The following is a 113,792-nucleotide window of genomic DNA, read 5'->3' on the forward strand; positions in this document are numbered from 1 at the left end:
GTTATGTCGTAATTCTCGCGTTTCATTAAATCAATTTGTGATTTATATTTTAAGGTTTCCATAGATGCATTTCTTAGTAGAGAAATAATCGGCAAGAAAAATTGTGGTCTTATGACATACATCTTTGGAAATCTATGTGAAACATCTACTATGCCTGAATTATATAATTCACTATCTGTTTCTAGAAGTGAAACGAGTACTGCGTACTCACAAGATTTTTGTCTTCTATCTTTATCTAATTCTTTTAAAAAATCTTCGTTTTTTCTTTTATTACTTCCATTTAAACTTTCGTTCTTCATTTCAAACATTATGGATACGATTTCAATTTTATTCTCATCAAATTCTCTAAAAATATAGTCACCTTTACTTCCAGAAGTTGCATCATTATCCTTTTCGAAGTATGAGTTTTTAAATGCGGTAGCACGATTAAGGTTAAATTGGGTTTCACAATGGATTTCTAAAGTTTCGCCTACCATCTTTGTCGATAATCTAGATTTCATTTCTCTTAGCTCCTGAATAGTCAGGTCCCTTTCACTAATTTTGCTTTTAAACTTTTCTTCAATTAATTTTTCATTAATTGATTGTTCAAGTTTCATCTTTTCAATAGAAGTTGTTAACAATGAGTTTTCTTTTTCTAGATTAGTAACAGCTTCATTGACTTTGTTTTTTAAAGATAATTCTGAAATTAAAGACTGGTTTTTGATTTCAGACTTTAACTTGTTTAACTCATTATTGAGTGAATTGATTTTATTTGTTGCTTGAGATTTTAAATCATTAAGGGAATTTATTTTCTTCTCTTCAGCTATATTTAATTTAGATTCAAGAGTTTGTATCTCAGTCTCTTTAATACGGTTTTGCTCTATTAGCTGTATTTTTAATTCTCGCTTTAAAATTTCCAAAGCTTTTTTATTATCTTCTTCAGCTAAGAGAAGTCTTTCTTTTATTTGTTTGTTAAATTCCTCGTCTTTTATTTGATGAAGTATTTCTTCAAAGCTGCTTGGATCAATTCGGAAGGTTTTGCCGCATGAGGGACATTTAATGTCTTTCATTTTTTAATTACAAAATTAATATTAGAAAGGATTTAATATTCAAATTATGTAAAAAAGAATATTATTCTTGACTAAGAATAAACAATGATCCAATGTTATGCATTAAAAATAAAATAAATACTCAATGGAAGTTATATTAATCCAGATTCCTTAAGAATATTAATTTTATTTGCTAATTCAATATCTGCAGAAGATATTGCGCGATCTAATGTTTTCTGAGAAGAAACTGTGTAACCACTATCATCAACAAATTCATCTTCAGCCTCATTTAAGTGAATTTTATCATTTTGGAGATCGTTATAATTATCAGATTTGTATCTATTTGACTTTCCGACATTGCTATATCCAAAATTTGCAATTCCTCTGGCATCTAATGCTTCCTCAACTAATATACCAACAACTTTAGATCTACTTATTGATTCGCTTTTGGATATTTCATCAATAATTTCAAGTACTCTTTTTCTGGGTAGATATCCTATTCTTTTAACTTTGTTTTCCATAAATCTTTCGATATGCCGTTATTGTAACACTTCTGTCAAATTGAATTAGATTTGATTAATAGTATTAAGTGTAAAGTTAAGTAATGAAAGAAAGTATAATTTTAATGAACTTTCAAAGAAAGTTATTTCTAAAATAGTGATTAGGTTAGTTATATTCTTTTTCTAATTACTCTTTTAGAATAGGTCAAAATTTTAAAATTTTCTTACTTTAAATTCTAAATCTTATGAAAGATAAACTATATGACAATGCTGACAGCTTTGCAATGTCATTTGATGAGGAATGGAAAACTATTGATTGCGATGATTTACGATTAAAGATAGATAAAGTATTGGAACTTTTATCCAAACACCCTTTTTTAGTATCTAATCCTGAAAATGCAAGAAAAATGGCAGAATTTAGAATATTTTCATTAAAAAAATTTCAATAATTATTTTAGGTTTTTATTTAAATATTTTAGTTTAATCTTGAATACTTAAGATTTACATATTTGGTGAATTAAAAAACCCCTGACTGTATAAAAATATTATTATGCCTATTATCGGACCTATTCCAAATACAAAAAGTACTAATTTTGCAGAATTCTTTGTTTGACCTAATGTTTGATTTTTTATGTTTGATTTAGTTTGAACAGTTGTTGTTTTTTTCTTTTTCATTAATTTTATGATATTACAATGCAACTTTAAAAGATATTGATACGTTATGGAGTTTCAAAAAAAAAAATAATTTAGCTAACTTTATTTATGAATCAAAAAAAGACAATACTGTATAATGTAATGAATAAAAAGGAAATATGAGTGCAACTAAGAGAGAAGAAGTATGTTCTCACCTTAGATACATAAGGTTAGAACTTAGAGAAATGCATCAAATGCTTATCAAAGAAGATTTATTGCCAGATCTTAATGAAGCAAAGGAAGTGCATGCACAGCTCGATGCTCTGTTGGATTTATTATCAGAAAAAAGAGTAAATAAGATAAAAAGCCAATTTTGAAAATTTATTTTAATTGAAAAATTATAAATAATTAGTAGCGGATTCTATTTTTTTGCGATTATCATGCATCTGTTCTAATTTATTGTAAATTTCTTTAATTTGTATTTGTATTAGATCGGTTGAATTTATATTGCTCAAAGCATCCATTGCTGATAAAAGACTTTCCTTAGCCTCTATCAAATGTCTACATTCTTTACTACCTGCTTCGTATGACATAAGAGTTTAAAAAATCAATTATGACAAATATATAAAAAATTGTTCCGTATTGCTTGATACTCTTATCAAATGAAAGCTTTTTATTGTTATTTTCAATACAGATTTGGTAATTATTTTTATTAAAATTAAAAAAAAAATGATAATGCAAGAAAATTCCAAAGACTATGAATTTTGTATTAAAGTCGCTTTAGAAAATGCACAAAAAAGAATTAATCTACTAGACAACTCTGATAAAAAGTGCGTTTTAGAAGAATATAAGGAATGGATTAATGATGGTTTAAATAGGCATACAGTTTTACTACTTAGAGAAGACCCTATTATCTAAAATGATGTAAGACTTATTTTTTAATTATTTGTATTCGAGGTAACCTTAAATAAAAAATAAAGGCTTACTATAAAAGTGATTATTAGTATAATAGTTAATGAAGAAAAATCATACATAACTATATCTAAAAAAATTATTTTAACTATAGCAGTTTTCATTAATTTTTCCTTGAATTCAGATCTCTTTAAAAAGCGAAGAAATGTATTTATTCAAATTTTCTTTTTCTAAAAAAATCTTTTTAGCCTTATAGTTTTTTAATTTCTTAAAAATTAAATTAACAAAGTATTCTGATTTTGGAGACATATAAAGTTATTTTTCTAATAAATATATTTTCTCTTTACCAATTTTATCAGGCTTTGTTATTTTGCACCCCTTATCTTTTTCCATATCACAATCTTTTGTTGCAGGAACAGATTTCCAGGTACAAATTTTTTCTTGGGAATCCTCTTTTAAGATAAGCCAACCATCATCTAAGTATTCTGAGATACCATCCTTGCCGCAGGAAAACTTTATTTCCATTCTTTTCTTTTCTGAATTACTGTTCTCATTAATATTGTCTTCAAAATTATTTATAGGAGATTCTTTATTGATAGCTGAACTACAAGAACTTAAGAAAATTGTAATTAAAAATATTTGTGAAAATTGTTTTATTGTTTTCATTTTTTTATCTTTTGATAATTCTTAGTTATTCAAATTATAGTTTATTTAGATTCTATTAATTTTAATAGTTGATCCATTTTATTCATCAAATTTTTTACTTCATCTGGCTGCGGTAATGTTAATTCTTCGGTCACTTCTAAATGCATTTTCTTTAAGTTTTGCCTTAAATCTTTTAAATGCATTTTTACGTTTTCTTTTTTTTGTTTTATATCAGTCATGGTTTAGAAAATTTAAAATTAATTAAACTTAAAGTTATTATTATAATATTTGGGGGGTTATTAATAGAGAACAATAAAAATTTAGTTTTTTAGATTTTCTATTTCATAGATTTCTTCACCACCATAACAAAAATTTATAGATAACATTTTTATTTCCCTCGTATTAATACCTATTATATTTTTATTTTTAATAATATAATTTTTGGCAATAGCTTCACAATCTAATTTGTTTTTTGCATGTTTAACAACTGGATAAAAATATGACAAAGTAGCAAATACAAACAAAACTGTTATTAATGCTTTTTTATCACTTTTTATCAATTCTTTAATTTTTTTATTGGTTTTTAAAATTTTTATTAGTAACTTATCTGGCAAGCCTATTTGAATAAATAACAACTCTACCCACCATGGAAGATCTTTATCTTTCTTTTTCTTTGAGTTTTCGGAAGTATTCATTTTCATATCTTCATGATTTTGGTTTCTAGCCTCTTTGGGATTACTTCTTTCTTTACTATTCATATCATCGAATAATTTATTTGGAATGTAGAGGTTTTATTTTGATTTGGAAACTATATTTTTATTTTATAAGTTTTAATTTAATTTATCTATGAATTTTAGTATTGTTAATTTGTATTTAAAAAGATTTTAGATGGCAAAAAAAAGAAGGAAATTAAATAAAGATTTCGAGAGGATAATATATTCATCAAAAAAAATGTCGAATTAGTTTTAGCCAAAATCTATGATATCGATGATGAAGATATTCAAAAAGAATATATGGGTGCGTTTAACGGAGTTGTTTACTTATATGATGAATTAAAAGAAGATTATGAACAACAAGGATTTAATGATAATTCAGAAGTACTTCTCACAAACTATAAAAATGCTTTTAATCTTTTCGAATCAGAGTTTGAAATTTAAATTCTAATTACCTTTTATAAGGTATTACAGGTATTTCAATTTGATTTCCTTTTTGTAGATTATATTTTTTCTCTAGCAAATTATTTTTACAAGTTGATGGTCTTTTCTCCTTTTTGCAAATTTTTGTTATTTGGTAATTAGTAAGTGAGTATGATTTATCATCAAATGTGAATAAAGCAAATAAAGCAAATAAAGATAATGCTAATTTCATCGTTTTTCTGCTTGTTTAATTCTAAACCCTTTTATAAAATTACCCAATATTATAAGTATCTATTACTTTTTTTAATTCATCTTTACTTAAGTTTGTAGAAATAAAAACTTCTTGGGCTGTTTTACCCTTTCTTGCTATTGCTTTATACCCATTTATAGTTTTGACGGACAATCTTATTGTCAATTTAGAAGATCTTCCTCTTACTCTCGATATCACAGCAGGAGTAATTGTTTTGATATTTATATTAAGGGCTAACTTTTGCAGTATCGGAATTAGACCTTCGATATTTGTACTATGATTTAATACTAACCTTGCCAATTTAAATTTTTCTTTATTCTATTTAAGATATTTTGTTTCTGAGAAATTAACTTTATCTTAGAAATGATTAAAAAATTTGAAGTTCTGTTATATTTATAATAGTAATTTAAATTAAATGATCTTTCAAATAGGGTGGGCTGCCTTAGCTGCAATTTTTACTTTTTCCATCGCAATGGTCGTTTGGGGTAGAAATGGTGATGGATCCATTGACATATGATTTCATTTTTAACTTATGAAGTCTATTTAAATAAATTCATTATCTTAACATCGTTTGTTTTACTTATATTCATAACATTAGCTGTAATTTACATATCTTATGTATCTTGGAAAGATAAAAAAAGATTGAAAAAATAGTAAACTATTTTTTCTGGTCTTTTTTCTTATCCTTTATTCTTAATTCTTCAATTAATTCTTTTGCTTGTTCCATTTTTGATAGGCTGCTTTTGTAAATTCCAATATCTTTTTCTGCTTTATTAGTAGATAAGCTTAACTCTTCAAAAATATCAGAGATCATCTTATTCATCCCAATTTCATTGTTCTCTTCGAAATCTTGGGAATTTGAAATTACTATATATATTCCTAAGTTCAGTATCCTTGAAGGATAAAGTTTGGAATTGCTTTTTTCTTTTAATAATTTCAATATATCTTTTGATGACTTATCACTAAATTCTTTTTGAGATTTTTGGGAGATTTCTTTTATTGCTTTCGCTTCAAAATTTGTAGAATTGCATAAAGATTCAAAAAGTATATCCAAATGTTTATCGGGTTTGTAGCCTTTCGTTAATTCTCTGAATGTTTCCGTGAGACCAATACAAAAGAGATAATCTTGTTTAAATTCATTTTTATGATTTAAAAGATTGAGTTCGACAAGCATTTCATCAACTATTTTTTTATATAAGCCAGGAATAACGTAAGGGAATTGTTCATGAAATAACTTTTTGCTATCTGAAACAGTCAATTTTTCTTTCAATTTTTTATATGTAAACCTTAATAAGGTTAGCGTATGTTGAATCAATATCGTTAGTATCTAATAAACAGATAAATATTATTATGATCCCATTGGTTTTAGAGGAATCTGGCGGTAGCGAAAGAGTCTTTGATATTTATTCAAGGTTATTAAGAGAGAGAATAATCTTTTTGGGAGAACAAGTTACTAGTGAAACTGCTAACAGAATTGTTGCTCAATTACTATTCCTTGAAGCAGAGGACCCCGAAAAAGATATCTATATGTACATAAATTCACCAGGCGGATCCGTGTACGATGGTCTAGGTATCTTTGACACAATGCAACATGTTAAACCCGATATTCATACAGTTTGCGTTGGTTTGGCGGCTAGTATGGGTGCTTTTTTGTTGGCTGCAGGGACTAAAGGTAAAAGAAGCAGCCTTAGGCATTCCAGAATAATGATTCATCAACCACTTGGAGGAGCCAGAGGTCAAGCCAGCGACATCAGAATTCAGGCAGATGAAATTTTGTTCTTAAAGGAACGTCTTAATACTGAATTATCAGAAAGAACAGGTAAGGATTATGAAACTATTAAAGAGGATACTGATAGAGATTTTTATATGTCTCCGAATGAGGCGGTTGAGTATGGATTAATAGATCTAGTACTAGATAAGAAACCTATTAAAATTTAACTTAATAGTTGAGGTGATCTCTCTTTCTTAGGAATGGTTGTGAATTTAGAAAGAATATTAGTAAATTCGTCACCATCTAATGTTTCTTTTTCTATTAGTAGATCTACAATTTTATCCATGGCTTCTCTATTTTTACTAACTATAGAATAGGTTTCTTTATAACATTCTTTAACCATTACTCTTACACTTTCGTCAATTTGTTTGGAGATTGAATCAGAAATTTCACTTCTAGTCATTAGATCTCTACCCACAAAAACTTCTTGGTTGCCACCCTCTAAAGCTATTGGACCTAAATTACTCATTCCAAATCTAGTTACCATTTGGCGTGCCATAGAAGCAACCTGTTGGAAATCACCTCCTGCACCAGTTGTAATTTCACCTTTTCCAAAAACAACATCCTCCGCAGCTCTTCCACCTAATGCGCCCATTATCCTTGCTTTCAATTGAGCTCTGCTAACAAGGGTTTGTTCATCATCTGGAGTGAACCAAGTTAATCCCTTGGCTTGACCCCTTGGAATGACAGTAACTTTTTGAACAGGATCATGCGCTTTAACTAGTGAACCAATAAGAGCATGACCAACTTCATGGTAAGCAATTAATCTTTTACTTCTTCCGTCTGTTAAAGGAGAACCCTCCATTCCTGCAACAATCCTATCTACGGAGTCATCGATTTCTGAAATACTTATAGAATCTTTCCTTCTCCTTGCAGTTAGGATTGCAGCTTCATTTAGTAGATTTGCTAAATCAGCTCCAGTAAAACCTGGAGTCCTTCTTGCGATGCTTTCTAGTGTTAAGTCCTTTTGAAGTTTCTTATTTCTGGCATGTACTTCGAGTATTGATAACCTTCCTTTGATATCTGGTGCGTCTACAGTAACCTGTCTATCAAATCTACCTGGTCTCATTAGTGCGGAATCTAAAACATCAGGTCTATTAGTAGCTGCAATTATTATTATTCCGCTATTTCCTTCGAATCCATCCATTTCAGTGAGCAATTGATTGAGAGTTTGTTCTCTCTCATCGTTACCTCCTCCAATACCAGCACCTCTTTGTCTTCCTACAGCATCAATTTCATCAATAAAAATTAAACAAGGACTATTTTCTTTGGCTCTTTTAAAAAGGTCTCTTACTCTACTTGCACCCACACCAACAAACATCTCAACAAATTCAGAACCTGATAATGAGAAGAATGGTACACCTGCTTCTCCAGCTATCGCCTTTGCTAAGAGAGTTTTGCCTGTTCCAGGAGGTCCCACTAATAAAACACCTTTAGGAATTCTTGCTCCAACAGAAGTAAATTTCTCTGGTTTTTTTAAAAAAGTGACAACTTCTTGTAAGTCCTGTTTAGCTTCATTAACTCCTGCTACATCTTCAAAAACAACTCCTGTTTCAGCTTCCATTGCAAATCTTGCCTTTGTCTTTCCAAATTGCATTGCTTGACCAGGACCTCCTGGCATACCATTTGATCTCCTAGCTAATAAAATTAAACCTCCAATTAAAATAGCTGGGAAAAGTAAATTACCCAAAATTCCTAATGCAGGCGGGGCCGTTTTGACAGGATGTACATCAAAACTAATCCCCTCATTTTTTAAATTATTTATAAGTTCAGGGGTTAAGCCAGGAAGATCTACACGTAATCTTTGAACTTTATTATCTAAATCTGAATCGATTGTCTCTATAACTGCATTTCTACCGCCTTCAAAAATATCAACTGATGTAACCCTTCCTGATTTAATATAGTCTAAAAATCTACCATAACTAACTCTTGCTACCGCAGAATTTCTTGGCGCTATGGTGGTTCCATTTGATTTAAGTGAATCACCATTGCTAGAGGATAAAAATTGGTAAGAAAGAGCAATTACTAAAACTATAGGTAAAGCCCATAAAATTATTGTTTTAAATTTCTGATTCATAAATTTAATATGAGTTAATTAATAGATTCTAGAATGTATCAGTTCATTTCGTTGATGTTTTCTCTAATTTTATGCTTATATTATCCTAGAAGGTATACGATTTATTGATGAAATTTGAGATCAAAGATAAGGTTAAGTTGATTGCACCAGTATCCTACCTTAAGACTTCAGATAATATGCCAATGCTAAGACCACCTGATCTAGTCGCAATTGATGAGATTGGAGAAATTATATCAATAAAATCTCCAGATACTTTGGAAGTAAAGTTTAGAAGAGGGGCATTTCTAATAGACATTGATAAGATTGAGAGAATCTAAACTAAAAGTTTTTGCTCCACCTAGTTTTAATTTCTAAACATAATTTTTTATTCCCAGATATACTCAAAAAAGGCTTCGAAAAGTATTTTTTAGTCAATTGAATGATATCTAACGAAGATATTTCTTCTATTTTTGAATTTAAATCGATCTCAGAAATAGGGGGTATACCATAACTAATTAATTGTATCTTTCGCTGTAAAATTTCATCTAAGGATTGATTGCCTAAAAGAAAAGAACCTTTTAATTTTTCTTTAGCTAAATATATCTCTTCATCATTCAACGGGTTTAAAAGTAAATTATTCCACAGCGATGATAAAAGTTCAAAAGCAAAAAGGGCATTTTTATTTGATACTGATAAATAAACTAAAAATGGCGCATTCCCACTTCTAACAGGATTAAAAACACCTAGATCGTAAGTGATGCCATTTTTTTCTCTAAAAATTTTAAATAAAGCAGCGCTCATTCCATAAGATAAATATGACTCCAAAACTTTAAGTGGCAAGTATTCACTACTTCTTCGCGAACAAGTTTGGTTCCCTATCATTATGATTGTTTGATTTGAATCATTATTGATGTAATCAAATCTATTATTAGAACCTAAATCGTAATTTATAGGTTTTGATTTTTCTTTTACGATTTCTTTTTTTAGTGTTCCTAAATTTTCTCCATTTATTAATGGATTATTTGAAATTATATACTTTTCTCTACTTTTGAAATTTTTAAACTCACATAAAATATCTTCATATGAGATTTTTGAGACATCATTTGAATTGCCAATTGTATTGAAAGCATAAGGATGACTTAAGTAAACTATCTTTCTCCATTTTTCAAAACAAATATTGAATGGATTCTCCTTCTCTTTTTTAATAAAATCAATAGATGATTTTTTTACTTTTTTAAATTCAATTTCCGAGAGAATTGGCTTATTAATTATTAGTTCTAATAGAGGTAATAATTCGCTGAAATGTTCATTTAGGGATTTAATACTTATCGAAATACCATCTTCAAATACTTCTTGATTTAACTCTGCTCCATGAGATTCAATATACTCAGAAAGAACAAAATTATCAAAACCTTCACATCCTCTGGAGAGTAATGAACAAAGGATCTTATTTATACCTTTTTTGCTAATACTATCCATATCACTACCACCCTTAATCCAAATTGAAGCAGTTGAAAAATTTCTTTTTTTATGATTTAAAAAATATTTTTTTAACATTTATTGGGGGATGCAATTAGTGTAAATTTATCTCCACGGATATATTTTGTGATCTTTTCGAAATTATCCAAGTTACTCCAATACTTTAAATGACTTTCTAAATTATTGATTGAAGATTTTCTCCCCCAAAGAAGTTCATTACCAAAGAATGAAGAAAGCTGTGTAGATGTTTCTAAATTAAAGACATAATTGCTCTTAACAATATTTATAGCTTTTTTAATTTCATCCAAAGTAGAGGGTTTACAATCTGATATCTCATCTATTATTTTATTAATTTTATTTTCTACTAAAGAAAGATCTTTGTTCTCACAACTTGCTTCTAAGATAAATAATCCGCCTAATTCACCTGCATTTACATCTACATATACTGATTCAACTAGATTATTGTCTTCTTTTAAAAATTTTACTAACCTGCTATTTCTTCCTACAGAAAGTATCGATGCTAATATCTCTAGTCCAATAATATTTTTTTGATCATTAAGGTTTGGGATAAACCAAGCCATAAATATTCTTGAAAACTCTAAATTATCAAATTTAATTAACTCTCTACTATTCCTAATTTTTAAAGAAGATTTACTTTTTAAATTTATTGGATTTGGATCCTTGTAAATTGATTTTTTATTTATCCCAGATAGATCACTTTTTTCAAATATTTTATAAATATCTCCAGAGAGATTTCCTGCAATTGCAATACAAATTTTTTCGTTAGTGTAATGTTTACTATGAAATTTCTCAAGGTCATTTACCTCCAGTTTTTTAATACTATGTTCAGTTCCCAAAATAGGATTAGCATAATTAGAACCTAGCCAAACCCTTTTTAAAAAGTAATTAAATAATTTTTCTTCAGGCTGATCATTTTGTTGTTTTATTTCATCAATGACTACACCTTTTTCTTTTATAAATTCATTAGGATTAAAATCTGGAGAAACGACAATATTTGTCAAAAGAGCTAGTGATTCTCTAAAGTTAATTGGTGGTATGAGGACATGGTAATGTACATCATCATAACCCGTTGAAGCATTGCTTAATCCGCCTAGTGATTCAATCTTATGATCAAATTCGCCTGGCATTATTTTGTTAGACCCTTTAAAAATCATATGCTCTAGAAAATGAGCAGTGCCATTTTTATCAACTTCCTCAAATGAAGAACCTGCTTTGCACCAAATATCAATGCTTATAAGTGGCAATTCTTTATTATCCACAAAAACGCATTTAGTGTTGCTTGAATGGGTATAGTAGTTAACCTCTCCTACATTCATTTAAATTCTCTCTTTAAACTCTATTTTGGTACTTTTTACTCTTGTTGTCTGAATCTTTAACTAAAACTAAATTAACAGATCCTCTTATTTTGGACTTGTTAAAAAATATCAGAGAGCATAGATCCACTCTTGAGAATCTTAAGTGTATTAATTTTGATCCAAATCTTTCTAATATAATATCCAATGAAATAGGTAAGGAACTATATATAGAAAACGAATTTCATAAAGCAAAAGGATTTAGAAAATTACATATTGAAGTTGCAGAATTTTCAAAGAATCTTAAAATTTTACACTGCGTTTTTTTTCCTGATCCAAGGTTTGATATTCCAATTTTTGGAATGGATTTAGTGAAAATAAATGATATTGTTTCCGCGGCCATTGTTGATTTATCGCCGGCATCTCAAAATCAAGGTGTTAAATACGAAAAATTTCTTTCTAAAGTCGATAAAAGTTCTTTCACCTCATTAAGAGAGATTCCTAACTGGGGTGAGATATTTTCTGAAAATGTATTTTTTGCTTCTTTAAAAAGTAAATTTGAAAAAATTGATTTTTGCAGAGTTGTTGATGAATACCTCTCTATTTTGATCAAATTAAATAAGGAAGCTAAACCTGATTTTAAGGAGGAAATTATTCAAGAGAGAATAGATTATCAAAAGAATTATTGTGTGCAACAATTGAAAAACGAGAAAACTAGCATGGTTCTATTAAAATATTTTGATGAAAAATGGGTCAAAAATTATATGAAAACAGTACTCTTTGATTTTTAAATGAAATTTAGAACATTTAAAAAAAATTTTGTTTATTTATTATTATTTACTCCATTATCTCTTGGAATTGTTTCCTGCTCTTTCAATAATAAATCTAGTTCCAAATTAAAAGAGGAAATAACTGCAGATTTCATACCGTCTATTACTGCTGTTGCTGCACTAGGCCAACTTTCCCCTTCTGGAGAGATTAGACAACTAGCAGCTCCGATAAGTCAGTTTGGTTCGTCCCCTAGAGTAATTGAAATTCTAGTAAATGAAGGAGAGTTTGTAAAAAAAGGCGATACCCTGGCTATTTTTGAAAACAAAGAAAAGTTAATTTCTGATCTTGAAAGGAATCAAAATCTAATTAATATTATTAACGATGAAATTGCCCTAAAGAAAGATCAAATTCAAAGGTATGAAATGGCTTTGACCAAAGATGCATATTCTTTCGTTCAGTTGTTGCAGAGAAAAGATGAATTATTAAAGTTGGAAAAACAAAAAATTAATTTCATCGGAGATCAGAAAAATATCAAGATAGATCTTTTTAATTCAAAACTAAGGAGCCCAATTGATGGATTTATACTTGGGATAAATACAAGAGTTGGTGAGAGGCCTAAAAATGAAGGAATCTTAGATATTGGTTCTAGTCAAAAGATGGAAGCTCTAATAGAGGTTTATGAATCTGATATTGATAGAGTCTTCATCTCTCAGAATGTTGAATTGAGTAGTGAGAATGGAGGTTTTCAAAAAAATCTTAAAGGTAAAGTTATTAGGATAAGTCCTCAGGTAAAACAAAGAAAAGTTTTATCGACTGATCCAACTGGGGATGCTGATTCGCGAATTATCGAGGTACTAGTAAAACTAGATCAAGACTCTATAGATAGAGTGCAAAATTATGCAGGAATGAAAGTGATTGCAAAATTTATTCCCTAATGAGTCTTTCTCTTTTTAAATTCAGAAAAATACCATTAGCTTGGTTGTTATTAACTAGGCAACCATTGAGGTTGGTAGTTGCTATTGCAGGAATAAGTTTTGCAGGGATTTTGATGTTTATGCAGTTAGGTTTCAGAGATGGTTTATTTGATACCAGCGTAACTATTCATAAACTTTTAGATGCTGATCTGGTTTTAATAAGTCCCAGATCAAAAAGTTCTATAAGCATGAGTGGATTCCCAAAAAGAAGGTTGATTCAAACTCTTGCTGTGGATGATGTTGAAAAAACTGCTCCTGTCAATCTAAATTATTTGCTGTGGAGAAATCCTGAAAATCTTAAAACTAGATCGATACTCGCATTAGGTTTTAATCCCTCCGATTCACTTCTTTTAGATGATGGATTCGCAAAGAAAGCTTATAAATTGAGAAATCCATCAAGAGTTCTTTTTGACAAACTTTCTAGACCTGAATTTGGCCCAATTGAAGAATGGTTTTTATCGGATCAAAAAGTTGAAACTGAGGTTGCTGGGAAAAGAGTAATTGTCGAGGGTCTTGTAGAGTTGGGCCCATCTTTCGGTGCGGATGGTAATTTGATAACTAGCCGAGAGACCTTTTTAAGACTTTTTCCAGCAAATCCCCCTGGAAGTATAGAAATTGGTTTAGTAAAGCTTAAAAAAGGATCTGATCCTGAATTGATTTCAAGAATTTTAAGTAACTCACTCCCAAATGATGTTCGAGTTCTTACAAAAAATCAATTTATAGAATTTGAAAAGAATTATTGGAAAAATAGCACTGCAATAGGTTTTATATTTAGCTTGGGAGCTTTGATGGGTTTCGTTGTAGGATGCGTGGTCGTTTATCAAATTCTTTATAGTGACGTTACAGACCACCTCCCAGAGTACGCTACCTTGTTGGCGATGGGTTATAGACTTAAGTCTCTTTTCTTTGTTGTAGCTAGAGAGGGGTTTTTGTTAGCATTGTTTGGTTATTTACCTGCTTATTTCTCTGGTCAGATACTTTACTCAGTCATAAGAAATTCTACTAAACTCCCAATAGTAATGGATGCAGATAAAACGATTTTAATTTTCGTATTAGTTTTAGTTATGTGTATGGGCTCTGCTGCTATTGCTATGCGTAAATTAGTTGATGCCGATCCTGCTGAAATTTTCTAATAATTTAATTAAATGGCTAAAGCTAATAAATCAAAAAATATTTACAATTTAAAAACAGTCTCAATAAATAATTTAAGTCACTTTTATGGAAAAAATGAAAATAAAAAACAAGTTCTTAATGATGTTAATTTAAATATTGATAAGGGAGAATTGGTTCTTTTAAAAGGACCTTCAGGATGCGGTAAAACAACTCTCTTAACCTTAATAGGTGCTTTGAGAACCTGTCAAAGTGGAGATTTAACTGTATTAAATAATCAACTGAATGGAGCATCAAGAAAAACGCGACAGATTCTTAGAAGAAGTATTGGTATGATTTTTCAAGGTCATAATCTGTTGAGATGTTTAACAGCTGAACAAAATGTTCAAATGGGTGCCGATTTAATAAAAGGTTTAACATATTTGCAGAGGCGTGAAATAGCACGAAATTGGTTGTCAGCAGTAGGATTAGAAGAACATCATAAAAAGTTACCCAATGATTTGTCTGGTGGACAGAAACAGAGAGTAGCAATTGCTCGAGCTTTATCTGCTAATCCAAAACTTTTACTAGCTGATGAGCCAACTTCTGCTTTAGATAGTGTCACAGGAAGGGAAATAGTCACTCTTTTAAGAAAATTAGCAAAAGAGCAAAATTGTTCTGTACTTATGGTTACTCACGATCCCAGAATTTCTGATATGGCGGATAGGATATTAAATATGGAAGATGGTAAAATATTTAGTGCTCATAGTGAGCTAATATAGTTAAAAGTTTAAAATTTCATGTCAAAGAGAAGGAATCTTAAAAAAGAAAAGCAGGAACGTAATCGAGCATATGCTAGAAAGTTCAAAAAAAGGAAATTAAGAACTGACGGTAGACCTGAAGGTGGCAACGTTACAGGCACAGCAAATAATGGCGGGGCAGCTGATTAGGAAATATCTTTTATTTTTATCTTCTTGGAGTCCTTTTTTAAAGCATATTTGAAGCTTGATTATGAATGTAAGTATTGTTATACCGACTTACAATAGAAAACCAATACTAGAGAAATGTCTCTTAGCGCTTGAGAATCAGAAATTAAATACAAATATTAGTAATTATGAAATTATAGTAGTTGATGATGGATCTACTGATGGAACAAGCTCATGGATAAATAACAATAAAGCTAATCTCCCACACGTGGTTCTATTTCAACAAGAACATGGTGGACCTGCGCTTGGAAGAAATCTTGGAGTAAATAAATCAAAGTATGAAATTATTATATTTATTGATAGTGATCTTATTGTTTTAGATAATTTTATAACTTGCCATGTAGATAAATTACTTGACTGTTGGAGAAAAAATGACAAAAAATGTTTTACCTATGGCTCGGTGGTCAATACATCTAATTTTCTAAATCCGCAGAGTGAAAAACATAAAATAATGGATACTTCTTTTGCTTACTTCGCTACTGGAAATGTGGCGATATCAAAAGAATTGATTTTAAGCGTAGGCTTATTTGATACTTCTTTTAGTCTTTATGGTTGGGAGGATTTAGAACTAGGAGAAAGATTAAAAAAAATAGGGACAAAATTAATTAAATGTCCAAATGCTGTTGGATTTCATTGGCATCCTCCATTTAATTGTGAACAAATAGAATCACTAATAGCTCAAGAAAAAGAAAGGGCAAAGATGGCTTTAGTGTTTTATAAGAAGCATCCAAATATAAGGGTTAGATTTATGATTCAATTAACTCCCCTTCATAATTTACTTTGGTATATCCTTTGCTTGGGAGGAATAATCAGTGTTAATAAAATCCTTCCATTTTTAAGATTTCTAGTAAATACTAGAAGAAATAGACTTGCACTTGAGATTCTTAGGATCCCTTTAAATATGATTTACATTAAACAGTTAGCTAAATCAAGATAAAAACTTTTAGAAATACACATAACTTGCTACAATTATAAAAAATTAAACCCACACATCTGACAGTTTCGGGTGATTTATTAATTTAAATTCCCAGTCAGATGGAGGCTAACCCGAAACCTTTTAAACTATGGCTGTTGTATCACTATCTGAAATGATGGAAGCTGGTGCTCATTTTGGGCATCAAACTAGACGTTGGAATCCCAAAATGTCTAAGTATATATATTGTGCGAGAAATGGAGTACATATTATTGATCTTGTAAAAACAGCATTGTGTATGAACAATGCATATAAGTGGACAAGGAACGCAGCAAAAAGTGGTAAACGTTTCCTTTTTGTTGGGACAAAAAAACAAGCATCAGACGTAGTTGCCCAGGAAGCTACTCGATGCGGTGCTGCATATGTAAATCAAAGATGGCTTGGTGGTATGTTGACTAATTGGACAACTATGAAAGCTAGGATTGAAAGATTGAAGGATCTAGAAAGAATGGAAAGTAGTGGCTCAATAGCAATGAGGCCTAAAAAAGAGGCTGCAGTTTTAAGGAGAGAACTTGAAAGATTACAAAAATACTTGGGTGGACTAAAAGGCATGAGAAGATTACCAGATGTAGTGGTTTTGGTTGATCAGAGAAGAGAATCGAATGCTGTTCTAGAAGCTAGGAAATTAGATATCTCACTGGTATCAATGTTGGATACAAACTGTGATCCAGATTTATGTGAAGTTCCAATTCCATGTAACGATGATGCAGTCAGATCTGTTCAACTTATTTTAGGAAGGCTTGCAGATGCCATAAATGAAGGCAGGAAAGGTTCTAATGCAGATAAAAATTAAATTCGAATTTAAAACTTACTAATTACTATTTTTTTTATTATTTCAATGGGAAACATTACAGCAAAACTTGTAAAAGATCTTAGAGACAAGACTGGAGCAGGAATGATGGATTGCAAAAAAGCACTTAACGAAACTGACGGAAATTCAGATAAAGCTTTGGAATGGTTAAGAAAGAAAGGCATAGCTAGTGCTGAAAAAAAATCGGGAAGAGTTGCGGCTGAAGGGTGTATTGGTAGTTATATTCACACAGGATCAAGAGTTGGAGTTCTGCTTGAGTTAAATTGTGAAACTGATTTTGTTGCTAGAGGTGATATATTTCAATCTCTATTGAAGGATGTCTCAATGCAGGTAGCAGCTTGCCCAAATGTTGAATATGTCTCAATTAATGAAATACCAGAAGATATTGTGGAGAAAGAAAAGCAGATTGAAATGGGGAGAGATGATTTATCAGGAAAACCAGAGCAAATTAAAGAAAAAATAGTTGAAGGTAGAATAGCGAAAAGACTTAATGAACTGGTTTTACTTTCACAACCTTACATTAAAGATAGTTCTCTCACTGTTGAGGATCTTGTTAAACAAGCAGCCGCAAAAATTGGAGAAAATATCAAAGTAAGACGCTTTACAAGATATACGTTGGGTGAAGGTATCGAAAAAAATCAGATGGACTTCGCCGAGGAAGTTGCATCAATGAAATCAAACTAGTTAGTTAAATAATTTGAATAATTTCAATAATTGCGTAGAAATAGATCAAATTAATTCCCAATTAGAACGTGCTGAATTACAAAAAAACAGATTAATTTGTAATTTATATAGAGAATATGAACTTTATCTTAATCTTGTAAGAGATCTTCTCTACATTTCTGTAGAAAAGGGGCTTAATGGATTATGTAGTTCTCATTTAATTAAAGATGATATCTTAAATACAAAAGAACTTTTTGAAAAAAAAATAAGTAAACTCATTTATACAAAATTACCTTTAATAACAGTAGAACAATTAAAAATAAATAAAAGTGAAAAAAATATAAATAAGGAAATTGATTTCAATAGTTTAGGAAGACCCTCAAAAACAAAGGCTGAAAACACAGAACAATTTCAATATGAAAATGGTTCTCAATTCAAAGAAACTATGCAGTTTCAGATAAGTGAAGATATTTCTAATAATTCTGAATATTATCAAGCTAAAAATCGTGAGAAATTAGTATCACTTGATCTAGATAAGAATGATAATATTAATTATTTATCTAATAATCATATTTTTGAAAATATAGGACTAGACAAAAAATTTATTTCCTCCCTAATGGAGTTAATAGAAGAAGTTAAGCTTGAAAAGCCTAGACATTCTGATAACCAGAATATCAATCAAATAGATATTTTTTCCAAGAATAAGAATCTAAAAAACTTTGAATTAATTGACAAGTCTTTGGAAAACTTACTATTGAATCTTTCATACCAGATTAACCAAGAATTATTTAATGCCAATCTAATAAATAAGTTAATATCAAAAGATTCGTTTGAGTATTTAATAGGCAATAAATTGATGATAAAACATCCACATCCGTTTGTTATTAATTTAGAGTTCAACATAAATCAGAAATTATCAAAACGAGATAATCTAACAAGTATAATTTTCTTTAATATATCTACTGTTGAACTGGAATTTAAAAATTTAAATCTTTCTATCCAAAGGAATAAAATAAATGAACTAAAAATTCAATTTCAGCGTTTGATTAAAAAAGAGACATATTGGAGGCAAAAAGAAATAACTTTGAATAAGATACGTTGAAAAAATAAATCTTTTTTCAAATGTGACTATTAGCGGGAATAATAATAAATTAATTAAAGATTGGATAAGACCTCTTCAAAAGTCTCTTACTATTGAAACTGAAAACAATTTTATTAATACTTTAGGAAGAGAAAAATACTTTAATGATTATTTGCATGAATCATTGCAAAAACTAGATAATCTAAATATCTCAGAAGAATATTTAAGGATATTTTATGAATTTTCTAAAAAATATAATGAATACAATAAATTAGATGAAAATCAAAGAAAAAGGTTAATTATAGATACAAGAAAAAATCTTTATAAACTAGGCAAAACTCTAGAAATTGAAAGTTCTAATAATATTTCTAATAATGTTTTTCTGAATAAAGCTGATTCAAGTTTGTCTTTTGATTCAGATATTTCATTAATAAAAAATGTAGGAAAAGTTTATAAAAATAAGCTTAATGAATTAGGGATATTTCATATAAAAGATCTAATTAATTATTTCCCACGAACATATCTAGACTATACGAATAGAGTTAAGATAATAAATTTAAAACCAGATAATTTATACACGTGCATTGCTAACGTTAAAAGATTTTATATTCATAAGAGTAAAAAGAATAGTAATTTATCAATAATGAATTTTGTAGTTTCTGATGAAACGTCTTCAATAAAGGTTACAAAATTTTTTTTAGGTAGAAGATTTAGATCTTACTCCTTCCTCTTATCTCAAAAATCTTTGTATACTCCTGGAACCAAATTAGCAATTTCCGGTAAGGTTAAATTGACAGAGTATGGCAAGACTTTTGTAGATCCACAGATTGAAATTCTTAAGGATAACAATGATAATTTTAATTTTTCAGGCAAAATATTACCTTTGTATTCATTAGGCGAATCATTATCAAATATGAGTTTTATAAAACTTATGAAAAAGGTATTAATTTATGCAAAGCAATATCCAGAAATTTTAAATAAAAAGCAACTTGATTCATTATCTTTATTATCTAAAGGAGAGTCGTTGATTAATATTCATTTCCCACCAACTCAACAGGCACTTATTGAGTCAAAAAAACGTTTGGTTTTTGATGAGTTGTTCCTACTGCAAATAAAGTTCCTACTTAGAAAAAGAAAGACGAACAAAAATGTAACTTCCCAACAATTACCTCAAAAGAAATCTTTATTAAAAGAATTTTTAAATACCTTTCCTTTTGAATTAACAAAATCTCAAGAAAATGTTTTAAATGAAATTAAGAAAGATTTATCTAACCCTGTACCAATGTCAAGATTGCTTCAGGGAGATGTGGGAAGCGGTAAAACCATAATTGCAATATCGTCTCTTTTACTTGTTATTGAAAAAAACTTGCAAGGTGCATTTATGGTCCCAACTGAGGTATTGGCAGAACAACATTATAAAAATTTATTAAAATATTTGAATCCACTTTTAGTTTCTGTTGAACTACTTACTGGGAATACTCCTCAAAAAAAGAGAAAAGAAATTTTCGCTAATTTGAATAATGGATTAGTTGATATCCTTGTAGGTACTCATGCATTATTTGAGGATAAAGTCATCTTTAATTCATTAGGGATGGTCGTAATTGATGAACAACATAGATTTGGAGTTACTCAAAGAAATAGATTACTAAATAAAGGAGAAAATACTAACTTGTTATCAATGACAGCAACACCAATTCCAAGAACTCTTGCGCTTTCCATTTATGGTGATTTAGATGTGAGCCAAATTACAGAACTCCCTCCTGGGAGAGTTCCCATAACTACAAAAATAATTTCAGAAGGTGATTTAACTAACTTGTTCAAGATTGTTGAAGATGAGATTAATAAGGGAAAGCAAGCTTATGTGATTTTGCCACTTATAGAAGATTCAGAAAAAATGAATTTAAGCTCCGCAAAGAAAACTTTCAAAAATTTATCAGAAGAGGTCTTTTTTAACAAAAAAGTTGGATTATTACATGGCAAATTAAGTTCACAAGAAAAGAATGAAGTGATTAATTCTTTTTTAAAAAATGAAATTAATATATTGGTTTCAACCACTGTAATTGAGGTTGGCATTGATGTGCCTAACGCCACAATTATGATTATTTATAATTCGGAAAGATTTGGATTGTCCCAGCTACATCAATTAAGGGGGAGAGTTGGTAGGGGATCAACAAAATCTTTTTGTTATCTGGTAACCTCCGATAAAAATGGATTAGAAAATAAACGACTTTGTGTTTTACAAAAATCTAATGATGGCTTTTATATTGCGGAAAAAGACTTGGAGCTTAGAGGACCAGGCCAGATTTTAGGATATAGACAATCAGGATTGCCTGATTTTGTCCTGGACAATTTACCTAACAATAAATTTCTTATTGATAAGGCTCGTGAAGAGGCCATTAAGATTGTTAGTGATGATCCTGATTTAAAAGAAAATATTGTTTTAAGGAATATACTTATTGATAATTCTGATAATAAATTCATTCATGATTTCTTGAATTGAGAACTATCATTGTAATTTTCGATATATATGCAAATATAAATCAATTGCAAATTTCAATTGAAAATTTGGAATAAAATACCAATTAAAGATAATGGAGACAAATTAATAGCTATACCTAGCTACTTAAACTTTTTAGATCCGCACCCTTACTCTCATTTAGGAGCACCTTACAAAGATAAAACTTCTATTTGGAAATTAAGAGAGGAGGTCGTAAATAGATTAGTAAAAGTAAATGATTATTTGATATCAAAGAGTAGTTTTAACCTTTTAATTTATGACAGTTGGCGACCGTTAGAAGTCCAGGAATTTATGTTTAAAAGAGCATTTTTATTAGAGTGTGAAAAATTCGATATTGATATTTCTTTTGAAAATATTAAATCTTATCCATCCATTCTAAAAAAAGTTGAAAAATTTTGGGCATATCCTTCTTATGACACTAGGTGTCCGCCCCCTCATTCAACTGGGGGAGCATTGGATGTTTGTTTATCAGATAAAGGCGGAAATCTTATTGAAATGGGAAGCATGGTTGATCAAATGGATGAGACCTCAAATCCTTATTTTTATGCAAACATAAAGAATGAAGAAGCAATTATTTGGAATAGTAGAAGAAATTTATTAAGGGATATTATGACTAAATTCGGATTTGCTCAACATCCTAATGAATGGTGGCATTTTAGTTATGGTGATCAATTATGGGCTTGGAAAAATAAAAAAGCAAATGCCCTTTATGGAAAAATCTAAATTCTATTGATTTTTATTTAGTAAATTCAATATATGATTTTCATCTTGAGTATTTATAAAATCTCCGAAATCCAAATCTAAATTACTCTTCCAATTATCAAATAATGGTTGAAGAGTTTTTTCTAAATCGTTAAGTTCCATTCTTTGTAAGAATGGTTTAGCTAGCCTTTGTAGATTTTTACTTCCCCCCAACCATAATTGGTATTTATTTTGCCCACTTCCAACAAGTGCTAATTCGGCCATATAAGGCCTGGTACACCCATTCGGACATCCTGTCATTCTGAATAATATTGTCTTTTTTATTTTTAGATCTAATAGTAAATTTTCAATCCTTTTTAATAAATCAGGTAATATTCTTTCAGCTTCAGTCATCGCAAGACCACAAAGTGGTAAAGCTGGACACGCTAAAGCATGTCTTTGTATTTCATTAATGTTTTCTAAATTTTCGTATCCAATTTTTGATAGAGATTTTTGAATTTCACCTTTGTTTTTATTGGCGATATTACAAAGTAAAATATCTTGATTAGGTGTGAGTCTTAAATCTAAATTATATTTTTTAACAATACTTGTGATGGTATTCTTCTTCTCTCCAGATAATCTCCCTGATAATAATGGTAAACCTACAAAATAAGAGTTTTTATTTTGTTTATGCCAACCTAGATAATCAATAAGAATTTGATTTGGTTCTTTTCTGATTTTTTTAATTTCTTTTTTGAAATACTTATCAGAAAGTATCTTTTTGAACCATTTAATACCTTTTCTATGAAGAAGATATTTCATTCTCGAATTTTTTCTTGATTTTCTATCACCATAATCTCTTTGAATAGCCACAATGCTTTGTATTAGTTCATAAATATCAGGTTCTTCAACATATCCAAGTGGATCTGCAATTCTGGCAAAGGTCTCTTCATTATTATGTGTGCGACCCATACCACCTCCAATATAGAAGTTGCACCCTTCTAAGTTTCCATCTTTAGAAGTAAAGGCAACTATTCCTATGTCATTGGTAAGAAGATCAACAGAATTGTCCCCAGGAACTGTCACAGCACATTTGAATTTTCTCGGTAAATACGTTGAACCATAAAGAGGCTCATCTTTTATCCCACTAAAAACATTATCTTTGAATTGTAGCTTCCTAATTGCTTCAATATCTTTGTCAGGCTTTATGGTGTACTCTAAATCTCCATCAGCCCAAAGCTCTAAAAAAGTGCCTTGGCCAGCGATTGGGGTAAGAAGATCTGCAACTTTTTTTGCTAATGCTCTTGCAATATTATAGTCTGGCGAATCAAATGGAGCCGCAGGGGCCATAACGTTTCTATTGATGTCTCCACATGCAGCTAATGTGGAGCCCATTGAATTTACTATTGTTTGAATTACTTCCTTTAGGTTCTCCTTTCTGATGCCATGCATTTGAAAGGCTTGTCTTGTAGTGGCCCTAAGTGTTCCATTACCTAGTTTGTTAGATAATTCATCTAATGCTAAAAATAATTTCCCAGGGACTTCTCCTCCCGGATTTCTTAACCTAAGCATCATTTGCCAATCTTTACTTTTGCCCGGCCTTCTATTTTCCCTGTTATCTTGTTGATAACTACCATGAAATTTTAATAACTGAACTGCATCATTAGTAAAATGATCACTTTCATTTACTAATTCCGTAGCAAGTGGTTCCTTAAGAAATTGGCTACTTTTTTTAAAATTTTCAAATTTAGAAACTTCTAGTCCATTTGCTAAACAAACAGTCTCTTCCTTTGCAGAATCTTTTTTCTTTTTTACTTTCTCAACCTTGATCAAAGGACCAAAACATATCTCTTTTTATACATTAGCGAAAAGCTTATTTAACTGGTAGTAAATTATAGTAAGTGTAGTCATATTTTTTTCTTGTCTAAATATTTACTTGAAGTAGGAACAGAAGAGTTGCCCGCAAAATTTTCTCATTCTGTTCTAGATCAATTTAAATCTTTAATAGAATTTGAATTGGATAAAAAGTTAATCAAATTCGACAATATAGATGTCACCTCCACACCACGGAGAATAGTGCTACTTCTTGAAGGTTTAGTAGATCATGCAGAAGATAAGATAATAGTAAGAAAAGGGCCTAAAGCAAATTCAGCTTATTTAAATGGATCTCCTACTAATGCTGCTTTAGGTTTTGCAAATAGTTTAGGTATAGATGTAGGCGAGCTAGAAATAAAAAGTACAGAAAAGGGTGATTTTGTCTTTGGAAAGAAAATTGAGAAAGGACAATCAACAAGAATTTCTTTGTCTTCAATTATTCCTAAAGTATTGAAGAGTCTTCAAGGTCCTCGATTTATGAAGTGGGGGGCTGGGAACATAAAATTTTCGAGACCTATTAGATGGATTGCTTCTCTATATAATGATGAAATTCTTGATTTCGCATTTGATGAATGTGATCCAGAAATTCAAATAAGTAATAAATCAAAAAGTCATAGAATATTAAATGAAGTTTTTGAAGTACAGCATGTTGATAATTTTTTTGAATTATTAAAACAAAATAGAGTTTTAGTTAAACGACATGAAAGAAAAGAAAAAATTGAGATTCTAATAAATCATGCATCTAAATCACTAAATCTGAATCCTGACCTTTCTGAAGGATTATTAAATGAACTAACTGATTTAGTTGAATGGCCAGAATTAATTATTTGTAAATTTTCTGAAGAATTTCTTGAACTTCCTGTTGAAGTTCTGTCAACAGTCATGAAAAGTCATCAGAGATATGTACCTCTTTTACTAAAAAATAATACTTTTTCTAAACTTGACCTAAAATCCGAAAATAACATTAGTACAAATTTTTTCGTTATTTCAAATGGTCTTGAAGAATCAAATAATAATATTGCTAAGGGTAATGAAAAAGTCTTGAGGGCAAGGTTTGCAGATGCAAAGTTTTTTGTAGAAAGCGATAAAAAAATTCCTTCCAATGAAAGAAATAAAAAACTTAAATTTGTTTCTTATTTGAAAGGACTTGGAAATATTTTCCAGAGAGTAGAGAGAATAGAGGAAGTTACTAAAAAAATCCTTATATTTTTAAATGATAAGTCTTTAGAAAATAAAAAAATAATAGAAGCTGCAAGATACTGTAAAAACGATTTATGTAGTGAAATTGTTTTCGAATTCCCTGAGTTGCAAGGAATAATGGGTGGTAAATATCTCAAAAATGAAGGATTTAGTGAGGATGTTTGTTTGGCAGTAGCTGAACATTATTTACCTTCTTTTTATAAAGATGCTTTGCCCTCTTCAAAATATGGTGCAATAGTTTCTATTGCAGATAAGGTTGAAACTTTAATAAGTATATTTATTGCGGGTAAGCGTCCAAGTGGATCATCTGATCCTTATGCTTTGAGAAGAAATTTAAATGGAGTTATTAAAATAATTTGGGATTATGAACTTGATTTGCCTTTAGATAATTTATTTAATGAACTTATTGATTTTTGGGAAATTGCATTCCCTAATTTGAACTTCTCAAAAGAGAAAGTTTTAAATGATTTAAATGAATTTTTAGTTCAAAGAATTGTTAGTCATCTCGAAGAAATATCACTAAGTAAAGAATTAATAAAGGCCGTTTGCTCTTCTGATGAACTTTATCAAAAAAGAATATTGAATATTGTCGATCTAAAAAAAAGGACAAAAACTATCATTGATTTTAAAGAGAAAGAAACTTTTGTTGAAATCCAGAAGGTAATTACTAGGGTAAGCAAATTAGCCAATAGCAGTAATCTTTCAACAGACGTTTTTGAAATAGGAGATTATGTAAACATAAAACTTTTTGAAAAAGAATGTGAATTCAAAGTTTTTGATTTTATTAGAGAATTAGAAAAACTTTTTTCAGCTGGTTATTGCAATTATTTAAAACTTCTAAATTTGTTCGAGATTAATATAAATACTATTGAAAATTTGTTTGATAATGAAAAGGGTGTTCTGGTAATGTCAGAAAATATAAAAATAAGAAATAATAGGCTTAACTTATTGAGCCTAATTAGAAATTACTCTCTAAAGATCGCTGACTTTACACTTTTGAACTCTTAACTTTAATTCCACCTTTGATTGAATAATTTTTAAGCATTTTTTCAACTTCTTTCTCTGCTCTAACAGCACTATCAACAGGTTTGTAATTTAAGGGAGCAAGTGCTTTACCTCTTAAAATTGATCCAAGAGTAAGCAACGTAAGTTTAATTTGCTGCATTGGTTTCATTGCAACGACTTTTTTATATAAATAACTATCAAAAGTAAGTCTTTGAACGTCCATATCATCACACATCTCCACAAAAGCTTCTCTAGCAGAATCGTTCCTATAAAAAATATTTTGTAAAATTTCTAGTACCTTATATGTTGCTCCATACTTTTTATCCCATTTTTTTAAGTAATTTTTTAAATCATTTTCTGAAGGGATAATTTCTCCATTTTTTGAAGCTTCAACAATTTCTTCTGCACACATTCTTCCACTCTTTGCGGCAAAATATATACCTTCTCCAGAACTCTTCGTAACATAACCAGCAGCATCTCCTACTAAAGCCATTCTCCCAACAACTCTTCTAGGCCTTGGATGTTCAGGAATTGGATGTGCCTCTACTTTGATAACCTCACCATTTACAAGTCTTTTTTTTGCTCTATTCCTTACACCTTCCTGTAGACCCTTTATTAATAATTGGTTCTTTTGCATTGTACCTGTTCCAACGGCAACATGATCATATTTAGGGAATACCCAACCATAAAAGTCAGGAGAGACGTCAGTTCCTACATACATTTCAGCTAGATCTTCATAGTAACTCATTTCTTCTTTTGGTAATTTAATCCTTTCCTGAAAGGCTATAGCTACTTTGTAATCTCCAGCATCCATAGCTTTAGCAACTCTACTATTGGCTCCGTCTGCCCCAATTAAAAGGTCAACTGTAAGTTCTTTCAGTTCTCCTTTTTTATCTCCAGAAGAATAATCAGAATATATAAGTTTATATGGACCTTGATTGTTATCTCCAGTATCTATAGAAGTAACTAATCCATTTATTAATGTAGCTCCCAGATCAGCAGCTCTGTTTCTCATAAAAGCATCCATTACTTCTCTTCTGCACATTCCTATGAATTCATTATCACTTTTTCCATAAACCTTATCTAAGCTAATATCTACTTCTCTATTTGATGGAGATATCATTCTCATATGCCTTACTTTTCTATCAATAATCGACTCAGGTAAATCAAATTCCTCTACCATGCAAAGAGGAATAGCACCCCCACATGGTTTTGCATTATCTAATTTCCTCTCGAAGAGCCAAGTTTTTATTCCTGCTTTAGCAAGTATTTCTGCAGCACATGAACCACTTGGACCTCCTCCAATAACAGCTACCCTCAACATATGAAAAAAAATAATACTTTATATAAAAGCTACATCTTTTTTGCTTATAAAAGTGCATTTCTTAAAATAATAGTTAATATCGAAATATGTTTTCCAAATTCACCACTAAATATTGGAACAAAACAAAGATATAAATCAATTTGATATCCCCTTAGCCAAAAGAACTTATTTAAATAACTCTAATTCAATATTATTAAAAAAATTATTAATATTTTCTCCATTTCTTTTCTTTTTTTTCTCTATCGCTACATTGCGATTGATTAGAAATATAGAACTAGGAGCTCTAAGTAATCTTAATTTTAAGGCTGAGAGAAGTTACGACCATAGAATTTTAGGCCATCTACCCTATAAGGAAATTCCAAAGGAGAAACTAGTTTTAATTGAGCCTAATATTGAAGTTCATATTGACATGCGTGATTCTTTATTAAAAATGAGAGAAGAAGCGAAAAATGATGGGATATATTTGGTCTTCTTAAGTGGTTATAGATCAATGAATTTGCAAAACGAAATCTTTTATTCTTTAAAATCTATTAGAAATCAAGAAGCATCAGAAAGAGCTAGAGTTTCAGCACCTCCAGGATATTCAGAACATAGTACTGGTTTTGCAATTGATATTGGTGATGCAACCCAAAGAGAAACGGACTTTGAGACCGAATTCGAAAATACTCGCGCCTTTAGATGGTTAATAAAGAATGCAGCTAAGTTTCATTTTAAATTATCGTTTAACAAAAACAATAAATATATCGACTACGAACCCTGGCATTGGAGATATGAGGGGTCAATTGAAGCTTTAAAAGTTTTTGAAACTTCAAATAGAGAATTATAAATTTAACTGATTAATTATTCAATTATGATAATGTTTTTCAAAGTCTTAAAGAGAAAATTGTCATAATAAGCATTCTTTGAGTTAGCCTTAATAAAGTCAATCTATTATTTATATAAATTTTATAAATGTCATCTTCGATAAAAGAAATTAGGAATGTTGCAATTATTGCCCACGTAGATCATGGGAAGACAACTCTTGTGGATGCATTGTTATCTCAATCAGGAATATTTAGAGACAATGAAGTTATTCCCACATGTGTAATGGATTCAAATGATCTTGAAAGAGAAAGAGGAATAACAATACTCTCAAAAAATACTGCAGTAAACTATAAAGACACCAGAATTAATATTATAGATACACCTGGACATGCAGATTTTGGAGGAGAAGTCGAGAGGGTTTTGGGAATGGTTGATGGTTGTTTGCTTATTGTTGATGCAAATGAGGGACCTATGCCTCAAACAAGATTTGTTTTAAAAAAGGCATTAGAAAAAGGACTTAGGCCTATAGTCTTTGTAAATAAAATTGATAGACCCAGAGTAGTACCAGAAATAGCAATAGATAAGGTCCTTGATTTGTTTTTAGAATTAGGAGCTGATGATGATCAATGTGATTTCCCTTATCTTTTTGGAAGCGGCCTATCTGGGTTTGCAAAAGAAGAGATGGAATCTAATAGTGACAATATGATGCCTCTTTTTGAAGCTATTATCAGACATGTTCCACCTCCAGTAGGTGACTCAAATAAGCCTCTTCAGCTGCAAATAACCACTTTGGACTATTCTGATTTCTTGGGCAGAATTGTAATTGGAAAAATTCACAATGGAACTATAAAAAATGGTCAACAAGCTAGTTTAATTAAAGAAAATGGAAAAACTATTAAAGGTAAGGTTAGTAAACTATTAGGATTTGAAGGATTACAAAGAATTGATATAAATGAAGCATTCGCAGGAGATATTGTTGCTGTTTCAGGTTTCGATGACGTCAATATTGGTGAGACCATAGCTTGTCCCGATTCTCCTCATCCTCTTCCATTAATCAAAGTTGATGAACCTACCTTAAATATGACTTTTGTTGTCAATGATTCCCCATTTGCAGGAAAAGAAGGGAAATTTGTTACTAGTAGACAATTAAAAAATAGATTAGAGAGGGAACTTTTAACAAATGTTGCCCTAAGGGTAGAAGAAACTGAATCTCCTGATAGGTTCTCAGTTTCAGGAAGAGGAGAATTACATTTAGGGATTTTGATTGAAACTATGAGAAGAGAGGGTTTTGAATTTCAAATCTCACAACCTCAAGTAATTTTTAGACAAATTGATAATGTTGAATGTGAGCCTATAGAAACTTTGGTTTTAGATGTACCTGAAGTGTCTGTTGGTTCATGTATAGAAAAACTTGGATCGAGAAAGGCAGAGATGAAAAACATGCAGACAAGCTCAGATGGGAGAACTCAATTAGAATTTCTTGTGCCATCAAGAGGACTGATTGGATTTCGTGGTGAATTTGTTCGGATAACTAGAGGTGAAGGTATCATGAGTCACTCATTTTATGAATATAAACCAAAAACAGGAGATTTTGAAACTAGGAGAAATGGAGTCCTCATTGCTTTTGAGGAAGGTGTGGCAACATTTTATGCTCTAAAGAATGCTGAAGATAGGGGAGTTTATTTTATTAAACCTGGAGTAAAAGTTTATAAGGGAATGATAATTGGAGAGAATAATCGACCTCAAGATCTTGAGTTAAATATATGTAAAACTAAGCAGTTGACTAATATGAGGTCTGCAGGGGCTGAAGAACTTGATACTTTGCAATCGCCTGTAGATATTACCCTTGAAAGAGCACTAGAATATATTGGTCCTGATGAAATGCTTGAGGTGACACCCGATTCAATAAGAATGAGAAAAATAAATAAGAAGAAAAAAGCTTAATAATTAATTTTATGATTAAAGAAAATGGAAAAAGTTTTGAAGAATCCCTTTTTACTGCTTTAAATCTATTTAATAATCATAAATGGTATGAGGCCCATGATGCTTTTGAAGAAATATGGAATTCTGTTGATGGTGACGAAAGACAAGTCATCCAGGGGATTTTACAAGTATCTGTCTCTCAGTTTCACTTAAGTAAGGGTAATTTAAATGGAGCTACTATTTTGCTTGGAGAAGGTTTAGGTAGAATAAAAACAAGAACCAATATTAATTTAGGGATTGATCTTGAATCCTTTTGTCGATGTTTGGAATATTTATTGAGAAAATTACAATACAAAGAGATTTTAACTGAGAACGATAAGCCTTTTTTGAAACCTCTTTAATCACTATGCATATATCTATATCTTTAATTAAATTATTGTTTTCTATTTTTATTTTTTTTCAAGAAAATAAGATAAATAATCGTTTTCAAGGAAGATGAACTTAAAAATTCAAAATGTATCACTTTCAATTAAAGGAAAATCAATTGTAAATGATGTTTCCATAAATGTAAATCCAGGAGAAGTTGTAGGTTTGATGGGACCTAATGGTGCAGGGAAAACTACCACTTTTAATCTTGCAGTTGGAAATATTAAACCTGATAAAGGGGAAGTTTTAATGAATGGTAAAAATATAACTAATCTTCCACTCCCAATTAGATCAAGACTTGGGTTGGGTTATTTAACTCAGGAGGCGAGTATATTTAGAGATCTCACTGTTAAGGACAATATAGATTTGGCTTTGCAGAATTCATCTTATAGTCGAGCAGCAATTAGAAATAGAAGAGAACAATTAATTAATGAATTTAATCTGAATAATTTTGTAGATAACTATGGTTATCAACTATCAGGAGGAGAGAGAAGGAGGTGTGAGATAGCGAGAGCTCTCACTGTAGGTAGAAAAGGGCCTAAATATTTATTATTAGATGAGCCGTTCGCTGGAATTGATCCTCTAGCTGTTAATGATTTAAAGAAACTAATTCTTAAATTAAGTTATGAAGGGGTAGGGATTCTTATTACGGACCACAATGTGAGGGAAACTCTTTTAATTACCCAAAAATCATATGTGTTAAGTGAAGGAAAAATTTTAGCTTACGGATCATCTAGTGAATTAGCAGATAATCCAATAGTCAAGAAGTACTATCTAGGAGATGATTTCAAGCTTTGAAATCCTTTTGCAAAATAAATTAAAACTTAATTATTAAAGATTTACTCATATAAGAATGATTTAAATTATTATTTGGTTGTCATTAGAATATTAAATCTTGATAAATTTCTAGAAATGATACTCGATAATTTTTTTAAAAATTTAATATATGAACCTGTTTCAGTTTTAGGTCTTTTAGTCTTTTATATCTTATTAGTTAATTTACCAATATCTTTAGGTGCAGTTTTCAAAAAAAAGTCTTCTTTTAGTGTAAGACTACTTACGATTCTGGTGAATTTATTCATAACATTACAATTACTTTTTAGGTGGTCAATTTCTGGACACTTCCCAATCAGCAATTTATATGAATCTCTTTATTTCCTTACTTGGGGTATCACAATGGGCCAACTATTGATTGAGAGGGAATACCAATCTCCAATAATACCTTCAATTGCTATACCAATTGAGTTACTGTTGGTAGCTTTTGCTTGTTTTGTTTTGCCTGACGATTTGAAATTATCATCAAACCTGGTTCCTGCTTTAAGATCTAGTTGGTTAGTCATGCATGTTAGTGTAGTAATGCTTAGTTATGCCGCATTAATAATAGGTTCTTTACTTTCAGCTTCTGTTTTGTTCATTAATAAAAATAAACCGCTTCAAATTAGAAGTAGTTCTACAGGTATAGGAGGGTTCAAAATTTCTAATAACTATCCTTTAAAGGATTTAATTGATCCTATTGAATTCTCGCATTCAGAAGAACTAGATACCTTAAGTTATCGTTCTATATTGATAGGTTTTGTTCTTTTGACCCTCGGTTTGATTTCAGGTGCGGTTTGGGCTAATGAAGCATGGGGCACATGGTGGAGTTGGGATCCAAAAGAAACATGGGCATTTATCTCATGGTTGTTTTATGCTGCTTATCTGCATATGAGAATAAGTAAAGGTTGGCAAGGAAGAAGACCAGCATTATTAGCCTCCACTGGCTTCTTAGTTGTTTTAGTATGTTACTTAGGGGTCAATTTCTTAGGCATTGGTTTACATAGTTATGGCTGGATATTTGGATGATTTGTTAATATCTCAGGATATTTATTGTGGTTCTGCAAGCACCTTACCTTTTTGTGCCTCTTGAGCAACTTTTCTCAAGTCATCACATCCCTCTTTTAATGTTGGGTAAGCAAACATTCCACTGCCTGCAATGAAGCAATTAGCGCCAGCAGCGGCACATTGTGAAATAGTCCAATTTGCTTTTATGCCCCCATCAACTTCAATGTCGACATTTAAGTTTTTTTCGATAATAAAGTTTCTTATTTTTCTGATTTTATTAAGCATTGTTGGTATATAAGCTTGTCCTCCAAAGCCTGGATTAACTGTCATAACTAAAACATGATCAACCATATCCATAATGTTTTCAATCATTTCAAATGGAGTATGGGGGTTTAATGCTACAGAAGGAGATCCTCCTAGGTCTTTTATCCTTCCGAGAACTCTATGTAAATGAATATTTGCTTCCGCATGTGCTATTACTACTCCTGGTTCACCATTTGCACCTTTTGTAGCGTTTACATAAGATTCAAGCATGGTTTCACAGTTGTATTGGCTCACCATTAATTGAGTTTCAAAAGGGACATTACAATATTTCCTGCATGCAAAAATCATCTCAGGACCAAAAGTAAGATTTGGCACAAAATTTCCATCCATTACATCAAATTGAATTCTATCTACCCCCGCTTCCTCAAGTTCTTTCACGCATGCCCCCATATTTGCCCAATCTGCTGGTAAAACTGAAGGAATTATTTGAATTGGTCTATTAACACCAGCTGAATTTGTTTGATTTGACTCAGTCATTTAATTTTTAAAATATTTAATAAAGATACTATATTTAGTTGCTTATTCCTAATTTCAAGTCGCGGCCTGATAAAGTAACAGCTGTAAAGAGTTAAAAAAAGCTTATTAGCATAATATTTCTCATATAAAATGACATTTTTTATGAGATTATATACTCAAAACCTTTTAGAAAAACCTCAAAAATTTAATTGTGAATCAAACTTTAATTCAAGAAATTCTCGAAGTTGTCGAGCAAGCAGCAATTGCCTCAGCAAAGCTAACAGGACTTGGTCAAAAAGATGAAGCTGATGCTGCAGCTGTCGAAGCAATGAGATTGCGAATGGGCAAAATTGAAATGAAAGGGAAAATTGTTATTGGAGAAGGTGAAAGAGATGAAGCACCTATGCTTTATATAGGTGAAGAGGTAGGGAGTGGGAGTGGACCAGGAGTTGATTTTGCTGTAGATCCTTGCGAAGGAACTAATCTTTGTGCAAATAATCAAAGAGGTTCTATGGCAGTTTTGGCTGCCTCTGATACAGGCGGTCTTTTTAATGCTCCTGATTTTTATATGAACAAATTAGCTGCTCCTCCTGCTGCTAAAGGGAAAGTTGATATAAGAAATTCGGCGACTGAAAACTTGAAGATACTTAGTGAATGTTTGGATCTTTCTATTGATGAACTCACTGTTGTTGTAATGGATAGAACTAGGCACAAAGATTTAATTAAAGAGATTAGAGGATGTGGTGCTAAAGTACAACCGATTTCTGATGGTGATGTTCAAGCTGCGATTGCATGTGGTTTTGCAGGGACGGGAACACATTGCTTGATGGGTATAGGTGCTGCTCCGGAAGGTGTTATTTCTGCTGCTGCAATGAGAGCTTTAGGTGGACACTTTCAAGGACAACTAGTTTATGATCCAGCAATTGCTCAAACTTCTGAATGGGCGGATTACACAAAGGAAGGGAATATAAAACGTCTTAATGAAATGGGTATAACTGATATAGATAAAATATATGAAGCTAACGAACTGGCATCCGGAGAAAACGTTGTTTTCGCTGGAAGTGGAATAACCGATGGATTGTTATTTGACGGAGTTAAATTTGAAAGGGATTGTGTTAGAACAAGCAGTCTACTAATTAGTACATTGGATAGTACTGCAAGATTTACAAATACTGTCCATATAAAAGATGGTGCTAAGAGTATCAGCCTTTAAAAATTCACTTTTAATTTTATGCATATTGTTGTCGTCGGACTAAGTCATCGCACGGCACCTGTCGAAGTGCGTGAGAAGTTAAGTATTCCTGACCAATCCATAACAGAATCATTGAAAGCATTAAAAGCTTTCTCAGATGTTTTGGAGGTGTCAATTTTAAGTACTTGTAATAGGCTAGAAATATATGCGCTAGTAAAGGATAAAAATACTGGAATTTCATCGATTAAAGAATTTATATCAGATTATTCTGGAATAATTTTTAAAGATTTAAATCCACATCTTTTTTGTTTTAGACAAGAAGATGCTGTTTTGCATTTGATGAAAGTTTCTGCAGGACTAGATAGTCTTGTTTTAGGCGAAGGACAAATCCTTTCGCAGGTAAAAAAAATGATGAGATTAGGTCAAGAGAATCAATCTACTGGGCCTATTCTTAATAGATTATTAACTCAATCTATTAGTACTGGTAAAAAAGTTAGATCCGAGACGAATTTAGGAACTGGAGCTGTATCAATCAGTTCAGCAGCAGTTGAACTTGCTCAATTAAAAATTGGACAAGAAAAGGGGCTTGATACTCTTGTAAGTTTGGAATCAGAAAAGGTTCTTGTGGTTGGAGCCGGACGAATGAGTAGGCTTTTAATAACTCATTTAAAATCAAAAGGATGTAATAAACTTATTCTTGTTAATAGAAATATTGATAGAGCATCAAATCTTGCGATAGATTTCCCCGATTTGGAGATTGTTTGTAAAGGGTTAAACGAATTAGATGAACATATATCAATATCTTCTCTTGTCTTTACTAGTACAGCGTCCGAAGAGCCAATAATTGATCTCGCTAAAATTGAAAAATTGAATTTGAGTAATGAAATTAAATTTATCGATATTGGTGTACCGAGAAATATATCTAATGATGTCAAACAACATGAATTTGTAAATTCATTTGATGTAGATGACTTGCAGGAGGTCGTTTCAAGGAATCAAGAATTTAGACAGAAAATTGCAAAGGAAGCAGAATCTTTAGTAGAAGAAGAAAGAATTATTTTTCTAGAATGGTGGGCAAGTTTAGAAGCGGTTCCAGTAATTAATAAACTTAGATCAGATTTGGAGTTAATTAGAAAAGAGGAATTGCAAAAAGCACTTAGTAGGATGGGACCAGACTTTTCTGCTAGAGAAAGAAAAGTTGTTGAAGCTCTGACTAAAGGAATTATCAATAAAATACTTCACACTCCTGTTACTAAGTTGAGAAGTCCTCAATCAAGAGAAGAGAGACAAGCTTCTTTAAAAATCGTTGAAAAATTGTTTTCTTTAGTAGATGAGGATCAAAATAGCTAAATTTTCTTTATTTATATTAAGTTTTTCTAGTGATTTATCGAAATACCTTTGTAAACTGACCATTGCTATTTCTAAATCTGCACATAATCAGTTACTTTAAATAGTTGTATATCTACCTCCATTAGATTGAATGAAGCGTGTGTTGGCAATCATCCTCGGAGGAGGAAAAGGTTCTAGACTTTACCCTTTAACAAAAATGAGGGCAAAACCTGCTGTCCCATTGGCAGGTAAGTATCGTTTAATAGATATCCCAATTAGTAACTGTATTAATTCAGGTATAGAAAAAATGTACGTATTGACTCAGTTCAATAGTGCATCTCTAAATAGACATATAGGGAGAACCTATAATTTGAATGGCCCTTTTGGTCAAGGTTTTGTGGAGGTTCTAGCCGCACAACAGACTCCTGATAGTCCAAAGTGGTTTGAAGGGACTGCTGATGCCGTAAGAAAATACCAATGGTTATTTCAAGAATGGGATGTGGATGAGTATTTAATATTGTCAGGTGATCAACTGTATAGAATGGATTACAGTTTATTTGTTCAGCATCATAGAGATAATGGAGCGGATTTAACTGTTGCAGCTTTACCTGTTGATGAAGCTCAAGCAGAAGGTTTTGGCCTCATGAGAACTGATGATTTAGGGAATATAAAAGAATTCAGTGAGAAGCCTACTGGAGAGAAGTTGAAGGCAATGGCAGTGGATACATCGAAATTTGGATTAACTAAGGAATCGGCCGCAGAAAAACCATATCTTGCTTCTATGGGGATTTACGTTTTTAGTAGAAATACTCTTTTTGATCTTCTAAATAAATTCCCTAGTTATACAGATTTTGGTAAGGACATAATTCCTGAAGCTCTTAATAGAGGTGATACTCTTAAGAGTTATGTATTCGATGATTATTGGGAAGATATTGGAACCATTGGAGCATTCTTTGAATCAAATTTAGCATTAACAGAACAACCAAAACCTCCATTTAGTTTTTATGATGAAAAATTTCCAATTTATACAAGACCTAGATTTCTCCCCCCTTCTAAACTTGTAGATGCTCAAATTACTGATTCAATAGTTTGCGAAGGAACAATTCTGAAGTCATGCAGTATTTTGCATTGTGTTTTAGGTGTAAGAAGCAGGATTGAAAGTGATTCTGTTCTTGAAGACACTTTGGTTATGGGTGCAGATTTCTTTGAATCACCTGAAGAAAGAATTGAATTAAGAAAAGGAGGTGGAACACCTCTTGGAGTAGGTGAAGGAACTACTGTAAAAAGAGCAATTCTTGATAAGAATACTAGGATAGGCGATAATGTTGTTATTATCAACAAAGATAGAGTTGAAGAAGCAGATAAGCCAGAATTAGGCTTTTATATAAGAAATGGAATTGTTGTAGTAGTTAAAAATGCAACTATTGCAAACGGAACTGTTATTTAAATAATTTCGATCGTTTTTCGCTGACATAAGTATTTTTTTTGAGCAATTTTTTTGAGTTGCATGCACACTATATTTATTGAGTTTTTTAATTTTTATGTCCAAGGCGCATTTTGGTTTAATAGGTCTTGGTGTTATGGGCGAAAATTTAGTTCTTAACGCAGAAAGAAATGGATTTTCTAGTGTAGTTTTTAATAGAACCTACTCAAAAACTGAAGAATTTCTACAAGGTAGAGGCCTTGGGAAGAATATAGAGGGAGCTGAAACTCTTCAAGAATTTGTTAATAAGCTTGAGAGACCTAGAAGAATTTTAATGATGGTAAAAGCTGGATCTGCAACAGATGCTGTTATTGATAATATTTCTGGATACCTTGAGGAAGGCGATTTATTAATAGATGGCGGTAATTCTCAATTTAAAGATACAGAAAGAAGGGTAAATACTCTTGAAAGTAAAAGTTTTGGATACATTGGAATGGGAGTCTCTGGGGGTGCCAAAGGGGCTCTTGAAGGGCCTAGTATGATGCCTGGAGGTACTAAAGCCTCCTACGATGCGATAGAAAGCTTATTAACTAAAATGGCTGCCAAAGTTGAAGACGGACCATGTGTTGCATACGTTGGGCCAGGGGGCTCGGGTCATTTTGTAAAAACTGTTCATAACGGAATCGAATATGGAATTGAGCAAATACTTGCAGAAGCTTATGACCTTATGAAGAGAGTCAAAGGTATGAATGGACAGCAGATGTCAGAGGTTTTTGGTATTTGGAATAATACTGATGAATTAGCTTCTTATCTTGTTGAGATAACAGAGATTTGTCTAAATACAAAAGACGAAACAACTGGAGATGATGTTGTAGAGAAAATATTAGATAAAGCTGGCCAGAAAGGTACTGGGTTATGGACTGTTGTAAGTGCTTTAGAACTAGGGGTATCAGTCCCAACGATTTATGCTTCTTTAAATGCAAGAGTTATGAGTTCTTTAAAAGATCAACGTAGTGAGATTGGAAAAACTATACCAAATAAAGAGATAGATGATTTTGATTTAGGAGATATTTCTGATGGAATGAAACCTTTATTTGATGCCGTAGTCCTTGCCACAATAGCAAGCTATGCTCAAGGAATGGATATTTTAAGAGAAGCTTCTTCTGTATATAATTATGGTTTGAATATGCCATCAATTGCACAAATATGGAAAGGAGGTTGCATAATCAGATCAAGATTATTAAGTAAAATTCAAGACGCTTATAATAAGGATCCCAATTTAAAAAATCTAATTTTTGATGATTGGTTCAATAAAGAAATTTCAACAAGATTGGATAACTTAGCTAATGTAGTTTCTTTATCAACAAAAGCTGGTATACCCGTTCCATGTTTATCTAGTACTTTAGATTATTTTAATAGTTATAGAACAAATAGACTCCCTCAGAACTTAGTGCAGGCTATGAGAGACTGTTTTGGCTCTCATACTTATGAAAGAATTGATAAGGAAGGTAGTTTTCATACTGAATGGATGAAATGATCGAAAAGGTTAAAAATGGATACACTCTAAAAATCTATGAAGACAAGTTAGAACTTTCATCAGCAGTTTTTGACTTTATTGAAAACCAAATTATTCATACATTAAAAAATAAAGAAAGATTCAAATTTTGTGTGAGTGGAGGATCAACGCCTAAATCTGTATATAAGCTTCTATCAAATAGTGATCTCAGATGGGATATGGTAGATGTTTTTTTAGGAGATGAAAGATGTGTTGATCCAAATTCAGAATTGAGTAACTCGTTAATGTTGAAAAATTCATTGTTAACTAACTTTGGATCTAAAGCTTTTTTTTATGAAATTTTCAATGATTTAAAGGCTGATGATGAAGCTATAAAAAATCAATTTATTTCTAAATTATTTGAAATATGTGGATCAAACTCTCCAACCTTTGATTTAACATTATTAGGTCTTGGAGACGATGGTCATACAGCTTCACTATTCCCTTATCAAAAAAATAATAACGTAGATGATTTTGTGATTTTTAATGAAGGTAAAGGATTAAAAAGAATTTCATTAACTCCAAAGGTCCTTTCAACCTCTTCAAAGATAGTATTTTTGGTTAGTGGAGCTTCTAAAAGAATTGCTCTTAAGAGATTATTAGATGAAAAAGAGCCACCAGAAAGAACACCATCAAGATTAATAAAATCTATTAATCAAATTTCAATATTTTGTGATCAGGAATCAGCAAAAGAATTAGAAATTTAGTTAGAGTCTATTAATAATTAAAATTATTTAATGAATAAGAAAAAATTTTTATTCCAGAAAAAGGACTTCAATGGTTGGAAAACATTAAATGATACTGTTATGGGTGGATCAAGTTCGGCATTTTGTGAAATTTCAAATTCTGGTTTGTTATTAAAGGGTAATATTGTCGAGAAAGCAGGAGGATTTGTTAGTTGTAGATCGTCTATTTATAAACCCCCTTTAAATATATCTGAATATTCATCCTTTGAATTAAATATTGATGGACAAGGAAGAACTTTTAAATTTGCTGTAGCTTGTGAAGATGATCTACTAGGTCTAACCGAATTTATTCCAGGTGGTCTTAGATGGATTAAATCATTCCCAACAAAAAAATTCGGAACAACAAATATTCAAATACCCTTTATTGAGCTAAAACCCTCAGTAAGAGCTAATAAGGTACGTTTTCCATTTAAATTCAAGCCATCTAAAATTAAAAGATTGCAGCTACTACACTCAAAGTTTGGTGATGATGGATTACTTAATAATGAGTTTAAACAGGGTTCCATAAAAGTTTTAATTAAATCAATAAGTGTTATTTGAAAATCCACCTAAAAATATAGAGAGCTTAATCGCTAAGTCAGCAGATTTAACAAATAAACCTTTTGTTCATTCTGTCGTAAAAATAAATGGTGAATACGAAATTGAAGAAGAAGGTATTGATTTGACGGTTAATATCTTATGTCGAGATAAAGAAGGTAAAAGATTAGAAATTTACGATCTTGAATTAGAACTTTTTAAATCAAATAAAGAGTTGGTTTTAGTAATCTCTAAGCTTAATTTCCCTGATGAACCAATATTATGGTGTGGAGTTAAAACATTATGGATGGATAGCAATAATGGAAAAAAATGCAACTCACCAAAATACAGTGCTAGATTGGAAAATTTAGCAAATAGGATAAAAAGTTTTATTGATTAAGAAAATAATCTTTGAGCTGATTTATAAATCAGTAACAGCCCCTAAACTTGATGTGCTTACGATTTTTGAATATTTTGAAAGAATTCCTCTTTTGTATTTTTGTATAGGTTTTACCCAATCTTTTTTTCTTTTTTCTAATTCTTCGTCAGATAAATCAACTTCAATTAGTTGTTTTACAGCATCTACAGTAATTAAATCACCTTGTTTTATTAGGGCAATATTTCCTCCAACAGCAGCCTCTGGAGCTATGTGACCCACAACAAGACCATAGGTACCACCGCTAAATCTGCCATCGGTAATTAAAGCTACCTTCTCTCCTAGCCCTTGACCAACAATGGCAGATGTTGGAGCTAACATTTCTCTCATGCCTGGACCTCCTACAGGACCTTCGTTTCTAATAACAACAACATCACCAGCTTTGATCTCGTTATTTAATATCGATTTTAAACAATCCTCTTCACTTTCAAAAATCTTTGCTGGACCTGTTAATACAGGGTTTTTTACTCCGCTAATTTTGGCTACAGAACCTTCACTCGCTAAGTTACCTTTTAATATCGCTAGATGTCCTTTTTTATAAAGAGGGTCATCTATGTCTCTTATGACATTTTGATTTGTTGGAGGCTTATCTGGAATATTTTGTAGGTATTCCGAGATGGTTTTGCCTTCAATGTTTTTGCAATCGCCATGAACTAATCCTGCATTTAAAAGTATTTTCATTACTTGTGGAATCCCACCTGCCTTATGAAGATCCACCGTCACATATTTACCACTCGGTTTAAGGTCACAAATAACGGGTACTTTTTGTCTGATTCTCTCAAAATCATTAATGTTGATATCTATTCCTGCAGTATTAGCAATAGCTAAGATGTGCAATACCGCATTTGTTGATCCGCCAATTGCCATAATTACTGATATTGCATTTTCAAATGCTTTCTTAGTCATTAGGTCTAGAGGTCTTATATCTTTTTCTATTGCAGAGACTAATATCTCAGCACTTTTATCTGCACTTAGTTCTTTTTCAAGATCTTCAGCAGCCATAGTGGAACTGTGAGGAAGACTTAACCCTAATACTTCAATAACCGCAGACATTGTATTAGCTGTAAACATCCCTCCACAGCTACCAGCACCAGGAATACAATTTTTTTCAACTTGGATTAGCCTTTCTTCATTAATTTTGCCAGATGTTAGTTGTCCAACAGCTTCAAATGCACTAACAACAGTAAGATCTTCTCCATGTAGTTTACCTGGTTTGATTGTCCCTCCATAAATAAAAATTGAGGGAATATTCATTCTTGCAATCGCAATCATTGCACCAGGCATATTTTTGTCACATCCACCTATAGCAAGTACTCCATCCATACTCTGAGCATTGCATGCTGTTTCAATTGAATCAGCAATAACTTCTCTTGAAACTAGGGAATATTTCATGCCCTCTGTTCCCATAGAAATGCCATCACTTACTGTTATAGTCCCAAACATCTGAGGCATCCCACCGGATCTTCTTATTGAATCTTCTGCTCTGAGAGCTAACTTATTTAAACCCATATTGCATGGTGTTATGGTGCTGTATCCATTTGCAACTCCAATAATAGGTTTATTAAAATCTTCATCATTAAATCCAACAGCTCTTAACATCGATCTGTTAGGGGATCTTTGAACACCTTGGGTTATTGCAGATGATCTGAGTTTATTCATATTATTTGTGAACCTTTTTTTATTCTATTGCCCCAACTCTTCAAGTTGCTTCCTCACATCAGCAATTGCAGAATTAAGTTGCTCAACTTTCTTCTCCAGATTCTCTCCTTCAACTTCATTTATATTTTTATTTGAATCAATCGCTTCAGAGCCGTCTTGAATTCTGGAGGAATACATCATGGCTTTTTGTTTCTTTTCCTCCTTTCTTTTGTCTGCTTCGGATATTAACCACCAAGCTAGACCTGCTGCTCCAATAAAAGCACCGCTTATTAATGATAAAAGATTATTTGAAGACGAATCTCTGTATTCAGACATTGGTAAAATATTTACTCCTATATTCTATATTAGTTCTTATCTTGAAATATAGTACTTAAACGCGATAAAGGATTCCCAATACCCGGTACTAATAATTTTGTGTCTTCATCTTCCTCATCTATGCAAGAAGTGTAAATTACCTGATTAGGGAATAATTTCGCAATTTCATTTAAACCTTTATTTGAGCAAATAGCAGTTATTAAAAGAATCCTATTTGAATCAACACCTAATTCCTTTAATTTAATTAAAGTTTCTAATGTTGCTGATTTTGTCGTTATTTGTTCTGAATAAAATATAACTCCTTCATTTGATTCAATAGTTTTAGGAAGTTCTCCTAATGAGAGGGTTGAATTAGGAATTACTTCTTTAGATCCAAACCAAAGAGATAACCCTTCGGGCAACATTGCGAGCACTTTTATTGGATAATCATTATTAATAAAGAATCCATCTGCGTCCCCATTATCAGTATTTACTATTTCTTTTTTATATGGCAGCCAATTACGTAATGCTTCATATGTAAGCCATTTCCCTAATTGCTCATATCCTGTTGAGTACAAAATATTTGGAGTGTTTTTTTCTCGCAATATTGAAAGCCAATGTTTTATTAATGGATGAGGAGGAACAATAACCTTTAGTGACATTGCCATATATTTTCCTTTAAGATACTCTTACAAACTTTAAATACTTAAGTTCTAAAATACAGTCTTATTATGATTAAATCAATTGTTTTCTCCTCATTAAAGAATGCATTAATTACTTTGTTATTCGTTGGGATTTTATTTTTTAATTCTGTAAATTCTGCATGGGCTAAAAGACCTCCTGAGATTAGAAACCAACAAGACCTTAATTTAGAGCCAGATATGCATGGTCAAGATTTAAGCGGTAACGAATACGTTAAGTTTGATTTGAATGGGTTTAATTTCAGTGAAAGTAATTTAGAAGGCGCGGTGTTCAATAATAGTAAATTGCAAAACTCAAAGTTTACTGGAGCCAATTTAAGAGATTCACTAGCTTATGCAACAGACTTTTCAGGTGCAGATCTTTCGGATGTTAATTTTACAAATGCTTTATTAATGGAGAGTAATTTTGAAGGGGCAAAAATAGATGGTGCAGATTTTACTGATGCTGTTCTTAGTCGTACACAACAAAAACAATTATGTGCGATTGCTAATGGCACAAATAGTTCTACTGGAGAGAGTACAGAATATAGCTTAGGATGTTAATGATCAATGATGAAAAAAAAAATACCAGTTATAGTTGTTTCGGGATTTCTTGGCTCAGGTAAAACAACTTTTCTAAGATATTTATTAAAAGAGAGTAATAAAAAATTTGGTTTAATAATTAATGAATTTGGTGATGTTGGAATTGACGGTGATTTGATTAAAAGTTGTGATAAATGTGATGAATCTGAAGACGACTGCGTAATCGAATTAAACAATGGATGTTTATGTTGTACTGTTCAAGATGATTTTGTTCCATCAATAAAAGCTCTCCTAGAATTTAATCCTCCTATCGAATCAATAATTATCGAAACTAGTGGCTTGGCACTACCAATTCCCTTAATTCAAGCACTTAACTGGCCTGAGATTAGGTCTTCCATCTACCTTGATGTTGTAGTTGGTATCGTTAATGGAGAATCAATGCTTAATGGATCACCAATTAATGATTTAAATAAAATTACAAAACAATATAATGAAACAGATAAAATTGATCACAACGCCACTATAGATGAACTTTTTGAGGAGCAACTAGAAGTTTCTGATATCGTTTTAGTCTCTAGATCAGATATCTTAAATGATGATCAGTTTGACGTTGTAAAAAATAAAATTCAAGGAAGTCTAAACTCATCTACACCAGTCCTTAAATCCAAGAATGGCAAAATTGATTTAAATTATCTATTTGATTTTAATTTTAAAAAAGAGACTTATAAAGAATTTTTAACTGAAGAACATGACCATAATCATGTTGAGCTTGTATCAGATTCATTTAAATTAAATTATTTCCTTGAAAAAAATGACTTTGAAAAGGAGATGTCAGAAATCTTGGATGAATTAAACATTCTTCGAATAAAAGGACGTATTTGGATACCAAACAAATCATTGCCTTTACAAATACAAATTGTTGGAAAGAAAATTAATACTTGGTTTGAAGAAGCTCCAGATAATTGTTGGAGACCAAATGATAATGCTGGGATTGAATTAGTAATAATTTCCTTTGATGAAAAATCTATAAAAACTTTCAATAGAAAAATTAAAGAGAAATTTAAGATTTTAAGTGACCCAAAAATAGCAATTTGATTTTATAGTTAGCTGCCGGGATACTTACTACAGTAAACAGTCCAAGATGGAAAATCCAAAAATCGCTTTAAAACAAATAATCTCTGACGACGTTACATCAATTGATAAAATAAAATGTTCAAAATGTGGAGGGGCAGGAAATTTTAAAACACATGAAAATTCAAGAAGAACTTGCTTAGTTTGTGTTGGTAGAGGCTACATAAACATTTAATAACTCAGAAAACCTTAAGGTAAAAATATTTGTTTATTAATCAATAGTACTTTTTATTAAAATTTAAACTAATCTTCTAGTAGAAATTAATTTTTAATTGGACCAATTTGCAGTAAAAGTTTTTGTAAGACTAAGACCTTCAGTTTTAGATCCAGCAGGGGAAGCTACCAAATCTGCTTCTATAAAACTTGGAGCCGAGGGAATAAAATCATTACGTATAGGAAAAATGATTGAGGTAAAAATAGAAGGTAATGGTGAAAACGAAGTAAGAGAAAAAATTGATTTATTGTGTGATAGGTTATTCGCAAATACTGTTATTGAAGATTATGAGTATTCACTAGAAAAATTATAAGATGGATAATTTTACTGTAGGAGTTGTTGTCTTCCCTGGTTCTAATTGTGATCGTGATGTTTCATGGGCATTGGAAGGTTGTTTAGACATAAGAACAAAATACTTGTGGCATGAGTTTTCAGATTTAAGTGATGTAGATGCAATAGTTTTACCTGGAGGATTTAGCTATGGTGATTATTTAAGATGCGGAGCAATTGCGAGATTCTCTCCATTAATAAATGCCTTGGATGAGTTTGTTAAAAGCGGGAAAAGAGTTTTAGGAATTTGTAATGGGTTTCAAATTCTGACAGAATCAGGGTTTTTGCCTGGTGCTCTTGTTTCAAATAAAAATCTTAATTTTATCTGTGATGACGTTGAACTGGATATCGTTTCTTCAAAAGGAGGTTGGTTTAATAATAGAGATGAAAAACAAACTATTAAGTTGCCAATAGCGCATGGGGAAGGAAGATATCATTGTGATTCTGATACTTTAAAAAAACTTGTAGATAATGAATTGATCGCTTTGAGATATAAAAATAATCCCAATGGTTCCTCATTCGATATCGCAGGCATAACTAATGAAAAGGGAAATGTTCTAGGTTTAATGCCTCATCCAGAGCGAGCATGTGACGAGACAATTGGTGGAACTGATGGTCTCTTTACATTAAAATCATTAATATTGAAATAAAAAAAGACCCCCAATTTTGGAGGCCTTTTTTTATTTAATTTGGGAAGAAATTAAACAGTAGCTTTTACTTTTGGATCTAAATCACCTTTTGCGTAAAGATCAGCAAAATAATTAGTGCTGTTTTGCTTGATCTTACTTGCTTGACCTTCGCACCAGAACTGCTTGTATCTATCAAGACAAACTTGCTTCATGTACTTTCTAGCAGGCTTGTTGAAATGTCTTGGGTCGAAGTTTGCCTTGTCAGCAAATGCTGCCTCTCTAACCGCGGCAGTGAATGCAAGTCTGTTATCGGTATCAATGTTAACTTTCCTGACTCCATTTCTTATTCCCTCTTGAATTTCTTCAACAGGAACACCATATGTTTGAGGAATTTCACCACCATATTTGTTAATGATATCTAACCATTCCTGAGGCACTGAACTAGATCCATGCATTACAAGATGGGTATTTGGAAGTGCTTTATGGATTTCAGCAATTCTGCTTATTGCAAGAACTTCTCCTGTAGGCTTCCTTGTGAATTTATATGCACCATGACTTGTACCTATGGCAATAGCTAAAGCATCAACTTTTGTTTTGGCAACAAAATCTGCAGCTTCTTCAGGATCAGTCAAAAGCATATCTGTAGAAAGTTCACCTTCAAATCCATGACCATCTTCTGCTTCACCTTTACCAGTCTCTAATGAACCTAAACAACCTAATTCTCCTTCAACACTAACTCCAACTGAATGAGCAAAATCTACTACTTTTTTAGTAACTGCAACATTATATTCGTAACTTGCTGGTGTTTTTGCATCTGCCTCTAAGGAACCATCCATCATTACAGATGTAAAACCATTAATTGCTGCTGAATAACACGTTGATGGTTCGTTACCATGGTCTTGGTGCATTACAACTGGAATATTAGGATATGTTTCTGTTGCAGCAAGGATAAGATGACGTAGGAAAATTTCTCCTGCATAACTTCTTGCCCCTCTTGAAGCTTGGAGGATTACAGGACTATCTGTTTCATATGCTGCTTCCATGATTGCTTGAACTTGCTCAAGATTATTAACATTGAAAGCTGGAATACCATAACCATTCTCAGCAGCGTGATCTAAAAGTAGTCTTAGTGGAACGAGGGCCATAATTAAAATAAGTTAGATGCTATACAAAGCACTTGTTTTCGCGAGTTTAGTACAAAGAGGGATCAAATGTCACGTAATTAGATATACAAAATCTATATTTTTATATTTAATCCACTCTTCGAGGATTCTCTTATAGCTTCGCAAACTTTATGACTAGCAAGTCCTTCACATAAGCCTGGGATTACAGGTGTTCTATTAACTATACTCTCAGCCCATAAATTTTGAATTCTCAAAACTGGAGCTATCCTCCCATCAGTCCATGTTTTTTCAAAATTAAAACTTGAATCTGCAGTTAGGTTTAGTATTCTATTTTTGTTGTTTGAATATTTCAAATTAAAACCATGTACATAATCTTTTTGGTTTTCGCTTTTAAGAATAAGTGAACCTTTGCTTCCATATATTTCTAAACTAAATCCTCTACCATTTTTAGAAATCGATGATAAAGATACCTGACATGGAATAAGATTTGAGCCGTAGTTTGATATTTCTATGTTGGCTAAACAAACATCTTCACTCGAAACATCATTTAAATCAGATGAATTAGGTAAAGGTCTTTTTTTTATTGATGTTGCTAACTTGCCAGATACGTTTATTGATTCTCCAAAAAACCAATTCAACATATCGAATGCATGAGTACCTAAGGCGCCAATAACTCCTCCACCTTTTTCTTCCAATGAATACCAATTCCAAGCTCTTTTTGGGTCGGATCTACTGCCCATTAACCAATCTAATTTGACTAAATATATATCTCCTAATATATTTTCATCAATAAGCTTTTTTGTCTGGAGAAAGAGGGGTACTGCTCTATATTCAAAATCAACACATACGCTTAAATTATTAATCAAAGATATTCTCTGAAGCTCTTCAATTTCAGAGGAAGTTATTGAAACGGGTTTTTCTAGTAGCAAATGTTTATTGTTCTCAAGCGCCTTTTTCGCTAATTCAAATCTTGATTCAGGAGGGGTAGCAATAATAATTCCATCAATTTCAGAAGATTTAACTAAGTCTTCCCAATTATGAAAAAAATCTAATCCTGTTTCTTTTTCTAAAATCGATTTTTGCTTTTTCTCATAATGATAAATAGCTACAGGGGTTAAATAATCAGACTCTTTTAATGCCTCTAAATGAACTTTTTTTCCAAACCCTAGTCCAGCGATGGCTATTTTTAATTTTTTATTTTTAGTATTCATTCTTATCCATTAATAAAATCTGAACAACTATTTTCAATAACAACATCTAATAGTTCATCATTATTAGATGTTTGCCATTTTGAATTAAATTGAGGAATTCCATTTATAGAAGTATCTTTGAACTTTTTTTCTTCGCAATTAATTCTCATTACATAAAGTGATAACTCTCCATCATCATCTGAATTAGTTGGATTTTTAAAGAACTTTGTTAGGACACTTATTTCACCATTTGGAAGTAGCTTGATACTTCCTTTATCAAGCCATTCTTTTCCATCATTATTCTCTTTTAGTAGAAGCCAATCAACATTTCCTATTGCATTTGAATAGGAAGCAAAATTTAAAATGAGAATTAAAAAAGTTAATGAAAAATAAAATAAATTAGAAATAATTTTCATTTTATATTTTTGCTTCTGCAAGTTCTTTTACACCGTGAATCTTTAAAATTTTGGTCAAAGTATCTTTGAGATCTTTCCTTTTCACTATTACATCAACAAAACCATGCTCGAGAAGATATTCAGCTGTTTGAAAATTATCTGGTAGTTTTTCTCGCAATGTTTGTTCAATTACCCTTCTTCCCGCAAATCCAATAAGAGCTTTAGGTTCCGCCAAAATCAAATCACCTAACATCGCAAAGCTGGCTGTTACCCCTCCAGTGGTTGGATGAGTCAATAAAGGCATATATAGAAGATTTTTTTCTTTATGTTTTTTTAGTGCACCAGATATTTTTGCCATTTGCATGAGACTTAACATGCCTTCTTGCATTCTTGCTCCACCTGAAGCGCAAACTATAAGAATTGGGTAATTTTCTTTAGTTGCCCTCTCAATTATCCGTGTGATTTTTTCCCCAACTACTGATCCCATGGATCCTCCCATAAATCTAAAATCCATAACAGCTAATGCTAAAGGTATTGAATTTACCGAACAGAAACCTGTTATGACACCATCTCTTAAACCTGTACCTGCTTGACTTTCTTTAATTCGATCAGCATATGACCTTCTATCTTTGAAACCTAAAGGATCTGTAGGACTTAGTGAACTGTCAAACTCTTTGAATGAATTTTTATCAGCAATTATATTTATCCTTTCATCACTATTAATCCTATTGTGATGTCCACAATTACTACAAACATTCAAATTTGAAATTAGGTCTTTTCTATATGCTACTTGCGAGCATTCTGAACATTTAACCCACAAACCATCTGCTTCGTCAGTATCTTGCGAAACTTTTCCAACAAATTGATCTTTGCGCCTTGCGGCAAACCAGTCGATTAATGACACAACATTACTTTTTTTTCTATTTAAATCTAACTAAGGTACTTTTATCAAGAAAGATATATAAAAATTTGAGATTTTGTAGATTATATACTTCGTAAAGTTTACAAAAAATAGAATTATTCGAGTTGATATCGAATATTAATTATCCTTTATTTTTCTCCTCAATCATTTTATGAATTATTGGAGTGAGAATAAGTTCCATTGCGAAACCCATTTTCCCACCATTAACTACAATACTGGTTGGACTTGACATAAATGAATCGTGAATCATTCCTAGCAAGTATTGGAAATCAATTCCCCATTTTTCTCGTGCCCCTTTTCTGAAATGTATTATCACAAAGCTCTCATCAGGAGTTGGAATGTTTCTGCATATGAAAGGGTTGGAAGTGTCAATTGTAGGAATTCTCTGGAAATTAATATCAGTTTTACTAAATTGTGGACAAATGTGATTTATATAATCAGGCATTCTTCTCAAGATGGTATCCACAATGGTTTCAGCTGAGTAACCTCTTTCTGCATTATCTCTATGGATTTTCTGAATCCATTCTAAATTTGTTATTGGGACAACGCCAACAAGTAAATCAGCATAAGATGCGACATTGTATCCTTCACCTTCTACACCGCCATGTAAACCTTCATAAAAAAGTACGTCTGTTCCTTCAGGAATATCTTCCCATGGAGTAAATTGCCCTGGTTCTAAGGATGTCCCAAGTCTTGTATTATGTTCTTCGGCTTCCTCAGGACTATGTAGATAATATCTTTTCTTTCCTCCTCCAGTTTCACCATAGATTTTAAAAAGTTCTTCTAGCTTGTCAAAAAGATTAGCCTCTGGACCAAAGTGAGAAAAATTTTCACCTTTTGATAGAGCTTCTGCCATGGCTTTTTTCATAGGCATCCTTTCAAACCTGTGATAACTATCTCCTTCTACAACTGCGGGAACAATATCTTCTCTGGCAAAAATATGCTCGAAGGCTCTTTTAACTGTACTTGTTCCTGCTCCTGAAGATCCTGTTACAGCAACTACTGGATGACGTTTTGACATTTTTTAAAAACAATATTTAATGATTCTGACAGGTCATATGCCAACTTTATGTTTAACTTAAAAATATTTTTTTATTTATTCATTTTTTTAAATTTCATCTAAAATTTTTTTGCCCATTTCACTACATGTTAATACTTCCGAAGACCTATCAGCTAAATCTGCTGTTCTAAATCCTTTTGATAAAACTTTATCAACAGCATTTTCTAAATTTTCTGCGGCTTCTTCTTCGTTTAATCCAATCTTCAACATCATTGATGCGGATAAAAGCATTGCAATAGGATTAGCTATGTTTTTACCCGCTATATCGGGAGCCGAACCATGAACAGGTTCAAAAACTCCTGGTCCATTATTATTTAGTGATGCAGATGGAAGCATACCAATAGAACCAGTTAACATTGCGGCTAAATCGCTTAATATATCACCAAATAAATTACTAGTTAAAATCACATCGAATTGACTAGGATCTCTAACTAATTGCATTGCTGCATTATCAACGTACATATTGCTTAAAGATATATTTTTATCTTTTGACGTAAAATTTAAAACTGTATCTCTCCATAATTGACTAACTTCCAGAACGTTTGATTTGTCAACAGAACATATTTTCTTATTTCTTTGGTTAGCAATTTTTATTGCTATTTCAGTTATTCTTTCTATTTCTGCAGAATCATAAACCATCGTGTTGAAAGCTTTTGGGATTTTTGTGTTTGTTATATGACCTCTTGGGTTTCCAAAATAAATACCGCCTATTAATTCTCTTACAACTATAAGATCAACATTCTCAACGATTTCTTGTTTTAATGTACTCGAATCTATAAGAGATTTTCTTATTTTTACAGGCCTTATATTTGCGAAAAGGTTTAGTGCAGATCTTAACTTAAGTAACCCACTCTCTGGTCTTAATTCTCTTGCAAGAGAGTCATATTTAATATCTCCAACACATGCTAAGAGTACCGCATCACTTTTCTTGCATTGATTTAGTGTTTCATCTGGGGCGGGATTACCATATTTTTCAAAAGCTATGCCTCCAAATAATTTTTCAATAATCTCGATATCGAAATTATAGTTTTTTGAAAGCTTTTTTAAAACTAATTTTGAAACTTCTGAAATCTCTGGTCCAATTCCGTCACCTGACAATAAAACAATCTTATATTTCTTCATTTAAATTTTTGTTTAATAGAACAATAAATTATTGATTGTCTAATTGTCTAAGTTTTTTTGCTAATTCTGGTAATTTTTTAAAAATACTTGAACTCCTAAGCCAGGATTTATTATTCATTGCAGGGAAACCACTAATTACCTTGCCTTCATCTATGTCACAATGGATTCCACATTTTGAACTCGCTATCACGTTATTTCCAACTTTTACTCTATTATTGACTCCTACTTGCCCTGCCAAAATAACTCCATCTCCAATTATTGCTCCTCCAGCGATCCCAACTTGAGCAGCAAATGCGCAATTCTTCCCAACTTTCACTCCATGACCTATTTGGACTAAATTATCCAACTTTGTTCCCTCATCAATAAAGGTAGATCCCACTGCGGGCCTATCAACACAACAATTCGTACCAATTTCTACAAAACTCATTATTTTTACACCACCTTTTTGAGGCATCTTTACCCATTTGCCATTTTGTGGAATAAAACCAAATCCCTCTGATCCAATAACAGTATTTGAGTTAATTACACAATTATTTTTAAGAGTGGTGTTTTCGTAAATTACACAATTTGGATGAATTATATTATTATCTCCTATCCGAACATTTCCTAAAATTGATGATCCTGTAAGAATACGATTATTGTCACCAATTAAAGTGTTTTCACCAATGTAGACATTAGGTCCAATATGGCAATCTGATCCAATTATTGCTGTTTTATCAATAACGGCTGAAGAGTGAATTCCTGGTTTAAAGTTGAGAGTTTTATATAAAAAATTCAATACTTCTGCAAATGCAATTCTTGGATTTTTAACAGTTATGATGGAAATTTTTAGTTTCTTTAGAGATCTAATAATCTCATTATTGTTGGAAGTTATTATTGCTGATGCTCTTGTTTGATCTAATTTTTCTTTAAGGATATTGTTTTCTTCTAAAAAAGATATTTGATGATTATCTGCTTCATCTAAAGAGGCCGCATCCTCTATATCTAAATCTTTAACAATATTGGCACTAATAAAATTTGAATTTCCTTTTTTAAGGAGATCAACTAATTCACTTAAAAGCATTTGTCAGTTTTAATTTTTTAAGAGAGAGCTAGAACATCTCTATGAACGACAATTATTGAGGTGTTTTTATTTTCTTTAGTATTTAAGATACTTCTTAATTTGTCGCTACTTATTGATACTAAACCTTTTGCAACTTCTTTATCGTCCTTATTTACGATTTTAACAGCTTGATTAACCGTAAAGTTCCCTTCTACATTTCTAACACCAACAGCTAAAAGTGAAGCACCTTTTTTTTTAATTGCAAAGCAAGCACCATCATCTAAAGTTATTTTACCAACTGTGTGAATTGCATGAGAAAGCCAACTTTTTTTGTTACCAATAGGTTTTTCTACTGGATAAAATAAAGTTCCAATTTTATTATCATTAAAAATTTCAATTAAATTATTTTTATTCCTTCCATCAACTAGTTGGACCTCAACTCCTCCTTTTGTTGCTATTTCTGCAGAAATTAGTTTTGTAGAAATTCCGCCTGTTCCCCATTCATTATTTGTGTTTTGAGTATTTTTATCTTTAATTTCTTTTAATTCACTATTGAGAACCTCTTTAATTGGATGTGCATCTTTATTTTTTCGTGGATCTTTTGAATATAAATTCTCAATATCGGTTAATAAAATAAGCTTATTAGCATTTATAGCTAGGGCAACTAATGCCGAAAGGGTGTCATTATCTCCATATTTAAGCTCTTCATTTGCTACGGTATCATTCTCATTTACTATTGGGATAATATTCAAATCGATTAATTTTTTTAAAGTTTTAGAAGCGTTATTGAAAGATTCTCGGGAATTAAAGTCAGCTTTGGTTATTAAAATTTGAGCAATATTGTGACCTAATTTATTAAATATTTTATCGTACAAAGACATTAACTTTACTTGACCTATTGCAGCTGTAGCTTGAAGTGTACTTAAATCATTTGGTCTTGTTTTGATATTTAATTTTTGACAACCTAATCCCACTGCTCCACTAGTTACTAAGATCAATTTGTTTCCTTTTGACAGAAAACTTTTAAATGATCTACAAAGGGTTTCAATCACTTCTTCAGTAGATGTCCCTTCTGTCCCTCTTAAAATACTAGTACCAATTTTTATAACCCAAATTTTCATTTTATAAAAAAGGAAATTATTTTTTCTATTGTCAAAGTTAAATTAAATTTAATAGGCAGACCATCTCTGTTTAATCGCTTAACTAGAATTGTTTTTATATTACATCTATTTCCAACAATAATATCTGTAAAAATCCTATCGCCAATAATGGCTATATTTTTTACTTCATAATTTACTTCTTTGATAACATTCAAAATTACTTTTTTTCTTGGTTTTGAAGCATTATATTTATATCTTAAATTTAAATCTTTTGCTAGTTTCGATATTCGTTTTTTTGATGGATTATTACTTATTAGATATAAGGAGAACAGTTTTTTAGATTCTCTGATCCAATTTTTTACAGCTTTTGGGACCTTAGTTGAGTTTCTATTTACTAGAGTCCCATCAACGTCAAGTAATAAACAATGAATTCCTTTTTTTTGTAATTCAGATTGAGAAATCTCATATATTGGTAAATTTGAATCCCAATTGACTTTTAGGATAGATCTCATTAATTTTAAGAATTACTTTTTTCAAGCTCAGATTCAATCAAAGGTTGAATTTTATCAAACTCATCATCTTCAATTAATAAGGCTCCTTTGTCTTTTAATTTACCCACAATAAAAAAAGGATCTAGTGGAATATATAAGCCATATTCTTGGTCAAAAAGATTAAAGTTAACAAGCAATTCATAACTCTCGCTATCATCATCGATGTAATCTTCTTCTAATTCATCGTAAATTGGTTCTTCAAGTTCTCCTGATACTGTTAATGTAACTGCTGATCTGATAAGTCTTAAATCATGTTCTTGAAGAACAGCTTCAGCATTTTTTAGTATTTGTTCATTTTTATCTATTTTCTCAATTAGTTCAGGTTCATCTTCTTCATTTATTTTGAAAAGACTTACTGGAGTATCAACTGGTGTTAATAAAGCATATTCTTCACCTTCAACACTTACTAACTGTTCAAGATAACAAAAAAGCTCGTTTCCATTTGAGTCATTTAATATTAGTGTCTGCGCCTCATAATTATCATTTGAGTTAGTTTCTTCCATTTAAAAATAATCTAATTCTTTTTAATACTAATATTTTATCTGAGCTTTACCAGCTAATTCTTCTAATTCAGGACCTTCTTTGATCCATTGTTCAAGTATTACTTTTGCTGAAAAACTATCAATCAATCCAGATTTGTCTTTTTTAATTCCAAATCTATTCAAAGATTCCCATGTTGAACTATGTTCGTTTACGTAAGAAAATGGAAGCTTTAATTTATTTGAAAGTAATTGACCGTAATTTTTACAGTCAATAGCTTGAGTGGTCATTTTACCTTCATCATCTAGTGGAATACCCACAATAAAACCAGTCAAATTAAATTCATTTATATAATTTTTAATGATTTTAATCTCTTGATTATTTTCAAATCGTTTTACTGCTGGAAGTATATTTGATGTTATGCATAGTGGATCACAATAAGCTAATCCTATTCTTTTGGAACCTATATCCAAACTCAAAATTGACTTGGGTTTGGGTTTGCAAAATTTCACTTTGTTTTTAATGGAAAAGGAGATGGATATGGATTACCTTTTGGACTTAATTTTTCAAATATTGATTCCAAAGATTGATTTATTATATTTACTTGTTTGGCTTCATTTTTAACTATTGTGTTCCTGATAAGAATTATTTCTTGATTTTTTTCTTTGAGATTACATTCTTCGAGAAAAAGATTTAATTGAGAATTTTCTTTATAGGTTTTTAAATATGAAACAGGTGATTTTTCAAAAAATCTTTTTATAAATTCTTTTAAAATAGAATTGAATCTCTTATCCCAATATCTACTTATAGTTAAAGTATAAATTTCTTCTTTTTGATAATTTATATCTTTTAAAATTGTACATAAAACTGAATTTTCATATATTAATGAACCACTTTTAGAATTATTTCTTTTAAGAATGTCGTCTTGATCAAAATCTAAAATATTTCTTATTAAGGGAGATTGATTTGATCTTATGAAATTCACTATTTTTAAGATATTTTGTTTATTGATGTTTTGGAATTCATTAATTAATTCATAGGAATTGGTATTTTGCTTTATAGATTTATTTAGATCAGAACCATCCCAAAGGATTATCTCTCCTAACGGTTGAAAGCCTAATTCTCTTGAGGTTGATATGAGGTCAACATTATTTATATCAGCGTTAATTATCCAACTTGAAGTTTTGATGTCTTTTATGGAGATAGATTTTTTTATCAATCCTAAAGTTAATTGTTTATCTGTTAAAGAACACTTGTTATTAATCAACTTGGGCTTAGATATTTTTAAGCAAGTCTCTTTTTTGTTTAAAGGAAAAATATTTAAATAACCAATAATTTCGTTTCCATATATAGCAATTATGCATTTATTTTTATTTTTCTTAAGATTATTTAAAAAAATTTTTAAGTCATCAAAGGTATTTATAATTGCCATCTTTAAAAACCAATTATTCAATTCCTTATTTTTAATATCTATTAAAAGGTTAATGTGCCTTATATGGAGTTCTTCAAAAGTTACTTCCATTCCTTTTTTAGATTGAAAAGAATAAGAGGTATCTTTTTTCATTTACTTTTTTTCTCTTATTAATACTATAGGGGTTTTTTCATCTCCATTGCCAGCTGGATTAGATATTAAGTTTCTTTTGAGTATTTTATTTACTGCTTTATTTGAACTAGCTAAGACTTTCACACCGCCAAGATCATTAACATCGACTACAGCAACATCTATATTTAGATAGTTTGAGACCTCCTTACAAAATAACTCCGCATTGATAGGACCCATAACTATACTCTTGTCGTAAGGTGTAATTGTACCGCTTATATCATCAATGAGAGATGATTCTGAACCCGTTAACCTATAAAACATACCTTTAATACCAATTAATTTGGAGAGAAATCCAACAAATAGTGCAAAGGTTATTCTTGTTACTCCGATTCTATTTATTAATAATTGCATGCCGCAAGCTGTTGCGAGACTGCTTGTAGGGTGAAAAAAATAACATAAAGCTTTCGAAAATAAACTATATTCTAAATTTTGAGGGGAAATATATCTATTTTGCATAATCGCTAGCGGACTCTCACCGATTGTTAAAATATCATTTTTTTCTACAATTCCTTTGCTGTATTCAATCACAGTATTTACTGGATTATCAAAGCAACCAAGTAAATCAGTTTTAATAGCAAAAGCTTTATATTTATTATTTATTGGAATTTCAAAAACTTCTTTCGGCCTTTGTTTTTGACCATCTAAATTAATTAACAAACAATCCTTATTATGTGAAATACCAAAATGTCCATAGTTCTCCCAATATGCTTTTAACCATAGATATTTTATTTTTTTTCTAAAATTATTATTGCTAAATTTATATATGATTCTTACAAATAATTCTGAATTTGACTTGATAATTGTTGTTGGCCAGTAATTATTTAAATTCTTAATTTTATTATTTTCATAAATATATATATCTTCTTGATAATTAAAATTTTGGCAATATTCGTTACCTTTACTTTTAAAAAAATCTAATTCAAAATTTATATTAGATACCATCGTCTCTTTGGTTTTACTTTTATTAGTTATTTTTAAATCAATAATTAATTCGTTTAAACCATCCTTTTTTTTGATTTTGTAATTTATAGGTACCAGATTTAACTTTGATTTGGGTGAGTTTTTAATATATAAATCTGAAAGAATTAAAAAAATTAGTAAAAATAAAAGGATATTTACAAATAACATTTTTTCTTAAATATTTAATTATTTTTAGTTTCTTTTGTTTCTTCTTTAACTTCACTTTCTTCTGGTTCCTCTAATTTTACTTCTTGTACTTTTGTTTCTTCTTTAACTTCACTTTCTTCTGGTTCCTCTAATTTTACTTCTTGTACTTTTGTTTCTGAAATTGTACTATTGTATTCATTAAAGGCTTCTACTGTAAATGTGGAACTTTTATCTCTTTCGATCCCTGTTGATTGACTAATAATTTTGTTCATCTCACCAAAGTCAGCCATTCCATTTTTATCAAATTTAATTTGCCCATTACTATCAATAATAATAGTTTGAGGAATTAATCCATTCCAATAAAAATTGGGTTCAGTTGGAAGATCAGATTTCTCTTCGTTTTGTAGTTCATCTGTGGTTAAAGCAATAATATCTATATTTTCCCTCCATATCAAATCTAGACCTGATATCACCGGAGACATTGCTTTGCTGTCAGAACTATCATCAAGGTAGAAGAATAGAACTGATACCCTTTTATTATTTAATGAATCCTTTAATGTTGTCTTAGGAGGAACTATTGCTCCATTCCCTGCATATATAGGGAAAATGTTGCCATCATAACTGTCTGTATCTCTATTGGCATTCGCTTTATATGGACTTAAGAAAATTAATGCTATTAGGATCCATTGAATTATTTTCATTAAAAGTTTAAAAACTTACTTTGAATTTGATCTTCCTAATCCTTGAAGGATTCCTTTCCCCACTAAACCGATAGCTTTGCCAACGACCTTTGTAAGGAAAGTTACGAAAAGATTACCGATATATTTTACTGCAACTTCTAACTGAGGTGCTACGGCATCTCTTATCTCGACTAACAATGTAACTTGTTTTTGTAGCCATTCTAGATTCTCTAATTCTTTCTCCCTATTTTCATTTTTAAAGTAACGGGTAAATTTTTTATCGATAATATCAATATATTCTCGTTTACTCTCATACAAGTAGATAGGCATATAAATATAGTCATGCCAGCGATTATAGTTATTAATATTATTTCTAAATCTTTCAAAATTTCTTGTTGATTGTAATTCGGGATTTATAAGTACAGTTCTTAATTCAGGCCAAGAAGAACAAATATTAAAGATTTCAGAAGCCAATAAATTACAGTTCCTTATTGTCCAATTTGAAATTATATTTTCAAGGATCAAAAACGATTCTGTTTCATATAGAGGGAGTAATTTCCCATCATAGTCAAGAGCTTCATTTTTAATAATTGGCTCAATAAACATTATTGATTCATGTGATTCTCTATCTATCTCTTCGCATCTTACCTCACTATAAATAAAATCATTTATTGAAATAGATTCGCTTCCTTTTTTTAATCGAAAATAGCTGTCTGTGATATTTGAAATTGTATTAACTTTAAGTTCTTTTATTAGTGAATTTAGATCATCTTTAAAATCTTTCTCCTTATAGTTTTCCTTAATATTTTTTACTAAATTATCTAACTCATCTAACATTTTGCAAATTAGTCGTGAAATGAATTCTTTCTTTATCCCAGAGAGAATTATTGATGAATTATTAAATTCAACCTGTAAGTTAGTTGAGCTATACCTTTCTTTTAGTCTATCTAGAATTAAATTCCATATTTCTGTAGTGTTTTTATCTTTAATGAATACAGTGTTCTTATTCTCAAGATTAATTTTATTTTCAGTGTAAACTGCCTCTGTATAAAGTTCTAGTGAATTACCCCATAAGAAAATTAGAAAAGATTTTGCAGTAATAAGTTCTCTTAATCTTCCTTTTAAAATGAATTTATAAAATTCTGGTGTTGAATCAGAGTTGACATATTTGAAAATATAATTAATTTCAGAATCTATTTGTTTAAGACCTGAACTTAGAATTTTTTGACTAAAAGAGAGAGGCTTATTTTTGTTTAATTGAACTCTGGAATTATTTTCAATATCAAATACCCTTCCTCCATTTAAAATGGTATCAATAGATTCAAGAACTTTTTCTGCACTGGGATTTAAAAGAAAACCTTCAGCATTTAACGATTGAGGGGTATTTGCTTCATAAACAAGTTCGCCAGAGAGAATTATAAGAAACTTTGAATCATCATATCTTTCTCTTAATTTTAATAATTCTAATCTTATAAGATCTTCTGATTGAAAATTAAGAAGATTCCAAATAACTAATTCCGGAGTTTTATCACCTGTTCCATTATTAAAATTAATGTCTAAATTTTGGTCTAGTGATGTTAATTTAAGCGATAAAGATTCTGCTATTAAGCTTGGAGCAATAATTAATATCGATTTTTTTGAAATTAATACCAAAACTAGATTTCTTATCTCTTATACAAAATTAACTAACAATTACTGCAAATACCAGCCTTAAATCAATTTTTATACTCTTTTAAGCGTAATAATTTCTGTTTAAATTAAAGTCATCTAATCTCTCTGATGATAATACATTATTTGCTTCGTTTATCGTGAATTTATTTTCATAGAGAGCTTTACCTACAATTACTCCAAAGAGTCCAGAGTTTTCAAATTTTACTAACGATAATAAATCAGAAATTGAACCAACACCTCCTGAGGCTATTACTGGAATATCTGTAATTTCAAGTATGCTTTTTATGAATTCTTCATTTGTCCCTTCTAACGTCCCATCTGTATTTATATCTGTAACAATAAAACTAGCAATTTTAAATGAAGAAAACTCCTTTACTAGATCTGTGGCAAAAATATTAGATTGCTCAAGCCAACCCCTTGTACTAACTTTTCCATCTTTTGCATCTATCCCAACAATTATCCTTCCAGGAAATTTATTTGATAAGTCTTTAACTAGTTCTTTATTTTCTATTGCAGAGGTTCCCATGATAACTTTTTCAATACCATAAGAAAATAATTGTTCTATCCTTTCTTGAGACCTTATCCCACCACCTATTTGAATAGGTATGTTAACTGTTTTTGCAATCTTTTTTATTGATTTATCGTTTGTTGGGGATCCAGTTTTTGCAGCATCCAAATCAACTATATGTATATATTTTGCTCCTTCGCTTTCCCAAAATTTAGCTTGCTCATGAGGGTCTTTTGTGAAGTCTTTTCTTTTATTAAAGTCGCCTTTAAAAAGCCTTACACACTTACCATTCATTAAATCAATTGCTGGTATTAGGTCCATAGAATCATCCTTTTCATTAATTACTTATTAGTAGTACTATTCAATATGTAATTCTATTTAAGATTACTACTTCAGTTAAATATTTTTTGAATATGAAAATTCTTGTAATGGGTGGCACTAGATTTGTTGGCAAGTCTTTGGTAGGAAAGTTATTAAGTCAAAATCATGATATTGATATTTTTACGAGAGGTAATAAAGCTAATCCTGAAAAAACAAATTTAATTAAGGGTGATAGAAATAATTCAGAAGATATCGTCAAGCTAAGAAATAAAAAGTATGATTTTGTTTATGATATTTCTGGACGAGAGTTAGAACAAACCAAACTTCTTATAGAAAATTTAGATAATTCTTTCCAGAGATATATATATGTCAGCTCTGCAGGTGTTTATAAAGATAATTGTGAACTACCCTTATCCGAAGTTGATGCAATTGATCCAGATAGTAGGCACAAAGGAAAGTTTGAGACAGAAAATTGGTTGAAAAACCAAAAAATTCCTTTTACAAGTTTTAGGCCTACTTATATTTATGGACCAGGAAATTATAATAAAATTGAAAATTGGTTTTTTGAAAGGTTATTTACTAAAAAATCTATACCAATTCCTGGTGACGGGTCTTTAATTACTCAGCTAGGCCATGTTTCTGATCTAACTGATGTAATGATTAGGTGCATAAATTTTGAAAATTCCAAAAATAATATTTACAACTGTTCAGGTGAAAAAGGAGTTACAATAAAGGGTTTAATTTGTTTCTGTGCGAATGTTCTTGGGTTAAACCAAAATGAGATCTCTTTAAGAACATTTGATTATCAAAAATTAGATCCTAAATCTCGAAAGGGATTTCCAATAAGATTAAATCATTATCAGACTGATATCTCTAAGATAAAACGTGATTTAGAGTGGGTGCCCACTTTTGATTTACTTAATGGTTTAAAGGATAGTTTTGTGAAAGATTTTAATAATAAAAAGAGTGAAGAGTTTGATGAAGATTCAGATAATATTCTTTTTAATTCTTAAATAGCCTAATAAAGTTACAAAAGTCAGGATGAATCCTAACCAATAAAAAATTAAAGCCAAATTATTCAAAAAGCTAATTTTTAGTGGTGTAAAGAAGGTGATTACTGAAATAAAAAAGAAAAATGTTTTATATTTACCTAACCTAGATGCTGGTAAACCGTCTTTTGTAGAGTTCCTCAGGCTAGAGATAATTAATTCTCTAAATAAAATTAGTGACAAAGACCAGAAGGGTATAAAATTATTTTTACAAAGGAAGGTTAAAGGAATTAAATAGAATACTTTATCGCTTAAGGGATCAAGGATAGCTCCTAATCTGGTTTTAAGATTAAATTTCCTTGCAATTAACCCGTCAAAATAATCAGTTAAACCTCCAATAATAATCAATATAAAGACATAAAAAGGTCTGTTAATTTCTAAAAAAAGTATTAATGGAAATACAAGGAAAAGGCGAGATATCGATAAAAAGTTGGGAATATTCAATTCCAAATTTTTAAAATTTTTTCTTAATAACAAATTAGTTTTTGTATATAAAAAATATATTACACTCTCAACAAGCTTAAATTTTTAGTAAAAATTTAAAATTGTTTTTAATACTAGATTCTAAAAATTTAATTTAGATCTGAATCCTAAAGATTATAAACTCAACTTCTTTTTATGATTGATGATGTTTTATATTACAAAATTATTCCTCATATCTCTAATGCAGCCTCATAGCCTAAAGCTATCTCCAGAATCTGATTTAATAAATTCAATTAAAGAATATTCTTTATCGAACAATTTATACGGGTATGTTTCAGGAGTGGTTGGTAATCTTAGAACAGTTTGTATTCAATGCCCAGGAAATCAAGAGATAAATAAATTTGAGGGTAATCTAGAGATAGTTTCTTTAAATGGACATTTTAATAAAGGAGATGTTCATTTACATTTGAGTTTTGCAGATGAGGGATGTAATGTATTTGGCGGGCATCTTGAGGAGGGATGTATTGTAAAAAAAGGTACTGATATATTATTACTTTCTTTTGAACAAAAACTTATTAATATCTCAAGTAATGATTTTTTAAAAAATGAATCACGTGTAAAAGCATATATTTTAAAGGATTGTCCTTGGTCTAAAAGAGCAATTAGGTTGCTTAATTCTTTATCTATCCCTCATGAAGTTACTTTAATAGACAATGATGAGAGCTTTAAAAAAATAATGACTCAAAGTAGCCATAATACTTTCCCTCAAATATTTTTGGATAATAAATTTTTTGGAGGATATGATGAACTTTCAGAACAAGCAAAATTGGATAACTTAATTTCATTTAAGTAATCTAAATTTTTTAACTATCACGATTAGTAAGCTTTTCAGCAACTAATTCTTCCTCTAACTGCTTTATTAATCTTGAGACAAGACTTTGAAATTCTGGTTGACAGCCTTTAAATGCAGCTTTATGTCTTATTGGCTCGTTTCTAGTTCTTAAATCAGTAAGCATTAATTGTAATGCGTCAATTTTGGGATTTATTTTCATAGTTTTAATTTATATATTTACATTTTTTAAATCATTTGCATAGCTTTTTTAAAAGATATCTTTTTATTATCATTCGAACTTGTAACTTCTATTAATTTATTTATGGATTCTTTGTTTTTTAAGGAATCTATACAACATTGCGCAACTAATCTTCTTGGTATTGATCCATTAATTTGAGTATCCTCCTTTGAATAATTGATATTTTCTGATTTAATATCTTCATTTTCCTTTAATCCGCCAGGTCTAATTATAGTCCATTCGAAATTTGAATTTCGTAGAAAGTTTTCACCAATTTTCTTCCAAATAAGAATTAAACCAAACAAGTTTAAGGGATGAAATAATTTTCCAGTACAAAGAGAACTAACTAAAATAACTCTCTTAATGCCAACTCTTTTGCAACTTTCTAATTGCCTGTATACTCCTAATGCGTCAACCATCGCTGGACCAGTTAAATCTAAAGATGCTCTTGCACCAGTGGCAATTACTAAAGCATCAATATCTTTTATAGCTTTATCTAGTTCTTCTTTTTTGTCTAATGAAACTCTAAATGTCTCTAAATTCTTTAGTCCTTCTATAACTTTTGAGTTCTTTCTAATGATTTGCCTTACTTTATATCCTTTCTTAACTGCCTCTTCAGAAATTCTGTAACCCGTTTTTCCCGATGCACCAGTAATTGCAATTTTCATGATTAAAAAACTAATTTAATTATTATATAAATTTCTTATGCTTTTTTACATATGAATTTCTTTTTTCTTTTGGGATAAAGAGTACTACATAAATAACATTTTGTTCCATCACAGCCTCTTGCGGTACAGTATTCTCTTCCAAAAAAGATTATTTGCAAATGTAATGTATTCCATTCATTAACAGGAAATATTTTTTTCAGGTCTTTTTCTGTTTGAACTACGCTATCTCCATTTGTTAGACCCCATCTTTGTGACAACCTGTGAATGTGAGTATCCACTGGGAATGAGGGGATTTTAAAAACTTGTGACATTACAACCGAAGCTGTTTTATGACCTACCCCTGGAAGAGATTCAAGTTTATCAAAAGTATTTGGGACTATACTTTTATGCTTCTCAATCAAGAGTTTAGAAAGGTTATAGATGTTCTTTGATTTTTGATTCGATAGACCTAAAAATTTTATGTATTCATAAATGCCATTAATACCTAACTTAACCATCTTTTCTGGATTATCTGCAACTTTAAATAAGCTTTTTGTTAATTCATTAACTTTCTTATCTGTTGATTGAGCACTTAAAACCACTGCAACTAGAAGTGTATATGCATTTTTATGATCAAGAGGTATTGGAGGCGACGGATATAGCTTTTTGAGTTCCCTGCGTATTATTTCTGCTCTTTCAGCCTTTCTCATTAAATTTGAAAAATTGAATGGTGTATAAAATTATACATGAGTTATTTTAAGTTGATATTTTCTGCTAATTTAATGTGTTTAAAGAAGAAAAATTTTGTGAAAAATGATGCGTTAATAATTGATGATCTGCATCATAAATATGATAAGCGAGAATATTCAAATTGGATATTAAATGAAATTAACCTGAAAATTAAAAATGGCGAATTATTAGGTTTGCTTGGACCTTCAGGTTGTGGAAAAACTACTCTTTTGAGATTAATCGCAGGGTTCGAATATCCATCTAAAGGAAGTATTTCTCTAAATGATAAGGAAATTTCAAGTAGGAAAAATTTTCTTAACCCTGAGAAAAGAAATATTGGGATGGTTTTTCAAGATTACGCACTGTTCCCTCACTTAACCGTTATGGAAAATGTGATGTTTGGTTTGAAAAACAAAAAAGATAGATCTAGAGTTGACTATTTATTAAAGGTTGTTGGCCTTGATAGTTTTGTTGGAAGGTACCCACATGAATTGTCTGGAGGTCAAAAACAAAGACTCGCAATTGCGAGGGCTCTTGCTCCCGGTACTAATTTTATTTTATTGGATGAACCCTTTTGTAGTCTTGATATGCATGTCAAACTTAAATTGAGAAGTGAACTGCCAAATATTCTAAGAGGTTGTAATGCAAGCGGATTGATGGTTACTCATGATCCTGAAGAAGCTATGTCAATTTGCGATAAAGTTGCCGTTATGAATGAAGGTAAAATTCATCAAATTGATACACCAATTAACCTTCTAAATAATCCGAAGACTATATTTGTTAGCAGTTTTATTTTGGGAAATAATATTATTAATCTCAAAAAAAATGGTAATACATTGTTGTCTTGTTTAGGTGAAATAAATAGTTCAGGGTTATTAAAAAATACACATATAAAAATAATGTCAATTTCGCCTAAATTTATTTCAATTAAAAAATCAGAATCTGGTAATGCAAATGTAATATCTAAAGAATTTCTTGGAGAATTTCTTATCTATAAAGTATCTATTAATAATAACATTTTGAGAGTTAGAACTAATATTAATAATCTCCTAAATAACGGTGATAAATGTTCACTTTCTATAAATAAAAATAGTTATTATTTTTTATATCCTGGTGCACATAAGGTATATATATAAACTTTAATTATGAGCAATTACACTTCCCACCCCTCCAATTAGAGCATTTTTTCTTTTTACATTTCTTTTTTTTACTTAAATATATTTTATTAGTTAATAGCAGTTCAGAAAAACTGTACTCTGAATTCATTTATAGTATTGAGATTGATTTTCATTATCATATTATTTAATTTAATTTAAAGGTTTAATTAATTACTAATTTATACAAAATGTTGTATTATTTATATAGTTTCTTTTTTAGTAATGAATGAAAATAATTTAAAAACAAAGAAATTAATTAATTTTGGCCCATCTGGAAGAGCTGTTGCACAACCAATGGAAGTCTCTTTATTGGATAATATGTTTGAACATTTAACAATGGAAAGATATGCCAATGTTCAATATTTTTCGATATACCTATGGTTTCAAGAGAGGGACCTAAATGGTTTTGCCTCACATTTTCTAAGTGAATCACAAGGTGAAATGGAACATGCTCAAAAATTTGCAGATTACTTAATAGCAAGAGGACAAAGCGTAAAATTAGATGAACTTCCTGCTCCAGTTCAATCATGGGATTCAATTGAGGATTTAATTTCTTATTCTTTCAACATGGAGGCTGATTTAACTTCATCTCTACAACAACTTTATTCCATTTCAGAAAGAATTTCAGATACAAGAACCAACGTATTTTTAGATCCAATTGTAGAGGCTCAAACAAAATCAGAGGATGAATTTGCAAACATACTTGGCAAAGTTAAGTTTGCATCTAATCAACCGTCTGCAATCTTGTTGATAGATAGTGATTTAAAGAAAAAATAAATTACTTTCAAGTTTATTCTCATTCAATGTTCTTTTGGTTATTTCAACAAGTAACTTAGAAAAGTTTATTTTTTCATTTGATTTTTTATTTAAGAGCTTAGCGATTTTAGAAATTTCATTTACTCTTTTAAAAATATTTTTGTTTTCATAAAATAACCTTTCTTTCAATCCTTTATTATGAGTAGTTTTGAAAGATTGCTTTATGTTTCTAAGTCTATTTGATAATACATCAACTTCTATTAACAAGTTGTTAGTTATTGATTGTGATTCCTTCATGTTTTTAAAGTGGTGATGTTTCAATAAAAGAAGGCGCAACACTTACTGTTTGGGTGCCAATTGGAGCAATTAATAACTCAGATGATCTTAATTTTGAAATTAATCTTGTTGATGTTACTCGCGTTGAGCCGATTAATTCACCTATCCTTTCATGAGTTAGCCTAAAAGGTAGCTCACACCATTGACCACATCGTCTTCCTAAACGATTTACTAGTATTGAAAATAAAGCTTGTAATCTTTGTTCCGCATTCCCTAAGTGTCTAATTCTAAGGAGTTGCAAAGTCCACTCATTTACTGCGTCGAAACCAATATTTTCATCTATATTTACATTGCTTTGAAATGACAAATCTGTAAGTGCTTCAACACAGACACCTTCACTACACAAAAGCTCCGTTCTTAATTGATCTCCTGACTGTAAAAATGCAAGTGTCATGCCTTCAGTTTCTTCGCAAGGGCAATAAACTCTAGCTATTCCACTTTCAACTTCTAAGCATGTGCCTTTTGGCCTAGATGCAGGGTCTATTAAGACACTTTGCCCAGTTATTAACCTTATAGTTCTAGAAGTGGGTTCTCCATAATTATGGAAATTCATCTAAATTTAATATGATAATGAGAATTATTATCAATTATGTACTATAAATATACTTATTGCAATAGATTCTCATTATCAACATGTTTTTTGACTTTTTTCTTTACAAAGTTTATAAAGAATATAATTTAAATATAATTCTTAAAAATCTTTTATTTTAGATGAGCGTAAATAGAGTTTGTTTTAATTGTGGAAGTTCTTCATTAGTTTCAGATCGATCTTTAGGAGGTAAGATTGTGTGCTCTAAATGTGGTTCTTCTTCATTTAAAAATAAATCCTCTTCATTTTTAAAAAGGAAAAACTTAATTTTTCTTGCTATTGTGATAGCTATTTTTATAATTATTCTTTAGATAATTTGTTTATATTCCAAAATCCATCATTTTTAATTACCTCTACATCAATCCCATATAACTTATTAAGATTTTCACTATTTATAACCTTATTTTGATATCCATCAGCCATTATCTCTCCACTTTTTATCATTATTACCCGATCATAAATAGACGTAATCATTGAAATATTATGGGTTACACATAGTATTTTGGTATTTAATTTTGATAATTCATTAATCTTATCAATTACAAAAAACTTTGATTTATAGTCTAAATTTGCAATTGGCTCATCTAGGATTAATATATCAGGTTTTTTGATTAACGCTCTGGCAATAAGAGATATTTGTTTCTCTCCATCTGACAAATAAAAAAATTTTTTTTTAGATAAATTTGAAACATTCATAGTTTTCATGATATTTTCAACCTTATAAAGATCGCTTTCAGATTTATTTGGTATGTAACAATATCTTCCATATAGTCCACTTAAAATCAAATCAAAAACATTTAGATTTGGATTTATTCTATTTTTAATATCACTATTTACTGTACTTATTCTTTTTCTTAGTTCCCATAAATTTATAAGTTCTTTGTCAAATATTTTCAGTTTTGAATCATTAGTTATTACTGGGTATATGTTTCTATTAATTAATTCTATTAAAGATGATTTACCCGAACCATTTGGTCCAATTAATATTACATTCTCTGAATACGCTATCTTTAAATTTAAATCTTTTATTACTCTAAAACCACCTTTAAAACAATTTATATTTTTTGCCTCAAACCAAAACTTATTAACCACTAAAACTTATTGCTCCAAAATATAATCAATTGAATTGAGCTTAGAATAAATATAAGAAGATAAAGCCAATTCAACCATGAAGGTCTATTTACTTTCTTCATTAATTATATGATTAACATGAAAATTAGTAGTGGAGCCGCAAATCTAACAAATGTTTTTCTGATAATATCTATATTATTTATAACTTCTAAATTTTTAATCTCTGGGGGATATTTTAAAATCACATTATCGTATACGCTAAGATTTTCACCTTTATTAATATTTTTCCAAGGATTATCTTTCTCTTCAGACTTCTTATACCATTTCCAAAAGTAATTTATTATTCTGTCTTCTCCCAATAATTTTATTTCATCTTTTTTAATAAATCCCAATTTATGATTATATGTTTGTGTCTTTAAAATCATATAATCCTCATTAAATATCTTATAAAAAATCTTTCTTTGAGTCTCTTTAAATAATATGAGGTTGTTAAGTAGCTTATTTTTTAAGAATTTCCTGTAGTGTCTTACTATTACTCTTGCTTTATTATTTCCTAATGGAATATGATCTAGAACTTGTAAATATCGACATACCGAAGGATTTCCTTTATAAATTAATATCCTTCCAGGTGGGATATATTTTATGCGGATAAATTCTTTTGAAGGGTCATTTTTGTAGAAGTAAATACTTTCAATGTATTTGGGAGTAACATTAATTTTTTGTTTAAAACTAACAAGTACGTTTTTATTAACATCTTTATCAGGAATTGTATCCCCATGAACCCAAAAAAGATGAAGTATATCTAAGTGATTCTCAATTATCCTTGACCAATCACATTTGAAGTCAACCAACACCTGTTCTGATACATAATCCTCAACTGAAAAGCCATTATCAGATAATTCGTAGTTACTTATAGGTGAATCCTCACTTATATTATTTAAATCAGTCTCAGATTTTTTTAAAAAATGTACAAAAATATATTCATCTTTTTCTAATGCTTTGTATTGAGATAAATGTATTTTTTTGGCGTAGTTATCGTAGTTATTATCCACTATGTGGCTACAAGTAATTCTATCTAGATTTTGGCAACTTCCCTCAGATGAGAATTTCGCTCCGTGATATGGGCAAGTTATCACTCCATTTGATAATGTGCCTCCAAAAAAGGATGCACCCCTATGAGGACATATATTTTTAATGCACCTTACATTTTCATTCTCATCTCTGTAAAGGACAAGAGGCTCATCATAGAGGGAAAAATAATGTAGCGTATTTTTTTTTAGTTCTTTTGAAGGACAAATTGCATACCAACCAAATAAACCTATATTTAAATCTTTTTGATTTTCTCTAATATCAAACGAGTCAATTTTTACTACCGATCCTTTCTCAAAAGGCTTAACAACGGTATTTAAGCCTTTTGATTTAAAAAAATTAATTTGTTTGTTTTCCATAAATTAATTTCTTTTTTTATTGACTAGTTATCTATCGGAACTATAACCCAAGTAAATAATTAATTTCTCATAAAAATATAATTCTCTATTATTTGTAGCAATAATTATGTAGTTTTTGAAATATACTGACGACCTAAAGTATTTAAGTATCTTTTTTATGTTTTTTGTATCTTTTGTGATTCTTTTACATCCTTTATGAAATCGATAGCATCATCAATATTTTTGTGGAAATTGCACTGGCCCAAATAACAACCTATAAATCTCAAGAATTTTCTCTTTCCACCACTAATTTCATATCTATGTATTGTTCCTCCATCAATAGGAGCATATATGAATTCTGGTAATGTCATATTAATTTTAGTTTTATTCCTATCTAAACAATAAGTCATGTGCAAATACATTTCCATAGCACAAGCAATATATTTAATAATTAATTTACTTATTTTTTGATAATTATTTATTGAATACCTAATAATCCTTTGGTATCTATGTAATTATTGATTTAGATTTTTATTATGCCAAATGCTTTTAGGCGTTTATTAAAAAAATTACCAAAAAAAATTCAAACTATAAAATACTCATTTAGAGAGTTTTTATCTTCCAAAATATGAGATTCCCATTATCGTATATACAAATTTTTAATTTTTATAACTTTTAATAAAACATAGTCAGCATAATTAAATTCTAAATTATATTAAATTTGCAATTTATGAAATATTATGATCAAAAGAGTTTTTACGATTATTACTTTAACTTTGCTTCTTCTATTTAGTAGTCCAGTTTACTCTTTAGATACTTCCTCTATAGCTCTTGAAAAGTATACTAAAAAGATTTCTAATAAATTCACTAGAACTTACTGTAACACTACCAAATTTGGGATTTCTTCTGAGGGGGCTTTGGCATTCGCTATTGGAGAGACGAATAAGGAATTTAAAAATAATAAACTCAATAAGTTGATAGATTATCCCCTACTGAAAAATTCAATAGCTAATGATTTAGAAAACAGTTGCCAAATTTATGATTTTGATATTAGTAGTTTAGAAAATTTAGAATTTAACTAGAAAAATAGAAATTGTTAAAGTCTTATTTTCTACCTATCCAGTCATTAGGTTTCTCCATCATCCACTCAAAAACTCCCTTAGCATCTAGGTTTTTAGATGTATAAACAAACAATATTGGAAATATTAAACTTACTGCTCCAATAACTGATAACTCTAATTTGCCGAGACCCATCTCGCTGATTGTTAAGGCGAAATAATTAATCATAAACCTTTTTAGAATTAAAGTTTGTTTACTATATAATTTATAAAAAATTATTTATTCTTTCAATTTTTTATAAAAAATCTTAATTTTCATAGTGAAATATATTTGTATAAAGTACCTATTTTATTGAATCAAACTTTTTAATAATTTAAATATTAGATGCTTGTTATTTGATGGCTATGAATTATGAAATTATAATTTTCACACCTATATTTATGGTATTAATTGGATTTATAGTTTTTTCAATTTTAAAAAAAAGAAAGAGATCGGCAAAAAGTATTTATAAATTAATAGATGATTTAGAAAAAAAATACATATATTAATCATTCTTTTAAAAGTAAAAAAGATTATTCAAATTCTATACCGACTTCTTCTTTTTTATCTCTCTCCAAATCTGGAAGATGGGGTTCAACCCAATGATCTTTGTTATCAATACCAGCTGCATTTACATAGTTCATAATGTGTTGATCGACTTGTTTATAAAGATCATGCAAATTTAAATCCATACGAATGTCATGTGCAATTTCAGAAACTTGTTGTTCAGTTAAACAATGATCTGGATGAAGTAAATCACAGCAGGGAATTCTCTTCTCAATCAATTCATTTAGATTGATTTTTATTTCGTAATCTTGATGAACAGTCATAGATTTTATATCGTTATATTTATTCTAATTATGGTTTGGTTTTTGTATGTCTTTAGTCAAGAAACAAAGTTCTTAAGAACCTAGGAATCAATTCTAAATAAATAGATCTTTTAAGTCTTTGTACAAATCATCATCCTCTTTTGAGTTTGTTAATGGGGCATCATCATCCAGTGTAAGTTCCTTTTTTGAAGTGTAAAAAAGATATCCAAGAGCTCCAAAAAGTAATACTGTGGGTAAAATCATTAGAATTTATTGACTTATAATGAATATAGTGCAACACTTATTAGAGTCAAGTGCTGAACTTTAATTCGTTTTTAGATGCCTACCAAGAAAAAAAGAGTTGGTTTTATTCCAAGAGAAAATGTTATGAAAATAATTGATGAATTGAGTGTAGAGAATAATTTAAGCAATTCAAAAATAATCAGCATTTTAGTAGAGGAAGCACTTTCTATAAGAGGTATTTTTGATAAAAAAACTGGTAAAATAACTCAATCATATCAAAGGATTAATAATAATTCACTACACATATCTGAAGATTCTCCTGACTTTATAGATAATGAAAAACTCAAAATTAATACTAAAGTTGGAAATCATAAAAACTTTGGTAAAACAACTCTATTAAAACCAACAAATCAGGAGTCTTTTGATTCGCAAACTTATAAAAAGTTCTTATCATTCCTTAAATTTCAGGAAATGATGAATGAATTTAATAATTGAATAGGTGTTGCATAGTACTTCACTATGGGTTAAGTTTAATATGTATTTGTTTTGGGGGATTTTGCTATTAAAAATTATTTATTACCTTTACTAAATCTAGAAATCAATTAATCCATAAAATATTAATATGCTATGAAATCATCATTCCAAATTTTATCTATAAATCTTCTACCTCCTGAGAAGTTATATTGTAACTTTAATTATTGGAGTACTTTGTTTTCTCAGGATATGCAAATTTTATGGGATAAAGCCCATGGGGTGCCTTTAGAAAAGCTACCAAAAGGTGTTTCTGATATGATTTTTCCGTATTTATTGCTAGCACTTTCTGATTATAAGACTTCCCAACTAAATAAAATGAATGGAATAGGATTGGATAATCTATTAAGTCTTTGGTTTGATAAGTACTTGTTGAATAAAAATGGGTACTTTGAACTAATTAAAGAATAATTATTTAAATTTACTTTTTTCTACCCAATTAGATCTCTATACAGAAATTTTTTTTGAATATAAAAATTTTCAAAGTTATTCTTTTGCAATTGGCATATCAATAATCTTGTTAAAAATTAATTAAATGGGTTGATCATGATTTCCTTAAATTTCTTTTTAGAAAATATGTGTATTGTCTTTTTGATAATACTAATCAGGAGAGATATAAAATTAAGAAGAGCAAGATAAATAATGTTTAATTCAAAGTCACTGAGTTTAATATTAAATATTTTATTTTGTTTGCTTATAGTAGTTATTTAAATTTTTAGTCCTTAAAATTTTAAAGTTGGTTTAAAATTAACTTATCCAAATATTATCTAAAACAATATTATATTCTAATAAAAATAAATCCCTATACTTCTCACTTTTCTGAGAAAATATCTTTTATGTATATATATTGTTGACTTTTATTGTTGATGCGATGATAATTGAAAAAAAAATTTTTAATCGTGAACCCTCTTTCAGACACTTTTGATGATTTTGTAGACGATCTGGTTTCTTCGGATGTTGATTTATTGAAAGGTGAACTTGATTTTTTACTTATTCAACATCTTTTTAATTCAATTGATTTAAAGGTTATTAAAACATCTGAATTTAAAGATAACGAATCATTAGCTGCTTAGTTTTTTATGAAGTTTTTATATGAAAAAGTTTGGGTTCCTTTTTTTGGCTACATTTTATCCAAATTTGTTTTTTTAATTGAAGGTAACAAGCATTATTCTAAAAATAAGAAACAAAGAGATTAATTACTTTTTCGTCTTCATAAAGTGGCCTTAAATACATAATTAAAGTCAATATATATTGATAACAACAAAAGATATACTTTTTATTTATAAATACATGCATTGTTGAAATATAAACCAATTGCTTTTTAGCAAATTAAAATGATCAATAATAATAATTCCTTGAAGCCATATACTGTGCATTATCGTGACTTTCAAAATATAAGATTAGAAAATTGTTTTTATGCTTTTGATGCTTACGAAGCTAGAACACTAGCGATGGAATTTAATAAGTATATTAATGAACATCCAAACAGTATTGACCTTATAAGATGTGAAAATTAATTAAAATTTGTTTTAGTTATTTTAAAGAAATAATTTATTTAAACACTTAAGAATTTGTCAATAACTGCTTGACTTAACTCCCTAGTATTTCCGCTCGCAACAATGCCTCCGCGTTGCATAGCATAATATCTATCGGCTTGTCTTACAAAATGCAAGTGTTGTTCAACTAATAAAACACCAATTCCTGTATCTCTAATTATCTGATTAATTGCATTTTCAATGTCTAAAACTATATTGGGCTGAATACCTTCAGTTGGCTCGTCAAGTAATAGAAGTTGAGGTTTGCCCAGCAATGCTCTTGCAATAGCTAGTTGCTGTTGTTGTCCTCCACTAAGATCTCCTCCTTTCCTTTGTAAAAAATCTTTTAGGATTGGAAAGAGATCATAAATAAATGAATCTATTTTCTTGTTCTTAGATAATCCACCTGGCAGAGACTCCATTCCTAACATAAGATTCTCTTCAACTGAAAGATATGGAATAATTTCTCTCCCTTGAGGTACGTAAGCCATTCCTTTCCTAGCCCTTTGATGAGGGGCCTTTCTATTTATATTTTCACCAATTAAATAAATATCGCCTTTTTTTTGTTTTAACAAACCAATAAGTGATTTCAATAAAGTTGTTTTGCCCACTCCATTTCTACCAATTAAACAAACCATTTCTCCTGATTTAACATTTAAATCTACATCTCTGAGAATATGGCTCTCGCCATAATAAGTATTTAATGATTTAATTTCCAATAAATTTTTCATAGCTAATCCTCAGGTCTTCCTAAATAAACGTCAATCACTTTTTTATCCTTTTGTATAGTGTCCATCGTCCCCTCACATAGTACTGAGCCTTGATTTAATACTGAAACATTACTATCAAGTCTTCTTATGAATTCCATATCGTGGTCTATTACAACAACCGTATTTTCTCCCGATAAAGATTTTAATAAATCAGCAGTAAGATCAGTCTCTTCATCAGTTAAGCCTGCAACAGGTTCATCTACAAGCATTAAATCAGGCTTCTGTCCTACTAACATGGCTATTTCAAGCCATTGTTTTTGGCCATGAGATAAAGATCCTGCTTTTGAATTGACTTTTTGAGATAAATTAACAATTTTCATAAGACGTTCAATCTCATCAAGCTGCTCATCTTTAATATTTTTATTTATTAGGTTCAATGGACTTTTAGGAGTTGTTACTGATATTTCCAGATTTTCTTTAACCGTAAGATTTTCAAAGATTCTTGGACTTTGAAACTTTCTACCTACTCCAAGTCGAGCAATCTTATGCTCTTTTCGACCTATTAGTGATTTCCCTTTAAAAATTACTTCCCCTTTTGTGGGCTTAACTTTTCCAGTTATTACATCAAGGAATGTTGTTTTGCCGGCGCCATTCGGTCCAATTACAGCTCTTAATTCTCCTTTAAGTAAATTCAAATTAAGCTTGTTAAGTGCTAAAAAACCTTCAAAACTAACTGTAATATCAATTAAATTTAGGAGAGAGTTATTATTCATTAATTTTCCTCATTATTATTAACTTCCAAGCTTGGATAGGTTTCAATTTTTCTTTTAAAACCAAATCTTTGAAGAAGATTCCTAGGGCCATCTCCTTGAATCCATCCTAAAACACCTTCTGGCAATGCTGTAACAACTAAAATAAACATTCCTCCTTGAATAAACATCCAGCTAGCAGGTAAAGCTTCACTTACCAGACTTTTTGCATAGTTAATTAAAACTGCTCCTAATATTGCTCCCAATAATGTTCCTCTCCCTCCAACTGCAACCCAGATAACCATTTCTATAGAAAAGGGAACAGTCATGAATTGAGGTGATACTATTCCAGATTGAACAGTATATAAAGCCCCCGAAATTCCAGCGAGGCCTCCAGCTATAGAAAATATTATTGTCTTGAATATCACGGGATTGTATCCTGTAAACCTTACTCTTGGTTCATCATCTCGAATTCCTATAAGAATATTGCCAAATCTTCCTTTGACTACCCACTTTGCAAAAAACCATGCCGCTATTACAAGTATGGAGGTTAACCAAAAGAACATTCTTTGCATAGACTCAGAACCTACCATCTGACCAAATAGCAGGGTTACATCTGTTTTTAATCCATTTGTTCCGTTTATAAGTTTTTGTTGTCCATTAAAGAAATTAAAGAAAACGAGAAGAGATGCTTGAGTAAGTATAGAAAAATATACGCCTTTGATTCTATTCCTGAAAACAAGAAATCCAATTAAACCTGCAACCAATGCAGGAATAGTCCAAATAGCAAAGAATGTGAAAACTGGCGATCTAAATGGTTCCCAGAAAAAAGGTAATTTTTCTACGCCATATAAAGCAAAAAATTCAGGAATATTATTTGGAAATTCAGAAGAACTGGTTATTTGTAAATACATTGCTGCACAGTATCCACCGAGTGCAAAAAATATACCTTGTCCAAGACTTAATAAACCTGTATATCCCCAAATAAGATCAACACCTAGAGCAACTATGGATAAAGATAAGTATCTACCGAGAAGATTTAATCTGAATACAGGGAGCAGAGTTGGTGCTGCAATAATTAAGGCTATTAATATTATCCAAAATGATAATACTATTTTTTTATCAAATTTAATTTTACTTAAGGTCATTAGTTTTCAACCATCCTGCCTTTTTGAGGAAATAAACCTGTGGGTTTAAATTGTAAAAATATAACTATTAATGCAAATATCATTACTCTTGCCATACTTGTTGTGGCAAAAAAGTTGATTGTATTTGAGAGAGGTAAAGGCATATCTGGCCATATTGATAAGAGCCTTCCAGCTCCAATTAAATCTGTCATTATTCCAATTCCAAAGGAAGCAAGTACTGTGCCTAATAAATTCCCTACTCCTCCAAGAACTACAACCATAAAACAACCAACTATATAATTCCCTCCAACATTTGGTCCTACAGAACCTAATAGTGATACTGCTACTCCGGCAACTCCTGCTAAGCCAGATCCAATTCCAAAGGTAATTATATCCACTTTTTCAGTAGATATACCCAGACAATCACTCATTTGTCGGTTCTGAGTAACTGCTCTAATACGCATCCCCCAAGAACTTTGATTAAGAAATAATGTTATTGCTATTACAGAGATTAGTGTAATTACAATTATCATTAATCTTGTTTTAGGAAATGCAGTTCCAATAATTTCTACTTGACCTCTCATCCATGAGGGAGCTGTTACATCAACATTACGAGCACTTGCTCTACTAAGTTTGCTTACAGTGGATGAAATAACGCTACCGGTGAGAACCCCAGTTAAAGCAGCAAATATCCAAGAACTAAATTTAAAATATTTGAAATTAATTGATTCTTTTATTTTTGAAGGAAACGTTGTTGGTAAAAATAAACCAATTATCAGACTTATAACCAAACCCGTACCATAAGCTAAAGGGACACTTCTGACAAATTGTTGAAGAATTAAGCTTACTCCCCATGTGGCGAGAAGTGTTTCTAGAGGACTTCCATAAAGCTTTCTTATTATAGTTTTTTCAAGGATAATGCCTACCACTCCACTAACAATAAAAGCTAGAAAAATTGAGACTATAATATATGAATTGTAGAAGGGTTTTAATATAGGTAATTTGAAAATTAGTTGTGTAACGTATGTTGTGTAAGCCCCAAGCATCATAAGTTCTCCATGGGCAAGATTAATTACACCCATAAGACCAAAAACAATTGCCAGACCTAATGCAGCAACAAGTAGTACAGATCCTATTGCAACACCATTAAAAAGACTATCGAGAAGTAACTCCAATTTATAAAAAGAAAATATTTGATTATATAAAATAAAAGGAGGTGTTAACCTCCTTTTATTTAGAAGTATAGGTTCTAATTAAATTAAAGCTTATACTTTTCACCTTTTGAAGGATCTGTCCAGTCGCATGCAAATCCTTTTGAACTTGGATGTTTTTGGTTCCATGCTTGAGGAAGAACAACTCCTGTCTCTTCAAGAATTGTAAATCCACCCTCTGCATTAATCTGTCCAATTCTTACTGTTTGAGATAAGTGGTGATTAGGCATAACCTCAACAGGACCTTGTGGGGCATCAAAAGTTTGTCCAACTAGGGCTTCTCTTACTGCGTTGTCGTCGAATGTCCCAGCATCTTCAACTGCCTGTTTCCATAAATAAACCATGTTATAAGCAGATTCTTGAGGATCAGCTACAACACGATCAGATCCCCATCTTTTCTTAAAACTTTTAGCAAATTTCTTAGATGCAGGAGTATCAATTGACATCATGTAGTTCCATGCACCGTAGTGACCTTCAAGGAACTCAGGACCAATTGTACTAATCTCTTCTTCAGCAATCGAATAGTTCATTACATAGTAGCCACTTGAAGGAGTGATACCTGCGTCTTGAATCTGTTTGAAGAATGCAACGTTTTGGTCACCATTCAGTGTATTAATGATTATTCCACCTTCAGGTAAAGCTTTTTTGATTTTTGAGATAATTGGAGCAACTTCAGTATTTCCTAATGGAAGGTAATCTTCCCCAACAACTTTACCTCCTAATTGTTTTACTTGAGCTTTTGTAATTGTGTTGGAAGTTCTTGGGAAAACATAATCAGAACCTACAAGGAAGAAATCTCCACCTGCTGCGGGTGAACGCTTATACATGAAATCTGTAGCTGGTTCTGATTGTTGGTTTGGTGTAGCTCCTGTATAGAAAATGTTGTTAGAACATTCTTGGGCTTCATATTGAATCGGGTAGTAGAGGAAGGCATCTTTTGATTCGTAGACTGGTAACATTGCCTTTCTACTTGCAGATGTCCAACCACCAAATACGACAGGAACTCCGTCTTGGTCAATTAGTTTTTTAGATTTCTCAGCAAAAGTAGGCCAGTCAGATGCACCATCTTCTACTATGTACTCTATTTTGTAGCTTTTGCCACCAACTGTTACACCACCAGCAGCGTTTATCTCTTCAATAGCCATTTTTTCTGTATCAACAAGGGTTGATTCAGAAATGGCCATTGTTCCAGATAACGAATGCAAAATACCAACGGTTACTGTGTCATCGAAACTTCCGGAGGTTCCACCTCCACCACATGAAGTTGCTGTGACCGCAAGTGAGGCAGTAGCTAATCCTGCCAAAATACGCCTTGAAATTCTCATGAATTAGGTTGATTTAGGTAATTGACCCTCATTAGGGGGATAAAGTAAAAGTTATTAACGAGTGAGGATAAGTTTTGTATCTGTCGTAACTTTTTGTTGAATCCAATATATTAACAAAGAACATGTTTCTAGTTTTGATTGTTGGGTATATGTGATTCTAAAAATTGAGTTATTTCTTCAACTCCTATGTCTCTACTTAGGTTGGTAAAAAACCAAGGTTTCCCTTTCCTCATGAATTCAGTATCACTTTTCATAATATTTAAATCTGCACCAACCATATCTGCTAAGTCAATTTTGTTTATTAATAATAAATCTGACCTTGTTATCCCTGGTCCTCCTTTTCTAGGGATTTTGTCTCCCGCAGATACATCAATCACATATATTGATAAATCTACAAGTTCTGGACTAAAACTAGATGCCAAATTATCACCTCCACTTTCTACAAAAACAAAATCTAAAGGATTATATTTATTTTCTAAATCTAAAACTGCATTTTTATTTAAGGAACAATCCTCTCTTATCGCTGTATGAGGACAACCTCCTGTTTCTACACCAATAATCCTTCCTTCCTCTAAAACTTTTTTATTTATTAGAAAGTTAGCATCTTCTTTGGTATAAATATCATTGGTGACAACTGCTATCTCATAATTTTGTTTCAGGCTTAAGCATAGAGTCTCTACTAATGCAGTTTTTCCTGAACCTACAGGCCCAGCAACTCCTACTCTCAATTTGCTGCTCATAAATTAATTTCTAAAAAGTTTTGTATAAAGGTCATTATGATTTTGTTGTGCCATAGCTAAACCTATATTGCCAAAATAGATGTCATCAATTTCTTTGTCCATAATTTCTTTAGAAACTTTTGAAATTATTGCTAATAAATCTCTCTGAATTAATTGTGCTTTTGTAGAACCAATAGGAATAATCCTTAATACCGCACTAAGTTGGTTTGCACTCCACGCGTAGAAAAAATTTTCAACCATTTCTAACTTCGTAATTTCAAAACAATAACAAGCCCAACTCCAAGCTAATGGCCAGGAGTTTTTTTTATTTTTTTTATATGGATATTCAAATCCAAATTCTTTATTTAAATCAAATAGAGATTTTGCCATTTGAGTTTGTTGTTCTCTCATTTCGACAGAGTCTTTTGATGAGAGTATCCATTTATCCAAACTCAATAGCTTTTGCAAATTACTTTTTAAATTTTTTCCGTAGTTTAACTCATTGAAAATATCAAAAAAATCTGATAAGAGTCTCGCATCTAATCTAATTTGGCCAATTTTTAGTTCACTTATGATTAATTCTTTTACCGAATTTGAGTCTTTTAAATTCTTATTATTAAGATAACTCTCCAATCCCTCCGAATAACAAAATCCTCCAACTGGTAAGTTAGGGCTTATTAATAAATATTTTAATAAGTGACTTTTAATCATGACTATGGGCACCTCTTTCCGGAAAAAATTTTTTCTGGGTATTTACGATATCAACATTAAAATTTTTAAGCATATTTTCAATTAAGTAATCACCTTTTGTTAGAAGAATATCTTCTTCAATTTCTACTTCTACATGCCTATTTCCTAGATGATAAGCAGTTTTAATAAGTTCAATTTTAGATTTTGAAGTTATTTCAATTAAATTTTCTGTTTTGGCAATTATCTCTACATAAAAATTTGACTCATTAGTTGAAAGAATATCTCCATCATTTAATTTGCCCTCTCTAGGTAATTGTAAAATTATTTCTTGATCACAATCAGTTAATCTTTTACCTCGTAAGATTCTTCTTTCATCTGAACTTAGAGAAAGTTTTAAAAATGAACCTAGTCGAGGTTTTTCCTTAATCCAATCAGTTACAACTAATTGTTTATTCATTCTCATAATCAAAATTTTTGGTTACTTTAATTTAGTAATTAAAGAAAACAATTTATGATTAAAACTTCTTGGGAAGGTAATTGTTTCTTAAATTTTTTTAATAATAAAGCAAGTTTAGGAAATGTTGATAAAACAATCTTTAAATCTAAATCAACTTCTCCTTACAAGTTATTAAAGTCAACTCATGATCAGGAGGGCAGATGCATCTTACCTGTTCTTCATACTGCTGGGGGATTGGTTGGTGGCGATTTACTTGAGTTTGAGGTGAATCTTGAAAAAAACTCTAAGGTATTGTTGACTACTTCCTCGGCTCAGAAAGTATATGGATCAGTTGGGATATCAAAAATTAATCCAAAAGGAACTTTTTCAAAGCAGAAAACTCTCATAAAGATTCTTGATAATTCTCATTTGGAATATCTCCCCCAAGAAACAATTATCTTTGCAAATGGTTTATATGAGCAAAAGTTTAAAGTATCTATTTCAGAAACTTCAAGTTTTTTATTTACTGATTTAATAAGACTTGGAAGATCTTCTTCCGGAGAATCTATTGAGAGTGGAGTTTTTAGGTCTAAATTAGAAATTATGAGAAATAATGATTTACATGATGATTGGGAATATGTTGATCAAATTGAATTATCTAAGGCAAGTTATGTTTCCAAGTCAGGTATGGATTACATGCCTGTTTTTGGATCCTTAATTTGGATTTGCAAAAAAGATTTTTCCAAACCAAAAATAAATAATCTTGTAGGAAATATAAAAAAGATTTTCAATGAAACTGATAATAATTTATCTATAGGAATCCTTGAAAATGGTATCTCTGTACGATTCCTAGGGAGTTCTTCTCAAGAAGCTAGGAAATGTTTTTTTTGTATTTGGAAACAAATTAGGTCTGTTTGTGGATTTTGTGAGCCAAAATATCAAGGTGTATGGCCTTTACAAGATTCTATGAATTATTAATTATGTTCAGAAAGAACCTTTTTTAAGAATTTATAGATTAATTTTTTATTATGCATCTTTCACCTCAAGAAAAGGATAAATTATTGATTTTTTCTGCTGCGCTCTTAGCTGAAAGAAGGCTTAGTCGAGGTCTTAAGCTTAATTATCCTGAAACAATTGCTTTTTTGAGTTTTCAAGTTCTTGAAGGAGCTCGAGATGGAAAAAGTGTAAGTCAATTAATGTCAGAGGGAACTACCTGGCTTTCAAAATCACAAGTTATGGAGGGCATTCCTGAAATGGTTGATGAAGTTCAAATAGAAGCAGTTTTCCCTGATGGGACAAAGTTAGTTACTATTCACAATCCGATTAACTAATTATGAGTAATCTAATTCCTGGCGAAATAATTCCTGAACAAGGGGAAATCGAATTAAATCTTGGTAAGGAAGTTAAAACAGTAAAAGTTTCTAATTCTGGAGATAGACCTGTACAAATTGGATCTCATTATCATTTTTTTGAAGCTAATAAGGCTTTAATTTTTGATCGAGAATTAACACTTGGTATGCGTCTTGACATTCCTGCAGGAACAGCAATTAGATTTGAACCTGGGGATACAACTGATGTCAAATTAGTTCCATATACAGGTTTAAGAATTGCACATGGTTTTAATTCATTGGTTAATGGTTCTTTAGAAACTTAAAATTATGTCTTATCGAATTAATAGAAAAACTTATGCGCAAACTTACGGACCCACTATCGGAGATAGAGTAAGGCTTGCTGATACTGAACTTTTTATAGAAGTAGAAAAGGATTTAACTACATACGGAGATGAAGTTAAATTCGGTGGAGGTAAAGTTATTCGAGATGGGATGGGACAGTCTCAAGTAAGAAGAGCTGATGGAGCAGTAGATACCGTAATAACTAATGCTTTGATCGTAGATTGGTGGGGAATAATTAAGGCTGATGTCGGTATAAAAGATGGAATGATTTTTGAAATTGGTAAGGCTGGTAATCCTGATATCCAGGATAATGTCGATATTGTTATTGGTGCATCAACAGAAGTAATAGCTGGAGAAGGCCATATTCTTACTGCAGGTTCAATAGATACCCACATTCACTTTATCTGTCCCCAACAAATTGAGACAGCACTAGCCTCCGGAATTACAACCATGTTGGGAGGAGGAACTGGACCTGCTACTGGAACAAATGCCACTACTTGTACTCCGGGTTCTTTTCATATTTCAAGAATGCTTCAATCTGCAGAAGCATTTCCCATGAATTTAGGTTTTTTTGGAAAAGGAAACTCAACAAACGAGAGCAATCTTATTGATCAGGTTGAAGCTGGTGCATGTGGATTGAAGCTTCATGAGGATTGGGGAACGACTCCCTCTACAATAAATTCTTGTCTTAATGTTGCAGATAAGTTTGACGTACAAGTATGTATTCATACAGATACTTTGAATGAGGCAGGCTTCGTTGAAGATACCATCAACGCTATTGCAGGAAGAACTATTCATACTTTTCATACCGAAGGAGCAGGTGGAGGTCATGCTCCAGACATCATAAAAATTTGTGGAGAAAAAAACGTTCTTCCAAGTAGTACTAATCCAACAAGACCCTATACAAGGAACACATTAGAAGAACATCTTGACATGTTAATGGTTTGTCATCATTTAGATTCTAAAATCCCAGAGGATATTGCATTTGCTGAATCAAGGATCAGAAGAGAGACTATTGCAGCTGAAGATATTTTGCATGATATAGGTGCCTTTTCAATTATTGCCAGTGATTCTCAAGCTATGGGAAGAGTTGGTGAAGTAATTACAAGAACTTTTCAAACCGCTCATAAAATGAAGGTCCAAAGGGGGCCGCTATCGCAGGATTCTGATAGAAACGATAATCATAGAGTAAAGAGATATATTTCTAAAGTCACAATTAATCCTGCAATAGCTCATGGTATTGATAAACATGTTGGATCTATAGAAAAGGGTAAAATTGCGGATTTGGTATTGTGGAAACCTTCCTTTTTTGGTGTAAAGCCTGAATTAGTTGTTAAAGGAGGATCTATAGTTTGGTCCCAAATGGGTGATGCAAACGCTTCAATTCCTACTCCAGGTCCTGTTCATGGTCGCCCTATGTTTGCAAGTTTTGGCCAATCTCTAATTAAGAGTTCTTTTACCTTTTTAAGTAAAAATTCAATTGATCAAAATATTCCAAATAAATTAGGCTTACAAAAGAAGTGTATTGCCGTAGAAAATACCAGAAATATCAATAAATCACACTTAAAACTTAATAGTAAACTGCCAAATATTTCAGTTGATCCTCAAACTTATGAAGTTTTTTCTGATGGGGAACTTCTTACTTGTGAACCTCTTGATGAAGTCCCAATGGCTCAAAGGTACTTTTTACTTTAGAAGTTTTTAATTAATTCTTTTTCTGTTGTCTTTATGTCTTGTGACCCAGCAATAGCCAAATCTTCTTGCAGTTTGTTTTCACAAGATAGAACTCTTGACCAACTTGGTAACTGCTGTGTAGTAGGGCAAGCTAAGTAATCTTCAGTAGCCGGTCTCAATAGTTTTGCAAATTTTTGTACTGATAGCTCTTCTTCATGTCTATCGTATGGAAGTTGATTAACTGCTGAATCTAAACCAAATTGTTTTACCCGGTCTTCTCCAACTCTTTTATAAAGAACTTCTAAGGTTGCAAGTTGAGTACTAGTTAATGTCTCTGCTTGATGCTCCATTAGACCTCTCAAAACACTTGAAAGGATTTCAGTACACATTTTTTGAAGTCCCTCTCGGGATGAATCTCCAATATTCTTATGTTTATGATCAAACAAACCTAAGTCCACTTGGGCTATTTTTGAAGTTCTTACGTTTCTATAAACTTCTGATAATAATCCTATTTCTAAACCCCAGTCACAAGGTATCCTCAAATTCATAGCAAGGTCTTTTGTGAAAGCAAATTCTCCTGCTAATGGATATCTAAATGATTGAAGATATTGTAAAAAAGGGCCTTTCCCAACCAGCTGCTCTAGACTTGCTAAAAAAGGGCCAACAAATAATCTTGTTGCTCTACCTTGTAATTGGTTTGTTTCTAAAGATAATCTACTGTAAAAAGCTTTTACATAAGATATTCCATAAGATTCATCTAGAAGCGGAAGAATCATTCTTGAAGGATATAAAGGACTAAAAGTTCTTATATCAGCATCAAAAAGGGCTACAACATCTGATTTTCTAGTTGCAACACCTATGCCCTGCCAGACAGCCCATCCTTTACCAGGAGTTCCTAACAGTTCCAACCCATTTTTTTCTTGGTTTTTTAACAGCTCTATTACAGAGGGAGAATTAGTCCATTGCACGTGAACGGGAAATGGCATTGAGTTAAAGAATGATTTTGCTGCTTTAACTTGTTCAACAGTTTTTGCAGAGAGCGCAATAACTAATTCATTTAATCCTGTCAGGTTTTTTAATACTTCTCTTATATCTTTTAATGCTGGACGTTCAAATTCTTCATATAAGCATGGAATTAATATACTTGTTGTTCTTTTTTTAAGACTTTTGTTTAATTCTTTAAGTAAATCATTAGTTACACCATATTCATGTATTGTTGTGATTAACCCTTGTTGAAAGTCCATTTTCTAATTGATGTGCAGAATAGTGTTAATACTTCGATGATTTTTTCAAAGTGAAGCAAATTGAATCAGAGAAAAAATTAGATAGATTAAAAATTTATAAATTGTTGGAAACAATTTATTCAGATAATACTACAGAAGAAATTAATTGTATTTCAAATCAATTATTACAGATTTTAGATGATTTCTCAGAGAAATCTGCTTATGAAGAAATAAGTAATAAAAAAATATGGGATGAATCTCATTCAGTTTTAATAACTTATGCAGATAGCATTTATAAAAATGGTGAGGCAACATTAATTACTCTTCGAAACTTATTGAGCAATTACTTCGGGAGCCTTTCTAAGGTTGTACATATTCTTCCTTTTCTTAAATCTACAAGTGATGGAGGTTTTGCTGTTTCTAGTTATGAATCCCTAGAAGAAAAATTTGGTAGTTGGGATGATCTTAAAAGTATTTCAAAAAATCATGATTTAATGGCTGATTTGGTACTTAACCATATTTCATCATCTCACCCATGGGTTCAACAATTTATTAAATCCCAAGAACCAGGCATATCAAATGTTTTTTCACCTCAGGCAAATCTTGACTGGTCAAATGTAGTTAGGCCAAGAAGTTCATCTTTGTTTAGTCAAATAAATACCGAAGATGGTCCTAAACAAGTTTGGACAACTTTTGGTCCAGATCAAATTGATTTGAATTGGCATAATCCCAAAATGACTATTGAGTTCTTAAATTTAATTATTACTTATTTATCTAATGGAATTAAATGGTTCAGACTCGATGCTGTAGGTTTTATTTGGAAGGAATCAGGGACAACTTGTTTACATTTACCAAAAGCACATTCGATTGTGAAAATTTTAAGAGTTCTTTTAAATAATCTTTATGAAAATGGAGTTTTAATAACAGAAACCAATGTTCCACAAAAGGAAAATTTGTCTTATCTTATTCCAGAAGATGAAGCCCATATGGCATATAATTTCCCATTGCCTCCTCTTCTCCTTGAGGCAATTATCACTTCAAGAGCTGATATCCTAAACTCATGGATTTTTAATTGGCCAGAATTACCGAATAATACTACTCTTTTTAATTTCACTGCATCTCATGATGGTGTTGGGTTAAGAGCTCTTGAGGGTTTAATGAATGAGAAGAGAATTAAAGACTTACTGATTAATTGTGAAAAAAGAGGAGGACTAGTAAGTCATAGACGTTTATCTAATGGGGATGATAAACCATATGAATTGAATATTAGTTGGTGGAGTGCAATGGAAGACTCGAGTAGAGATTCTAATCGATACCAATTTGAGAGATTTATCTTAACTCAATTATTAGTTATGGCTCTAAAGGGTGTTCCTGCTTTTTATTTGCCAGCATTACTTGCTTCCGAGAATGATATCAAAAATTTCTCTATGACAGGTCAAAGAAGAGACCTAAATAGAGAAAAGTTTAAATCAGATAATCTTTTATCTGTTTTAAATAATCCTGAATCAAATGCTAATAAAAACTTAAAATATCTTCGTAATGCTATGGATGTAAGATCAGAATTAAAGCAATTTAACCCTTGTTCAGAAATGAAATGTTTGTCTAAGGATAGAAGCGATATTGTAGTAATAAAAAGAGGTAAAGGCCGAAAATCTATTTTTGCTATTCACAATATGACAGAAAATAAGATTAACTATCAATTGAATGATAATGATCTTCCACAAATATTAGATAATGTATCTAATATGCAAGACTACTTAGAATCTACTAAATACAATTGGAAAAATATTAGTCTTGAACCTTTTCAAGTTATTTGGCTTGGTTCTTTATAAAATGATTGAAAATTCTTCTATATGGGTTGTTAGTGATGTAGATGGTACTTTAATGGATCACTCATATGATTTAACTCCTGCTAAGGAAACAATAAAAATACTACAAAAAATATCCATACCTGTAATTCTTTGTACAAGCAAAACAGCCTCTGAAGTAAAAGTTATTAGAAAGGAACTAAACTTAACGGATCCTTACATTGTTGAGAATGGTGCAGCAATTTATGGTGAATCTCTCAAGAAGGTTAATGGAAAAATTATTCTTGGAAAAAAGTACGAGACTCTTGAAGAAATCTTAAATGCAATTTCTAAAGAAATTGATTATAAATTAATTCCTCTTAATAATCTTACTGATCAAGAAGCTACTGACTTAACTGGATTAAAAGGAAATTCATTAACTTTAATGAGAGATAGACATTGGAGTATGCCTTTCTTAAATCCGCCTAGTTTTTTAGAAGAGAGAATTAAAATCTGTTGTAAAAAGTTCAAAGTAGATATTTTTAAAGGAAATAGAATGAGTCACTTATTATCCATAAATTCCAATAAAGGAAAAGCAATAAATGCTCTTAAAAAATATTCAAATATCCAAAATATTCAAATTATAGGTTTGGGTGATTCTCCCAATGATTTGCCTTTACTTCTAAATTCAGACATTAGAATTGTTATACCAGGAATAAATGGACCTAACTTAAATTTACTTGATCAATTAAAAGAATTGGAATTCACTTTGGCTTCTGAACCAAATGGATATGGTTGGAAAAATGAAATCAATAAATTAATAAATAAGCTAGAACTAATTTAGATACGTGAAAGATTTAGATATTAAATTTCCACTTGATAAATTTGAAAAATTAATTATTGATATTGGTTGGGAATCCTTGGATGATTGGTTCAATTTTTGGAATAATCAAAAAAAAATCCTTTCAATTGATCAATTTTGGAATAATAAAGTTAACGATGATTGGATTTGGGGTTTAGCTTTACCTCTTTTATCTCATGCCTATAAATTACATAATAATTTATCTGATCGAAAAATAATTGGGATCTCTGCTCTCCCTGGAACAGGCAAAACAACTTTAGGTAAATGGCTTGAAGCAATTTCGTTAAATTTAAATTTCAAAATTGCTGTAATTTCAATTGACGATTTTTATCTTCCATCTGATGAAATGAAATTAGCAATTAAGAACAACCCTTGGAAAGTCTCAAGAGGTTTTCCTGGAAGTCATTCAGTAAAATTAATGCATGAAAAATTATTAAATTGGAAAATAAATGGTAAGTTAGAAGCCCCAGTTTACGATAAATCATTAAGGAATGGCTTAGGAGATAGATCTCATTGGAGATTCGATAATCCTGATTTATTAATTCTTGAGGGATGGTTTTTGGGAATAGAACCTTCCTCTATTGAGGTTATGGATCAATCCATAAATTCAGCAGAGTTGAGTCCAAATGAATCTTCTTATAGATTAAAGATTCAAAATAACCTAAATGAATATTTAGATGTTTGGAGTTTAATAGACAATATTTGGCATTTAAAGCCCTTGAGCTTTGAATATATGAATAAGTGGAAGACATATCAAGAGAAAGAAATGTTTTTAAAGAAAGGAAATGCCCTTCAAGAGGAAAAATTATCTAATTTCTTGAGGATGCTTAGTGTTTCTATTCCTCGTAAAAGCTTTGACTTCATAAATTCTTATGCGTTGTTATTAATTGATCAAGAAAGAAATTTAGTTGAGGCTGGATTAAATATTTAATTTTTTCTAAATTACTTTTTTTTCAGTAATTTTTTATACATTTTTTTTAGATCTATATGGTGTTTAATAAATAACTTATTGTCCACTTTAGAGATGGTTGAGTTTTCTTACAAAAATGAAGGTTGTAGAATGGTTGTTTTGAGATGTATTGGTCCATCAAATTTTTTTTTAGAGAGAGTTTTATTCCCAACTGACATTCTTACTTTTATGGCACCAAATGATTCAAGAGTAGAAATCTGGGGGAATGAATTATATGGTCCCAAACTAGAAGAGAGAATAAGAGTTTCATCCGATAATGAAGATTCGACTTTAGTTGCTTAAAATAAATCACCTCTAATTGTCTTCGAGTCATAATTTATTACAAATACCTATTTTTTATTGATATTATCTAACTAGTTTTGTAAATAGTGATGTATTATTTATCTTCTTTTTCGATTGGAGGATTTGTTCCTTCTGCAGCTATTGCAGGAGTTTTGATTTTAGTGGTTTAGGAGCATTCTTTTATCTTGGTATCAAAGGACCTAAAGATTACTAATCCTGAGATTAATTTACACATTGTATTTCTTGATTATTTTATAACTTATTAATTCAATTATTTTATTATGGATTTAACAACTATTTTATTTATATTAAGCTTACCATTCGTTTTATTGACCGTTTATTTTGGTACAAAAAATGATTTTTACGAAAGTGAGAATTATAAAGGTGATGGCTGTGCTCACGATGTTAAAAGATAACTTTATTTTTTATCACCGCTAAATACACAAGTCCATTTACTATCAAATTGCCAAACAGGTGTAAATATTTCATTTGTAATTTTCTCGCCTGCATTATTACATGTATCTAAGTCTTTCATAGGAATAGAGTGTAACGAGGGACTTGTTATTCCACTTACTTCTGGCCTACTACCAGGTCCTTGTCTATAAGTTCCAATTATTAACCAATAATTAGCCCTAATAGAATCAGAAAAAAAGAATTGAGAAAAAATAATAAATAGCACTAAAAAAGATTTTTTCATCGATTTATATTACTTTTATTTATTATATTTACTAAATGTATATTGTTTTTTTAAAATTGCTATCAATTAGTCAGGAAATTATATAAATTTTGGAATATTTTAAATTTATCGTATACGGCTTGATTCAAGGTTTAACAGAATTTATACCTGTAAGTAGTACTGCTCATTTAAAAGTTTTATCTCTTTTTTTTGAAATTGATGATCCAGGTGCCTCATTGTCTGCAATTATTCAACTTGGAAGTGTTTTTGCTCTAGCTTGGTATTTTAAGAATGATATTTTTAAATTAAGCACTCAACTTTCAAAAAAAAAATTATATTATCTAAAAGATCAAAAGTTATTGTTGTCAATTTTTATTGGCACCATCCCAATTATCTTATTTGGTGGGACCATTAAATTATTTTTCACTTATTTTTTTGATAAGTTTCTTCGTTCTAATTTGTCTATAGCATTAGTCTCATTCCTTATGGCTTTCTTGATGTACATTGCTGATAGATCGAAAAAAGGTTCTATAAATTTAAGAAATCATAACTATTCAGATAGTCTCTTGATAGGTCTTTCTCAAGCAATTGCTATTTTCCCGGGAGTATCAAGATCTGGTGTTACTATTTCGACTGCTTTATTATCAGGTTGGGAAAGAGGAGATGCTTTAAAATTCTCCTTTCTTTTAGGCATGCCGGCTATTTTTTTTGCTGGTATTGTTGAGTTAATTTCTTCTTTTAATGAATTTTCTCAATTTAGCTTTTTACCTCTAATTGTTGGTCTAATTACAACCTTTTTATCTTCATTATTTGCTATTGATATCTTAGTAAATTATTTTTATTCAAATGGTTTAAAATTATTTATTATATATCGTGTTGTATTTGGTGTTGTAATTCTTCTGAATTTATAATTTCTTGCGACTAAAATTTTCAATTGTGTTAAGGTTTAAAAAAAATAGTGTCTAATGAATGTTTTTATATCTTACCAGCTTGGTGAAGTTGAGGTTTCAAATCTTACTATATTAGTTTTAGCTTTTTTTTCTTCTTTTACATTCATAGCAGTAGGCATAAGTTCATATAAACTATACAAATCGCTTATAAATGAAGACGATAAGTAATCGGAACGGCGGGATTTGAACCCACGACCCCCACTACCCCAAAGTGGTGCGCTACCAAACTGCGCTACGCCCCGTGTCTTTACTATAAAGATTAGATTGATTTAAATGTTATTCTTTATAGGATTGTTATCAGATCTCAATACACACTTATCAATTTTCCAATTAAAGTTTTCCCATATATGGTCTTCTAATTTGTAGTTGCTTCCAGTAAAATTTCCCAACTTTACTTTTGTAGGTGAAGCGGAACAATACTGCCTGCTTCCAGCTGATGCAAGATATTGTTGATGGTATTGTTCTGCATAAAAATATGAATCAATCATTTTTATTTCCGTTTCAATTAAACCAAGATTTTTTTTGCTTAATTCCGTTTGATATTGTTCCTTACTGGCTAATATGGTTTTAATATTATTTTCATTCTTGTAATATATTGCTGATCTATATTGTGTTCCAATATCATTACCTTGCCTGTTTTTTTTAGTAGGGTCATGACATTCCCAAAACATTTTTAATAAATCACTTACATCTATTTCCCTTTTATCCCATATAACTCTTACAACTTCTGAATGGCCAGTTAAGCCGGAACACACTTCATAATAAGTTGGATTGTTTTTTTTACCTCCAGCATAACCTACAGAAGTTGTGACAACTCCAGGAAGTTTCCAAAAACATTTTTCAGCTCCCCAGAAACAACCACATCCAAAAATTATTTCATCTTCTTCTACATTAGGATCTTTTTTGATATCTGTTTTTAATATTCTATGTAATGAATAAGCATCATTAGTTAAATTTACCTCCTCATTATTCATAATGTTTTTCAGGAATTTAAACATAATTTAAATCAATTTATTATAAGTAAAAAAATTACTTTTAGCTCTTAACAATTCTGGTAGCTATTTCTCTCTCCCAAAGTTGTTTATATAGCCCATTCACTTTTACTAAATCTTTATGAGCCCCTTCTTGTACTATTTCTCCTTTATCCATTACTAAAACCCTATCACAGGTAGCTGCAACAGAAAGTTGGTGACTAATCATTATGATTGTTTTATTACTTCTATCACTCATTTCATCTATTATCCTTGCGGCTGTTTTATTATCTACGCTTGCTAAAGCATCATCAAGAACAACAATAGGAGAATTAACAAGTAGTGCTCTTCCTAGTGCAGTTCTTTGCCTTTGTCCACCACTTAATGTAATACCTCTTTCGCCAACAATAGTTTTAAACCTTTGTGGAAAACTATTGATATCATCAATTAATCCAGCTTTTATAGCGCTTTCTTTAACTAAATATTTAGAAGCTTTGGGTTCTCCAAAACTTAGGTTTTCTGAGATTGTAGAAGTAAATAAGAATGCTTCTTGAGGAACGATTGAAATATTTTTTCTAAGATCACTTAATTTTAAAGTTTTTACATCAATTTCATCTAAAAATAATTGATTATCTGGAATTTCAATTGTTCTTCCAAGTGATTTTGCTAGCGTTGTCTTGCCACAACCTACTGGGCCAACTATTGCAATAAGTTCTCCAGGATAAATTTTAAAATTAAGACTATTTAATGAATTGAATTTTGATCCTGGATACTTTATTGTTAAATTTTTTGCTTCTAAGAATCCTTTAACCTTTCTTTTTAAAAATTTAATTTCTGCTCTATCTACAATCTTTGGGTTGTTCTGAAAGATTTCTTCCACACGATCTAAACTTACTTGACCAAGTTGAAAAGTATTTAAGGTAAAACCTAATAGAGCGGTTGGAAAGACAAGTCTTTCTACGTAAAGAATTAACGCTACTAAACCACCTATCGAAATAAAACCACTCTCTAATTGAAAAGTTCCTAATGATAATAAAATCAATAATGAAATTGAGGAAATCCCTTGTAACAAAGGGAATAGGGTACTCGCTGTTCTTGCAAGTTTTATCGCTGAATTTCGATAGTCATTATTGTATATGTTAAATTCTTTTTTCTCAGCATTCTCTTGGGCATAAATTTTAATGGCGCTTATACCAGAAAGATCTTCTTGTATTAGTTCACTAAGTTTTGATAATGATTCTTGTTGAGCTTTTCTTTGTTTAACCATTCTGCCGCCAAATAGACTTACAATTCCAAGGATTAATGGAAATATCATTAAAGCTGATATTGTTAATGTTTTATTAATCGAAAACATTGAAGGAATAGTGAATGAATAAGCTAAGACAATGTTGCACAAGCTTAAAACTGTAAAACCTAAAAGTCTTCTTATGTTTTCAACATCGCTTGTAGCTCTACTAATAATGTCTCCACTACCTTTTTTTTGAATCCATTCTGGATCTTGAATAAGTAAATGGTCAAAAAGTTTTTGACGAAGATTTACTTCTACTTTTCTACCTATGCCGAAGACAATCTGTCTTGAAAATAATCTTATTAAACCCATACAAGTTGCTAAAAATATTAACCATAAAGATTTAGAAATAACAAAATTCGAAGAAAACCCATTTTGTAATTGGTCAATTATATCTTTTACTTCTAAGGGTATTACAACACTTAGTATATTTACTAATAAGAGAGCTATAGCTCCATATAAGAATTCTTTCTTGTATGGTCTTAGGTATTTAGATATAACTTTTATCTTTAAATTTTTCATTTTATTTTGCCCATATGATTAAGATAATGTTTCATTTTTGAATATGTGAGCTAATTTTATAAATGATTCAGTATTTATTTATGGGTAACGATCAAACTCATCCATTACATGAAACAGACAAGAAGATTATAGATTCCCTTATTGCTAAAAAAATACCAGAAGATCTTGACTATATAAATTTAGCTAGATTAATAAATCGTTATACCAATTTCCCAGGAGAAATTGAAATTAAAAACGATATTGAAAAAATTTTAAATTTTTGGAAGATCACTAAAAATGAACTTTTTTCAAAAACAAAAAACATTTGGTCAAAAAGCTTCAGGCCTTCTAATACAAATAAAGATTTAGTTGGCTCAGGCTTTGATACCTCAAATTGAATTTTTCTGCATAATTTTTCTTTTATAAATAAATGTCTTCTAATCTATCAAACGCTGAAATCCTAAATAATTTATTGGAGGGAAGAGACCTTGATGAATTAACTTCTAGATCTTTAATGCAAAGATGGCTTAATGATGAAATTTCAGATGTTGAAACAGGAGCTTTTTTGAGTGCTTTGAGAGCAAAGAGTTCTACAGGTGTCGAACTAAGTTCTATGGCTGAGGAACTCTTAAATGTTTGCGAATTGCCAGTAGCAAGACCAAATTTGTATATGGTAGATACTTGTGGAACAGGGGGTGATGGAGCTAATACATTCAATATTTCAACTGCAGTTGCATTTGTAGCTGCATCTTGTGGGGTAAAAATTGCAAAACACGGAAATAAAAGTGCTAGTGGAAAAGTTGGCTCTGCTGATGTTTTGTTGAATCTTGGTTTGAATTTGAATTGTTCTTTAGAAAAGGTAATCAAAGCGGTAAGTGAAATTGGAATAACTTTTTTGTTCGCACCTGTTTGGCATAAATCTTTAATAAAACTTGCTCCATTAAGAAAGACTCTTGGAATAAGGACAGTATTTAATCAACTTGGACCATTGGTAAATCCTTTAAGACCCAATGCACAAGTTTTGGGTGTTGCTTCTGAGGATCTTTTAAAACCTATGGGAAGCGCGCTTTTAAAAATGGGTATGAATAGAGCAATAGTCGTTCATGGGTCTGGTGGCCTTGATGAAGCTTCGCTTCAAGGAGAAAATAAATTAGTATTTGTTGATAATGGTGAATTAAGGTTTTCAGAAATAAATATTTCAGACTTTAACCATGAAAATATATCTAACGAAAAGCTTGTGGTTTCTGATCCTGATTCTAACGAGGAAATATTAAAGTCTGTCTTAAATGGTTCTGGACAAAAATCTCATATTGATGTGGTTGCCTTGAATTCTGCTTTAGTGCTTTGGGCCGCAGGTATTGAGGATGATTTAAATGAAGGATTTAATAAAGCTTTATTTTCGATAAATCAAGGAGATCCTTGGAAAAAGTTTTTACTTTTAAAAAATTATTTACAAACAATTTAATTTATTTCAAATTGATGATTAATCCATATAAGAAAAATGCGAAATTGGTTTTAAGTAATGGAATTGTATTCCCAGGATTCTTTTTTGGTGCTTCTGGTACAGCCATTGGTGAAATAGTTTTTAATACGGGAATGACCGGATATCAAGAAGTTATTACTGATCCAAGCTATTATGGACAAATATTAACATTCACTTATCCAGAGATTGGAAATACTGGTATTAATTTTGAAGATTCAGAATCTAATATTAATGTTAAAGGTATAATTGTTAGAAATTTCTCATCTAATAGCAGCAATTGGAGATCTAAAAAGAATTTTAATGAATGGTTAGTTGAGAAAAATATCATAGGTCTTTATGGAATTGATACAAGAGCTCTTGTTAAAATTTTAAGATCTAATGGCTCAATGAATGGAGTTCTTACCTCTGAAGATAGGACTTTAGAAAGTTGCTTAAAAATAATCAATGAAACTCCAAAAATGGAGGGATTAAATTTATCAAAAGTTGTTTCAATAAAGCAACAATATTTATGGCAAAATCATACAGAAACAGATTTTGACGTCAGAAAAATTTATTCTGAAAAGCCAAATACATTAAAAGTAGTAGCAATTGATTTTGGTATAAAAAAATCAATTTTAAATAGATTTGTATCTCATGGTTGTGAAATTTTAGTTTTACCTGCTCAATCTTCTTTGAATGATGTTCTATCTAATAAGCCGGATGGGATATTCTTCTCAAACGGTCCAGGAGATCCTTCTTCTGTTACTGAAGGTATAGATTTAGCTAGATCACTTATTGAATATGGAGAAATACCAATGTTCGGAATTTGTCTTGGTCATCAAATATTTGGATTAGCCTTAGGAGGTTCTACTTATAAACTCCCTTTTGGACATCGGGGTCTAAATCATCCTTGTGGAAAGAATAGTCAAATCGAAATAACTAGCCAGAATCATGGTTTTGCTATTGACCCTAATTCTCTCTCAAAGGACATTGTCAAAATCACTCACTATAACCTTAACGATAATACTGTTGCAGGATTGGAAGTTAATAATAAGCCAATATTTAGTGTTCAGTATCATCCAGAAGCAGGACCTGGTCCTCATGATTCAGATTATTTATTTAAAAAATTTGTATCTCTAATGTTAGAAAGATGTTGACATATTGTTTTCTTTTGATTTGATAATTACATTTGATACATTAATTTTTTGGAGGGATAAGATCATAGAAGATTTCCAGAAGCTAACAGTTTCTTTAAGAGGAAACCTCAATGTAAAAACAAATATTATTGTTTTTACTTTTAAAGGCCAACTTGATGCCTTCTCAGAAAAACAATTTAAGACTTTTATAACTAATAATTTAAAAAATGATCTTCCCTTTGTTATTGACCTTACAAAAATTGATTTTCTAGATTCTTCTGGCCTTGGAGCTCTTGTTCAGACTGCTAAAGAATGTAAAAAGTTGAATTTAGGTTTCTCAGTTGTTGGTAATTCGAGAGTTGCACAAACAATTAAACTTGTGCGTTTAGGCGATTTCCTTAACTTAAAAGCAAGTCTTGAAGATGCATTAACTTACTTAAAAAATTGAATTATTGGATTCAAAACTTGGTTCCACATGGATCTCCTGAAGAAATAGGTGTTATTCAACTTGCTTGGCTTGGGGATTCAGTATGGGAACTTCATCAAAGACTCAGACATGTTCATATTCCTTTGAAATCTAAAGAACTTCATTTATCAGTCGTTAACGAAGTAAAAGCAAAATCTCAATCAAAATCTTTAAGTCAAATCGAACATTTATTGAATGCTAATGAAATGAATTTAATTAGACGTGCTAGAAATAAAACTAAGAGATATCCAAAGTCTTCAGACCCTACCATTTACTCTAGAGCAACTGGATTCGAAACCTTGATTGGTTGGCTATTTCTAAAAGATCCTCAAAGATTATCAACTCTTTTTGAGTACCTTGAAATTAAAATGAATTGAATTAATGAAAAACTCACCAAAAAATAATTATTCTGGAAAAAATAGAAAACATCCCAAAAATAATTCTAATTCTAATTTTTATTCAAAAAATATAAATTCATCGAAAAAAAACAATAGAAATCAAATAAGTTCCTTTAAAAATCAAGGGGATAACAATCAAAATGATAGTGATAAAATGAAAGTTGATTTTTCATTTCTAAAAAGAACTAAACCAATAAATAAAGCTAATACAAGATTTTCTTCTAAGTCTCAGAATAATTATCATGAGTTTGCAAATAATAAAAATTTGGATGATTGGATATGGGGTAAACATTCAGTTTTTGAGGCTCTTATTAGTGAAAGAGCTATTAATAGGATTTGGTGTACATCAGAAATCTTTTCTTCAGAGAAATTCTATATTTTACTTAAGGACCTTAAATCAAAAGGAGTCCTTATTGAAGAAGTATCCTGGAATAGACTTTCACAAATTACTTTTGGTGCTTCACATCAAGGCGTCGCGTTACAGTTAGCATGCTCTAAAACAGTCTCCCTAGATAAATTAATCGATTTATCTAAAAGGAACTCTTCAAATCCCATTATTATTGCTTTAGACGGAATTACTGATCCACATAATGTTGGTGCAATTATTAGGTCAGCTGAGGCATTTGATTGCAAAGGTTTAATTATTCCTCAAAGAAGATCTGCTGGATTAACAGGAACAGTTGCCAAGGTGGCTGCTGGAGCTTTGGAACACTTGCCAGTAAGTAGAGTTGTTAATTTAAATAGGGCACTAGAGGAGCTAAAGAAAAATGGTTTTTTAGTTATTGGATTATCTGGAGATGGTCAAATATCTATTTCAAATTTTAATGAAAAACCTCCCTTGGTAGTAATAGTTGGGGCTGAAGATAAAGGTATTTCATTGCTTACTCAGAAAAAATGCGATTATTTATTAAGAATTCCTCTTAAAGGAAAAACATCAAGTTTAAATGCCTCTGTCGCAGCGGCAATATCACTGTTTCATTTGACAATTAAATAAGCTCACTGTTGATATAGACTATATTTTAGGTTCTTTAAATATTGCTGTTTCAATACATTTATATAATTAATCAAAATTTATTGAATTTTTACTACAAAATTGTATAGAATTTAACAAGAATTATAAGGCCTTTAACAGGTCAAATAAATTGATTAGAAATTTTGGAAACAAACTCGGATTAGCTTGGTGGGCTAAGATTGAGACTGAGCAACCCAATACCACATATTGGTATGGTCCTTTTATTACTAAACGAAGCTTGAAAGAAAATATACCTTCTTTTATTAATGAGCTTTCCGACGAGGGTTCTATAAATATTAAACATAGTGTAGTTCGTTGCAAAAAAGAAGAACCATTAACTTTTTGAAAATTTTAATTTTAAGAAATAAGTTGAGAAATGGATTTTAATTCTTTAAGAAAGGAAATTAACAGTAAAAACGCTTCTGTTAAGGAAATAGTAAATGATATTTTTTTAAAAATTGGTTCAAAAGATCCTGAAATTAATTCCTATATTTGTACTACAAAAGAAAACGCAATCGCACAAGCTGAAAATATAGATAAATTGATTCAAAATGAAGAAATACTCCCTCCTCTTGCAGGAGTGCCAATTGCGATTAAGGATAATATTTGCACTAAGGGGGTCGAAACCACTTGTGCAAGTAAAATGCTCCAAGGTTTTATCGCACCTTATGAGTCTACAGCCTCAGGAAAATTATGGTCCTCAGGTGGTATTTGTTTAGGTAAAACAAATTTGGATGAGTTTGCAATGGGCAGCTCAACAGAAACCTCTGTCTTTGGTGTGACTTCAAACCCATGGGATATTAATAGAGTTCCAGGGGGAAGTTCAGGAGGTAGTGCCGCTTCGGTAGCCGCTGGATTATGTTCTGCAGCTATAGGCTCTGATACTGGTGGATCAATAAGACAACCAGCTTCTTTTTGTGGAGTTGTAGGTCTTAAGCCTACTTATGGAAGAGTAAGTAGATGGGGACTAATAGCATTTGCTAGCTCTCTTGATCAAATTGGTCCAATTACAAATACTGTTTCAGATGCTGCTGAAATACTTTATTCAATATCTGGAAAAGATCCTTTTGATTCAACATGTCTTGATAAACCAGTACCAAATTATTTGAGTAATTTAAATAATTCTATAAAGGATTTAAAAATAGGAATCATTAAAGAATGCTTTGACCATCCAGGACTTAATCCAGAAGTTAAAGATTCTGTTCTTTATGGAGTACAAAGATTCAAAAATCTAGGAGCAGAAATTATTGAAGTTGAATGTCCTAGGTTTAACGATGGAATTGCTACTTATTATGTAATTGCCCCATCTGAAGCATCAGCAAATTTAGCTAGATACGATGGAGTTAAATATGGTTACAGATCAAATAATGATACTAATCTTTTAGATATGACTTCTAAAAGTAGAGCTGAAGGATTTGGAGATGAAGTTCAAAGAAGAATTTTGATTGGAACTTATGCTTTGTCTGCTGGTTACAGCGACGCCTACTATAAGAAAGCACAAAAAGTTAGAACATTAATAAGAAAAGATTTTGATAATGCTTTTAAAAAAGTAGATATTTTATTAACTCCAACTTGTCCAAGCACCGCTTTTTTAAAGGGTGATTTTGTTAATGATCCACTTTCTATGTATTTGTCTGATCTATTAACTGTTCCGGCCAATTTAGCCGGACTCCCAGCTATAAGTATTCCATGTGGTTTTGATACTAAAGGATTGCCTATAGGACTTCAACTAATAGGTAATGTACTTGATGAGGCTAGAATATTGAATGCAGCACATATTTTTGAGATTGATGCTCAGGTAATTAAGAATAGACCTTTATCCTAAATTTGTATTAATAATTAATTTGTAACTACAAAATATAGACCTTTTAAAAATTTTCTCTATCTTATATATATAAATCGATTAAGTATGGGTTTCGTTCCGCTTCATAATCATAGTGACTACAGTCTTCTTGATGGAGCAAGTCAAATTTCTAAAATTGTTGATAGAGCTTGTGATCTTGGAATGGATTCTATTGCTTTGACCGATCATGGAGTAATGTATGGAGTCCTTGATTTGGTCAAAAAGTGTAAAGAGAAAGGTATAAAACCAATTATTGGTAATGAAATGTATGTGATTAATGGTTCTATTGATGATCCTCAACCTAAGAAAGAAAAAAGATATCATTTGGTGGTTTTAGCTAAAAATCATACTGGCTATAAGAATCTCGTAAAATTAACAACAATTAGTCACTTAAATGGTATGAGAGGTCGAGGCATTTTTTCTAGACCATGTATTGATAAATTTCTTTTAAGTAAATATAGCGATGGTCTTATAGTTTCTACAGCTTGTCTAGGTGGAGAGATACCTCAGGCCATATTGAAAGGAAGATTTGATGTAGCAGAGGATATTGCTCTTTGGTATAAAAAAATATTTGCAGATGATTTTTATCTAGAGATACAAGATCATGGCTCTATTGAGGATAGAATAGTTAACGTTGAATTAGTAAGAATTGGGAAGAAGCATCAAATAAAAATTATTGCTACCAACGATGCTCACTATATATCAAATATGGATGTTGAAGCTCATGATGCATTACTTTGTGTATTAACAGGAAAACTAATAAGCGATGAAAAAAGATTGAGATATACCGGTACAGAATATATTAAAAGTGAAAATGAAATGCTTGAACTTTTTAAAGATCATATTGATGATGAATCAATTAAAGAAGCAGTTAACAATACAGTAGAAATTTCAAAAAAAATTGAAGTATTTGATTTGTTTGGTAAATATAGAATGCCAAAATTCCCTATTGACGAAGATAAAGATTCATTTTCTCTACTAACACAATTATCTAATGAAGGTCTTTTAAAAAGACTTAAAAAAAACGCTCTTATAGAAGTTGATGATAATTATAAAAAAAGACTATCTTCGGAATTGAAAATAATAAAAGATATGGGTTTTCCAGATTATTTTTTGGTTGTTTGGGACTATATCAAATATGCTAGAGATAACTCTATCCCCGTAGGACCAGGTAGAGGTTCTGCAGCAGGCTCACTTGTAGCTTATGCTCTTCAAATCACAAATATAGATCCTGTTGAGCATGGATTATTGTTTGAAAGATTTTTAAATCCTGCAAGAAAGTCTATGCCAGATATTGATACCGATTTTTGTATTGATAGGAGAAATGAAGTTATTGATTATGTTTCTAATAGATATGGAGAGGATAAAGTCGCGCAAATAATTACTTTCAATAAAATGACTTCTAAGGCGGTTTTAAAGGATGTTGCTAGGGTTCTTGATATTCCTTATGGAGACGCTGATAAACTAGCTAAGTTAATACCGGTTGTAAGAGGGAAACCTTATAAACTTAATGAAATGATTGATAAGAATTCTCCTAGCCAAGAGTTTAGAGATAAATATATTAATGACAACAGGGTAAAAAAATGGATTGATTTGGCTTTGAGAATTGAAGGTACTAATAAAACATATGGAGTTCATGCTGCAGGAGTTGTTATTGCCTCAGATCCTCTCGACGAACTTGTACCTCTTCAAAGGAATAATGAAGGTCAAATAATAACCCAATATTCTATGGATGATATTGAATCACTTGGATTATTGAAAATGGATTTCTTGGGTCTTAAGAATCTTACGATGATTGAAAAGACAGTTTCACTAATTAATCAATCCACTGGAAAGACAATAAATATTGATAATTTACCTCAAAATGATGATAAAACATTTGAGCTTATCGGGAGAGGTGATCTTGAAGGTATATTTCAACTTGAATCTTCTGGTATGAAACAGGTTGTAAAGGACTTTAAACCTAACTCTCTTGAAGATATTTCATCTATCTTAGCTCTTTATAGACCAGGTCCTCTTGATGCTGGCCTTATCCCTAAATTCATAAATCGAAAAAATGGAAAAGAAAAGGTTGATTTCCCTCATCCTTTTATAAAGTCAATTCTTACCGAAACCTATGGAATTATGGTTTACCAAGAACAAATTATGAAAATTGCTCAAGACTTAGCCGGTTATTCTCTTGGTGATGCTGATTTACTTCGCAGAGCAATGGGGAAAAAGAAAGTATCAGAGATGGTAAAGCATAGGAATATTTTTGTAGAAGGCTCTATGAAAAAGGGTGTAAATGAAAAATTAGCAAATGATCTTTTTGATCAAATGGTTTTGTTTGCAGAATATTGTTTTAACAAAAGTCACTCAACTGCTTATGGTGCAGTAACTTATCAAACTGCATTTTTAAAAGCCCATTTTCCTGTTGCATATATGGCCGCCCTTTTAAGTGTAAATTCTGGCTCCAGCGATAAGATGCAAAGATATATTTCTAATTGTTATTCGATGGGAATAGAGGTTATTTCACCAAGTATTAATTTCTCTGGAATTGATTTTACTATTAATAATAATCAGATTTTATTTGGTCTGTCTGCAATTAAAAATTTAGGAGATTCTGCAATAAGAAATATAATTGAAAATCGTAAAAATTCTGGAAGTTTTAAGTCATTATCAGATTTGTGCGATCGTTTACCTTCTAATGTTCTTAATAAAAGAAGTATTGAATCTTTAATTCATTGTGGAGCTCTAGATGAGTTTTCAACTAACAATAATAGAGCTCAATTATTGTCAGATCTTGAACATGTCATTGAATGGGCCTCTTCACGAAATCGTGATAGATTATCCGGGCAAGGAAATCTATTTGATTCTAAAGAAGAATTTTCAAATTTAGCATTTTCAGATTCACAATTAGCTAAGGTTGATGATTATTCACTTATTGAAAAGTTAAAGTTAGAAAAGCAGCTTTTAGGCTTTTACTTATCTGATCATCCGCTAAAACATTTAACTAAGCCAGCAAAACTTGTATCTCCAATTAGTATTTCGCAATTAGAAGAAACAAAAGATAGAACCAAAGTCTCTTTAGTTGGTATGATCCCTGAGTTAAAGCAAATTACTACGAGAAAAGGAGATAGGATGGCTATAGTTCAGCTTGAAGATCTTTCAGGTAGTTGCGAAGCAATAGTTTTTCCTAAAACCTATATCAGATTATCAGAATTTCTTTTGACCGATACTAGATTATTGGTGTGGGGAACGATAGATAAAAAAAGTGATAAAACTCAATTAATAATTGATGATTGTAGAGAAATAGATAACCTTAAATTACTTATTATTAATCTTGAAAGTTCTCAAGCATCAGATGTAAGAATACAAAATACGTTAAGAGACTGTTTAATTAAATTTAAGCCAGATAAAGGCAAATGTGGAATCAAGATTCCAGTTTTAGCTGCAGTAAGAAATAAAAATAGTATTACCTACGTTAAATTTGGGGAACAATTCTGTATTGGAGATATTCAAGGGGCATGCAAATTATTGGAAGATAAATCATTTCAAGTTAATTTGAAATCTTTAGTCTCATAGATTAACTATTCTCTTCAAAATTTTGAGTTGCAGGCTTGAATGCAGCCTTTGCTCGTTGTATATTCATTGGAATATTTTCAATTCCGAAAAAAGATCCAGGCTCCTTATCCCAACTAGCGGATAATATTCCAAAACTTAATCCTGCAAGACCTAATAAGAAAAACAATGCTGAAATTGCAATTGTTGAAGAAGGAGGTATTTCAGCAATATTTCTTGTAACGATAATATAGCTCACAACAAAAACAGACATTCCCATTATTGTTGGTATTCCCGCGGTAAAAAATATTCTTCTCGCCATTCTATCAGCTACATATTTAGGGATCCCACTTGATGATTGCTTTGGTAGAGGTAATGTATTAGATTCTATTTCAAGATTGGCGAAAGCAGTCTTCTCAGATATACTTTTTTTCTTTCTATTAATTATCTTTTTTTTTGATTGTTTTTTTTTCATTAATGGAAATCATCCTCTGATTCCAATTTTCTTTACTAGATCTTGATATTTTTGAACGTTTTTATTTTTTATATATGATAGTAATCTTTTTCTTTTGCCAATCATTTTTAATAAACCTTGCCTTGAGGCAAAATCATGAATGTTACCTTGTAGATGGTCACTTAATTTAGAAATTCTTTTAGAAAGCATTGCAACCTGAACTTCCACTGAGCCGGTATCTGTAGCATGTACTTGATGATTTTCAATAAGCTTCTGTTTTTCAGCTGTATCTAATGACATAAAATTTATATTTCTTAAATCTATATTACTATGTTATCTGACTATATTACTACTATCATTATCTAAATAATTCATAGCTAATTTCAATAAATTTTCAAATGATGATTTTTTTTCTTTTTTAGTAAGACTATCTGTCTCTTTAATAATAATAGGCAATATACTTTTTATTTGATTATTAGTGTAATTTAAAGACCTTAGGGTCACTTGGAGGTCACCTAAAATATTATTGATTTCATCATCCATAATATGAAATTCATCGTTGCTTGTTACTGCCTTGGTTTGTAATTCTTTTTTAAATTTACTTTTTAATTCTAAAATTAACCTTTCACTCATTTTTTGTCCTATGCCAGGTACTGAACAAATTAAATTTTTGTTTTGTGTATTAATTGCATTGATAACTTGATTAATGGAAAATTTATTTAATATACTCATCCCGATTTGGGAACCAATACCTCTAATATTTAAAATTTCAATATAGAAATTTCGTTGATCTTTTGATGAAAAACCAAATAATGAATCTGAATCTTCTTTTTTAATATGTTTTATCCAAAGAGTAATATTTTTATTAGATATCTGATTTGTTTTTAATTTGAGAAAAAAAGATTCCAATATTTGTATCTCGTATCCTAATCCTTGACAATTTATTAAAATAAAAAATTTCTGATTAGTTTGCCATAATTCAATCAGTTCTCCACTTATCCAACTAATCAATTAACCACCATCCACCTGACATCCTATTAGTGCTCCTGCAGTACCACCAGCAGGTACGGCCCAAAATCTATCTTTCCCTCTAGAGGAGGACAGTGCTAATCCCGCACCAAGAAGACCTCCAATAAATGTACCTTCACTACAGTCATTATTATCTATTTTCCCAGCTTGACTTTGCCCTGCACAGGGGATTACAACATCAACTTCATAACTTTTTACGTAGCCTGGGCTTGTTTTCGTCCCAGGAATATATTCTTCTCTGTATTCAGTTCTTGTACAAGTTACTGACTTTGGGGTTGTTGCACTAACTTGAAGAATAGGAGAGAAACAAAATAGTAAAGCTAAATAGAAAAATTTCACTTTTTTTTTTATTCTTTTAATATTCTATGTCCTTTTGGTTATTTTGGTAGTAGAAATAATAGTTCCTAATAAAACTAGTGAGGCGCCTAATAAAAAATTTATGTTTATTATTTCATTAAAAAATAAAATCCCCCAAATTGACCCGAATAAAACTTGCAAATAGTTAATTGTTGAAGCTTCAGAAGCAGGTAAATTTTTTAATCCTATAGTTAAGAAAGTCTGACCTAATTGAGTAAATAAGCCAATGCCAATTATCCAAACTAATTCATTCCAATTTGGGGTGACCCAGTTTATTAATACAATTGGCAATAAAGTTATAAAAGAAACAAGTGGAAAATATTCAATAATTACATAGACATCTTCAGTAAATGAAAGCTTCCTAACTGTAACGTAAGCTAATGCAGTGCAGATTGCTCCAAGAAAAGCTATTGAAATCGAAATATTTTCAATTTCAACGTTTATATTGGATAATTGATTTGGATTTAATATTACTAATATTCCAATCCAGCCAATAATTAAAGCAAAAATTATATTCCGAGTTATCTTTTCTTTTATAAATATTCCAGCAAATATAGATATAAAAATAGGATATGTATACTGAATGACGGTAGATATACTAAGTGGCATATTTCTTATCGCATAAAAAATACAAACTAAAGCTAATGTTCCTAAAAGGCCTCTTAAGATAAGTAATGGTCTATTTTTGCCCCAAGGATTTATATTTTTTAGTTTAATTATAAATAATGTAATCATTAAACTTAATAATGATCTGAATAAAACTAATTCATAAATAGGTATCCTTTTATCAATATTTTTCACGCACAAAGTCATCAAACTAAAAAAGAATGAGGCAAATACCAAGTTAAACTTATTCAATGAATTAAATTTTTTTTCTAAGTTTTCGATATTTATCATTTAAAAAATAGTTTTATTGTGAAATTAAGTAGATTCTTATTTGATTTTGACCTATAACAATTAAATCATTATTTATTTTTTGATTAAAATCTCAATGGTTCATTCTATACACCCAAGAACTATTCAAGAGGTTAAGGAAAAGGCAGATATTGTTGACGTTATATCCGAACATATTGTTCTAAAGAAGAAAGGCAAGGAATTTGTTGGGATTTGTCCTTTTCATGATGATACTAAGCCATCTATGACAGTATCACCAACTAAACAATTCTATTATTGTTTTTCTTGTGGTGCTGGTGGTAACTCTATTAAATTTTTAATGGAATTTACTCGTGCAAATTTTTCAGATGTTGTACTTTCTCTTGCAAAAAAAAATAACATTAATGTTGAAAATCTTGAGGGTCCCCAAGTAGAAGCGTATAAAAAACAATTATCTAGAAAGGAAGAGCTTTATAAAATATTGAGAGTCACTAAAAATTGGTTTAAGTCTCAATTAAATAATTCTCTTGGTGTTGAAGCTATGAACTATTTGACATCCAAGAGAAATTTAAGAAATAAGATTATTGATAACTTTGAATTGGGTTTTGCTCCAAATTCATGGAATGATTTATATAACTATCTATCCAATGTAGAAAAATTTCCTATTAATCTTATATTGGCTTCAGGTCTTGCAATTTCTAAAGATAATTCTGACAAGATTTATGATCGTTTTAGAAATAGATTAATTGTTCCAATACATGATATTCAGGGAAGAGTAGTTGCCTTTGGAGGAAGATCTCTTGATGGTCAGGAACCTAAATATCTTAATTCTCCTGAATCAGAGATATTTGAAAAGGGAAAAATGTTGTTTGCATTTGAAAAAGCTTCAAGCAATATTAGAAAAAGAGATAAAGCAATTATTGTTGAAGGATACTTTGATGTAATTTCTCTTCATGCAAAAGGTATTACTAATTCTGTAGCTGCCCTCGGTACCGCATTAAATAAGTATCAAATTTCCCAACTATGTAGATGTACAGATAATAAAAATATAATCTTGAATTTTGATTCTGATAATGCAGGAATATTAGCTACAAAAAGAGTAATAAAAGAAGTCGAAAGCTTATCTCTCCATGATCAAATTAATCTTAAGATACTTCAAATTAATGATTTTAAAGATCCTGACGAATATTTGAATAGTCATACTCCTGAAGATTATTTTAATTTAATTGATAATTCATCCTTTTGGATCGATTGGGAGATTGATCAGATCTTTAAAGATAAAGATTTAACTAAGTCTGAGATTTTCCAGAGTGTTATTTCTTCATTGGTAAAATTGTTGAGTAAATTACCTCAATCATCAACCAGAACTCATTACCTACAAAAAATTTCCGAACGATTAAGTAAGGGGCAAGCTAGGTTAGCAATACAGTTTGAACAAGATTTAAGAAATCAAGTTAAGGGATTTCGATGGCATGGTAGATCAAAAAAATTTGAACAACCAAATGAAATTTCTCGTCGTGAGAAAAATGAATCGGAAATAATTTTTTATTATTTGCATTGTCCTGATCTTAGACTCTTTATTCGTGATGAATTTCTTAAAAGAGAAATTAATGGTTTTAATACTAAATATATTCAAAATTTATGGGAATCTATCTCAAAAATTGAACAAAATACTTTGGGCTTAAATTATTTAAATGAATTAAAACAAACAAATAATCAAATTCTTCAAAAAGATTTTTCTGCTATTAACCTAATTTCACTCTTGCCTGACTACTTAGATCTCAATAATCCTGAATCATCAAATAAAATTAATATTTTTGTTAATCCAAATGAGTTGTTTCTAACATTGCTTAGTAATCCTAAAGACAATTTACTTGGAACTTTATCACTTCTTGAAAAATATAATTCTCTAAAAAGATGTAGACACCTGATAGAATCTTGGGGATCTCAAAGATTAAAAACTTTAGAAAACTGTATTTCTATCTTAATTGATAATCCATCTTCAGTTTCCTCAAATACAAATAAAGAAATAGATGATCTTTTTAAAGATTTAAACTCAGACGCGATTAAATTTCAGGAATTATATTACTTAGAAAGACAACATATAAATTTTTTAGACAAACAACGCTGTGGTAATTTCATTGCTAGTTAATATATTTTCTTTAAATTTATAGGCAGTATTTTTTAATCATGTTTTTTACCTTTTTGGGTTTTTCTTCAAGAATATAAGCCTCTACTTCTTTTGCATATGTCCCAGAAAAATTGGAAGTAGAGAACTCTAATGCTTTCCTCTTACTTTGATGTAATTTACTTTCTAAATTTTTTATATCCCCCACTATTTTATTGTTATTACATTTTTGTATAGCATGAGTTGCTTCATGTCTTAATGCTTTTCTTATTGCTAATTCTGTTTTGAAGTTATCTTTGTTTGGTCCTTTCTTTTTATTTCTATAATTTGTTTTCCTTTTTGCATTTTCAGTACATATTATTATTTTATTTTCTTCAAAATTATATAGTCCTTTTATTTCTTTGTTTAAAAGACATTCAATTTTATTCTCTTCAACTATGTAGTTTGCTTTTATTAATAAGTCAAGAATTTCTTTATCTAATTTGCTTAAAAATATTATAAATTCCATTTTATTTTGTTTACTTCACTATAGTTGGGATTTGTTCTATATCAGTTGTAGATGAGCGACTTAAGAAATTATTATTCATCGTCCAACTTTGTGGTTTTTTTGTAATAGCCCATGTAATTGCATTGTTATGAAATCTTTTATTTAATAAATCAATCGTTCTCATAAGAGTTATTGATTTTTTTAGATCTTTCTGAGATTTATAATTGATAACTGATTGCTGTAAATATTTGCTATTAGTTAAATCCTTCATTAAAACACCAGCTTTTGAGAATTTATATTCGGGATTATAAATTTCTTTAGATAATTCAACTACTATTTTTAAAATATTATTTGTGTCATCTGTTGCATTTGTAAGTTTTCTATGAGCACTTCTTTGATAATTTTGACTTGAATATTTACTGGTTCTGGCAAATACTCTAATATCGGATGATTGCAAATTCTGACTTCTCATTTTTTCAGATGCTTTTATTGCGTGAGTCGCCAGTGCTTGAGTTAAGTCTTCTAATTTTGTGACAGGAGTACCGAAACTCCTGCTTACCTGAATTTCTTTTTTTGATTTCTTGTTTTTTTCTATAGGCAGACATTTATAACCTTTCAGTTCTAATTGCAATCTTTTCCCTATAATGCCTAATTTCTTAATAATTTCATTTTCTTCTATATCTCTTAATTCTCTCGCATTTTTAATACCTTTACTTTGTAACCAATTAGAGGTTTGTTTCCCGACTCCCCATATCTTATCTACACTAATACTTTTCAAATAATTATTCTCATTTCTAGTTCTAGCTAAATCAAATATTCCAGCTGAATAGTCAATATTTTTAGCTAATGTATTGGCAATTTTTGCTCTTACTTTATTTTCTCCTATTCCTATTGTTATGTTAATCCCAAGATTCTGATATGTTAATGATCTTATGCTTCTTGCCCAAGGATATAGATTTTTATCATTAGGTCTAGAAATTGAGACAAATGCTTCATCAATAGAATAAATTTCCATCTGTTCACAGTAGTTTTTTAGTAAATTCATTAGTCTTCTGCTCATATCGCCGTAAAGCGAGTAGTTTGAGCTTAAGACTGCTACATTTAATTTATTTAATCTTTCTTTAATCTTAAAATAAGGAGTTCCCATTTTAATTTTTAAAACTCGCGCTTCAGGACTTCTCGCAATGATACATCCGTCATTATTAGATAAAATTACTACTGGTTTGTTTCTTAAATGAGGATTAATATTTTGTTCACATGACGCGTAAAAATTATTAGCATCTATAAGAGCTATAGCATTAATACTTGAAATTCTCATAAATAACTATGTATTGAATAAATAACAACTCCCCATATCTGTACATCAATATGGTTTTGAAATCTAAAATCAGGATAATTAAGATTTTCTGCTTTTAAATATAATTCATTATTTTTTATAGATAATCTTTTTATTGTAAATTCCCCGTCTATCATTGCAATGATAATATTCCCTGGCCTGGCTGTTAAACTCTTGTCTACTATTATTAAATCTTTATCTTTAATTCCTGCATTTATCATTGAGTCACCTTTAACTCTAAGAAAAAAAGTGCTAAACGGATTAGATATTAAATGTTCATTTAAATCAATATTCTCTTCCGTATAGTCATCAGCAGGACAAGGAAATCCGGCTGATACTGAATCAGTTAATAATGGGATTTTAGACTTTTTAATAGTTGAACCAAAGGAATCCAAGACTTAAATTAGCAGTATATATGTACTATATAATAAAAATCAAAAAAAAATAGTTAGTTGTTAGCCTTTTATAAATTTAATTTAGATTAAATCTAATTTTTTAAGAGCGATGGTAAGGGGAGTTATTAGATATGGAAATAGCTCTATAGATTTGCTCGATTAGGATTAATCTAGCTAATTCATGAGGAAAAGTTAAAGGGGACAGACTGAATATAAGATCTGAATTTTCTTTTACTTCTGAACTAATTCCATCAGTATCACCGATTAAGAAATTAATTTTTTTATTTTTAAAATTTAATAGTAAAGAACATAGTTCAACTGAATTAAACTGCTTCCCTTCTTCACTTAGGCAGATAATAATATTGTTATTGGATCTAAGATTATTTAAATTAAAAGTCTTTAACTCATTAATGATAAGTTCTGGCATTCTTTTTTTGTATTGATTAATTCCATCTCTAATCCAAAGTTTCTTTATTTTGCCGATAGCATAAATTGTTAATCTATTACTCTGAAGCATAAGAAAATATTAAATTTAATTATTCATCAAGAAGATAATTAAATTCATCATATAGTTCCTCTTCGGTTGTTAATTTCTTAGGATAATTATCATTTTTAGAATTCATATTAATTTGATTAAGCTCACTTTTTCTTAGTGAATGATTAGCGTTAGAAGTATCTTCTAAAGATTCTGAATTATCTATTAACGAATAAAAAATTTTATTAGGATCTTCTGAATTAAGTGGATTGGTGATTAAATTATCATTGTTAGGTATATTTGTGTAATTACTTATATTTTTACTTTCGTCATCTAAATTTTGATTTTTTTTTAATTTATTGAGTTTATCTAAATTTTTTTTTGATAAGCTCATGATATAAAGTATTAAATAAATTCATATTTAATTTAAACATATTATTTATCTTTTAGATGAATTCTAAAAACTATCATCAAAAAAAAAGATTTGGACAACACTGGTTGATAAATAAAAAAATATTAGAAAAAATTAAAGAAAATGCTGTTCTTAATGAAAATGACTTTATTTTAGAAATTGGTCCAGGTAAAGGAGCTCTAACATCTAAGTTATTAGATTCAGAAATTAAAAAATTACATGCGATTGAATTAGATAAAGATTTAATAAATTTATTAAATGATAAATTCAATAATAATGATAAGTTTACACTTCAGCAGGGAGACATTCTTTCTGTAAATTTAGATTCAATTAATAAGAAGGTTACAAAAGTGATTGCAAATATTCCTTACAATATAACTGGCCCAATATTGGATATTTTCATAGGGCGATTGGGCATTATAAGAAACTATAATTACGAAAAAATAATTTTTTTAATGCAGAAAGACGTTGTAGATAGGATTTTGTCAAAAGAAGGAAATCCCAATGCTGGTGCTCTTAGTATAAGAATGCAACTCTTATCAAAAATAAAAAGAATTTGCGATGTACCTCCTTCATCATTTAGTCCGCCTCCAAAAGTTTTTTCTTCTTTAGTAGTTTTCGAACCAATTAAAAATGATTTAAGATTAGACATTAGTATAGAAAAATACATAGATAAACTTCTTCGAATTTCATTTAATTCGAGAAGAAAAATGCTTAGAAATACTCTTAATTCAATACTTTCAAATGAAGAGATGAATCAATTATCTGAATCCTCAAAAGTTTGTTTTAATTTAAGACCACAAGATATTTCAATTGACCAATGGGTTAAGCTTGCAGAAAATTGTATTAAAATTAAAAAATAAAATTTAAGTATATGCAAGATTTAGCTAAAACGAAAATTATTATAAAATCTCCTGCCAAAATAAATTTGCACCTTGAAGTTATTGGTAAAAGAGAGGATGGATTCCATGAGTTAGCAATGATTATGCAAAATATTGATCTTTCTGATTATTTAGAATTTCAAATTAATAATGAAGGTTTAATTAAGCTTGAATCTGATTGTAATAATTTAAGCTTAGCTAGTGATAACTTAATTGTTAAATCGGCAAATCTATTAAGGAAAAAATTAAATATAGATTTAGGTGCGAATATATTTTTAAGAAAAAATATTCCAATTGGTGCAGGATTAGCTGGTGGATCCAGTAATGCAGCAGCAACATTAATTGGTCTTAATAAGTTATGGGATTTGAACTTAGATCAAAAAACATTATGTTCATTAGCATCAATGTTAGGATCTGATATTCCCTTTTTTATTAATGGAGGTATTCAATTATGTTTTGGGAGAGGCGAAATCTTGGAGAAATTAGATTCAAACTTTGAATATGGAGTTCTTCTTTTAAAAAATCCCAAAGTATCAGTATCTACAGCTGAAACTTATAAAAAATATAGTAATAAATTTTGTGATCAATATCTTACGAATAGAGAAAAGATTGAGAACATAAGAAAAAATTTAAGGGATAATGGTTTAAAAAATTTGAGTTTTGATAATAAACATTTAACTATAAAAAATGATTTGCAGTTAGTTGTTGAAAATGACAATGATTCTGTAAAGCAATCATTATATTTACTTTCTAAATTAAAGAATTGTCTGACATCTTCAATGAGTGGATCAGGACCTACTTGTTTTGCACTCTTTAAAGATATAGAGACTGCT

135 protein-coding genes, 1 tRNA gene and 1 pseudogene (2 of these 137 only partly in view) are annotated in these 113,792 nt (G+C 30.5%); 67 read left to right on the plus strand and 70 right to left on the minus strand.

Annotation, left to right across the window (positions count from 1 at the left end):
- Positions 1-1,049: the 5' portion of a DUF2130 domain-containing protein gene (locus EU96_RS07290; RefSeq protein WP_032526001.1), read on the minus strand. It extends 271 nt beyond the left edge of the window; only the first 1,049 of its 1,320 coding nucleotides appear in the window; the start codon lies at positions 1,047-1,049; its stop codon lies off the left edge, out of view.
- 131 nt (positions 1,050-1,180) lie between these two features.
- On the minus strand, positions 1,181-1,549 hold the full coding sequence (locus EU96_RS07285; RefSeq protein ID WP_032526003.1) for a hypothetical protein: 369 nt from the start codon (positions 1,547-1,549) through the stop codon (positions 1,181-1,183).
- A gap of 224 nt (positions 1,550-1,773) precedes the next feature.
- Between EU96_RS07285 and EU96_RS07280 the strand changes: the two genes are divergently transcribed.
- Complete coding sequence (locus EU96_RS07280) at positions 1,774-1,977, plus strand: hypothetical protein (RefSeq protein WP_032526004.1); 204 nt, start codon at positions 1,774-1,776, stop codon at positions 1,975-1,977.
- A 52-nt stretch (positions 1,978-2,029) separates the two neighbouring features.
- Here the strand turns inward: EU96_RS07280 and EU96_RS10170 are convergent, their stop codons facing one another.
- Positions 2,030-2,203, minus strand: a complete 174-nt coding sequence (locus EU96_RS10170; protein ID WP_193741298.1) for a hypothetical protein — start codon at positions 2,201-2,203, stop codon at positions 2,030-2,032.
- A 137-nt stretch (positions 2,204-2,340) separates the two neighbouring features.
- On the opposite strand from EU96_RS10170, the gene EU96_RS0109005 reads away from it, so the two are divergent.
- Entirely contained in the window at positions 2,341-2,538 is a 198-nt protein-coding gene (locus tag EU96_RS0109005) for a hypothetical protein (protein ID WP_032526005.1), read from the plus strand.
- Positions 2,539-2,559: 21 nt separating this feature from the next.
- On the opposite strand, the gene EU96_RS07275 is transcribed toward EU96_RS0109005, so the two are convergent.
- Complete coding sequence (locus tag EU96_RS07275) at positions 2,560-2,754, minus strand: hypothetical protein (protein WP_032526006.1); 195 nt, start codon at positions 2,752-2,754, stop codon at positions 2,560-2,562.
- A 142-nt stretch (positions 2,755-2,896) separates the two neighbouring features.
- Between EU96_RS07275 and EU96_RS0109010 the strand changes: the two genes are divergently transcribed.
- Positions 2,897-3,079, plus strand: coding sequence for a hypothetical protein (locus EU96_RS0109010; protein ID WP_032526227.1), 183 nt, complete (start codon positions 2,897-2,899; stop codon positions 3,077-3,079).
- A 309-nt stretch (positions 3,080-3,388) separates the two neighbouring features.
- Here the strand turns inward: EU96_RS0109010 and EU96_RS07270 are convergent, their stop codons facing one another.
- The 3 genes from EU96_RS07270 to EU96_RS07265 form a co-directional block, all read right to left on the minus strand.
- Positions 3,389-3,739 (minus strand): hypothetical protein, encoded by a 351-nt coding sequence (locus EU96_RS07270; RefSeq protein ID WP_032526009.1) that lies wholly within the window; start codon positions 3,737-3,739, stop codon positions 3,389-3,391.
- 41 nt (positions 3,740-3,780) lie between these two features.
- The gene (locus EU96_RS10175; protein WP_193741299.1) at positions 3,781-3,957 is read right to left on the minus strand and encodes a hypothetical protein; all 177 of its coding nucleotides are present in this window, start codon (positions 3,955-3,957) and stop codon (positions 3,781-3,783) included.
- A gap of 81 nt (positions 3,958-4,038) precedes the next feature.
- A complete protein-coding gene (locus tag EU96_RS07265) occupies positions 4,039-4,476 on the minus strand; it encodes a hypothetical protein (protein ID WP_032526011.1) in 438 nt (145 codons plus the stop codon).
- A 255-nt stretch (positions 4,477-4,731) separates the two neighbouring features.
- Between EU96_RS07265 and EU96_RS10520 the strand changes: the two genes are divergently transcribed.
- Positions 4,732-4,875 (plus strand): hypothetical protein, encoded by a 144-nt coding sequence (locus EU96_RS10520; protein WP_241434555.1) that lies wholly within the window; start codon positions 4,732-4,734, stop codon positions 4,873-4,875.
- A gap of 7 nt (positions 4,876-4,882) precedes the next feature.
- On the opposite strand, the gene EU96_RS07260 is transcribed toward EU96_RS10520, so the two are convergent.
- Both EU96_RS07260 and EU96_RS0109020 read right to left on the minus strand, forming a co-directional pair.
- Entirely contained in the window at positions 4,883-5,086 is a 204-nt protein-coding gene (locus EU96_RS07260) for a hypothetical protein (RefSeq protein ID WP_032526013.1), read from the minus strand.
- A 39-nt stretch (positions 5,087-5,125) separates the two neighbouring features.
- Positions 5,126-5,404 (minus strand): DUF2103 domain-containing protein, encoded by a 279-nt coding sequence (locus EU96_RS0109020; RefSeq protein ID WP_032526015.1) that lies wholly within the window; start codon positions 5,402-5,404, stop codon positions 5,126-5,128.
- A gap of 115 nt (positions 5,405-5,519) precedes the next feature.
- Here EU96_RS0109020 and petN point away from each other — a divergent pair, with 115 nt between their 5' ends.
- Positions 5,520-5,621 (plus strand): cytochrome b6-f complex subunit PetN, encoded by a 102-nt coding sequence (gene petN, locus EU96_RS0109025; RefSeq protein WP_011376303.1) that lies wholly within the window; start codon positions 5,520-5,522, stop codon positions 5,619-5,621.
- A gap of 141 nt (positions 5,622-5,762) precedes the next feature.
- Here petN and psb29 read toward each other — a convergent pair whose 3' ends face one another.
- A complete protein-coding gene (gene psb29 / locus EU96_RS07255) occupies positions 5,763-6,419 on the minus strand; it encodes a photosystem II biogenesis protein Psp29 (RefSeq protein WP_032526016.1) in 657 nt (218 codons plus the stop codon).
- A 32-nt stretch (positions 6,420-6,451) separates the two neighbouring features.
- Here psb29 and clpP point away from each other — a divergent pair, with 32 nt between their 5' ends.
- Positions 6,452-7,042: an ATP-dependent Clp endopeptidase proteolytic subunit ClpP gene (clpP, locus tag EU96_RS07250; RefSeq protein ID WP_275040758.1), complete on the plus strand. Its 591-nt coding sequence runs from the start codon at positions 6,452-6,454 to the stop codon at positions 7,040-7,042.
- Here clpP and ftsH read toward each other — a convergent pair.
- Complete coding sequence (gene ftsH, locus EU96_RS07245) at positions 7,039-8,952, minus strand: ATP-dependent zinc metalloprotease FtsH (protein WP_032526018.1); 1,914 nt, start codon at positions 8,950-8,952, stop codon at positions 7,039-7,041. The two genes, clpP and ftsH, sit on opposite strands and share 4 nt — an antisense overlap.
- 107 nt (positions 8,953-9,059) lie before the next feature.
- Between ftsH and EU96_RS0109030 the strand changes: the two genes are divergently transcribed.
- On the plus strand, positions 9,060-9,269 hold the full coding sequence (locus EU96_RS0109030) for an NAD(P)H dehydrogenase assembly family protein (protein ID WP_032526019.1): 210 nt from the start codon (positions 9,060-9,062) through the stop codon (positions 9,267-9,269).
- Position 9,270: 1 nt separating this feature from the next.
- Here EU96_RS0109030 and EU96_RS07240 read toward each other — a convergent pair whose 3' ends face one another.
- Together EU96_RS07240 and EU96_RS07235 are read right to left on the minus strand one after the other, a co-directional pair.
- On the minus strand, positions 9,271-10,488 hold the full coding sequence (locus EU96_RS07240; protein WP_032526020.1) for a M16 family metallopeptidase: 1,218 nt from the start codon (positions 10,486-10,488) through the stop codon (positions 9,271-9,273).
- Positions 10,482-11,747, minus strand: coding sequence for a M16 family metallopeptidase (locus EU96_RS07235; RefSeq protein ID WP_032526021.1), 1,266 nt, complete (start codon positions 11,745-11,747; stop codon positions 10,482-10,484). Before EU96_RS07235 ends, EU96_RS07240 begins: the two co-directional genes overlap by 7 nt.
- 41 nt (positions 11,748-11,788) lie before the next feature.
- Here EU96_RS07235 and EU96_RS07230 point away from each other — a divergent pair, with 41 nt between their 5' ends.
- The 11 genes from EU96_RS07230 (at position 11,789) to EU96_RS07185 (ending at position 22,312) form a co-directional block, all read left to right on the plus strand.
- Positions 11,789-12,514, plus strand: coding sequence for a phycocyanobilin:ferredoxin oxidoreductase (locus tag EU96_RS07230; protein ID WP_032526022.1), 726 nt, complete (start codon positions 11,789-11,791; stop codon positions 12,512-12,514).
- Positions 12,515-13,429 carry an HlyD family efflux transporter periplasmic adaptor subunit gene (locus EU96_RS07225; RefSeq protein ID WP_032526023.1) on the plus strand — a complete coding sequence of 305 codons (915 nt, stop codon included), beginning with the start codon at positions 12,515-12,517 and terminating at the stop codon, positions 13,427-13,429. It begins immediately after the preceding gene.
- Positions 13,429-14,601: an ABC transporter permease DevC gene (gene devC / locus EU96_RS07220; protein ID WP_032526024.1), complete on the plus strand. Its 1,173-nt coding sequence runs from the start codon at positions 13,429-13,431 to the stop codon at positions 14,599-14,601. The genes EU96_RS07225 and devC overlap by 1 nt, the downstream gene beginning before the upstream one ends.
- 12 nt (positions 14,602-14,613) lie before the next feature.
- Entirely contained in the window at positions 14,614-15,339 is a 726-nt protein-coding gene (locus EU96_RS07215) for a DevA family ABC transporter ATP-binding protein (protein ID WP_032526025.1), read from the plus strand.
- An 18-nt stretch (positions 15,340-15,357) separates the two neighbouring features.
- A complete protein-coding gene (locus EU96_RS10005) occupies positions 15,358-15,507 on the plus strand; it encodes a hypothetical protein (RefSeq protein ID WP_158465664.1) in 150 nt (49 codons plus the stop codon).
- A 61-nt stretch (positions 15,508-15,568) separates the two neighbouring features.
- The gene (locus EU96_RS07210; protein WP_032526026.1) at positions 15,569-16,480 is read left to right on the plus strand and encodes a glycosyltransferase family 2 protein; all 912 of its coding nucleotides are present in this window, start codon (positions 15,569-15,571) and stop codon (positions 16,478-16,480) included.
- 127 nt (positions 16,481-16,607) lie between these two features.
- The gene (gene rpsB / locus EU96_RS07205; RefSeq protein ID WP_032526027.1) at positions 16,608-17,309 is read left to right on the plus strand and encodes a 30S ribosomal protein S2; all 702 of its coding nucleotides are present in this window, start codon (positions 16,608-16,610) and stop codon (positions 17,307-17,309) included.
- A gap of 45 nt (positions 17,310-17,354) precedes the next feature.
- Positions 17,355-18,011 (plus strand): translation elongation factor Ts, encoded by a 657-nt coding sequence (gene tsf / locus EU96_RS07200; protein WP_032526028.1) that lies wholly within the window; start codon positions 17,355-17,357, stop codon positions 18,009-18,011.
- A 13-nt stretch (positions 18,012-18,024) separates the two neighbouring features.
- On the plus strand, positions 18,025-19,092 hold the full coding sequence (locus EU96_RS07195; RefSeq protein WP_032526029.1) for a hypothetical protein: 1,068 nt from the start codon (positions 18,025-18,027) through the stop codon (positions 19,090-19,092).
- 22 nt (positions 19,093-19,114) lie between these two features.
- A complete protein-coding gene (gene recG, locus EU96_RS07190) occupies positions 19,115-21,571 on the plus strand; it encodes an ATP-dependent DNA helicase RecG (RefSeq protein ID WP_032526030.1) in 2,457 nt (818 codons plus the stop codon).
- 57 nt (positions 21,572-21,628) lie between these two features.
- The gene (locus EU96_RS07185; protein ID WP_032526032.1) at positions 21,629-22,312 is read left to right on the plus strand and encodes a M15 family metallopeptidase; all 684 of its coding nucleotides are present in this window, start codon (positions 21,629-21,631) and stop codon (positions 22,310-22,312) included.
- Positions 22,313-22,315: 3 nt separating this feature from the next.
- Here the strand turns inward: EU96_RS07185 and EU96_RS07180 are convergent, their stop codons facing one another.
- Positions 22,316-24,103, minus strand: a complete 1,788-nt coding sequence (locus EU96_RS07180) for an NADPH-dependent assimilatory sulfite reductase hemoprotein subunit (protein ID WP_032526034.1) — start codon at positions 24,101-24,103, stop codon at positions 22,316-22,318.
- Positions 24,104-24,190: 87 nt separating this feature from the next.
- Here EU96_RS07180 and glyS point away from each other — a divergent pair, with 87 nt between their 5' ends.
- Complete coding sequence (gene glyS, locus EU96_RS07175) at positions 24,191-26,353, plus strand: glycine--tRNA ligase subunit beta (RefSeq protein WP_032526036.1); 2,163 nt, start codon at positions 24,191-24,193, stop codon at positions 26,351-26,353.
- Here the strand turns inward: glyS and chlP are convergent.
- The gene (gene chlP / locus EU96_RS07170; RefSeq protein ID WP_032526037.1) at positions 26,334-27,674 is read right to left on the minus strand and encodes a geranylgeranyl reductase; all 1,341 of its coding nucleotides are present in this window, start codon (positions 27,672-27,674) and stop codon (positions 26,334-26,336) included. The two genes, glyS and chlP, sit on opposite strands and share 20 nt — an antisense overlap.
- 112 nt (positions 27,675-27,786) lie before the next feature.
- Between chlP and EU96_RS07165 the strand changes: the two genes are divergently transcribed.
- The 5 genes from EU96_RS07165 (at position 27,787) to ccsB (ending at position 32,669) form a co-directional block, all read left to right on the plus strand.
- Positions 27,787-28,500 carry a M15 family metallopeptidase gene (locus EU96_RS07165; RefSeq protein ID WP_032526038.1) on the plus strand — a complete coding sequence of 238 codons (714 nt, stop codon included), beginning with the start codon at positions 27,787-27,789 and terminating at the stop codon, positions 28,498-28,500.
- Between the two features lie 125 nt (positions 28,501-28,625).
- On the plus strand, positions 28,626-30,422 hold the full coding sequence (gene typA, locus EU96_RS07160) for a translational GTPase TypA (RefSeq protein WP_032526039.1): 1,797 nt from the start codon (positions 28,626-28,628) through the stop codon (positions 30,420-30,422).
- A gap of 11 nt (positions 30,423-30,433) precedes the next feature.
- The gene (locus tag EU96_RS07155; protein ID WP_032526040.1) at positions 30,434-30,802 is read left to right on the plus strand and encodes a DUF309 domain-containing protein; all 369 of its coding nucleotides are present in this window, start codon (positions 30,434-30,436) and stop codon (positions 30,800-30,802) included.
- 94 nt (positions 30,803-30,896) lie between these two features.
- Positions 30,897-31,625 (plus strand): LPS export ABC transporter ATP-binding protein, encoded by a 729-nt coding sequence (gene lptB, locus EU96_RS07150; protein WP_032526042.1) that lies wholly within the window; start codon positions 30,897-30,899, stop codon positions 31,623-31,625.
- A gap of 114 nt (positions 31,626-31,739) precedes the next feature.
- Positions 31,740-32,669: a c-type cytochrome biogenesis protein CcsB gene (gene ccsB / locus EU96_RS07145; protein WP_032526228.1), complete on the plus strand. Its 930-nt coding sequence runs from the start codon at positions 31,740-31,742 to the stop codon at positions 32,667-32,669.
- A 21-nt stretch (positions 32,670-32,690) separates the two neighbouring features.
- On the opposite strand, the gene rpe is transcribed toward ccsB, so the two are convergent.
- On the minus strand, positions 32,691-33,449 hold the full coding sequence (gene rpe, locus EU96_RS07140) for a ribulose-phosphate 3-epimerase (protein WP_032526044.1): 759 nt from the start codon (positions 33,447-33,449) through the stop codon (positions 32,691-32,693).
- A 190-nt stretch (positions 33,450-33,639) separates the two neighbouring features.
- Between rpe and glpX the strand changes: the two genes are divergently transcribed.
- The 7 genes from glpX (at position 33,640) to EU96_RS07105 (ending at position 40,589) form a co-directional block, all read left to right on the plus strand.
- Positions 33,640-34,641 (plus strand): class II fructose-bisphosphatase, encoded by a 1,002-nt coding sequence (gene glpX, locus EU96_RS07135; protein ID WP_032526045.1) that lies wholly within the window; start codon positions 33,640-33,642, stop codon positions 34,639-34,641.
- Positions 34,642-34,659: 18 nt separating this feature from the next.
- Entirely contained in the window at positions 34,660-35,970 is a 1,311-nt protein-coding gene (locus EU96_RS07130; RefSeq protein WP_032526047.1) for a glutamyl-tRNA reductase, read from the plus strand.
- Between the two features lie 130 nt (positions 35,971-36,100).
- The gene (locus tag EU96_RS07125; protein ID WP_032526049.1) at positions 36,101-37,396 is read left to right on the plus strand and encodes a glucose-1-phosphate adenylyltransferase; all 1,296 of its coding nucleotides are present in this window, start codon (positions 36,101-36,103) and stop codon (positions 37,394-37,396) included.
- A gap of 94 nt (positions 37,397-37,490) precedes the next feature.
- Positions 37,491-38,909 carry an NADP-dependent phosphogluconate dehydrogenase gene (gene gndA, locus EU96_RS07120; protein WP_032526050.1) on the plus strand — a complete coding sequence of 473 codons (1,419 nt, stop codon included), beginning with the start codon at positions 37,491-37,493 and terminating at the stop codon, positions 38,907-38,909.
- Positions 38,897-39,634 carry a 6-phosphogluconolactonase gene (gene pgl / locus EU96_RS07115; RefSeq protein WP_032526051.1) on the plus strand — a complete coding sequence of 246 codons (738 nt, stop codon included), beginning with the start codon at positions 38,897-38,899 and terminating at the stop codon, positions 39,632-39,634. Before gndA ends, pgl begins: the two co-directional genes overlap by 13 nt.
- A 30-nt stretch (positions 39,635-39,664) precedes the next feature.
- Positions 39,665-40,213 carry a CIA30 family protein gene (locus EU96_RS07110; RefSeq protein ID WP_032526052.1) on the plus strand — a complete coding sequence of 183 codons (549 nt, stop codon included), beginning with the start codon at positions 39,665-39,667 and terminating at the stop codon, positions 40,211-40,213.
- On the plus strand, positions 40,203-40,589 hold the full coding sequence (locus tag EU96_RS07105; protein ID WP_032526053.1) for a hypothetical protein: 387 nt from the start codon (positions 40,203-40,205) through the stop codon (positions 40,587-40,589). Before EU96_RS07110 ends, EU96_RS07105 begins: the two co-directional genes overlap by 11 nt.
- A gap of 21 nt (positions 40,590-40,610) precedes the next feature.
- On the opposite strand, the gene ilvD is transcribed toward EU96_RS07105, so the two are convergent.
- The 3 genes from ilvD to EU96_RS07090 are packed head-to-tail and all read right to left on the minus strand — an operon-like array spanning position 40,611 to position 43,246.
- Positions 40,611-42,284, minus strand: coding sequence for a dihydroxy-acid dehydratase (ilvD, locus tag EU96_RS07100; protein WP_032526054.1), 1,674 nt, complete (start codon positions 42,282-42,284; stop codon positions 40,611-40,613).
- Between the two features lie 24 nt (positions 42,285-42,308).
- Positions 42,309-42,599 carry a hypothetical protein gene (locus EU96_RS07095; RefSeq protein ID WP_032526055.1) on the minus strand — a complete coding sequence of 97 codons (291 nt, stop codon included), beginning with the start codon at positions 42,597-42,599 and terminating at the stop codon, positions 42,309-42,311.
- A 29-nt stretch (positions 42,600-42,628) separates the two neighbouring features.
- Positions 42,629-43,246, minus strand: a complete 618-nt coding sequence (locus tag EU96_RS07090; RefSeq protein WP_032526057.1) for a uracil phosphoribosyltransferase — start codon at positions 43,244-43,246, stop codon at positions 42,629-42,631.
- Positions 43,247-43,309: 63 nt separating this feature from the next.
- Here EU96_RS07090 and EU96_RS07085 point away from each other — a divergent pair, with 63 nt between their 5' ends.
- The 5 genes from EU96_RS07085 (at position 43,310) to purQ (ending at position 46,126) form a co-directional block, all read left to right on the plus strand.
- Complete coding sequence (locus tag EU96_RS07085; protein ID WP_032526058.1) at positions 43,310-43,822, plus strand: pentapeptide repeat-containing protein; 513 nt, start codon at positions 43,310-43,312, stop codon at positions 43,820-43,822.
- 9 nt (positions 43,823-43,831) lie between these two features.
- Positions 43,832-44,896 carry a GTP-binding protein gene (locus EU96_RS07080; protein WP_032526059.1) on the plus strand — a complete coding sequence of 355 codons (1,065 nt, stop codon included), beginning with the start codon at positions 43,832-43,834 and terminating at the stop codon, positions 44,894-44,896.
- A 46-nt stretch (positions 44,897-44,942) separates the two neighbouring features.
- Positions 44,943-45,107: a hypothetical protein gene (locus tag EU96_RS10180; protein WP_193741300.1), complete on the plus strand. Its 165-nt coding sequence runs from the start codon at positions 44,943-44,945 to the stop codon at positions 45,105-45,107.
- A 97-nt stretch (positions 45,108-45,204) separates the two neighbouring features.
- Positions 45,205-45,459: a phosphoribosylformylglycinamidine synthase subunit PurS gene (purS, locus tag EU96_RS07075; RefSeq protein WP_011376342.1), complete on the plus strand. Its 255-nt coding sequence runs from the start codon at positions 45,205-45,207 to the stop codon at positions 45,457-45,459.
- 1 nt (position 45,460) lies between these two features.
- Positions 45,461-46,126, plus strand: coding sequence for a phosphoribosylformylglycinamidine synthase subunit PurQ (gene purQ, locus EU96_RS07070; protein ID WP_032526060.1), 666 nt, complete (start codon positions 45,461-45,463; stop codon positions 46,124-46,126).
- 50 nt (positions 46,127-46,176) lie between these two features.
- Here purQ and fba read toward each other — a convergent pair whose 3' ends face one another.
- From fba to hisA, 16 genes and pseudogenes are all read right to left on the minus strand, one after another.
- A complete protein-coding gene (fba, locus tag EU96_RS07065; RefSeq protein WP_025930220.1) occupies positions 46,177-47,250 on the minus strand; it encodes a class II fructose-bisphosphate aldolase in 1,074 nt (357 codons plus the stop codon).
- A 92-nt stretch (positions 47,251-47,342) separates the two neighbouring features.
- The gene (locus tag EU96_RS07060) at positions 47,343-48,440 is read right to left on the minus strand and encodes a Gfo/Idh/MocA family protein (RefSeq protein ID WP_032526061.1); all 1,098 of its coding nucleotides are present in this window, start codon (positions 48,438-48,440) and stop codon (positions 47,343-47,345) included.
- Positions 48,441-48,442: 2 nt separating this feature from the next.
- Positions 48,443-48,835, minus strand: coding sequence for a hypothetical protein (locus tag EU96_RS07055; protein WP_032526229.1), 393 nt, complete (start codon positions 48,833-48,835; stop codon positions 48,443-48,445).
- Position 48,836: 1 nt separating this feature from the next.
- A complete protein-coding gene (gene accD / locus EU96_RS07050; RefSeq protein ID WP_032526062.1) occupies positions 48,837-49,718 on the minus strand; it encodes an acetyl-CoA carboxylase, carboxyltransferase subunit beta in 882 nt (293 codons plus the stop codon).
- A gap of 139 nt (positions 49,719-49,857) precedes the next feature.
- Positions 49,858-50,757 carry a phosphoribulokinase gene (locus EU96_RS07045; RefSeq protein WP_032526063.1) on the minus strand — a complete coding sequence of 300 codons (900 nt, stop codon included), beginning with the start codon at positions 50,755-50,757 and terminating at the stop codon, positions 49,858-49,860.
- A gap of 87 nt (positions 50,758-50,844) precedes the next feature.
- Positions 50,845-51,918 (minus strand): 3-isopropylmalate dehydrogenase, encoded by a 1,074-nt coding sequence (leuB, locus tag EU96_RS07040; RefSeq protein ID WP_032526065.1) that lies wholly within the window; start codon positions 51,916-51,918, stop codon positions 50,845-50,847.
- A gap of 28 nt (positions 51,919-51,946) precedes the next feature.
- Positions 51,947-52,981 carry a UDP-3-O-(3-hydroxymyristoyl)glucosamine N-acyltransferase gene (gene lpxD, locus EU96_RS07035; protein WP_032526066.1) on the minus strand — a complete coding sequence of 345 codons (1,035 nt, stop codon included), beginning with the start codon at positions 52,979-52,981 and terminating at the stop codon, positions 51,947-51,949.
- 17 nt (positions 52,982-52,998) lie between these two features.
- The gene (proB, locus tag EU96_RS07030) at positions 52,999-54,081 is read right to left on the minus strand and encodes a glutamate 5-kinase (protein ID WP_032526069.1); all 1,083 of its coding nucleotides are present in this window, start codon (positions 54,079-54,081) and stop codon (positions 52,999-53,001) included.
- Positions 54,078-54,572, minus strand: coding sequence for a YqeG family HAD IIIA-type phosphatase (locus EU96_RS07025; RefSeq protein WP_032526070.1), 495 nt, complete (start codon positions 54,570-54,572; stop codon positions 54,078-54,080). Before EU96_RS07025 ends, proB begins: the two co-directional genes overlap by 4 nt.
- 5 nt (positions 54,573-54,577) lie before the next feature.
- On the minus strand, positions 54,578-55,114 hold the full coding sequence (locus EU96_RS07020; protein ID WP_032526071.1) for a DUF3727 domain-containing protein: 537 nt from the start codon (positions 55,112-55,114) through the stop codon (positions 54,578-54,580).
- A 27-nt stretch (positions 55,115-55,141) separates the two neighbouring features.
- Positions 55,142-55,603, minus strand: a complete 462-nt coding sequence (gene ruvX, locus EU96_RS07015) for a Holliday junction resolvase RuvX (protein ID WP_032526072.1) — start codon at positions 55,601-55,603, stop codon at positions 55,142-55,144.
- Entirely contained in the window at positions 55,600-56,655 is a 1,056-nt protein-coding gene (locus EU96_RS07010; protein WP_032526074.1) for a hypothetical protein, read from the minus strand. Before EU96_RS07010 ends, ruvX begins: the two co-directional genes overlap by 4 nt.
- Positions 56,656-57,822 (minus strand): hypothetical protein, encoded by a 1,167-nt coding sequence (locus tag EU96_RS07005; RefSeq protein ID WP_032526076.1) that lies wholly within the window; start codon positions 57,820-57,822, stop codon positions 56,656-56,658.
- Between the two features lie 146 nt (positions 57,823-57,968).
- A pseudogene (locus tag EU96_RS07000) lies at positions 57,969-58,502 on the minus strand (thylakoid membrane photosystem I accumulation factor); the annotation flags it as partial.
- Positions 58,503-58,517: 15 nt separating this feature from the next.
- Positions 58,518-60,134, minus strand: coding sequence for a DUF3685 domain-containing protein (locus EU96_RS06995; protein ID WP_032526078.1), 1,617 nt, complete (start codon positions 60,132-60,134; stop codon positions 58,518-58,520).
- A 79-nt stretch (positions 60,135-60,213) separates the two neighbouring features.
- Positions 60,214-60,981: a 1-(5-phosphoribosyl)-5-[(5-phosphoribosylamino)methylideneamino]imidazole-4-carboxamide isomerase gene (gene hisA / locus EU96_RS06990; protein ID WP_032526080.1), complete on the minus strand. Its 768-nt coding sequence runs from the start codon at positions 60,979-60,981 to the stop codon at positions 60,214-60,216.
- A gap of 92 nt (positions 60,982-61,073) precedes the next feature.
- Here hisA and EU96_RS06985 point away from each other — a divergent pair, with 92 nt between their 5' ends.
- The gene (locus tag EU96_RS06985) at positions 61,074-61,994 is read left to right on the plus strand and encodes an NAD-dependent epimerase/dehydratase family protein (protein ID WP_032526081.1); all 921 of its coding nucleotides are present in this window, start codon (positions 61,074-61,076) and stop codon (positions 61,992-61,994) included.
- On the opposite strand, the gene pgsA is transcribed toward EU96_RS06985, so the two are convergent.
- Positions 61,968-62,507, minus strand: coding sequence for a CDP-diacylglycerol--glycerol-3-phosphate 3-phosphatidyltransferase (pgsA, locus tag EU96_RS06980; RefSeq protein ID WP_032526083.1), 540 nt, complete (start codon positions 62,505-62,507; stop codon positions 61,968-61,970). The genes EU96_RS06985 and pgsA overlap by 27 nt on opposite strands.
- A gap of 187 nt (positions 62,508-62,694) precedes the next feature.
- Here pgsA and EU96_RS06975 point away from each other — a divergent pair, with 187 nt between their 5' ends.
- Positions 62,695-63,306, plus strand: a complete 612-nt coding sequence (locus EU96_RS06975) for a PCC domain-containing protein (protein WP_032526231.1) — start codon at positions 62,695-62,697, stop codon at positions 63,304-63,306.
- Between the two features lie 10 nt (positions 63,307-63,316).
- On the opposite strand, the gene EU96_RS06970 is transcribed toward EU96_RS06975, so the two are convergent.
- From EU96_RS06970 to nth, 3 genes are read right to left on the minus strand one after another with little or no spacing between them, the layout of a single operon-like run.
- Complete coding sequence (locus EU96_RS06970) at positions 63,317-63,505, minus strand: hypothetical protein (RefSeq protein WP_025923092.1); 189 nt, start codon at positions 63,503-63,505, stop codon at positions 63,317-63,319.
- 26 nt (positions 63,506-63,531) lie between these two features.
- The gene (locus tag EU96_RS06965) at positions 63,532-64,191 is read right to left on the minus strand and encodes an SDR family oxidoreductase (RefSeq protein WP_032526085.1); all 660 of its coding nucleotides are present in this window, start codon (positions 64,189-64,191) and stop codon (positions 63,532-63,534) included.
- 35 nt (positions 64,192-64,226) lie between these two features.
- Positions 64,227-64,880 carry an endonuclease III gene (gene nth, locus EU96_RS06960; RefSeq protein ID WP_032526086.1) on the minus strand — a complete coding sequence of 218 codons (654 nt, stop codon included), beginning with the start codon at positions 64,878-64,880 and terminating at the stop codon, positions 64,227-64,229.
- Positions 64,881-64,976: 96 nt separating this feature from the next.
- Here nth and EU96_RS06955 point away from each other — a divergent pair, with 96 nt between their 5' ends.
- Positions 64,977-66,035 (plus strand): ABC transporter ATP-binding protein, encoded by a 1,059-nt coding sequence (locus EU96_RS06955; RefSeq protein WP_032526232.1) that lies wholly within the window; start codon positions 64,977-64,979, stop codon positions 66,033-66,035.
- Positions 66,036-66,278: 243 nt separating this feature from the next.
- Positions 66,279-66,833: a ferritin gene (locus tag EU96_RS06950; protein WP_032526089.1), complete on the plus strand. Its 555-nt coding sequence runs from the start codon at positions 66,279-66,281 to the stop codon at positions 66,831-66,833.
- Here EU96_RS06950 and EU96_RS06945 read toward each other — a convergent pair.
- The 5 genes from EU96_RS06945 to EU96_RS06925 form a co-directional block, all read right to left on the minus strand.
- Positions 66,819-67,109, minus strand: coding sequence for a hypothetical protein (locus tag EU96_RS06945; protein WP_032526090.1), 291 nt, complete (start codon positions 67,107-67,109; stop codon positions 66,819-66,821). The genes EU96_RS06950 and EU96_RS06945 overlap by 15 nt on opposite strands.
- A gap of 4 nt (positions 67,110-67,113) precedes the next feature.
- On the minus strand, positions 67,114-67,701 hold the full coding sequence (locus EU96_RS06940) for a Crp/Fnr family transcriptional regulator (RefSeq protein WP_032526091.1): 588 nt from the start codon (positions 67,699-67,701) through the stop codon (positions 67,114-67,116).
- A gap of 336 nt (positions 67,702-68,037) precedes the next feature.
- Positions 68,038-68,829, minus strand: a complete 792-nt coding sequence (locus tag EU96_RS06935; protein ID WP_032526093.1) for an ABC transporter ATP-binding protein — start codon at positions 68,827-68,829, stop codon at positions 68,038-68,040.
- A 104-nt stretch (positions 68,830-68,933) separates the two neighbouring features.
- The gene (locus tag EU96_RS06930; protein WP_032526094.1) at positions 68,934-70,256 is read right to left on the minus strand and encodes a Rieske 2Fe-2S domain-containing protein; all 1,323 of its coding nucleotides are present in this window, start codon (positions 70,254-70,256) and stop codon (positions 68,934-68,936) included.
- A gap of 155 nt (positions 70,257-70,411) precedes the next feature.
- Positions 70,412-70,606, minus strand: a complete 195-nt coding sequence (locus tag EU96_RS06925; RefSeq protein WP_032526233.1) for a hypothetical protein — start codon at positions 70,604-70,606, stop codon at positions 70,412-70,414.
- Between the two features lie 369 nt (positions 70,607-70,975).
- On the opposite strand from EU96_RS06925, the gene EU96_RS06920 reads away from it, so the two are divergent.
- Positions 70,976-71,317 (plus strand): hypothetical protein, encoded by a 342-nt coding sequence (locus EU96_RS06920; RefSeq protein WP_032526095.1) that lies wholly within the window; start codon positions 70,976-70,978, stop codon positions 71,315-71,317.
- Between the two features lie 22 nt (positions 71,318-71,339).
- Here the strand turns inward: EU96_RS06920 and EU96_RS06915 are convergent, their stop codons facing one another.
- From EU96_RS06915 to EU96_RS10185, 3 genes are all read right to left on the minus strand, one after another.
- The gene (locus EU96_RS06915; RefSeq protein ID WP_032526096.1) at positions 71,340-71,522 is read right to left on the minus strand and encodes a hypothetical protein; all 183 of its coding nucleotides are present in this window, start codon (positions 71,520-71,522) and stop codon (positions 71,340-71,342) included.
- Positions 71,523-71,866: 344 nt separating this feature from the next.
- The gene (locus tag EU96_RS06910) at positions 71,867-72,163 is read right to left on the minus strand and encodes a hypothetical protein (protein WP_032526097.1); all 297 of its coding nucleotides are present in this window, start codon (positions 72,161-72,163) and stop codon (positions 71,867-71,869) included.
- 93 nt (positions 72,164-72,256) lie between these two features.
- Entirely contained in the window at positions 72,257-72,406 is a 150-nt protein-coding gene (locus EU96_RS10185; RefSeq protein WP_193741302.1) for a hypothetical protein, read from the minus strand.
- Positions 72,407-72,481: 75 nt separating this feature from the next.
- Between EU96_RS10185 and EU96_RS06905 the strand changes: the two genes are divergently transcribed.
- The 4 genes from EU96_RS06905 (at position 72,482) to EU96_RS09745 (ending at position 74,433) form a co-directional block, all read left to right on the plus strand.
- Positions 72,482-72,880 carry a hypothetical protein gene (locus EU96_RS06905; protein ID WP_032526098.1) on the plus strand — a complete coding sequence of 133 codons (399 nt, stop codon included), beginning with the start codon at positions 72,482-72,484 and terminating at the stop codon, positions 72,878-72,880.
- A gap of 132 nt (positions 72,881-73,012) precedes the next feature.
- A complete protein-coding gene (locus tag EU96_RS06900) occupies positions 73,013-73,327 on the plus strand; it encodes a hypothetical protein (protein WP_032526099.1) in 315 nt (104 codons plus the stop codon).
- 488 nt (positions 73,328-73,815) lie between these two features.
- Entirely contained in the window at positions 73,816-73,989 is a 174-nt protein-coding gene (locus EU96_RS10190; RefSeq protein WP_193741303.1) for a hypothetical protein, read from the plus strand.
- A 261-nt stretch (positions 73,990-74,250) separates the two neighbouring features.
- Positions 74,251-74,433 carry a hypothetical protein gene (locus EU96_RS09745; protein WP_032526101.1) on the plus strand — a complete coding sequence of 61 codons (183 nt, stop codon included), beginning with the start codon at positions 74,251-74,253 and terminating at the stop codon, positions 74,431-74,433.
- Between the two features lie 38 nt (positions 74,434-74,471).
- On the opposite strand, the gene urtE is transcribed toward EU96_RS09745, so the two are convergent.
- The 8 genes from urtE to ureE form a co-directional block, all read right to left on the minus strand.
- Positions 74,472-75,182, minus strand: coding sequence for an urea ABC transporter ATP-binding subunit UrtE (gene urtE / locus EU96_RS06890; RefSeq protein ID WP_032526102.1), 711 nt, complete (start codon positions 75,180-75,182; stop codon positions 74,472-74,474).
- A 2-nt stretch (positions 75,183-75,184) separates the two neighbouring features.
- Positions 75,185-75,934: an urea ABC transporter ATP-binding protein UrtD gene (gene urtD, locus EU96_RS06885; RefSeq protein WP_032526103.1), complete on the minus strand. Its 750-nt coding sequence runs from the start codon at positions 75,932-75,934 to the stop codon at positions 75,185-75,187.
- Positions 75,934-77,058, minus strand: coding sequence for an urea ABC transporter permease subunit UrtC (urtC, locus tag EU96_RS06880; protein WP_032526104.1), 1,125 nt, complete (start codon positions 77,056-77,058; stop codon positions 75,934-75,936). The genes urtD and urtC overlap by 1 nt, the downstream gene beginning before the upstream one ends.
- Positions 77,058-78,212, minus strand: coding sequence for an urea ABC transporter permease subunit UrtB (urtB, locus tag EU96_RS06875; protein ID WP_032526105.1), 1,155 nt, complete (start codon positions 78,210-78,212; stop codon positions 77,058-77,060). Before urtB ends, urtC begins: the two co-directional genes overlap by 1 nt.
- Positions 78,213-78,295: 83 nt before the next feature.
- Positions 78,296-79,573, minus strand: coding sequence for an urea ABC transporter substrate-binding protein (gene urtA / locus EU96_RS06870; protein WP_032526106.1), 1,278 nt, complete (start codon positions 79,571-79,573; stop codon positions 78,296-78,298).
- A 128-nt stretch (positions 79,574-79,701) separates the two neighbouring features.
- On the minus strand, positions 79,702-80,313 hold the full coding sequence (ureG, locus tag EU96_RS06865) for an urease accessory protein UreG (protein ID WP_032526107.1): 612 nt from the start codon (positions 80,311-80,313) through the stop codon (positions 79,702-79,704).
- Positions 80,314-80,316: 3 nt separating this feature from the next.
- Entirely contained in the window at positions 80,317-81,003 is a 687-nt protein-coding gene (locus EU96_RS06860; RefSeq protein WP_032526108.1) for an urease accessory protein UreF, read from the minus strand.
- Positions 80,996-81,445, minus strand: a complete 450-nt coding sequence (gene ureE, locus EU96_RS06855; protein ID WP_032526110.1) for an urease accessory protein UreE — start codon at positions 81,443-81,445, stop codon at positions 80,996-80,998. The genes EU96_RS06860 and ureE overlap by 8 nt, the downstream gene beginning before the upstream one ends.
- A gap of 48 nt (positions 81,446-81,493) precedes the next feature.
- Here ureE and EU96_RS06850 point away from each other — a divergent pair, with 48 nt between their 5' ends.
- The 4 genes from EU96_RS06850 to ureC are packed head-to-tail and all read left to right on the plus strand — an operon-like array spanning position 81,494 to position 84,786.
- The gene (locus EU96_RS06850; protein ID WP_032526111.1) at positions 81,494-82,396 is read left to right on the plus strand and encodes an urease accessory protein UreD; all 903 of its coding nucleotides are present in this window, start codon (positions 81,494-81,496) and stop codon (positions 82,394-82,396) included.
- 50 nt (positions 82,397-82,446) lie between these two features.
- Positions 82,447-82,749 carry an urease subunit gamma gene (locus EU96_RS06845; protein WP_011818334.1) on the plus strand — a complete coding sequence of 101 codons (303 nt, stop codon included), beginning with the start codon at positions 82,447-82,449 and terminating at the stop codon, positions 82,747-82,749.
- A gap of 2 nt (positions 82,750-82,751) precedes the next feature.
- A complete protein-coding gene (locus EU96_RS06840) occupies positions 82,752-83,072 on the plus strand; it encodes an urease subunit beta (RefSeq protein ID WP_032526113.1) in 321 nt (106 codons plus the stop codon).
- Positions 83,073-83,076: 4 nt separating this feature from the next.
- Complete coding sequence (gene ureC, locus EU96_RS06835) at positions 83,077-84,786, plus strand: urease subunit alpha (protein WP_032526114.1); 1,710 nt, start codon at positions 83,077-83,079, stop codon at positions 84,784-84,786.
- On the opposite strand, the gene EU96_RS06830 is transcribed toward ureC, so the two are convergent.
- Entirely contained in the window at positions 84,783-86,009 is a 1,227-nt protein-coding gene (locus EU96_RS06830) for a glycosyl transferase (RefSeq protein WP_032526115.1), read from the minus strand. The two genes, ureC and EU96_RS06830, sit on opposite strands and share 4 nt — an antisense overlap.
- 50 nt (positions 86,010-86,059) lie before the next feature.
- Here EU96_RS06830 and EU96_RS06825 point away from each other — a divergent pair, with 50 nt between their 5' ends.
- From EU96_RS06825 to EU96_RS06810, 4 genes are all read left to right on the plus strand, one after another.
- The gene (locus EU96_RS06825; protein ID WP_032526116.1) at positions 86,060-87,820 is read left to right on the plus strand and encodes a sugar phosphorylase; all 1,761 of its coding nucleotides are present in this window, start codon (positions 86,060-86,062) and stop codon (positions 87,818-87,820) included.
- 1 nt (position 87,821) lies between these two features.
- Complete coding sequence (gene yedP / locus EU96_RS06820) at positions 87,822-88,619, plus strand: mannosyl-3-phosphoglycerate phosphatase-related protein YedP (RefSeq protein ID WP_032526234.1); 798 nt, start codon at positions 87,822-87,824, stop codon at positions 88,617-88,619.
- Between the two features lie 4 nt (positions 88,620-88,623).
- Positions 88,624-89,568, plus strand: a complete 945-nt coding sequence (locus EU96_RS06815) for a kinase (protein ID WP_032526117.1) — start codon at positions 88,624-88,626, stop codon at positions 89,566-89,568.
- Positions 89,569-89,661: 93 nt separating this feature from the next.
- Positions 89,662-89,889 carry a DUF1830 domain-containing protein gene (locus tag EU96_RS06810; RefSeq protein WP_032526118.1) on the plus strand — a complete coding sequence of 76 codons (228 nt, stop codon included), beginning with the start codon at positions 89,662-89,664 and terminating at the stop codon, positions 89,887-89,889.
- Positions 89,890-90,307: 418 nt separating this feature from the next.
- On the opposite strand, the gene EU96_RS06805 is transcribed toward EU96_RS06810, so the two are convergent.
- Positions 90,308-90,586: a hypothetical protein gene (locus EU96_RS06805; protein ID WP_032526119.1), complete on the minus strand. Its 279-nt coding sequence runs from the start codon at positions 90,584-90,586 to the stop codon at positions 90,308-90,310.
- Between the two features lie 89 nt (positions 90,587-90,675).
- On the opposite strand from EU96_RS06805, the gene EU96_RS06800 reads away from it, so the two are divergent.
- Positions 90,676-91,476, plus strand: a complete 801-nt coding sequence (locus EU96_RS06800) for an undecaprenyl-diphosphate phosphatase (protein WP_032526120.1) — start codon at positions 90,676-90,678, stop codon at positions 91,474-91,476.
- A 54-nt stretch (positions 91,477-91,530) separates the two neighbouring features.
- Positions 91,531-91,683 (plus strand): hypothetical protein, encoded by a 153-nt coding sequence (locus tag EU96_RS10195; protein ID WP_193741304.1) that lies wholly within the window; start codon positions 91,531-91,533, stop codon positions 91,681-91,683.
- On the opposite strand, the gene EU96_RS06795 is transcribed toward EU96_RS10195, so the two are convergent.
- The 3 genes from EU96_RS06795 to EU96_RS06785 form a co-directional block, all read right to left on the minus strand.
- Positions 91,684-91,757: transfer RNA gene (locus EU96_RS06795), tRNA-Pro, on the minus strand.
- A 27-nt stretch (positions 91,758-91,784) separates the two neighbouring features.
- Positions 91,785-92,513, minus strand: coding sequence for a peptide-methionine (S)-S-oxide reductase MsrA (gene msrA, locus EU96_RS06790; RefSeq protein WP_032526121.1), 729 nt, complete (start codon positions 92,511-92,513; stop codon positions 91,785-91,787).
- 37 nt (positions 92,514-92,550) lie between these two features.
- Positions 92,551-94,296: an ABC transporter ATP-binding protein gene (locus EU96_RS06785; RefSeq protein WP_032526122.1), complete on the minus strand. Its 1,746-nt coding sequence runs from the start codon at positions 94,294-94,296 to the stop codon at positions 92,551-92,553.
- A gap of 80 nt (positions 94,297-94,376) precedes the next feature.
- On the opposite strand from EU96_RS06785, the gene EU96_RS06780 reads away from it, so the two are divergent.
- The 9 genes from EU96_RS06780 to EU96_RS06740 all read left to right on the plus strand — a co-directional run bounded on the left by EU96_RS06780 (position 94,377) and on the right by EU96_RS06740 (position 104,156).
- On the plus strand, positions 94,377-94,673 hold the full coding sequence (locus EU96_RS06780) for a DUF3288 family protein (protein ID WP_032526235.1): 297 nt from the start codon (positions 94,377-94,379) through the stop codon (positions 94,671-94,673).
- 32 nt (positions 94,674-94,705) lie between these two features.
- Positions 94,706-95,740: an anthranilate phosphoribosyltransferase gene (trpD, locus tag EU96_RS06775; RefSeq protein ID WP_032526123.1), complete on the plus strand. Its 1,035-nt coding sequence runs from the start codon at positions 94,706-94,708 to the stop codon at positions 95,738-95,740.
- Positions 95,741-95,754: 14 nt separating this feature from the next.
- A complete protein-coding gene (carA, locus tag EU96_RS06770; RefSeq protein ID WP_032526236.1) occupies positions 95,755-96,894 on the plus strand; it encodes a glutamine-hydrolyzing carbamoyl-phosphate synthase small subunit in 1,140 nt (379 codons plus the stop codon).
- 4 nt (positions 96,895-96,898) lie between these two features.
- Positions 96,899-97,321: an STAS domain-containing protein gene (locus EU96_RS06765; protein WP_080735239.1), complete on the plus strand. Its 423-nt coding sequence runs from the start codon at positions 96,899-96,901 to the stop codon at positions 97,319-97,321.
- Complete coding sequence (locus EU96_RS06760) at positions 97,318-97,716, plus strand: ribonuclease III domain-containing protein (protein WP_032526124.1); 399 nt, start codon at positions 97,318-97,320, stop codon at positions 97,714-97,716. Before EU96_RS06765 ends, EU96_RS06760 begins: the two co-directional genes overlap by 4 nt.
- Before the next feature lie 4 nt (positions 97,717-97,720).
- Complete coding sequence (gene rlmB / locus EU96_RS06755) at positions 97,721-98,731, plus strand: 23S rRNA (guanosine(2251)-2'-O)-methyltransferase RlmB (RefSeq protein WP_032526125.1); 1,011 nt, start codon at positions 97,721-97,723, stop codon at positions 98,729-98,731.
- A 148-nt stretch (positions 98,732-98,879) separates the two neighbouring features.
- Positions 98,880-99,095 (plus strand): DUF1816 domain-containing protein, encoded by a 216-nt coding sequence (locus tag EU96_RS06750; RefSeq protein ID WP_032526126.1) that lies wholly within the window; start codon positions 98,880-98,882, stop codon positions 99,093-99,095.
- A 30-nt stretch (positions 99,096-99,125) separates the two neighbouring features.
- A complete protein-coding gene (gene gatA, locus EU96_RS06745; protein WP_032526128.1) occupies positions 99,126-100,574 on the plus strand; it encodes an Asp-tRNA(Asn)/Glu-tRNA(Gln) amidotransferase subunit GatA in 1,449 nt (482 codons plus the stop codon).
- Between the two features lie 84 nt (positions 100,575-100,658).
- Positions 100,659-104,156 carry a DNA polymerase III subunit alpha gene (locus EU96_RS06740; RefSeq protein WP_032526129.1) on the plus strand — a complete coding sequence of 1,166 codons (3,498 nt, stop codon included), beginning with the start codon at positions 100,659-100,661 and terminating at the stop codon, positions 104,154-104,156.
- Position 104,157: 1 nt separating this feature from the next.
- On the opposite strand, the gene EU96_RS06735 is transcribed toward EU96_RS06740, so the two are convergent.
- Genes EU96_RS06735 through EU96_RS06715 form a run of 5 tightly spaced genes read right to left on the minus strand, consistent with a single transcriptional unit; the run spans position 104,158 to position 106,869 of the window.
- Complete coding sequence (locus EU96_RS06735) at positions 104,158-104,607, minus strand: PAM68 family protein (RefSeq protein ID WP_032526130.1); 450 nt, start codon at positions 104,605-104,607, stop codon at positions 104,158-104,160.
- A 9-nt stretch (positions 104,608-104,616) separates the two neighbouring features.
- Positions 104,617-104,886: a 30S ribosomal protein S15 gene (rpsO, locus tag EU96_RS06730; RefSeq protein ID WP_032526131.1), complete on the minus strand. Its 270-nt coding sequence runs from the start codon at positions 104,884-104,886 to the stop codon at positions 104,617-104,619.
- Positions 104,887-104,919: 33 nt separating this feature from the next.
- Positions 104,920-105,597 (minus strand): Holliday junction branch migration protein RuvA, encoded by a 678-nt coding sequence (ruvA, locus tag EU96_RS06725; protein ID WP_032526132.1) that lies wholly within the window; start codon positions 105,595-105,597, stop codon positions 104,920-104,922.
- On the minus strand, positions 105,598-105,954 hold the full coding sequence (locus EU96_RS06720) for a glycine zipper 2TM domain-containing protein (protein ID WP_032526133.1): 357 nt from the start codon (positions 105,952-105,954) through the stop codon (positions 105,598-105,600).
- A 24-nt stretch (positions 105,955-105,978) separates the two neighbouring features.
- The gene (locus tag EU96_RS06715; RefSeq protein WP_032526134.1) at positions 105,979-106,869 is read right to left on the minus strand and encodes a DMT family transporter; all 891 of its coding nucleotides are present in this window, start codon (positions 106,867-106,869) and stop codon (positions 105,979-105,981) included.
- A 94-nt stretch (positions 106,870-106,963) separates the two neighbouring features.
- Here EU96_RS06715 and dnaG point away from each other — a divergent pair, with 94 nt between their 5' ends.
- Complete coding sequence (dnaG, locus tag EU96_RS06710; RefSeq protein WP_032526135.1) at positions 106,964-108,997, plus strand: DNA primase; 2,034 nt, start codon at positions 106,964-106,966, stop codon at positions 108,995-108,997.
- A gap of 16 nt (positions 108,998-109,013) precedes the next feature.
- Here the strand turns inward: dnaG and EU96_RS06705 are convergent, their stop codons facing one another.
- The 5 genes from EU96_RS06705 to EU96_RS06685 form a co-directional block, all read right to left on the minus strand.
- A complete protein-coding gene (locus tag EU96_RS06705) occupies positions 109,014-109,481 on the minus strand; it encodes a hypothetical protein (protein ID WP_032526136.1) in 468 nt (155 codons plus the stop codon).
- 10 nt (positions 109,482-109,491) lie between these two features.
- Entirely contained in the window at positions 109,492-110,778 is a 1,287-nt protein-coding gene (locus tag EU96_RS06700; RefSeq protein WP_032526137.1) for a Y-family DNA polymerase, read from the minus strand.
- Positions 110,775-111,191 carry a LexA family protein gene (locus EU96_RS06695; protein ID WP_032526138.1) on the minus strand — a complete coding sequence of 139 codons (417 nt, stop codon included), beginning with the start codon at positions 111,189-111,191 and terminating at the stop codon, positions 110,775-110,777. Before EU96_RS06695 ends, EU96_RS06700 begins: the two co-directional genes overlap by 4 nt.
- Positions 111,192-111,291: 100 nt before the next feature.
- Positions 111,292-111,708, minus strand: coding sequence for a 23S rRNA (pseudouridine(1915)-N(3))-methyltransferase RlmH (locus EU96_RS06690; RefSeq protein WP_032526139.1), 417 nt, complete (start codon positions 111,706-111,708; stop codon positions 111,292-111,294).
- Positions 111,709-111,727: 19 nt separating this feature from the next.
- On the minus strand, positions 111,728-112,060 hold the full coding sequence (locus EU96_RS06685; RefSeq protein WP_032526140.1) for a hypothetical protein: 333 nt from the start codon (positions 112,058-112,060) through the stop codon (positions 111,728-111,730).
- A 56-nt stretch (positions 112,061-112,116) separates the two neighbouring features.
- Here EU96_RS06685 and rsmA point away from each other — a divergent pair, with 56 nt between their 5' ends.
- On the plus strand, positions 112,117-112,941 hold the full coding sequence (gene rsmA, locus EU96_RS06680; RefSeq protein ID WP_032526141.1) for a 16S rRNA (adenine(1518)-N(6)/adenine(1519)-N(6))-dimethyltransferase RsmA: 825 nt from the start codon (positions 112,117-112,119) through the stop codon (positions 112,939-112,941).
- An 11-nt stretch (positions 112,942-112,952) separates the two neighbouring features.
- A protein-coding gene (ispE, locus tag EU96_RS06675; protein WP_032526142.1) for a 4-(cytidine 5'-diphospho)-2-C-methyl-D-erythritol kinase crosses the window boundary here: on the plus strand, positions 112,953-113,792 show its 5' portion. 96 nt of this gene lie beyond the right edge of the window; the window shows 840 of its 936 coding nt (coding positions 1-840); it begins with the start codon at positions 112,953-112,955; its stop codon lies off the right edge, out of view.

It is taken from the genome of Prochlorococcus marinus str. MIT 9302 (assembly GCF_000759975.1).
Lineage (GTDB): Bacteria > Cyanobacteriota > Cyanobacteriia > PCC-6307 > Cyanobiaceae > Prochlorococcus_A > Prochlorococcus_A marinus_M.

What these genes read in the sequence shown, in the direction of transcription:
- EU96_RS07285 (WP_032526003.1), bottom strand. Translation starts at nt 1,549, where the DNA reads ATGGAAAACAAAGTTAAAAGAATAGGATATCTACCCAGAAAAAGAGTA.
- EU96_RS07280 (WP_032526004.1), top strand. Translation starts at nt 1,774, where the DNA reads ATGAAAGATAAACTATATGACAATGCTGACAGCTTTGCAATGTCATTT.
- EU96_RS10170 (WP_193741298.1), bottom strand. Translation starts at nt 2,203, where the DNA reads ATGAAAAAGAAAAAAACAACAACTGTTCAAACTAAATCAAACATAAAA.
- EU96_RS0109005 (WP_032526005.1), top strand. Translation starts at nt 2,341, where the DNA reads ATGAGTGCAACTAAGAGAGAAGAAGTATGTTCTCACCTTAGATACATA.
- EU96_RS07275 (WP_032526006.1), bottom strand. Translation starts at nt 2,754, where the DNA reads ATGTCATACGAAGCAGGTAGTAAAGAATGTAGACATTTGATAGAGGCT.
- EU96_RS0109010 (WP_032526227.1), top strand. Translation starts at nt 2,897, where the DNA reads ATGCAAGAAAATTCCAAAGACTATGAATTTTGTATTAAAGTCGCTTTA.
- EU96_RS07270 (WP_032526009.1), bottom strand. Translation starts at nt 3,739, where the DNA reads ATGAAAACAATAAAACAATTTTCACAAATATTTTTAATTACAATTTTC.
- EU96_RS10175 (WP_193741299.1), bottom strand. Translation starts at nt 3,957, where the DNA reads ATGACTGATATAAAACAAAAAAAAGAAAACGTAAAAATGCATTTAAAA.
- EU96_RS07265 (WP_032526011.1), bottom strand. Translation starts at nt 4,476, where the DNA reads ATGAATAGTAAAGAAAGAAGTAATCCCAAAGAGGCTAGAAACCAAAAT.
- EU96_RS10520 (WP_241434555.1), top strand. Translation starts at nt 4,732, where the DNA reads ATGGGTGCGTTTAACGGAGTTGTTTACTTATATGATGAATTAAAAGAA.
- EU96_RS07260 (WP_032526013.1), bottom strand. Translation starts at nt 5,086, where the DNA reads ATGAAATTAGCATTATCTTTATTTGCTTTATTTGCTTTATTCACATTT.
- petN (WP_011376303.1), top strand. Translation starts at nt 5,520, where the DNA reads ATGATCTTTCAAATAGGGTGGGCTGCCTTAGCTGCAATTTTTACTTTT.
- ftsH (WP_032526018.1), bottom strand. Translation starts at nt 8,952, where the DNA reads ATGAATCAGAAATTTAAAACAATAATTTTATGGGCTTTACCTATAGTT.
- EU96_RS0109030 (WP_032526019.1), top strand. Translation starts at nt 9,060, where the DNA reads ATGAAATTTGAGATCAAAGATAAGGTTAAGTTGATTGCACCAGTATCC.
- EU96_RS07240 (WP_032526020.1), bottom strand. Translation starts at nt 10,488, where the DNA reads ATGTTAAAAAAATATTTTTTAAATCATAAAAAAAGAAATTTTTCAACT.
- EU96_RS07235 (WP_032526021.1), bottom strand. Translation starts at nt 11,747, where the DNA reads ATGAATGTAGGAGAGGTTAACTACTATACCCATTCAAGCAACACTAAA.
- EU96_RS07225 (WP_032526023.1), top strand. Translation starts at nt 12,515, where the DNA reads ATGAAATTTAGAACATTTAAAAAAAATTTTGTTTATTTATTATTATTT.
- devC (WP_032526024.1), top strand. Translation starts at nt 13,429, where the DNA reads ATGAGTCTTTCTCTTTTTAAATTCAGAAAAATACCATTAGCTTGGTTG.
- EU96_RS07215 (WP_032526025.1), top strand. Translation starts at nt 14,614, where the DNA reads ATGGCTAAAGCTAATAAATCAAAAAATATTTACAATTTAAAAACAGTC.
- EU96_RS10005 (WP_158465664.1), top strand. Translation starts at nt 15,358, where the DNA reads ATGTCAAAGAGAAGGAATCTTAAAAAAGAAAAGCAGGAACGTAATCGA.
- EU96_RS07210 (WP_032526026.1), top strand. Translation starts at nt 15,569, where the DNA reads ATGAATGTAAGTATTGTTATACCGACTTACAATAGAAAACCAATACTA.
- rpsB (WP_032526027.1), top strand. Translation starts at nt 16,608, where the DNA reads ATGGCTGTTGTATCACTATCTGAAATGATGGAAGCTGGTGCTCATTTT.
- tsf (WP_032526028.1), top strand. Translation starts at nt 17,355, where the DNA reads ATGGGAAACATTACAGCAAAACTTGTAAAAGATCTTAGAGACAAGACT.
- chlP (WP_032526037.1), bottom strand. Translation starts at nt 27,674, where the DNA reads ATGTTGAGGGTAGCTGTTATTGGAGGAGGTCCAAGTGGTTCATGTGCT.
- typA (WP_032526039.1), top strand. Translation starts at nt 28,626, where the DNA reads ATGTCATCTTCGATAAAAGAAATTAGGAATGTTGCAATTATTGCCCAC.
- EU96_RS07155 (WP_032526040.1), top strand. Translation starts at nt 30,434, where the DNA reads ATGATTAAAGAAAATGGAAAAAGTTTTGAAGAATCCCTTTTTACTGCT.
- lptB (WP_032526042.1), top strand. Translation starts at nt 30,897, where the DNA reads ATGAACTTAAAAATTCAAAATGTATCACTTTCAATTAAAGGAAAATCA.
- ccsB (WP_032526228.1), top strand. Translation starts at nt 31,740, where the DNA reads ATGATACTCGATAATTTTTTTAAAAATTTAATATATGAACCTGTTTCA.
- rpe (WP_032526044.1), bottom strand. Translation starts at nt 33,449, where the DNA reads ATGACTGAGTCAAATCAAACAAATTCAGCTGGTGTTAATAGACCAATT.
- EU96_RS07130 (WP_032526047.1), top strand. Translation starts at nt 34,660, where the DNA reads ATGCATATTGTTGTCGTCGGACTAAGTCATCGCACGGCACCTGTCGAA.
- EU96_RS07125 (WP_032526049.1), top strand. Translation starts at nt 36,101, where the DNA reads ATGAAGCGTGTGTTGGCAATCATCCTCGGAGGAGGAAAAGGTTCTAGA.
- gndA (WP_032526050.1), top strand. Translation starts at nt 37,491, where the DNA reads ATGTCCAAGGCGCATTTTGGTTTAATAGGTCTTGGTGTTATGGGCGAA.
- pgl (WP_032526051.1), top strand. Translation starts at nt 38,897, where the DNA reads ATGGATGAAATGATCGAAAAGGTTAAAAATGGATACACTCTAAAAATC.
- EU96_RS07110 (WP_032526052.1), top strand. Translation starts at nt 39,665, where the DNA reads ATGAATAAGAAAAAATTTTTATTCCAGAAAAAGGACTTCAATGGTTGG.
- ilvD (WP_032526054.1), bottom strand. Translation starts at nt 42,284, where the DNA reads ATGAATAAACTCAGATCATCTGCAATAACCCAAGGTGTTCAAAGATCC.
- EU96_RS07095 (WP_032526055.1), bottom strand. Translation starts at nt 42,599, where the DNA reads ATGTCTGAATACAGAGATTCGTCTTCAAATAATCTTTTATCATTAATA.
- EU96_RS07090 (WP_032526057.1), bottom strand. Translation starts at nt 43,246, where the DNA reads ATGGCAATGTCACTAAAGGTTATTGTTCCTCCTCATCCATTAATAAAA.
- EU96_RS07085 (WP_032526058.1), top strand. Translation starts at nt 43,310, where the DNA reads ATGATTAAATCAATTGTTTTCTCCTCATTAAAGAATGCATTAATTACT.
- EU96_RS07080 (WP_032526059.1), top strand. Translation starts at nt 43,832, where the DNA reads ATGAAAAAAAAAATACCAGTTATAGTTGTTTCGGGATTTCTTGGCTCA.
- EU96_RS10180 (WP_193741300.1), top strand. Translation starts at nt 44,943, where the DNA reads ATGGAAAATCCAAAAATCGCTTTAAAACAAATAATCTCTGACGACGTT.
- purQ (WP_032526060.1), top strand. Translation starts at nt 45,461, where the DNA reads ATGGATAATTTTACTGTAGGAGTTGTTGTCTTCCCTGGTTCTAATTGT.
- fba (WP_025930220.1), bottom strand. Translation starts at nt 47,250, where the DNA reads ATGGCCCTCGTTCCACTAAGACTACTTTTAGATCACGCTGCTGAGAAT.
- EU96_RS07060 (WP_032526061.1), bottom strand. Translation starts at nt 48,440, where the DNA reads ATGAATACTAAAAATAAAAAATTAAAAATAGCCATCGCTGGACTAGGG.
- EU96_RS07055 (WP_032526229.1), bottom strand. Translation starts at nt 48,835, where the DNA reads ATGAAAATTATTTCTAATTTATTTTATTTTTCATTAACTTTTTTAATT.
- EU96_RS07045 (WP_032526063.1), bottom strand. Translation starts at nt 50,757, where the DNA reads ATGTCAAAACGTCATCCAGTAGTTGCTGTAACAGGATCTTCAGGAGCA.
- leuB (WP_032526065.1), bottom strand. Translation starts at nt 51,918, where the DNA reads ATGAAGAAATATAAGATTGTTTTATTGTCAGGTGACGGAATTGGACCA.
- lpxD (WP_032526066.1), bottom strand. Translation starts at nt 52,981, where the DNA reads ATGCTTTTAAGTGAATTAGTTGATCTCCTTAAAAAAGGAAATTCAAAT.
- proB (WP_032526069.1), bottom strand. Translation starts at nt 54,081, where the DNA reads ATGAAAATTTGGGTTATAAAAATTGGTACTAGTATTTTAAGAGGGACA.
- EU96_RS07025 (WP_032526070.1), bottom strand. Translation starts at nt 54,572, where the DNA reads ATGAGATCTATCCTAAAAGTCAATTGGGATTCAAATTTACCAATATAT.
- EU96_RS07020 (WP_032526071.1), bottom strand. Translation starts at nt 55,114, where the DNA reads ATGGAAGAAACTAACTCAAATGATAATTATGAGGCGCAGACACTAATA.
- EU96_RS07010 (WP_032526074.1), bottom strand. Translation starts at nt 56,655, where the DNA reads ATGAAAAAAGATACCTCTTATTCTTTTCAATCTAAAAAAGGAATGGAA.
- EU96_RS07005 (WP_032526076.1), bottom strand. Translation starts at nt 57,822, where the DNA reads ATGTTATTTGTAAATATCCTTTTATTTTTACTAATTTTTTTAATTCTT.
- hisA (WP_032526080.1), bottom strand. Translation starts at nt 60,981, where the DNA reads ATGGACCTAATACCAGCAATTGATTTAATGAATGGTAAGTGTGTAAGG.
- EU96_RS06985 (WP_032526081.1), top strand. Translation starts at nt 61,074, where the DNA reads ATGAAAATTCTTGTAATGGGTGGCACTAGATTTGTTGGCAAGTCTTTG.
- EU96_RS06975 (WP_032526231.1), top strand. Translation starts at nt 62,695, where the DNA reads ATGCAGCCTCATAGCCTAAAGCTATCTCCAGAATCTGATTTAATAAAT.
- EU96_RS06970 (WP_025923092.1), bottom strand. Translation starts at nt 63,505, where the DNA reads ATGAAAATAAATCCCAAAATTGACGCATTACAATTAATGCTTACTGAT.
- EU96_RS06965 (WP_032526085.1), bottom strand. Translation starts at nt 64,191, where the DNA reads ATGAAAATTGCAATTACTGGTGCATCGGGAAAAACGGGTTACAGAATT.
- nth (WP_032526086.1), bottom strand. Translation starts at nt 64,880, where the DNA reads ATGAGAAAGGCTGAAAGAGCAGAAATAATACGCAGGGAACTCAAAAAG.
- EU96_RS06950 (WP_032526089.1), top strand. Translation starts at nt 66,279, where the DNA reads ATGAATGAAAATAATTTAAAAACAAAGAAATTAATTAATTTTGGCCCA.
- EU96_RS06945 (WP_032526090.1), bottom strand. Translation starts at nt 67,109, where the DNA reads ATGAAGGAATCACAATCAATAACTAACAACTTGTTAATAGAAGTTGAT.
- EU96_RS06940 (WP_032526091.1), bottom strand. Translation starts at nt 67,701, where the DNA reads ATGAATTTCCATAATTATGGAGAACCCACTTCTAGAACTATAAGGTTA.
- EU96_RS06930 (WP_032526094.1), bottom strand. Translation starts at nt 70,256, where the DNA reads ATGGAAAACAAACAAATTAATTTTTTTAAATCAAAAGGCTTAAATACC.
- EU96_RS06925 (WP_032526233.1), bottom strand. Translation starts at nt 70,606, where the DNA reads ATGACATTACCAGAATTCATATATGCTCCTATTGATGGAGGAACAATA.
- EU96_RS06920 (WP_032526095.1), top strand. Translation starts at nt 70,976, where the DNA reads ATGATCAAAAGAGTTTTTACGATTATTACTTTAACTTTGCTTCTTCTA.
- EU96_RS06915 (WP_032526096.1), bottom strand. Translation starts at nt 71,522, where the DNA reads ATGATTAATTATTTCGCCTTAACAATCAGCGAGATGGGTCTCGGCAAA.
- EU96_RS06910 (WP_032526097.1), bottom strand. Translation starts at nt 72,163, where the DNA reads ATGACTGTTCATCAAGATTACGAAATAAAAATCAATCTAAATGAATTG.
- EU96_RS10185 (WP_193741302.1), bottom strand. Translation starts at nt 72,406, where the DNA reads ATGATTTTACCCACAGTATTACTTTTTGGAGCTCTTGGATATCTTTTT.
- EU96_RS06905 (WP_032526098.1), top strand. Translation starts at nt 72,482, where the DNA reads ATGCCTACCAAGAAAAAAAGAGTTGGTTTTATTCCAAGAGAAAATGTT.
- EU96_RS06900 (WP_032526099.1), top strand. Translation starts at nt 73,013, where the DNA reads ATGAAATCATCATTCCAAATTTTATCTATAAATCTTCTACCTCCTGAG.
- EU96_RS09745 (WP_032526101.1), top strand. Translation starts at nt 74,251, where the DNA reads ATGATCAATAATAATAATTCCTTGAAGCCATATACTGTGCATTATCGT.
- urtE (WP_032526102.1), bottom strand. Translation starts at nt 75,182, where the DNA reads ATGAAAAATTTATTGGAAATTAAATCATTAAATACTTATTATGGCGAG.
- urtD (WP_032526103.1), bottom strand. Translation starts at nt 75,934, where the DNA reads ATGAATAATAACTCTCTCCTAAATTTAATTGATATTACAGTTAGTTTT.
- urtC (WP_032526104.1), bottom strand. Translation starts at nt 77,058, where the DNA reads ATGACCTTAAGTAAAATTAAATTTGATAAAAAAATAGTATTATCATTT.
- urtA (WP_032526106.1), bottom strand. Translation starts at nt 79,573, where the DNA reads ATGAGAATTTCAAGGCGTATTTTGGCAGGATTAGCTACTGCCTCACTT.
- ureG (WP_032526107.1), bottom strand. Translation starts at nt 80,313, where the DNA reads ATGAGCAGCAAATTGAGAGTAGGAGTTGCTGGGCCTGTAGGTTCAGGA.
- EU96_RS06860 (WP_032526108.1), bottom strand. Translation starts at nt 81,003, where the DNA reads ATGATTAAAAGTCACTTATTAAAATATTTATTAATAAGCCCTAACTTA.
- ureE (WP_032526110.1), bottom strand. Translation starts at nt 81,445, where the DNA reads ATGAGAATGAATAAACAATTAGTTGTAACTGATTGGATTAAGGAAAAA.
- EU96_RS06850 (WP_032526111.1), top strand. Translation starts at nt 81,494, where the DNA reads ATGATTAAAACTTCTTGGGAAGGTAATTGTTTCTTAAATTTTTTTAAT.
- EU96_RS06845 (WP_011818334.1), top strand. Translation starts at nt 82,447, where the DNA reads ATGCATCTTTCACCTCAAGAAAAGGATAAATTATTGATTTTTTCTGCT.
- EU96_RS06840 (WP_032526113.1), top strand. Translation starts at nt 82,752, where the DNA reads ATGAGTAATCTAATTCCTGGCGAAATAATTCCTGAACAAGGGGAAATC.
- ureC (WP_032526114.1), top strand. Translation starts at nt 83,077, where the DNA reads ATGTCTTATCGAATTAATAGAAAAACTTATGCGCAAACTTACGGACCC.
- EU96_RS06830 (WP_032526115.1), bottom strand. Translation starts at nt 86,009, where the DNA reads ATGGACTTTCAACAAGGGTTAATCACAACAATACATGAATATGGTGTA.
- yedP (WP_032526234.1), top strand. Translation starts at nt 87,822, where the DNA reads ATGATTGAAAATTCTTCTATATGGGTTGTTAGTGATGTAGATGGTACT.
- EU96_RS06810 (WP_032526118.1), top strand. Translation starts at nt 89,662, where the DNA reads ATGGTTGAGTTTTCTTACAAAAATGAAGGTTGTAGAATGGTTGTTTTG.
- EU96_RS06805 (WP_032526119.1), bottom strand. Translation starts at nt 90,586, where the DNA reads ATGAAAAAATCTTTTTTAGTGCTATTTATTATTTTTTCTCAATTCTTT.
- EU96_RS10195 (WP_193741304.1), top strand. Translation starts at nt 91,531, where the DNA reads ATGAATGTTTTTATATCTTACCAGCTTGGTGAAGTTGAGGTTTCAAAT.
- msrA (WP_032526121.1), bottom strand. Translation starts at nt 92,513, where the DNA reads ATGTTTAAATTCCTGAAAAACATTATGAATAATGAGGAGGTAAATTTA.
- EU96_RS06785 (WP_032526122.1), bottom strand. Translation starts at nt 94,296, where the DNA reads ATGAAAAATTTAAAGATAAAAGTTATATCTAAATACCTAAGACCATAC.
- EU96_RS06780 (WP_032526235.1), top strand. Translation starts at nt 94,377, where the DNA reads ATGGGTAACGATCAAACTCATCCATTACATGAAACAGACAAGAAGATT.
- trpD (WP_032526123.1), top strand. Translation starts at nt 94,706, where the DNA reads ATGTCTTCTAATCTATCAAACGCTGAAATCCTAAATAATTTATTGGAG.
- carA (WP_032526236.1), top strand. Translation starts at nt 95,755, where the DNA reads ATGATTAATCCATATAAGAAAAATGCGAAATTGGTTTTAAGTAATGGA.
- rlmB (WP_032526125.1), top strand. Translation starts at nt 97,721, where the DNA reads ATGAAAAACTCACCAAAAAATAATTATTCTGGAAAAAATAGAAAACAT.
- gatA (WP_032526128.1), top strand. Translation starts at nt 99,126, where the DNA reads ATGGATTTTAATTCTTTAAGAAAGGAAATTAACAGTAAAAACGCTTCT.
- EU96_RS06740 (WP_032526129.1), top strand. Translation starts at nt 100,659, where the DNA reads ATGGGTTTCGTTCCGCTTCATAATCATAGTGACTACAGTCTTCTTGAT.
- EU96_RS06735 (WP_032526130.1), bottom strand. Translation starts at nt 104,607, where the DNA reads ATGAAAAAAAAACAATCAAAAAAAAAGATAATTAATAGAAAGAAAAAA.
- rpsO (WP_032526131.1), bottom strand. Translation starts at nt 104,886, where the DNA reads ATGTCATTAGATACAGCTGAAAAACAGAAGCTTATTGAAAATCATCAA.
- EU96_RS06715 (WP_032526134.1), bottom strand. Translation starts at nt 106,869, where the DNA reads ATGATAAATATCGAAAACTTAGAAAAAAAATTTAATTCATTGAATAAG.
- dnaG (WP_032526135.1), top strand. Translation starts at nt 106,964, where the DNA reads ATGGTTCATTCTATACACCCAAGAACTATTCAAGAGGTTAAGGAAAAG.
- EU96_RS06705 (WP_032526136.1), bottom strand. Translation starts at nt 109,481, where the DNA reads ATGGAATTTATAATATTTTTAAGCAAATTAGATAAAGAAATTCTTGAC.
- EU96_RS06700 (WP_032526137.1), bottom strand. Translation starts at nt 110,778, where the DNA reads ATGAGAATTTCAAGTATTAATGCTATAGCTCTTATAGATGCTAATAAT.
- EU96_RS06690 (WP_032526139.1), bottom strand. Translation starts at nt 111,708, where the DNA reads ATGCTTCAGAGTAATAGATTAACAATTTATGCTATCGGCAAAATAAAG.
- EU96_RS06685 (WP_032526140.1), bottom strand. Translation starts at nt 112,060, where the DNA reads ATGAGCTTATCAAAAAAAAATTTAGATAAACTCAATAAATTAAAAAAA.
- rsmA (WP_032526141.1), top strand. Translation starts at nt 112,117, where the DNA reads ATGAATTCTAAAAACTATCATCAAAAAAAAAGATTTGGACAACACTGG.